Raw genomic sequence first — 115,343 nt, forward strand, 5'->3', positions numbered from 1 at the left:
AAAGCGGTGACATTTTATCGCCAAAATAAGAGCCTGAAATAATGGCACCAGCAACCATTGGAGCTGGGATTCCCATACTTAGGCCAATTCCCATTCCAGCAACACCAATTGTTCCCATTGTAGACCAAGAGCTACCAATTGCTAATGCAACGATAGAACAAATGACGGTAATGGAAACTAAAAATAGTGATGGAGTTAAAAGTTTTAAACCGTAATAAATCATCGTTGCGACGATTCCACCGCCAATCCAAGCACCAATTGTTAAGCCGACAAGAATAATAATGACGATAGCGGGTAATGCAAGACGAATCCCTTTATACATTGCTTCTTCAAGATCATTCCATTTGTAACCGTAACGCCAAGCGACAATAGAAGCAACGGTTGTACCGATAATAAGTGGAACGTGAGGGGTTTGTTTTAATACAACAATTGTAACCATCATAACTGCAACGGTAATGATAATAGGGATAAGCGCTATTCCAAAAGGTATTTCTTTTTTCATAAAGTTCCTCCTTGTTACGTATGTTTGTTTGTATTTTTAGAATTGTCGTAAAATAGACGTTTATTAGGTTATGATAACTAAAAGTTTATGTAAGCGTCAACATAAAAACAGAAAATAAGGAATGTTCTAGTTGTTTGTTTAGTTTGTAATATAGGTGAGGAGTAAGCTTTTTAAGTATTTAAAAATAAACAATTGACTTTTTTCTTAAAATTCAATATGTTCATAAAAACATCTGTTTTTCATAAATATAATTAACCCGAATCGTTTGTAATGTGGGAAGGAGACTGGAACGTTGAAAACATTAGAACTACAAGAGCGCTTAACGGAGATTTTTCAGCATTTACACGAAAACCCTGAAGTAAGTTGGAAAGAATATGAAACGACAGCGTATATTACTGACTTTTTAAAAGAAGAAGGAATTTCATATAGAACATTTGATGATTGTCCAGGTGTAATTGCTGAGATTGGAGGCGGGAATCCAGTTATTGCGATTCGTGCTGATATGGATGCACTTTGGCAAGAAGTAAATGGAGAATTTAAAGCGAACCATTCATGTGGCCATGATGCTCATATGACCATTGTAATGGGACTTATTTTACAATTGAAAAATATGAGATGGAAAAGTGGTACGGTTAGATTTATTTTTCAGCCGGCAGAAGAGAAGGGGAATGGTGCTTTAAAGATGGTGGAGAAAGGTGCTGTAGATGATGCTGATTTCTTATTTGGCGTCCATCTAAGACCAATTGAAGAACTATCTTTGAAACAAGCAGCTCCATCTATTCGTCATGGAGCAGCAGGATTTTTAGAGGGTATGATTCATGGGGAGGATGCACACGGGGCAAGACCACACCAAGGTGTGAATGCAATTGATGTCATTTCCATGATTAATATCGGTTTGAAAAATATTTGGCTGCCACCGCAAAGTTCTTATTCAGTAAAAATGACGAGATGCCAAGCTGGTGGTGATAATTTAAATATTATTCCGGGAAATGGTCATTTCAGTTTAGATGTAAGAGCAGAGAGTAATATACTATTAGAAGAATTAAAGAAAAAGATTGAGCATGTAATAGAATCAGCTGCATCGATGGGGTCGAAAACTTCATACGAATGGATGGATCTTGCACCAGGAGCAGAGGTTTCCGAAGAAGCAGAGCGCTTTATGCGTAAAGGTATTCTCGAAGTGTATGGGGAAGAGAGATGCACAGGGCCTCTCTATACGACAGGAAGCGATGATTTCCATTACTATACAGTGAAAAGACCACATTTAAAAGCTGTCATGCTTGGACTAGGAGCAGACCTACAACCTGGATTACACCATCCGTATATGAGATTTGATCATAGTTGTATTATGGATGGGGTAGAAATATTGAAACAAACTGTATTGAAAGTGTTAGAAGACAGGGGCTAAAGAGCTCCTGTTTTTTTGTCGTGAATTGTCGGTAAATCGATATATTTGAAAAATCGTTGATATATTTTGAGTTATGATAGATATATTGAGAAAATCGTTGATATATTTGAAGTTACGATAGATATATTAAGAAAATCGTTAATATAATTTCACGTACCTATTAATTTGATGAAAAATGAGCCTCCAGTACATGGTGTATAATAATAAGTACCATTTTTTAATAGGAGAAAACGAATGAACGAACAATATTACGATGCAGTTTTACATATAAAAACAGTCGGTGAGCAAAAAGGGTTTAACAAATCTATGCATTATCACCGTTATGAACCGACGCCGTATAGCGGATTAGATGAGTTACTGAATCAATATGAAATAAAAAGTAGCGATCAAGTTGTAGATTTTGGGTGCGGAAAAGGGCGATTAAACTTTTATATGCATCATAAATGTGGTGCATCAGCAGTTGGAATTGAAATGAATGAAGAGTTTTATAAAGAAGCGATGGATAATCGAGATCGTTATGCCCGAAAGGCACGAAACAGTAAGGGGAAAATTCAATTCCAATGTTGTTTAGCGCAGGAATATGAGATTGATCCACATGATAATAGGTTTTATTTCTTTAATCCGTTTTCTGTGCAAGTGTTTATGAATGTAGTAAATAACATTTTGCTTTCAGTAGAAAACACGGGGAGAGAAGTGGATATTATTTTATATTATCCTTCTGAGGACTATATTTTCTTCTTAGAAAATCAGACTGCGTTTGAGCTGAAGAAAGAAGTTAGATTGCCAGGTGCTTATGAGAAGAATGGGAATGAGAGGTTTTTAGTTTATACATTAGGGTAATAAAAAACAGGTGCCAAGGCACCTGTTTTTATTAGTTACGGATTAAGTAATCAAATGCACCTAAAGCTGCGTTTGCACCTGAACCCATAGAGATGATGATTTGTTTGTACGGATTATTTGTACAGTCACCTGCAGCAAACACTCCTGGTACGTTTGTAGCGCCGTGCTTGTCTGTTACGATTTCACCGCGAACGCGTTCAACTGTTTCGCCTAACCAGTCTGTGTTTGGCACAAGACCGATTTGTACGAATACACCTTGTAATTCAACGTGATGAACTTCTTCAGTTTCACGATCGATGTAAGAAATACCATTTACTTTATCAGTACCAGTGATTTCTTTCGTTTGAACGTTTTTCAGAACAGTTACGTTTGGTAAGCTGTTAAGACGCTCTTGTAATACAGCATCAGCTTTTAATTCTGGCATGAATTCAAGAACAGTTACGTGCTTAACGATACCTGCTAAGTCGATAGCTGCTTCAATACCAGAGTTACCTCCGCCGATAACTGCTACGTCTTTTCCAGTGAATAATGGGCCGTCACAGTGTGGGCAATATGCTACACCTTTATTTTTGAACTCAGCTTCACCTGGTACGCCAACATTACGCCAGCGAGCACCTGTAGAAACGATTACGCTCTTACTTTTCAGAATAGCGCCGTTTTCAAGTTCCACTTCAATAAGTTCTTTTTTCTCTAAACGTTTCGCACGTTGTAGATTCATTACATCGATGTCGTATTCTTTTACGTGTTCTTCAAGGCTTGCTACTAGCTTAGGACCTTCAGTCTTTTTTACGCTGATGAAGTTCTCAATGCCCATAGTATCCATTACTTGACCACCGAAGCGCTCAGCAACGATACCAGTGCGGATGCCTTTACGTGCTGCGTAAATTGCTGCACTTGCACCAGCAGGGCCGCCACCAACAACAAGAACATCGTATGGATCTTTATCAGAAAGCTCTGATGCATCTGGACCGTTACCCATTTTAGCTAAAATTTCTTCAAGTGTCATACGACCGCTTCCGAAAGATTCGCCGTTTAGGTAAACAGTTGGTACTGCCATGATGTCTTTGCTTTCTACTTCCTCTTTGAATGCAGCGCCATCAATCATAGTATGTGTAATACCAGGGTTAAGAACGCTCATTACGTTAAGAGCTTGTACAACATCAGGACAGTTATGACAACTTAGGCTGATATAAGATTCAAAATGATATTCGCCTTGAATGTTTTTAATTTGATCGATTAATTTTTGTTCAACTTTTGGAGCGCGTCCACTTACTTGTAGTAAAGCTAACACTAATGATGTAAATTCGTGTCCTAATGGAATACCAGCGAATACGACACCAGTGTCTTCACCAGGGCGGTTTACGCTAAAGCTTGGTGTTCTCTCTAATTCAACTTTTTCTACTGTAATCTTAGATGACATAGTAGCTAATTCGTCTACTAGAGCTAACATATCTTTAGATACGTTATCGTCTCCTGCGCTTACCTTAAGTAAAATATCGTTCTCCATTAATTGAAGGTATTGGGATAGTTGTGTTTTTATATCTGCATCTAGTATCATTTTGATCGAACTCCTTAGATTTTGCCTACAAGGTCAAGGCTTGGTTTAAGTGTTGCAGAACCCTCTTGCCATTTAGCTGGGCAAACTTCACCTGGGTTGTTACGTACGTATTGAGCAGCTTTAATTTTGTTAACAAGAATGCTTGCGTCACGGCCGATACCGTCAGCATTGATTTCCATAGATTGGATAACGCCGTCTGGATCGATGATGAATGTACCACGAGCAGCAAGACCTTCTTCTTCCATTAAAACGTTGAAGTTTGTAGTGATTGTGCGAGTTGGGTCACCAATCATGATGTACTCGATTTTGCCGATAGTTTCTGAGCTATCATGCCATGCTTTGTGAGTGAAGTGAGTGTCTGTAGATACAGAGTATACTTCAACGCCTAAGTCTTTTAGAGTTGCGTATTGGTTTTGTAAGTCTTCAAGTTCAGTTGGGCAAACGAATGTGAAGTCAGCTGGGTAGAAACAAACTACACTCCATTTTCCTTTTAAACTTTCGTCAGTAACTTGGATAAATTCTCCATTATGGTAAGCATTAGCTTTAAACGGTTTTACTTCTGTGCCGATTAATAACATGTTAAAATTCCTCCTAAATGTTGGTTTTGAGCATCAAAAAATAGTGTGCTCATAAAATATATTTTTTAATTAACTATAATAATTCTAATTCGATATTAATTATCATATAGAAGTGGTTATTTTGTCAAGAGAATAAACCAACTTTATACCAATTTAATTAATATTTATTCTCAATTAAGGCTAACAGGGAATGGAAAGGTAACTTTAAGTTTATAAATTTTCAATGATTGTTTGAAAGAGTAGTGTGTATGTTAGAAATATGGTGTAAGTGTAAATTCTTAGGAAGGAAATATTTCTTAGAAGTTATGTATTTGAAAAGGAACTGCTTATTTCTATTTTACAAAGAATTGTGCGATAAATAAAATAAAATGAATCGAAATCTTTTTGAACAATTTTTGTCATCTCAAATATATAATTAGGAAGTATATATTTGAGATGATAGTTAGAAACATTGACTCAAAGTGCTAACAAGATATAATAAAACCTAGATATACCTTTCAAAAAGAAGAATACATATTTATAGGATGAAAAAATTCAACCTATTATTTTTTATAGCTTTTAGAAAACGCTTACAATTGGTGTGGAGGGGAAACCATGTCTAAGTTCACAAAGTATTTTTTAATGGAAGCTAAAGATGTGATTGCATATGTGAAAGAGAAATTATCTAAGTTTGAACATGCAAAGGGGCTAAAGTGTAAAGAAATAGGTGATGGCAATTTAAATTATGTGTTCCGCGTTTGGGATGAAAAAGAGAACATGTCTGTCATCGTAAAGCAAGCTGGGGATACAGCTCGCATTTCAGATGAGTTTAAGTTATCGACGAATCGTATTCGTATAGAATCAGATGTTTTGCAGTTAGAGAATGAGTTAGCACCTGGACTTGTTCCTAAGGTGTATTTATTTGATAGTGTGATGAACTGTTGCGTAATGGAAGATTTATCGAATCACACAATATTACGTACAGCACTTATAAATCATCAAATATTTCCGCAGCTTGCTGACGACTTAACTACTTTTATGGTAAATACACTTTTATTAACATCTGATGTTGTAATGAATCATAAAGAGAAGAAGGAACTTGTGAAGAATTATATAAATCCTGAATTATGTGAGATTACAGAGGACCTCGTATATTCAGAACCATTTACAAATCATAATAAGCGTAATGAGTTATTTCCTTTAAATGAGGGATGGATTAGGGAGCATATTTATAGTGATAAAGAGCTTCGTATGGAAGTAGCGAAACGTAAATTTTCTTTTATGGCGAATGCGCAGGCATTGCTTCATGGTGATTTACATACTGGTTCTGTTTTTGTAAGAGATGATTCTACAAAGGTTATTGATCCTGAGTTTGCTTTTTATGGACCTATGGGATATGACGTTGGGAATGTAATGGCGAATTTAATGTTTGCTTGGGTGAATGCAGATGCAACGATGCCACCTGGAGCTGAGAAAGATACGTATATGGATTGGCTACAAACTACGATGGTAGAGGTAATTGATTTATTTAAGAAGAAGTTTTTAGATGCTTGGGATATTCATGTGACCGAGATTATGGCGAAGGAAGAAGGCTTTAACGAAGTATATTTACAATCTGTATTAGAGGATACAGCTGCAGTGACAGGTCTTGAATTAATCCGCCGTATTGTTGGATTAGCGAAAGTAAAAGATATTACTTGTATTGAGAATGAGGAAGCACGTGCTAGAGCGGAGCGAATTTGTCTTAAAGTAGCGAAGAGTTTTATTTTACGAGCGAATCAATATAGAACGGGTACAAGTTTTGTAGAAACGTTAAAAAAACAGTCAATGCACTACGCGGAGTAAGGGGAGAATATGATGGAAGAGCAATTAATACCAATTCAGTGGAAAGATGATGCTTTAGTTTTGTTAGATCAAACGTTATTACCGAATGAAATTGTCTATGAATCTTTTAAAACAGCTGAAAGTGTGTGGGATGCCATTCAAGTAATGAAAGTACGAGGTGCACCAGCGATTGGTGTTTCAGCAGCTTACGGAGTGTATTTAGGGATAAAGGAATTTGCTGAAGGTACGGAAGAAGGATTTATGGATGAAGTAAGAAAGGTATGTACATACTTGGCGACATCAAGACCGACTGCCGTAAATTTATTTTGGGCACTTGAAAGAATGGAAAGTGTAGCGACAGATAATATTCATTTATCAATCTCACAGCTGAAAAATAGATTACTAGAAGAGGCAAAAGAGATTCATAGAGAAGATGAAGAAATTAACCGTCAAATTGGAGAACATGCATTAACATTATTCCATGATGGAATGGGAGTATTAACACATTGTAATGCTGGTGCGTTAGCGACGACTAAGTATGGTACTGCGACGGCTCCAATGTACTTAGCGAAAGAAAAAGGATGGGACTTAAAAATCTTTTCGGATGAAACACGTCCAAGATTACAAGGGTCAACGTTAACGGCATTAGAACTACAGCGAGCGGGAATTGATGTTACTGTCATTACGGATAATATGGCGGCTATGGTCATGTCACAAGGGAAGATTGACGCTGTAATTGTTGGATGCGACCGTGTGGCAGCGAACGGTGATATAGCAAATAAAATTGGAACATTAGGCGTATCTATTTTAGCGAAATACTACAACATTCCGTTTTATGTAGCGGCACCAACGCCGACAATTGATTTAAAGACATCGACAGGAAAAGAAATTCCGATTGAAGAAAGAGATGCTTCTGAAGTGATTAATCGCTTCGGACAATATTCAGCTCCGAAAGAAAGTAAAGTATATAATCCAGCATTTGATGTTACTCCACATGAAAATGTAACAGCGATTATTACAGAAAAAGGGATTGTAAAGGCACCGTTTACGGAGAATTTAAAAAAGCTATTTCAATAAGTAGATAAATGTAAAAGTCAGTCATCATAAGCTTCATACTTAGGGGGATGTATATGTTATTACCAAAAGAAAGAGAAGAAATTGTAGCGTATGGAAAGAAAATGATTTCTAGTGGTTTAACAAAGGGAACGGGCGGTAATATTAGTATCTTTAATCGTGAACAAGGTCTTGTTGCGATTAGCCCAAGTGGTTTAGAGTATTATGAAACAAAGCCTGAAGATGTAGTTATATTAAACTTAGATGGTGAAGTAATAGAAGGAGAGAGAAAACCATCAAGTGAATTAGATATGCACCTTATTTACTATAGGAAGCGTGAAGATATAAATGCGCTTGTGCATACACACTCTCCTTACGCGAAGACGATTGCATCATTAGGATGGGAGCTTCCGGCTGTGTCGTATTTAATTGCTTTCGCAGGACCGAATGTGCGCTGTGCACCGTATGAAACATTTGGTACGAAGCAATTAGCGGATGCTGCTTTTGAAGGCATGATTGATCGTCGTGCTGTGCTACTTGCAAATCACGGTTTAATTGCTGGGGCAAATAATATAAAAATGGCATTTACTGTTGCAGAAGAGATTGAGTTTTGTGCTCAAATTTATTATCAAACGAAAAGCATTGGGGAACCAAAGCTATTGCCAGAAGATGAGATGGAGAATTTGGCGAAGAAGTTTGAAGGGTATGGGCAGCAGTAGAATGAAACAAAAACACCCTCAAGAAATCTTGAGGGTGTTTTTTAAGCTTTTTTAAGCAACAAATACATAAAGTAAGGAGCGCCAATTAAAGCAACGACAATACCTGCTGGGATGCCATTAGGCTCAACGATGTTTCGTCCGATTGTGTCTGCTAATAGCAATAGCCATCCGCCGATTAAAACGGCGATAGGCATGAAAATTTGATGTCTCGGACCTACTAAAGATTTTGCGATATGAGGAGCCATTAGTCCGATAAAGCTAATTCCTCCTGTTACAGAAACAGCTGCAGCAGCAAGCGCAACGGCTGCAACTAATAAGTATCTGCGTTCTTTTTCAATTTCAATTCCAACGCCGATTGCGACGGGCTCGTTTAATGCTAAAATGTTTAATCGATTTGCTTTATAGAAAACGAACGGAATAAATACGATTAACCATGGGAGCATTGCTAAAACGAATATCCAGTCATCTCCCCAAATATTTCCGGCAATCCATTTTGAAATAAAGTCTACTTTCATACGATCCGCGGATGAAATAAGGACAATCATCGTTCCAGATAGTGCAAATGCAAAACCGATACCGGTTAATGTTAATCGCACCGGCTGAAGTCCAGTTGATTTACTATATGAAAATACGTAAATTAGAACAGCTGTCAGAAATGCTCCGATAAATCCAACGACAGGTAGTAAGTAAAGAAATGAACCTACATCTATTGGAAAGTATAAAAAGAAAATAGCGACAGCAACACCGGCCCCAGAGTTGATTCCAAGAATACCAGGTTCAGCTAAATCATTTCGGGTAATCCCTTGCAGAATAGCACCTGATAAAGCGAGAGCCATACCAGCTAATAATGTAATGACAATTCTAGGTAGTCTTAAAGAGTATAAAACGAACTCCTCTTTAAACGTCCCTTGTCCCATTAATGTTGGGAGTAGTCGATCATAAGATAAAGATGCTGAACCAAGTCCCATTCCAACTACAATGGTTGTGATGATTACTATAAGTAAAGCGAGTATAATGAGACGCTGTTTTCTTAGAATAGATTGCATCATGAGAATGTTTTTCCTCCTTTACGTACAATGAATAGGAAGAATGGTAACCCTACAATCGCGACAATTGCCGCAACTGGTGTTTCGTATGGAGCGTTAATAGTACGTCCGATTGTATCTGCAAGTAGCATAAAGGAAGCTCCAGCAATTGCTGACATCGGTATAACAAATCGGTAATCTGGACCGACAATTGGGCGTACCATGTGAGGTACCATTAAGCCGATAAATGCCATATTTCCGACAAGCGCTACAGATGCACCTGCAAGTAAGATAATAATGATAAATAAAATAGTTTTAATAACAATAATTTTTTGACCTAGTCCAATAGCCACTTCCTCACTGAAACTAAGAACTGTCAATTTTTTTGCTAGTAAGATAGCGATAAAGATACTAATTGAAATGACTGGAATAATAATTTTTAATTGGTTCCAAGTTGTTCCAATTACGCCACCAGCAGTCCAAAGTGATACATCTTGTGAAATTTTAAAGTAAATGCCGATTCCTTCTGAAATTGCGAGTAGAAATGCTGAAACTGCAGCACCCGCTAATACAATTCGAAGAGGAGAAAGGCCGCCTTTTTTCACCATACCAATTCCAAATACCATAATTGCGCCAATTGCAGCACCGATAAAGCAAGCTAATGTTAAGTAAAGATAGCTGATGGAAGGGTTGAAAGCAAGTGTCAGTGCAAGCGCAGCATTTGCTCCACCAGATAGCCCTAATAATCCAGGATCCGCAAGTGGATTTCGTGTTAATCCTTGCATAATTGCTCCAGAAACGGCTAATCCAGCTCCTACAAAAATAGCAGCAACTTCACGTGGTAAACGTATTTCTCGAATAATAGATATTTTGTCTCCTTTAGCGGAGGAAGTGAGTGCTGACCATACATCTTTTATCGAAGTATCTGCAGCACCTAATACCATTGCAACCATAAAAATAAGAAAGAATGCAATTAAGCTTAAAATTAGTTTGTATGTAAAAGCTATAGAACGTGGATTGTCATGATCTTTTGTCATTCGTTTCACATCTTTTCTGTTCATAGAATAAAGGAAGAGGAATTCTTAAATTAAGAATTCCTCATGTTTGTATTATTTACCAAGAAAGCTCTTCTTGAAGAAGTCTAGTTGGAAGTCTAATGTAAGTGGATCATTGAAATAGAATTCCATCATGTTTGCTTCATATACGCGATTATTTTTTACTGCTGGGATGTTTTTATATGATTCTGTCTCTTGGAATGAGTTATCAGTATCTTTGTTTTTACTTACGATTAAGTAATCACCAGCAAACTCAGGTAATACCTCAGTAGATAATGCGTAGTAACCTTCTTTTAACGCTTTTTCTTTTACTTTTTCAGGCATTTTTAATTTCATTTCTTGGTACAGAATTTCTGTTCCACGGCCCCAGTTTTCGCCGTATACATAAAGCTGTTTGTTGAAGTTTTCTACAACAGAAACTGTAGCATCTTCACCGATTTTTGCTTTAATTTCTTTACCAGCGTCTTGTGCACGTTTCTTGAAGTCATCAACCCAAGTTTTTGCTTCTTTTTCTTTGTTTAATAACTTACCGATTTCTAAATGCTGTGTTAAGTAATCAACTTTTCCGTAAGTGTATGTTACAGTAGGAGCGATTTTCTTTAACTTATCAACATTTTTAATATTTGATAAACCAATGATTAAATCTGGGTTTAGCTCAGCGATTTTTTCAACATTTTCATCTGATACTTCAGCAACATCTTTCAATTTGCTATCAAAACGTGGGTTTTGTTTAGACCATGAATCTACCCCAACAAGATTTACTCCTAATGACATTACGTTACCAGCGAATGATGATAAAACTACAACGCGTTTTGGATTTGCAGGCACTTCTACTTTACCATTTTCAGATTGGTATGTAATTGTTTCTGATTTACTACCTTTTGTATCGTTCTTTTTGTCTGTAGAGCCATTGCTACAAGCACTCATAACAAGAACGAAAAGAACTGTTAGTGAAATAAATAACTTTTTCATCGTCTTTCTCCTTTAACATAGATGATATGTGTATACAATAATTTGTTTAACTGTAATCTTTTTGAAAGAGTAGTGGTAATGCAAAATGTTTATTAAAAATCTTGAATGTGAGATTCTACAATATAGTATTAACCATATTAATAAAAGAAGATGTAATCTCAAATTTGCTAATTATTAACAAATTGATAATGATTATCACTATTGATTCATTAAATAATATAATTTTATCTAGTTGTATTGTCAATAGTAATTTTAATTGTAAATTTTGCAGAAACAGGTTATATTTTATTGAGAATGATAATCAATGATTAGTAGCTGAGGAGTGAAGGTTAATGAATAGAGAAGAATTGTTTGATGTAACCGTGATAGGCGGGGGACCTGCAGGGCTTTATTCAGCTTTTTATAGTGGACTCAGAGAGATGAAAACAAAAATAATAGAATTTCAACCACAGTTAGGTGGAAAAATACATGTGTATCCGGAAAAAATGATTTGGGATGTAGGAGGACTATTGCCAGTTACAGGTGATAAGTTAATTGAACAACTTGTACAGCAAGGGTTAACATTTAAGCCAGAAGTTGTATTAGATACAAAAGTGGAATCAATTATTCGTAATCAAGATGGTACTTTTACATTAAAAACAAGTACTGGGGAAGAACACTTTTCAAAAACAGTTATCGTCGCAACAGGAAGTGGTATATTGAAACCGCAAAAGTTATCTATTGAAGGTGCTGAGCGATTTGAAGTATCGAATTTAAATTATACAGTTAAATCTTTAAAGCGTTTCAAAGGTAAAACAGTTATTATTTCCGGTGGAGGCAATTCTGCTGTTGATTGGGCAAATGAATTGGAACCAATTGCGAAAAAAGTGTATGTAACGTATAGAAAAGAAGAATTATCTGGTCATGAAGCACAAGTAAAACAACTTATGAACAGCTCAGCGGAGTGTTTCTTTAATACATCGATTACAAAATTAATTGCTGGTGATAATCATGAAGCAATCGAATATGTAGAATTAACAAATCATGAAACAGGTGAGGTTTCTCATTTACCTATTGATGAAGTTATTATTAATCATGGATATGAACGCGACATTACATTATTAGAAAATAGTGAGTTAGACGTTGCAATTATAGATAATTATTATATTGCAGGTAATGCAAATAGTGAGTCTTCAGTAGATGGATTATATGCTGCTGGAGATATTTTAAAGCACGAAGGGAAACTACACTTAATTGCAGGTGCATTCCAAGATGCGGGAAATGCTGTGAATAAAGCAAAACAATTTATCCAACCAGATGCAAGTGAGTACGGAATGGTTTCTTCTCATAATGAAGTATTTAAGAAGAGAAATCGCGAACTGATTAAGCAGATGATGAAATAATAAGGAACAAGTACACCCCCACGTATTTCTCTATTCAAATGGATGAGAGATGTACGTGGGGGTTTTCCTGTTTACTATATTTTCTATCATTATAATGACACCGGTTTCATCAGTTCATATGATATGAACATTTTATTGGTAAAGCATCCTAGAAAACAATTTAGCTATGTTTTGCTTACGCAGAACATGGCTAAATTACGCTGTCCCTTTAGCGCGTTCATTAGGAAATGGCATATTTAGTATAGAAGCAATATACTGTTTTCCATGCATTCGAGCTAATGATTCTAATATTTGGCGAACACGTTTTGTAAGATGACCTTGTTTTTTGATGGCTTCACAATATGCGTCATAGAAGGCATATTTAGCCCAAAGGAAATCATCTTGTTGGAATAAGAAATGATTTTTGTACCATTCACCAATTGTATGATAACAATTGTTTTCATGTATTGCTGTGCTTTGAGAAAGAAAACGATCAGATAAAGATACATTCAAATGAGAAATTGTGTTTTCTGTTTCAACTTGTAGTGTTTTTTCTAACATTGTAATGATGTGACGAGTAGCCATATGTTAACTCTCCTTTGTGTAAATGGGTAATACCATTCTATATTTAAAAAATTCTTACTATATAATACTATACAATATATGGAATGCATCTACCTGCTTTTTGAACTGCATTTACAAAATCTTTTTTATTTGTTTACAAAAATAAAGTAAGATACAGTATAGATGAAAAAATAATAAAGGAATGAACGCATTGTATATAACAGTAGAAGAGACTGCGGAGTATTTGAATTTACCAAAATCGTATATTGAAGAGTTAATTCAGCAAAAGAAAATTCGTGCGCTATTCGATGGAGAGCAATATTTAGTAAATAAAGAACAATTTAATACACATTTAGAGCAAATGGAGAAATATAAGCAATTAGTGGAAGAAATATTGAACGAACCAATTCCAGAAGATATGGATGTTAAAGACGAAGATTAAACTATGGAAAATCCCTTATGAAGATATGCAGAAATGTATATTCATAAGGGATTTTTTGTTTGAAGATATCAAAAACATAAGGAGTTCTTAGCCTTTCCTCAAATTTTGATAGGTAGTAGTCTACCATGTTAAAAGCATATTTTTTTCTAGCTAGGACAAACATAGAGAACGTAACCTGTACAGATACATATACTATCAGTGCAAAAGCTTATAAATTAATGGAAGGGGTTTTCTCGTGAGTTTATTTCATTGTGATTTTCTGAAAGACTTAATTGGATCTTTTGTGAGAGTAAACAGGGGTGGTCCAGAATCTCAAAAAGGGACAATAGTCGCTGTATGTTCGGATTACTTTGTATTAAAGAATGAAAAAGGAGAGCTCTATTACTATCAGATTCGTCATCTGAAAAGTATTACAAAAAATGCGAAAGATTGTAAAGCAGATGATTGCAGATGGTTGGAATGTGAATGTGAAGATGACTTTGAAAAGTTACTTCAAAGCTTCAAATATTGCTGGGTGAAAATTAATCGTGGTGGCCCAGAGAAAGTTGAAGGTATTTTACAAGATGTTTCTTGTGAATTTGTGACACTAATTGTAAAAGAAGAAGTTATATTAGTTGCAGTATCTCATATTAAGAGTGTAACAGTACCTTGTAGAGAGAGCGAAGAAAGCGAAAGTGAAAGCGAAAGTGAAAGTAATAATTCAGGTCGAGCTCGCGCACAAAGACAGTCAAGAAGAGGAAGATAATAAGAAAGGAGGATATAAATTTGGAAAGTATATTATGCTGTGAACAAATTAAAGGCTTAGTCGGTGAGACTGTAAAAGTAAATCTTCGTGGACCAGAGAGTCGAGTGGGGGTACTTGTATCGTTAGGAAGAGATTACCTTACATTACAACTTCCTCTTGGTGAATTAGTATATTACCAATTGAAACATGTGAAAAGTCTAGTTAAGAAAGTGAAAGAAAGTAAATGTGGCGACGGCTATGTTTCATGTTTCTGCTCTGATGATGATACTTTTGTCGATGTATTATGTGACTTGAAGTATAAGTGGGTAAAGATTAATCGTGGCGGCCCAGAGTGTGTAGAAGGCTTATTAAGTGAAGTGCATGAAGAATGTATTACGCTAGTAAACGGTGATGAAGTTATTTATATCATTAATTATCATATTAAGAGTGTAAGTCAAGTAGTGAAATGTAAAAAGAATGAAGATGAATAATGTTTAATAAATAAGAGGGGCATTATGAGGGAAAGAGAAGAACAATTTCTTATTTCGATAGTATGAAAAGGAATTACTTACTATTAAGACAGAACATTGCCCTGATTATTTTTTTGAAACGAAAGATAGGAAAGCTGAAATTCATAGGAAGGAGGATATAGATGAATGAGTTAAACAAAAGTATTGGGGAAAATATATATGTTAAATTAATCGGTGAAAAAAGGTTTAAAGGTATATTAATAGACGTAGGAAATGACATTATTGTTCTTTACAATGGACAAGACTATGTATATATATCTTTATATCATGTACAATACTATAAATTTTTAAGACCACATGACGAAGACATACTAAAACCAGATGTTGATTCTGTAATTAAGAGGGAATCCCCTTCAATTTCTTTGAGAAAAGTATTAAGTACTTCTAAAGGGATTTTTACAGAAGTTTATGTAGCAGGAAATGCTCCAATACATGGTTATGTTACAAGTGTGATGAACGACTATATTGTTTTTTATAGTCCGGTTTATAAAACGGTATATATATCTTTAAAGCATTTAAAATGGTTAATTCCGTATAAAGAAAACCAAGTACCGTATGCCCTCAATAAAAATGAACTCCCCGTAAATCCGTTAAATATTACATTAGCTAGAACATTTGAAGAGCAGCTTATTAAAATGACTGGGAAAATTATGGTGTTTGATTTAGGTGAGGAGTCCAATAAAATTGGAAAAATGGCGAAAATTGATGAAGGTCATATTGAAATATCAAAAGCACGTGATGCAAAAATGTATGTGAATATTCAACATGTAAAATCCGTCCATTGTCCGTAGATTAGTTGGAAGGGCTGACTTTTTCTTTTATATGCAGAAGAAAAGGTCGAGCCTATTTGTTTTAGTTTAATTTGAAGATGAGGGGAAAAATGAATTGAATATAAACATAGTATAGTGTGATTTTTTAAAAGGTAACTTTGCACTAACTTATAAAAATTGTGTACGAGCTATCTTTTTATGTATTCAATTTATTTTTTGAGGAGGAGTTGCTCAACTAATTTATTAAAGGGGTTTTGTTCGTGGAGCAGTTTCCGAATTCGTTATCAATTACATTGCTTGGTAGTGCTGGTGGAGCAGCAAAAGCAGTTTTAGCAATTTTAAATCAAGCGATAGCAAATGAAAAAGATCCAATTTATGAAGTATTAAAGAATGCCAAATTTCATTTAGTGGATATAAAACAAAAAGATAGGACTTATTATGATGAGTTGTTTTCGAATTTGAAAGGTCAATTATATTTATATGAGATAAACCTTCAAAATGTAGTGGAATTTAAACAACATTTAAAAGAAAAAAGTACGAGTGTTGTGATTGATGTTTCAGGGGCAGATACAATTAGAGTATTAAGCTGCTGTAATGAATTAGGAATTTGTTATATTAATTCAGCCTTGGAAAATGAAGCAGTAGATCAGGACGACAGCTTAATCGGCTTTCAGCTTACGGAAAGATATACAAGGTTTGAGAAGGAGAAAGAGAAATTTACAAATACAAAAGCGATTATAGGTTCAGGTATGAATCCAGGTGTTGTTCAATGGATGGTTGTTGAGCTTATGAAGGAACGACCAAATGAAAGGCCAAGAGCATGTTATATTGTAGAACATGACACGTCGTTTTTGCATGATACAGCACTTATAAAGCCACATACACTTTATGCTTCATGGGCAGTAGAGCGATTTTTAGATGAAGCAATCTGGAGTTATCCGATGTATATGAGTCATCATCGTCCTCTTTACTTTTATGAAGATGTATATGCTTCAGAGTATAAAGTGAAGTTAGGAGAAAAAGAATTCTATGGTTGTTTAATGCCACATGAGGAAGTATTAATTTTAGGGAAAAACTTCAATATGGAAGTTGGTTTTCTTTACCGAATTAATGAGTATACAACAAATATAATTAGACAGAACTTAGATCAAGTAGAAGATTTATGGAACTGGAATCGTAAAGTGTTTAATCCAGCGGAAGAAGAGGTTGCTGGAGAGGACTTGGTCGGTGTGTTACTCGTTTATGAAAATAGTGAGACATATATGTATAATGTAATGAATAGTAGCCAAGTTTTTCGTAAATATAAAACGAATGCAACGTATTTTCAGGTAGGGTGCGGGATTTATGCGGGCTTGTCTAGTTTACTTTTAGATCAATTTGAACAAGGTGCTTATTACGTCGAGGAGTTGTTATTAAATACAGAAAGTAAGTACGGTGAGTATTTAAATTTATATATGAAGGATTTTGTAATAGGGCATAATAATTTTACTGATGGATTGTTACATGATAGGGTAAGTTGGATATAAGTTGTTACTAAAAGGAAGGAGAGATCTCCTTCCTTTTAGTATTATAAGGTTAAATATTGCCCTGAAAGCAATTTCATACTTATACTTTAAGGAGATAACAATGAAAGTTTTTTGTATCGATCAAGGGGAGTTTTTATATGAACAAATACAAGAGCTTGATTTATGAAGAAAGAAGAGCCTTAAAGGTATTTATATTATTATTTTATATTATATTCTTTTTATATGACGCTATATATTATTTTGTATATCCTGCTATGAATATTAGTGGAACAGCGGTAGGGTGGCCAGAAGGTAGTCTTGGGATAGGTGTGCCTATATTTGTAATAGCATTATTTCCTATTTCTATATATCTTCAAAAAAGAGGGTATGTATATTCTGTAAAATATTTATTTTTATTTGGATACATGTTTATCAATCTTGTTAATAATTTAATGATTTATTTGCGAACGGATAGACCTTTTGAACATGGTAGTATGGTAGAAATGTTGTTAATTTTATTTGCCCCAGTTTTCGTGAATAGAAAATACTTTTATTTAGTTTCCTTTAGTGTAATTGGAAAGTACGTATTTTTCACATTGCTATTACAAGATTTAAAAGTGATAATTCCACTTGTTTTATGTGTATTTTATTTCATTATTTCACATTCTTTATTAAAACGATTTCAATCTTATGTAAGAACAGTGGTTGAAATGATGAACAATATGAAAGAGACGGAAAATTTAGCTGTGATTGGGACTATGTCTACAACAATTGCCCATGAAATTCGAAATCCACTAACAGCGTTAAAAGGGTTTACGCAAATGCAAAAAGAAAGAAATCCAACTGATACGATGAGCTACGACATTATGCTACAAGAAATTGAAAGGGTTAATGGATTTGTTAGTGAATTGATGTTGTTAGGGAAACCAAAGCCAACAAATTATGAAAGGTGTAATATACGAGACACCCTTCTATATGTTGTGCATCTAATGGAAAGTTATGCAACGCAATATAGAGTTAAATGTAATTTACAAGTAGATGGAAATTTACCGGCTATAAACGGTGATGATAAGCAATTAAAACAAGTGTTATTAAATATCATTAAAAATGGAATAGAATCAATGCCAGAGGGTGGAGAAATTCATATCCGTGCATATCAAAAAACGCAAGGACATTTGTGTATTTCTGTTGAAGACCAAGGATGCGGTATAGAGAATGAGAAGTTAGAAAAAATCGGCAAGGCGTTTTACACAACAAAGGAGAATGGTACAGGACTTGGATTAATGATTACATATAAAATTATTAAGGAACATCAAGGGAGTATCACGATCCAAAGTAGTCTAGGAGTAGGAACGAAAGTAGAAATTTTTCTGCCGACCGTTTAATGTATTTGAGAAAAGATTTTTCAGAAAAGTGTTCTTGTTGTGTAAATATAAACATTTTATAAAATGTTTCAAGAAGGGTTTTTTTTATAAAATACTTCGTTTATAATGGAGGAAAATATCGACATGAGATTGATTGCTCATGTAACGGTTCAGTAGTGTTATGAAAAGATAAGAAGGGGTGCACGCGCATCCTTTTTTCTATGCAGATATTATGAAAGAGGTGGTATGATGGAATTAACATTAAATTCGACTGTATGTTTACACACGATTCAATTTCGAAAAGAGCAAAAGAATTATACTGTAAAAGACACAATTACAGGAGAAAAATATGAAATGCCGCCACTTTGGATTGATGCATTGGCAATGATGCGTGACGGTTTTTTATTGGGGGAAATTGAGGAGAAATTAAAAGAAGAGTATCCATCCGAAGAAGTGAATATGTTAGCATTCACGAAGCAACTGTTAGAACTAGAACTTGTTGAAATGGTAGATGGGGAAGAAATAGCTTGTACAAAGAAGAAAGAGAAGGATTATTTAGCTTGGTTACGTCCTCATGTTGAGCAATTCTTTCTTAATTTAAATAAAAAAAATAGAAGCAAAGGTCAATGATGATCTTTGCTTTTTTGTATAGTTTGTTTAAAAAATTACAGCAAATGCCCTTGCAAAAGCACCGTCGCTATCTTTAATTTTTAAAGGTGCTGCTGAGAAGAAGAAACGTTTCGTGTGAATGGCATCTAAGTTTGTTAAGTTTTCGATTAAATAAATATTATTCCCAAGTAGTATGTGATGAATTGGTGATGTTTCTGTCGTTACCTCATCAGGAGAAATAAAATCTAAACCGACAGATTTTACTTTTAATTGTACTAGTTCCTCGGCTAATTCTTCAGAAAGATAAAAAGCTTCTTTCTCATACGCCTCTGTGTTCCATTTAGTAGATAGATTGGAATGGAAAATAACAATATCTCCTTCTTTTATATCAGCATCGTGCAGTACTTCTTTAGGTAGTTTTCGTTCTTGTACGTGAGTTACATCAATAATAACAGCTTCACCTACAAATTGATCCAGCGGTAATTGATCGATGGTCGTTGCGCCTGAAATAAAATGCGCAGGAGCATCACAATGCGTGCCAACATGAACGACAGAATGAAAATCTGTAACTTGATAGCCTGATTCTTCAACACTTGTAACAGCTTCTAGTTGTATTTTAGGTGTTCCAGGAAATTGAGACATATTATTTTCAAATGTTTGTGATAAATCAATTACTTTCATTTTACATACCTCCAATATATGTTTTTCAAATAATAAAAAGCTCATCCTTCAGTATCAAGAAAGATGAGCTTTACATGCTAGTTGAGTTTTATCTTCCAAAATGCAATGCATTTTGCAGGAATTAGCACCTATTCAGTTCGTATAAACTGAGGTTGCTGGGCTTCAAAGGGCCGGTCCCTCTGCCTCTCTTGATAAAGAAGTATTCAGTTTTAAAATCTTAATTTTCTGATAGTTAAATTGTAATTCATTTCCTTTTTGTGTGCAATAGAAAATAGGTATTCACCCAAATAAAGCCGCTCGCATATTGTAGCTTATGTAAATAGAATGCTGCGAAGGAGTGAGTGCAGTGACAGGAAATGTATTGAATTATTATGCTGGTGGTAATACAGCTAGGGGATTTCACAATTTATACGAAGAGAATTTAAAAGGATTAGACAGGTTATTTATCTTAAAGGGTGGCCCGGGAACGGGAAAATCTTCTTTAATAAAGGCAATAGGTCGTGAATGGGTTGGAAAAGGATATGATATTGAATTTTTACATTGTTCTTCTGACAATAAATCGGTTGATGGTGTAATTATCCCACAATTAAAAGTAGGAATTGTTGATGGGACATCACCGCATGTTATTGAGCCAAAAATGCCAGGAGTTGTTGAAGAGTATATAAATTTAGGAATTGCTTGGGACTCAGATAAACTAAGAAAGCAGAAGTTAGAAATTGAAAGATTTGTTTCAGAAGCAAGCAAAGCTTTTCAGTCTGCTTACGCACGTTTTAAAGAGGCATTGGTTATACATGATGAGTGGGAGAAGATATATATTGATAATATAGATTTTAATAAAGCAAATGAACTAACCGATCAGCTAATCCAGAAATTATTTGCAGATAAAAGCGGGAGACAATCGCTTGTAAAACATCGTTTTTTAGGAGCTGCAACACCGAAAGGAGCAGTTGACTTTGTTCCTAATTTAACAGAAGGGTTACCACATCGTTATTTTATAAAAGGGCGCCCAGGCTCTGGAAAATCAACGATGCTCAAAAAGTTAGCTAAGGCAGCTGAAGAAAAAGGATTTGAAGTTGAAGTATATCATTGCGGATTTGACCCGCATAGTCTTGATATGGTTATCGTAAGAGAATTAGGCTTTGCAATTTTTGATAGCACCGCACCGCATGAATATTTTCCAAGTCGTGAGGGTGATGAAATTATTGATATGTATGCCCTTATTGTTACGCCAGGGACTGATGAGAAATATGCGAAGGAAATTCGTGATGTTTCCATTCAGTATAAAGCAAAAATGAATGAGGCAATGTCTTTCTTAGCGAAAGCAAAATCGGTTCGTGATAAATTAGAACGAATTTATATTGCTGCTATGGATTTTTCAATAGTAGATGCATATAAAGAGGAGATTCAAAAAGAGTTTGAACGAATTGCTGCTACTGTAATTGAAAAGCAACAATAGAAGTTTTATTAGGCTGTCAGTAATTTCTGACAGTTTTTTTAGTATGTAGTAAAATTAATAGTGTATTGTCGAATTTCCAAGGAAATAATCAAAAAATGGAGATGTTATGAAATGAGAGAGAAAATCGAGTTGGAGTTAGAAAGAATTGAAAAAGAGAATGATGTGAAAATTTTATTTGCGGTGGAATCAGGGAGTCGTGCTTGGGGGTTTCCATCGAAAGATAGCGATTATGATGTTAGGTTTGTTTATATACATCCGGTAGAATGGTATTTATCAATTCATGACAAACGAGATGTAATTGAATATCCAATTAGTGATGATTTAGATATAAGTGGTTGGGATATTAAAAAGGCGTTGCAACTATTCGCGAAGTCGAACCCAGCTTTACTTGAGTGGATTCGATCACCAATTTTTTATTCGAAAAACTCTAATTTTCCAGAACTACTTCAACAGATGAGTGAGAAGAATTTTGATCCAAAAGCAACGATATATCATTATTTACATATGGCGTCGAAAAATTATCGTGAATTTTTGCAAGGTGAGAATGTAAAGCTGAAAAAGTACTTTTATGTATTACGTCCTATTTTAGCTTGTAAGTGGCTAGAAGAGAAAGCAACTTTACCACCTGTAGAATTTGATCGATTGATTACAGAATTACCATTAGAAAGTAGTGTATTAGATGAGATTGAAAAGTTGTTAATAAAGAAAAAAGCAGGTACTGAATTAGATGTTGGATTGAAAATTAAGGTGCTAAATCAATTTTTAGAAGAACAAATTCATTACTATGGGCAATATGTAAAAGGAATTGAAAAGGGATCAGGGATCGATATTGAAATTTTAAATACACTATTTCGAGACATGTTGTTTGGAGCATATGAAAAAGAGCACAAGTAAGTTTGTGCTCTTTTTATTTTGTAGGAATGAAGAAAACAGATATAGCTGCGATAAGACCTGCAAAGGAGAATAAGTAAAAATTCCATGCTAAGTCATATTGCATTGTCATAATAATACCGATGAGAATAGGGCCAGCAATTGCACCAACTCGGCCAAGTCCCAGTCCCCAGCCTAAGGAGGTAGCTCGGATATGTGATGGGAAGTATTGTGTTACATATGCATTTAATATTTGAGTAATACCGACCGATCCAATACCAGCAAGGCCAATTAAAAGATAAATGATTGTAACAGATGGCTTGATTGTTAATAGTCCGATACATATGGCTGCCATAAGATAAGAGATGCTAATAACAATTTTTGCGCCTATACGATCAGCAATTGCTCCAGTAAATAACGCACCAACAGCTGCGGTAATATTTAGCATAAGTAGAAAAGACAGACTAGATCCAAGAGGATATCCCGCCTGGCGCATCATCTGTGGTAACCAAGTATTTAAACCGTATATTAAAAACATTCCCATTATATAAGTGATCCAAAAAAGTAGCGTTGCTTTTATGTATTCTTTTGAGAATAAAGTAAAAAATCCATTTTTCTTTCGTATAGTAGATGGAGCTTGATGAGTTTTATTTTTTACATGAAATTTAATTTGAAAACGATTAAGAATTTGTTTCACTTCTTCTTGGCGATTACGTGATAATAAAAATTGAATGGACTCAGGTAAATAGCGAATAATGAAAGGAATGAGGAGTAGTGGAATCATTCCGATACCAAACATAATTCTCCATCCGAAATCTTCTAACATAAACATAGACAAAATAGCACCTAATACGATACCTAAAGGATAGCCAGTAAACATAAGAGCATAAATAAAAGATTGCCTTTTTTTTGGTGAATATTCAACAGTAAGTGCTGAAGCCGTTGGGATAACACCGCCTAATCCGATTCCTCCTATAAATCGAGATAATCCAAATAACTCAGGAGAAGAAGCGATAGCAGCTAAACCCATTGTGATAGAAAAAAGTGCTAAACAGCATATAAGCGTCCATTTACGCCCAATTAGATCTGTAATCGTTCCAACTAGAATAGCCCCAATAAACATCCCAAATAAAGCATAGCTTGCAATTGTACCAGCGTGCGCTGGTGATAGCGCCCAGCTTTTGTCTTCTAGGAGCTTTGGTAGAACGGCACCGTAAATACCTAAATCATATCCATCAGCTAAAATGGCTAGCCAACAAATAAAAACAACAAGTTTTGTAATAGAGCTTGAAAAGATAGTTTCTGTAGATTCTAGATGAGGTGGAGCTGAAGGTTGCATAATATTCACCCCTTTTAATTCGTAGATGAATATATTATTTTATTTAATGTTAATATTTCCCTCCCTGTGTCGAAATTTATCTGAAAAGATTTTATAACAAATAAAGAAGTTCAACAGTAATTCTGTTGAACTTCTTTATTTGTTTACTCATTATCAACTCGTTTTAACGGTTGATCTGCTGGGCCTTCAAGAACGTCTCCCTCAATTGAAAAACGAGAACCATGGCAAGGACAATCCCAAGTACAATCACCATTATTCCATTCAACTTCACAGCCGAGATGTGTACAAGTTGTATCGACGATATGTAATTTTCCTTCTTTGTCCTTATAAGCACCTGCTCGTTTACCGTTAACATGTACGACAGATCCTTCACCAACTTCGAGATCTTCTGGCTTACGTAATGCGGTTTCAATCTTTCCTTCAATTAAATGTTTCGCAACATCAATGTTTTGGGAGAGGAACGTTTTTATATCTGGATTTGCATGGAAGCGTGATGGTGCATACAGTTCTTTATAGGGACTGTGGACTTTTAGGATGGAGTCCTTCAGTAGGTGAGCGGCAGCAGTTCCAGTTGTCATGCCCCATTTGCGATATCCAGTTGCAACAAATATATTTGGATTTCTTTCGTTAATATGTCCGATATAAGGAAGCTTATCTAGAGTGATTAAATCTTGTGCTGACCATCTATAAGGAACTTCGTCTATTCCAAAAGTTGCTTCAGCAAAAGAATAAAGTGCTTCATAATGAAGCATCGTATTTATTCCTTGTCCTGTTTTATGACTCTCTCCGCCAATCAAAATTAATTTTTCTCCATTGTTTGTTATATAGCGTAAGGAGCGCTTTGGATCATCAATACTTAAATACATGCCACCTGGATAATCCGTTTTTGCTTTTATTGCAAGAGCGTAGGAGCGTTCTGCGTACATTCGCGTAAAGAAAAAGCTATTCGCATCATAAAAAGGAAAATGTGAACAAGAGACGACATATTCACAAGTGATATGATGGCCCTCTTTTGTAATTATTTGTGGATGATCTCCCTTTTCCACATCCATAGCTGTTGTTTGTTCGTAGAGCTTTCCGCCCATCTCCACAAACTTTTCTAAAAGTGTTTTTAAATAAAGAAGGGGATGGAATTGTGCTTGATTTTTCATTATAAGCGCAGATTGTACTGGAATAGGAATCGATAGAGATTGAACATAGTCACAAGGTATATTTAATTTTTGATAAGCTTCATATTCTTTCGATAAATTTCTTAATCCGTTATCGGTAGTTGTATATAAATATGAATCTTCATTTGAGAAATTACAGTCGATTTTATATGTTTGAACAGTTTCATTTATGAATTGTAGAGCCTGATTATTTGATTCATAGTAAAGCCCGGCCTTTTCTACACCGAAATGGTTTATTAATTCATCATAAATAAGATCATGTTGTGCTGTTACTTTCGCTGTTGTATGCCCAGTCGTTCCGTTTAAAATACGACCAGAATCAATTAAAACAACATCGATGCCTTCTTTTGCAAGTAAATAGGCAGTAGTAATACCTGTAATACCAGCACCGATAATAGCAACTTTCGTCTTTATATTTTCGGATAAACGAGGGAAAGTAGGAAGCTGAGTAGATTCAATCCAATAAGATAGCGGCAGTTGTGGAAATGTATCACTTGTCATTGCGGAAACCTCCTGATTTTAGAACAATTTTCCTTTTAATATTTCCATATTATATGAAATTTATGTGTGTTGTTTTAGAAGTAGTCTATTTTTATTAAAAGAGGTTATAAATTATTTTAATATAATTAATTAGGTGGGGCATTATGAAGTAGTAGGATTTATATAAAACTAAATTCAAGTGATTCTGTTTGTTGATTACATAGGGAGTTATTGAATGAGATAGAGTCTATGACGTTTAAGAAAATGTCTATATAGATTGGGTAAATCCTTATGGAATATATACATTTTCTTTAGTGAAATAAAGTATGATTATAAAAATATAACCACCTTTTATTACTAGGTCATAAAAGGTGTTGACAATATAGAAATTCTATTGTTATGATTCATCATGTGGAAAGGTTGATAGAGAGTAAAAAGAGAAATGTTTTTCATTGATAATAAAAGCGAAAAATAAGTGACGATAGAGTGAGTATATTTTCCTTATAATAGATGCTTTTTGGATCATCTAGTAAAATCAATCTGGAAGCAAGAATTGATATATGTAAGTTGCGCAAGGCGCGGCATAAGAAAGGAGCAAAAGGATGAAGGAGCTTCATACGTTTGGGTGGTATGCAGCACGTGTATCACCACATTTGCCGAAAAAAGCATTTAAACCAGTGCCTACTCGTTTATTTGGTGGACTGGCTTATTTGCTTGTGGCATTGGCGGGGTTAATATCGATTGGTGTATTTGAATTGAATGTGTGGGCGAATCTAGGAATTGCGATTGTTCTTGGATTATGTTTTGCTTCACTTGGATTTTTAGGACATGAAATTTTACATGGAACTGTTGTAAGAAAGGCATGGCTTCGTGACTTCTTAGGCGCGATTGCATTTATGCCATTATCAACAGGGCCAAAGCTTTGGAGAAAGTGGCATAATGCAACGCATCATGTTCATACACAGCATGAAGAGAATGATCCGGATGCATGGCCGACACTTGAGAAACTTAAGAAGAGTAAGTTTTTGAGTTGGGTATATCGTATGCCTTTACATGTACGTTCATTCTTTAGTTTTCTGTCACTAACAATTCAATTTACATTGCATTCGACTCGAATGTTCTTTCATTTTATAAAAGAGTTCAAGTCATCCAATCAAAAATCTGTATGGCTTCAACTTCTTTTGCCTTGGACAGTTTGGATTAGTTTATTGTTTATTATGGGACCTGGAAAATGGTTATTTGCATATGTCATTCCGTTGTTAATTGCTAACTTTATTGTAATGGCATATATCGCAACAAATCACCGCTTAAATCCAATTGTTCCAGTAAATGATCCGTTAGCAAACTGTTTGTCAGTAACAGTGCCGCGCTGGGTAGACGTTTTACATTTCAATTTCTCATATCATACAGAACATCATCTGTTTCCTGCTATGAGTTCTAAATACTATCCGTTAGTAAAAGAGAAGATTAAAGAAATGTGGCCGGAACGCTATCATGAGATGCCGATGACAAAAGCTTTGGCAGCGCTATGGAATACACCACGTGTGTATTATCAAGGAAGTGAATTAGTGGATCCGCATAGAGAGCATTTCTATGGTTCTTTAGGAAATGGACTAGATCCTCATAATATTTCATATCGTGAGGAACATATAGAGGAAGAAAAGAGTATTAAAAAAGTAAATCAGTAAAAATTAATATATTTTTGCAATGAAAAAGCAAGCCATCTCAGGCTTGCTTTTTCTTATAAAGAAACTTCTTTTTTGTTCTTTTTATGGAATTGGACGGAGTTAGTTTCTTTTCGTTGTAGTCGTTTTTCTAAAAGATTAACAAAATAAGTAAATAGAAGAACAAGTACGAGATAGTATACACCAACGATTATGTAAGTATCTAATTGTTGGAAGTTACCTGCTGCAATTGATAAACCTGATCCCCATAATTCGGACAGTCCTACGTAAGCGACAAGTGAAGAGTCTTTTAATCCGATAATAAATTGGTTTCCTAGAGGAGGAAGAGACAGACGAAATGCTTGTGGTAATATAATCCGGCGCATAGCTAAAGGATAAGGCATACCTAAGGAGCGAGCGGCTTCCAATTGTCCCCGGTCGACGGATTGAATGGATCCCCGGAAAATTTCCGTAATATATGCACCGTTATGAATTGCTAAAGCGATTGCTCCTGCCCAAAAAGGGGAGAAAACAATGACAGATGTAATGCCAAAATAGAGAATTGCGATTTGAACGATTAAAGGTGTACCACGAATAATAGCAATATAGATATGAGCAATGCTATTTAAAACTTTGTTATTCGAGATTCGAAAGAAAGCAAATAATAATCCAATTAATGAACCGAGTACTAGGGAGGTTAATGTTAATTGTAATGTGACAATAGTAGCCTTTAAGAGTGTGGGATAGGTAGAGATAAAAATTTCAAACATGCGTTTCACCTCATATTGTATAGATTTTAGTAGAGAATGAAATGCCCCACATGAAATGAACAATTAATCAGTGGGGCACTGTTTATGAATCTTTTGAATGGCTAACTTACTTCGTTTTTTCCTCTTCACCGAGAATATTACGCCCGAACCATTTTTTACTGATCTTTTCATACGTACCATCTTTAATGATTTCATCTAACGCTTTATTTACTTTCTCAACCATTTCTTTATCATCTTTGCGAATAGCAATTCCCATTTCATCAAGATTTAATGGTTTTCCGGCTTCTTTTATATTTGATTTTCCTTCTTTTATCATACGTAGACCAACCATTTGATCCGTAATTACTGCGTCAACACGCCCAGGCTCTAAATCCATAAGAGCAGTAATATCGCTGTCATATTCTGTGATTTGATCTGTATATTTTGCAACAAGATTTTTAAAGGTACTAGCTTTTACAACACCAATTTTCTTACCTTTTAAATCTTCTGGAGAAGAGATAGCGTTATTCTTTTTAGCTACAAAAATTTGGGCGCCGGAGCGATAGTACGGATTTGAGAAACTAACAGCTTTTAAGCGCTCCTCTGTAATTGCCATACTACCCAGTATTACATCATATTTCTTCGCTTGAAGACCTTGAATCAGCGTTTCCCATGGGTTTGTAACTGGCGTAGCCTTCATGTTCATCTTTTTAGCAAGAGCTTCACCGATTTCTACATCAAAACCGACAAGTTTGCCGTCATTTTCTTTATAGTTAAAAGGTTTGTATAATCCACTCATCGCATAGCGAAATTCTTTTTCACCATTTGTTGAAGTAGTAGAGCTTTCTTTGCTACAAGCTCCTAGTATGAAAGATGTACATAGTGTAATGCTAGCAACAATGGTTAATAGTTTTCTTTTCATAAAATCCCTCCTATATATTGATCATACGGATGGTTTTTTAGTATGTTATTGAAATATTTTATTTGGATGATTAGTTGTGCACCGTATGAATGTATTCTTTTTCGTTCGAAACAAAAGTTACATTATAAAACGTTGCGTAAAAATTGTTTTGCCCGTTCATGTGATGGAGCTGAAAAGAATTGTGCTGGCGGAGCATCTTCTACAATCTTTCCATCATCCATAAAGATGACGCGATCAGCTACATCTCTTGCGAAATTCATTTCATGAGTAACAATAACCATTGTCATCCCTTCTTCAGCAAGTTCTTTCATAACTTGCAATACTTCTCCAACAAGTTCAGGGTCTAAAGCTGAGGTAGGCTCATCAAATAGCATAATCTTAGGGCTCATTGCAAGAGCTCGTGCAATGGCAATGCGCTGTTTTTGACCACCTGAAAGAAGATGAGGAGTTACATCTGCTTTATCTTGAAGGCCGACTTTTTGGAGAAGTTGAGTTCCAATATCCTTTGCATTTGCTTTCTCTAATTTTTTTACGTGAATAGGTGCTTCTATGATGTTTTCTAGTGAGGTCATATGAGGAAAGAGGTTAAAGTGCTGAAAAACCATACCGACATTTTCACGGACTTTATTTAAATTTGAATGCTTTGGCTCAATTCGCTCACCTTGTAAGTGAATTTCGCCTTCATCGTACATTTCTAAAAAGTTAAGACAGCGAAGTAATGTACTTTTACCAGAACCACTGGCACCAATTAAAACAACAACTTCTTTTTCTTTTACTTCTAAATCAATTCCTTTTAACACATCAAGTGAACCGAATGATTTTACTAGATTTCGAACTTGAATCATACAAAACCCCCAGTTAAAAATATATTTTACAAATGTTGCCCCTTATTTCTGTTATTAGTCATAAATTGTCAGAATCCTTTATTTTTTTCGTGCAATTTGATATTCAAAGAAATAATATTTTTTGAAATCTCTATATCCTTCTATGATGAAAATATGGATAATAATATATAGGTAGTATTTATATTGCTTATAAAAAGGGGGAAAGGGAAGATGGAAAAAGAAAGGAAAACATTTTCTTTTGGATTACGTACACAACTTATGCTATTCACTACAGTTTTAGCTTTTATTACATATTCAACAAGTATCTTTTTTATTTACGTGATATACGATTATTTTCAAAGTTATGTAAGTCAAACTGTATATAATATTATCGTTATGTTATTAGGGGTAGTATGGTCTGGAATTTTAGCATATGGAGCAGCCGTATTTTTAATTAAACCGCTTCGCAAGTTAGAGGAAGCGGCAAGAAAAGCAGCTGAGGGTGATATTCGTGAAGATGTTCCATTACCGAAGACAGATGATGAAATTAAATCTTTAAGTGTTGCATTTAATATGATGTTAGGAAACTTAAGGGGCATGGTAAAAAATATTGATACAACATTTTCGTATACAAATAATCAAGTACAGCAGATTAGAAAACAAACAGGCGAAGCAACGAGACAAGCGCAAGGTGTATCAGAGACACTTGCAGAAATTTCTTCAGGCGCTGAGCAATCAGCGGCATCAATTCAAGCAATTGTTTCTGCTGTTGATACAACGACTTCTATTGCAAGTGAAGTAGAAGAAAAAGCGAAGCAGTCTGATACATTGTCTTCAGAAATGGTTGAAGCTTTAGGGCATAGTACTCGTGTCTTTACGTCTTTAATTCAAGGTATTCAAACATTGGCAAAAGAAAATGAAGATTCAATGCAAAATGTACAGAAGTTAGAAGAACGAATGAAACAAGTAGAACATATTGTGTCTGTTGTGAGTGCGATTGCTAGCCAAACGAATTTATTAGCACTAAATGCTTCTATTGAGGCAGCTCGCGCAGGAGAGCATGGAAGAGGCTTTGCGGTTGTTGCGGAAGAAGTACGTAAACTTGCTGATGAAAGTGATCATTCTGCAAGAAACATATCGCAGTTATTACGGAATATGCAAGATGAAGTACAACAAGTTGCAATGAAAATGACAGAACAAGTGAAAATAGCTAAAGAAGAGGCGAAACGTGGGGAAGCTACGGAATTAATTTTAAAAGAAATGTCATCAAGTGTTATGGAAGTAGCCGATGCAACTCAGCAAATTAGTAGTTATATGAATGAACAAGTGAGCCACATTCATCAAACAGGAGCACAAACAAAAGCTGTAGCAGCAATTGCTGAAGAAACGTCAGCTGGTTCGCAAGAAGTGGCGCGTGTGACGCTACAACAGTCTAAAAATATGATAGTAATCGATCAATTATTAAAGGATTTAGAGAAGCAAGCAACTGATTTGAAACAAACAATTGAACGATTTTCAATGTAAAAGGAAGAACAGAATGCTGTTCTTCTCTTTTTTATTTAGCTTGATTTAATATTTACAGTTAAACTATGAACGTTTCCGCAACATTCTTTTCTGTCCCTTTCGGATGAAAATTATAGCGAGCTATAATATTAAAAGGGGTGTCTTTTATGAAAAAAGAAAAAAGACAACGGTTAATTAAACAATTTGTAAAGGAGTATGAAATAGATAAGCAAGAAAGATTAGTAGAATTGTTAGCAAAAAAAGATGTATTAGTAACACAAGCTACGGTTTCTCGCGATATTCGTGAGTTAAACTTAACGAAGGTACCTTCTCAAGAAGGATTAATGATATATAAAGTTTTCTCAGAAGAGCATGTACAAACTGATATAAAGTTAAAGAAAAAATTACGAGAAGTTGTTGTAAAAATTGATTGTGTAGATCAATTAATGGTTATTAAAACATTACCTGGTAATGCACATGTTATTGGTGTTTTATTTGATGAGTTAGATTGGAAAGAAAAAATAGGATGTATATGCGGAAATGATACATGCCTTATAATTTCACAGTCGAAATCAGATAGGGAGATTATAGAAGAAAGATTAAATTTAATTATTTAGATGCAAAAATCCTGTTTTTAATAAAATTAAAAACAGGATTTTTGTTTAAATACGGAAGTTAAATATTCAACATATATGCGTAATATATGTATTTTTTATTGAGAAAGCGAGATAGTTTGTTATAAAAATACATATTCGTATGATTTTAAAAAAATAACTTGTTTAATATTTCACAATGATAATGTGGATACTTTCACAAAGATGAAAGTGCAGAGCATTTATTATGTACTTGTAAGACATCAAACATATTTAAAAGGAGGTACAACAAATGAAACATCCGATACATGTTACTTCAGAAATTGGAGAATTACAAACGGTTTTATTAAAACGACCGGGTAAAGAAGTGGAAAACTTGACGCCAGATTATTTGCAGCAATTATTATTTGACGATATTCCATACTTACCAATTATTCAAAAAGAGCATGATTATTTTGCACAAACGTTACGCAATCGGGGTGTTGAAGTTCTTTATTTAGAAAAACTAGCCGCTGAGGCGTTAGTAGATAAAAAACTTCGAGAAGAATTTGTTGATCGTATTTTAAAAGAAGGACAGGCCGACGTAAATGTTGCACATCAAACTTTAAAAGAATATTTACTTTCCTTTTCAAATGAAGAATTAATTCAAAAAATTATGGGCGGTGTACGGAAAAACGAAATTGAAACAAGTAAGAAGACACATTTATATGAATTAATGGAAGATCACTATCCGTTTTACTTAGATCCAATGCCTAATTTATATTTTACTCGTGATCCAGCAGCTAGCGTGGGCGATGGCTTAACGATAAATAAGATGAGAGAACCAGCGCGTAGACGTGAATCATTATTCATGGAGTACATCATTAAATATCATCCAAGATTTGCAAAACATAATGTACCAATCTGGTTAGATCGTGATTATAAATTTCCAATTGAAGGTGGCGACGAGCTAATTTTAAATGAAGAAACAATTGCGATTGGAGTATCTGCTCGTACTTCAGCTAAAGCAATTGAACGTTTAGCTAAAAATCTCTTTAGCCGACAAAATAAAATTAAGAAAGTGTTAGCAATAGAAATTCCAAAATGCCGAGCATTTATGCATTTAGATACAGTATTTACAATGGTTGATTATGACAAGTTTACAATTCATCCAGCCATTCAAGGGCCAAAAGGGAATATGAATATTTATATTTTAGAAAAAGGATCAGATGAGGAAACTCTTAAAATTACACATCGTACTTCTTTAATGGAAGCATTAAAAGAGGTATTAGGCTTAAGTGAATTAGTTCTAATTCCATGTGGAGGAGGAGATGTAATTGCTTCTGCTCGTGAACAATGGAATGATGGCTCGAACACATTAGCAATCGCGCCAGGTGTAGTTGTTACATATGATCGCAACTATGTATCTAATACGTTATTACGGGAACACGGTATAGAAGTGATTGAGGTTCTAAGTTCGGAATTATCTCGTGGTCGTGGGGGTCCACGTTGCATGAGTATGCCAATTGTTCGTAAAGATATTTAGTATAAATAACGGAGAAAGTAGGGATGAATTATGTTAATGACTAGACCAAATTTAAAAGGAAGAAGCTTTCTAGCAGAAAAAGATTTTACACAAGAAGAATTGTTATATTTTCTAGATTTGGCAGCAGAATTAAAAGAGAAAAAGAAAAATGGTATTTCGCATCATTATTTAGAAGGTAAAAATGTAGCGCTCTTATTTGAAAAAACTTCTACTCGTACGCGTTGTGCATTTACAGTAGCATGTACAGATTTAGGGGCAAATCCTGAATATTTAGGGAAAGGTGATATTCAACTTGGGAAAAAAGAATCTGTAGAGGATACAGCAAAAGTGTTAGGGCGTATGTTTGACGGAATTGAGTTTCGTGGATTTAATCATGAAACTGTAGAATCTTTAGCACAAAATTCTGGTGTGCCGGTTTGGAATGGATTAACAGATATGTGGCATCCAACACAAACACTAGCAGATTTATTAACAATTAGAGAACATATAGGGAAATTGAAAAATGTGAAGCTCGTTTACGTTGGCGATGGACGAAATAATGTTGCTAATAGCTTACTAGTTGGTGGAGCAATCGTTGGAATGGATGTATGTATTTGTACACCGGAATCTTTATGGCCTGCACAAGAAGTAATTGATTTAGCAAAAAAATATAATGAACAGGTAATGATAACAAGTAATGTGGAAGAAGCTGTTGCGAATGCAGATGTAATTTATACAGATGTATGGGTGTCTATGGGGGAAGAAGAAAAATTTGCTGAACGTGTCGAGTTATTGAAACCTTATCAAGTAAATATGAAAATGATTAAAGCAACAGGGAATGAAAACGTGATTTTCTTACATTGTTTACCTGCATTTCATGATGTTGAAACGATGTATGGCGAAGAAGTTTATGAGAAATATGGGTTGAAAGAAATGGAGGTAACTGACGAAGTATTCCGCAGTAAACATTCAAAAGTATTTGATCAAGCTGAAAATAGAATGCATACAATTAAAGCGGTTATGGCAGCTACTTTAGGAAACATGGAGTAAAGAAGAAAGGGAGTCTTCCTTTCTTCTTTCTCCTCCTTTAGACACTATCATTCACTATTGCTTTTGTATTGTTATTGCAATTTAAGAGAGGTGAGTGGAATGGGTGAAGATAAGAAATTAGGGTTGTTTACACTAACGGCTCTTGTAGTTGGGTCTATGATTGGCGGTGGAGCCTTTAATTTAGCGAGTGATATGGCAAAAGGTGCTGGTGCTGGAGCCATTATTATTGGCTGGGTTATAACAGGAATTGGGATGATTGCACTTGGATTATCTTTTCAAAATCTAACTGTAAAACGGCCAGATTTAGATGGTGGTATTTTTAGCTATGCAAAAGCAGGATTTGGTAATTTTATGGGGTTTAATAGTGCGTGGGGATACTGGCTATCTGCTTGGCTTGGAAATGTAGCTTACGGTACATTATTGTTTTCTTCATTAGGATATTTCTTCCCAATCTTTGAAGGCGGGCAAAATGTAGCGTCCATTATTGGTGCAAGCGTATTATTATGGTGTGTTCACATGTTAATTTTACGTGGAGTTCAATCAGCAGCACTTGTGAATTTAGTAACTACAATCGCAAAATTAGTACCTGTATTTGTATTTATTGTCATAGGAATCTTCGCGTTTCATATTGATACGTTCTTAGATGGATTTTGGGGGCAAACTGGTTCTTTTTCATGGGGAGCAGTTGGCAGCCAAGTTAAAAGTACAATGCTTGTAACTTTATGGGTATTCATTGGGGTAGAAGGGGCTGTTGTTTTATCCAGTCGAGCAAAAAATAGAAGTGATGTAGGGAAAGCAACCGTTATTGGCTTAATTGGTACACTCATCATTTATATTTTAATCACATTATTGTCTCTTGGACTTATGCAGCAAGCAGATATTGCGGGTTTGAAAAATCCGGCTATGGCTTATTTATTTGAAAGTGTTGTTGGAAAATGGGGTGCTATCTTTATTAATTTAGGTTTGGTCATCTCTGTATTAGGTGCTTGGTTAGGTTGGACTTTGCTCGCTTCTGAAATTCCATATTTAGCGGCTAAAGATGGAGTATTTCCAAAATGGTTCGCAAAAGAAAATAAAAATAAGGCTCCAGTAAATTCATTGTGGATAACAAATGGTTTAATACAAATGTTCTTGTTAACATTCGTTGTTTCTGATCAGGCGTATAACTTTGCATTCTCTTTAGCATCTTCAGCTATTTTAATTCCATATGCTTTTTCAGCATTTTATCAACTGAAGCATAGCTTAAATTCTGAAGAAGTAGATCGAAATAAAAATATAGTAATTGGTTTGATAGCCAGTATTTATGGCGTGTGGTTAGTTTATGCAGCTGGTTTAGAGTATTTATTATTAACAATGACTTTATATGCGCCAGGTATTTTTATTTTCTACAATGTTCAAAAGCAAAAGAGTTCGAAGCAAATATTTACTCGAGTGGAATTAGCATCATCCGTAGCAATTGGTGCTTTAGCATTCTTTGCGATTTATGGATTAATTACAGGCAGTATTACTTTATAAAGCGCTGTGAAAGCGAAATCAACTGGAGGGCTGGAATATGGCACGAAGAAAAATTGTAGTTGCACTAGGGGGAAATGCGATACAGTCTGGAGAAGCTACTGCGGGAGCGCAGCAAGAAGCGTTGGAAAAAACGGCAGAACAACTTGTGAAAATAATGGAAAATGATGTAGATATAGTAATTGCGCATGGAAATGGCCCACAAGTGGGGAATATTTTATTACAGCAAAAAGCTGCAGAAACGGAAAAGACACCTGCAATGCCATTAGATACTTGTGGGGCAATGAGTCAAGGGATGATTGGATATTGGATGGAAAATGCGATTGAAAAGGCATTGAAAAAACGGAATATAAAAAAAGACGTAGCAACGGTTATAACACGTGTTGTTGTGGATAAAAAAGATGAGGCATTTAAAAATCCAACTAAACCAATTGGTCCTTTTTATACAGAAGAAGAGGCCAGAAGATTAATGGATGAAACAAAAGCAGTGTTTAAAGAAGATGCTGGTAGAGGGTGGAGACGCGTTGTTCCATCACCGAAGCCTGTAAGTATTCATGAACATAAAGTGATTAATTCTTTGGTCGAAGATGGAAATATAGTGATAGCTGTTGGCGGAGGTGGAATTCCAGTAATTGATTCCGAAGAAGGGTTAGAAGGAACTGAAGCAGTTATCGATAAAGATTTCGCTGCGCAGAAATTAGCAGAATTAGTAGATGCCGATACGCTCGTTATTTTAACTGCAGTTGATCATGTGTATGTAAATTATAATCAACCGAATCAAAAAAAATTAGAGCATGTCACAGTGAATCAATTAGAAGAATATATTGAAGAACAACAATTTGCTGCGGGAAGCATGCTTCCAAAAATTGAAGCTGCTATTAATTTTGTTAATACAAATCCAAAAAGAAAAACAATTATTACGTCTTTAGAAAAAGTATATGAAGCACTAGAAGAAAAAGCCGGTACTATTATTTCAAAACAGAATGTATGCATATATGTTTAAATTATTATGTACGCTACTTATTAGTAAAAAAGAATGAAGTTAGTAACTTCATTCTTTTTATTTATTAATATTTTTTGTACTTATTGTTCATAAAGTTTTCATGATGAAATCTGAATATGTAAGTTAATTATGATAAAATTCAAATTGAATACGCTTTCTTGATTTTTCGCTCCAACATACAGCAAGAGAGAGGGAATTTTATGAATAGACGGAACGTAGTTAAGGACTTAAAGCAGTTCGAATTATTTGCTCATTTAACAGAAAAAAAATTGAAAGGCTTAACAGAGTTTGTTTATTGGCGAACTTATAAAAAAGGTCAATTTTTATTTTTAGAAGGAGATTCAAGGGAAAGAATCTACTTCATGTTAGATGGTTTTGTAAAGTTAGAGCGGGTTAATCAAAATGGGAACTTATTATACGATGACTATGTAAAGCGATATTCTATTTTTCCTTATGGTGGTATGTTTACAGACAGAGGATATAACTATACAGCAGAAGCAATGACGGATGTGGAGGTATATTATATTCCAACGGTAATCTTTGAAGATATGGTAAAATCCAGCAGAATGCAATTGATGTACGTTGTTCAGCAATTATCATCTATATTAAAATTGAACGAAAATCGAGTGCAAAATATTACAATTCCTAATGCACAAGATCGTGTTATCCAAACGTTAAATTATTTAATGCAGGATTTAGGAGAACAGAGTGGGGAAAAGATTGTAATTTCATGTCCACTTACAACAATTGAAATATCCAAAATATCTGGAACATCTCGAGAGACAGTTAGCAGCGTATTAAAACAATTAAAAAATGATAGCATTGTTACAATTTTAGATAAAAAAATTACAATACATGATCCAACATATTTTGAAGAAATTTCAATGTGAAAATTGTATATTGATTTTTTAATTCATAGTGTATATTAATAAGGTTCTTTATATATTTATAAGGAACTTTTTTACGTTATCCTCTATAAAAAGATTGTATAGTATGGTAATAATAGCTAAAATCGATAATAAAATACAAAGTGAAGGGGAGAAAGAATGATTCGTATTGAGTATGATCGATTAGTAGCTATTTGTTACAGTATAGGGGTTTTGTTATTATTAAAAATTCCAAATGATAATGAATTAATTGGGGAAAAACTATTCAATGTCTATAAGGTTCCGATACATACGTATGTCTATATGGATTATAAAGTCTCAAATATATTGATTGTTTCTTTCATACTACATGTAATTGCATTTATATTATTTTTAAAATGGCTAGGAAAAAAGGAGTCTAGTACATTTAGAAAAACGAATAAGATAAAAGTAGTAGGCATTAGTATTTTGATTGTAATGATGCCGTTTATTTTAAATACAATCCTCCAGACATTGAATAAAACATGGTACTACGCAGGAAAAACAGGGGTAGAAGCAATAGAATATAAAAAAGATGATAGCCAGTGTAGAATGGAGAAAAATGGAGAGAATATCCAACCGAAGTGCATTGTTACTTTAAAAAATTATCGTAATCATTCACAAGCATTAAAAGTTGTTTTATATGATAATGCAAACGAGAATTCAAAAAGCTATCCAGTACCGAAACCAGTCTATTTACAAAAACATGAGACAAAGCAATTCGAATTTCAAGTTCCTGTTTCTTATAATAGAGGTATTGAAAAAGATAAAGTACCAAATATTAAATTACATTCATTGCATGAAAATGATACGAAATACAATTAATCTGTAAGTAAAAGTTTATGAGTAGGAGCAAGAATTTGAAACGATATAGAAAATCAACTTGAATCATCCAACATACTGCGAGGTAACGGTATATTGGGTGATTTTTTTATGTTATCCCCTTTTTTCAAATATGAAAAGGAGGAATACTTTGTTGGAAATGAAAAACATCACAAGGATCATACATGATTTTTACTTTACGTAATCTGTGAAAGTTAGAGCCATAATAACTAGTTTGCCAATTTTTAATGTCGATATCGGGCCAGTTCACATAGTCACCTAATGTATAAGGATCTAAGTTTTCTCGTAAACCTTTAACCCAGCGTATATTTCGATTTTCTTCATCATCGCATTTCCAAGAGGTAATGTATTCTTGAGCAATAATTGCTTTACGATGAAAATAAGCCGTTTCATTCGGCGAAATATTTTCAACAGCACCTATGGGCGATTGATGCCAAATACTAGCATCTTTATTTGGTGCATGAGAAAGAAAGTATTGCATGATTTGAATTCCTTTAAGGGGAATAGGTTTATAGACATAGGAACTAGAGCGCTTGAAATTTTCAGGGATGTTACCGCCATTAAAAAATTCAACAGCCTTTATATAAGGAACTTCTTCTATAAAGAGAGAGGCTACCAGTTTCAAGAAGAGGTGAAGAATGAGATTTACCTTTGTGAGAAATAAATAAAGCATAAGAATAAAGAATCTACATAGAGTTCAATGAAAACAGTTGCAAACTGTTCATATTTTGTTATGATAGTGTTACGAAAACGTTTGCATAAAATTCCGATGGGATGCAAAAGGAGAGAATGACTATGAATAAGACATGGTGGAAAGAAGCGGTTGCTTATCAAATTTATCCACGAAGCTTTATGGATTCAAATGGTGATGGTATTGGAGATTTACAAGGTATTATTGCAAAACTGGATTATTTAAAAGATTTAGGTATAGATGTAATTTGGATTTGTCCAATGTATAAATCGCCTAATGATGATAATGGTTATGATATTAGTGATTATCAAGATATTATGGATGAGTTTGGTACAATGGCAGACTTTGATGCTTTACTAGATGAAGTTCATAAGCGTGATATGAAGCTTATTATTGATTTAGTTATTAATCATACGAGTGATGAACATCCATGGTTTATTGAATCACGTTCATCTAAAGATAATCCGAAGCGTGATTGGTATATTTGGCATGATGGTAAAGATGGTGCGGAGCCAAACAACTGGGAAAGTATTTTTAATGGTTCGGCATGGGAATATGATGAAGAAACAGAACAATATTATTTACATCTATTCTCACGTAAACAACCAGATTTGAACTGGGAGAATAAAGAAGTTCGCGAAGTATTATACGATACAGTTAATTGGTGGCTTGATAAAGGTATTGATGGTTTCCGCGTTGATGCGATCAGTCATATTAAAAAAGAAGAAGGCCTTAAGGATATGCCAAATCCAAAAGAGTTAAAATATGTGCCATCTTTTGATAAACATATGAATGTGAAAGGTATTCAACCTTTATTAGAAGAGCTAAAAGAAAATACATTCTCTAAGTACGATATTATGACTGTTGGTGAAGCAAATGGCGTTAAGATTGAAGATGCTGAGCTTTGGGTTGGAGAAGAGCAAGGTAAGTTCAATATGGTATTCCAGTTTGAACATTTAAGTTTATGGGATGCAGAGAAGAAGAAAGACCTTGATGTTGTAGGATTGAAAAAAGTATTAACGAAATGGCAAAAAGGATTAGAAAATAAAGGATGGAACGCTTTATATATTGAGAATCACGATAAACCACGTATCGTTTCAACATGGGGAGATGACAAACAATATTGGCGTGAAAGTGCAACAGCTCTAGGAGCGATGTATTTCTTTATGCACGGTACACCGTTTATTTATCAAGGACAAGAAATTGGTATGACAAATGTTCAGTTACCAAATATTGAAGATTACGATGATGTAGCAATTAAAAATTTATATCGCGAGAAAATTGCAGAGGGCGTACCACATCAAGATATGATGGAGATTATATGGGCTTCTTGCCGCGATAATTCACGTACACCTATGCAGTGGAATGATGGGATTAATGCTGGTTTCACAACAAGTACACCTTGGTTTAGCATGAATCCAAATTACAAAGAAATTAATGTTGAGAAGCAAAAAAATGAAGAAAAGTCTATTTTCAATTTCTATAAGAAAATGATTGCCCTGAAAAAAGAGCACGATGTACTGAACTATGGTACGTACGATTTACTTTTAGAAGGCGATCCACAAATTTATGCATATACACGTACGTTACAGGATGAAAAAGTCATTGTAATTAGTAATATCTCAAAAGAGGAAGCTGTGTATAATGAGGGTTCATTTGCACTAGAACGCAAACGTTTGCTTTTGAATAACTATGAAGTTGCAGAACATGAAGAAGTAACAACAATTGTTTTAAAACCTTATGAAACAAGGGTTTATCGCATTTCATAATAAAAAAGGATGCTCTTTGAGCATCTTTTTTTATGAAAAAAAATAAATTTCTATTGCAAAGTGAAAACGCTTTTATTAAAATAGATTTATGAAAACGGTTGCGTAAAAAGAAAAATGATATGAGGAATCGTTTTCATAAAAGGGACAGAAATTATAATTTAAATCATTATGTTGTTATAAATAAAGGGGAGGAAGAACAGATGAAAATTACGTCTTTTGATTTTTGGCAAAAGTTCGGGAAAGCGTTATTAGTTGTTGTAGCCGTAATGCCAGCAGCTGGTTTAATGATTTCCATCGGTAAGTTAATTGGTATGTCTGCTGGGGATGTTAACGCAGTTCATACAATCGCTCGCGTAATGGAAGACATTGGTTGGGCAATCATTACAAATCTACACATCTTATTTGCAGTAGCAATTGGGGGATCTTGGGCGAAGGATCGTGCAGGTGGTGCATTTGCAGCGCTATTAGCATTCGTCTTAACAAACCGAATTACAGGAGCTATATTTGGCGTAAACGCTCAAATGTTAGCGGATTCAAAAGCGACAGTTTCTTCAGTAATAGCAGGAGATTTACTTGTAAAAGATTACTTTACTTCTGTACTTGGTGCACCAGCATTAAACATGGGAGTGTTCGTAGGGATTATCACAGGTTTCTTAGGAGCTAATCTATATAACAAATATTATAACTATAATAAATTGCCACAGGCATTAGCATTCTTTAATGGAAAACGATTTGTGCCATTCGTTGTAATTCTTTGGTCTACCGTTACTGCGATTGTATTATCACTTCTATGGCCATTCATCCAAAGTGGGTTAAATGAATTTGGTCGTTGGATTGCAGCTTCAAAAGATAGTGCACCAGTTGTTGCACCGTTTGTATATGGAACGTTAGAGCGTTTATTATTACCATTTGGTTTACACCATATGTTAACAATTCCGATGAACTATACAGAGCTAGGCGGAACATATACGATGTTAACTGGTTCAAAAGTTGGACAAGTTGTAGCAGGACAAGATCCATTATGGCTTGCATGGATTACAGATTTAAATAATTTACTAGCAAATGGAGATACGAAGGCATATAACGATTTATTAAATAACGTTGTACCAGCTCGTTTCAAAGCTGGACAAGTTATCGGCTCAACAGCAGCGTTAATGGGGATTGCATTTGCGATGTTCCGTAACGTGGATAAAGAAAAGCGTGCAAAATATAAACCAATGTTTTTATCAGCAGCATTAGCAGTATTCTTAACAGGTGTAACAGAACCAATTGAATTCATGTTCATGTTTATTGCTCCAGTATTATATGTTGTATATGCTATTACAACAGGACTTGCATTCGCGCTAGCTGATTTAATTAACTTACGTGTTCATGCATTTGGATTTATTGAGTTAATTACTCGTACACCAATGATGGTTAACGCAGGTTTAACAAGAGACTTAATCAACTTTGTTATTGTTTCATTAGTGTTCTTCGGTCTTAACTTTACACTATTCAATTTCTTAATTAAAAAATTCAATTTACCAACACCAGGGCGTGCAGGTAACTATATTGATAATGAAGATGAGGCATCAGAAGGAACAGGAAATGTACAAGACGGTTCATTAGCAACAAAAGTTATCGATTTATTAGGTGGAAAAGAAAATATTGCTGACGTAGATGCTTGTATGACACGCTTACGTGTAACAGTAAAAGATTTAGATGTTGTTGCACCAGAAGCACAGTGGAAACAAAATGGTGCTTTAGGGCTTATTGTAAAAGATAAAGGTGTACAAGCGGTATATGGTCCGAAAGCTGACGTATTAAAGTCAGACATTCAAGATATGTTAGGTGCGTAATAATATGAAATTGCTAACTTTAAACTGTCATTCTTGGCAAGAAGAGAATCAAATAGAAAAGATACAATACCTTGCTAAAGTAATTCAAGAAGAAGAGTACGATGTCATCGCATTGCAAGAAGTAAGTCAGTCCATACAAGCTGAAAATGTATGCGGTAACAAGAAAGAAGATAATTTTGGACTTTTACTATTAGAAGAGTTAAAAGCGCTACATGTAAAAGATTACAATATTACTTGGGATTTCTCTCATATTGGTTATGACGTGTATGAAGAAGGATTAGCAATTATAACGAAGCATAATATTATAAAAGAAGATACGTTCTTCATTTCAGAAAACGAGGATACAACGTATTGGAAAACGCGTAAAATTGTAAGTGCAACAATTGCTTATAATGGTAAGGATATAACGTTTTACTCTTGCCATCTCGGTTGGTGGAATGATGAAGAAGAGTCATTCGAAGGTCAAGTCGATCGTTTGATGGAGCGTGTAGATAGCAATAAGCTCGCCTTCTTAATGGGGGATTTTAATAACAATGCTCGGTTGGAAGGCGAAGGTTATGAGTATATGATGCAAAAAGGGTTGTATGACACATATGAATTAGCAATAGAGAAGGATGAAGGAACGACTGTCCAAGGTGAGATTGCTGGTTGGGATGAAAATAAACATAATTTGCGAATCGATCTAATATTGTGTAACCAAAGTAAAAAAGTTCATTCTTCAAAAGTTATTTTTAATGGTACAAACAGAAATGTAATTTCAGATCATTTCGGTGTAGAGGTTCAATTGGATATATAATAGAAGAAATCCTCACAGAGAATAAAAGCTGTGAGGATTTTTTTTAGGAATACAAGTATTTCCAAGAGAAAATACTTGTATTTTTTATGACATTTCATATATATTTGTTATTATTGAATGTAAAACCGATTTGGTCATTTTGTATTCATACTTTGACTCACTTCGTTATATAATGAAGTAAGTGAAAGTTAATGGGAAAAAATAGTACGTTTTTGGTTAATACACGATGTAGAAAGTGATATAATTGCAAAATGCATGTATCATTTTCTAAAGAAGGAAAAATATATAATTAGGTGATAACTTCTATGAAACAAATTTGGCGTATTTATAAGACAGATTTACGGAATGTAGCCAAACATTGGGCTGCAATTGTTATTGTTTTAGGATTAATGATTTTACCATCGTTATATGCATGGTTTAACATTAAAGCTTCTTGGGATCCGTATGGAAATACAAAAGAGGTTCCCATTGCAGTTTCTAACCAAGATGCAGGTTCTAATTTAAGAGGGAAAGATATTAATATCGGGAAAGAGATTGTAGACTCCCTTAAGAAAAACAAAAATCTTGGCTGGAAATTTGTAGATGAAAAACAAGCAATTTACGGAGTTGAGCGTGGGGATTATTATGCAAGTATTACGATTCCAAAAGACTTCTCTGAAAAAATCGCAACTGTTCTGGATGAAAATCCGAAAAAACCAGAACTGGATTACTATGTGAATGAAAAAGTAAACGCGATTGCACCGAAGATTACAGCAAAAGGTGCATCAGGTATTACAGAAGAAATTAGTAAAAACTTTGTAAAAACAGCAAACGGTGAGATTTTTAAAATTTTCAATGATCTTGGAATCGATTTAGAAACAAACTTACCAAGTATCGAGAAAGTAAAAGATCTTGTCTTTAAGCTAGAAGCGCAGTTCCCAGAAATGAATACACTCATGGATAAGGCGTTAGATGATGCAACTCGAGCAGAAGATGTTGTGAAAGTAGCGCAAAAAGAGTTGCCGGTTGTAGAGAGTGTTATGAATGATGGGCAAGAAGCGTTAGGGAATTTAGATAAATTCTTTGCGAGAAATGATGAAACATTGAATCGCGCTCCGGGAACTATTAAAAATAATTTAACAGTAATGCAGCAGGGATTGGATGCTGCAGCGAAAATTACGGATTACTTAAAAAATCCGGCATTTGACTTTAATCTGACATTGCCAGATCCAGCTAAATTACCAGTCTTACCTAATATAACTATTCCACAAATACCAGAGATTCCAGCATTACCACAAGTGAATGGTGAAGGGTATAAAAATATTGCTAAAAATATTGATCAAACTGTAAACACTGTTTTCAATTCTACTCGTGTTGGAACGGCATATGTAAAGAGTGTTATGGATGGCCTTCAAAATAAAGGCGTGGATCCAGCTGTAGCACAGAAAAATGTGCAGGATGCTTCAAAGCTCCTCCAAGAGCGTATCGATAGTGTTTCATATTTGATTGATTTCTTTACAGCTTTCAAGGAATCAGCTTCCACGGAATTCGGTAAACAGTTCTTTGGAAACAGAGTGGAAAGTTTAACGGTGCTTAAAAATTCTATGGTGGATGCTAACAATAGGGTTAAGCATGTAGGAGATTTAATTAGTTCCGGACAAGAAGTTAAACAAGATGTGCGAGATGCTGTAAATCAAAAATTAGATGCAGTAAATAATTTAGTAAATCAAGCTGAAAAGGATTATAATGCAACGTTTGTAGCTGATTTTGAAAAAGCAGTAAGTACAGCTGAGCAACTGAAAAGTAAGGCTGAAAATGCGCAAGAAAATGCACAGCAGCTTAGAGGCAATTTAAATCAAGATATAAATAAGGCTAATGAGATATTAGACAATGGTAGAGAGAAATATGATAAAGCTGTAAATGATTACAGCAGATTAAAAACAGAGCTTGAAAAAGCAAGAGAAGACTTAAGTAACAAAGGTGTTAACGGATTAGATTCTACAAAAGTAGCCTTAAATGATTTGAATGGGCAGTTCAAAGCAAGTTGGAATTTAGTTAATGACATGATTCCAGTTTTGGAAAGTACAAATAAAGTGTTAGCTGATGTGAATAGTGATAAAAACCTTAATGGTACAATTTCTAAGTTAAATAAAGCAAAAGATGGTTTGCAAAAAGGAATGGATTTAACTGATAAAGGAATTGACGCTATTAATAAAGGTCAAAAACCAGCAGCTGATGTTATTGAAAGTATTAATCAAGTGTCTAAAAGTGTTTCGGGCCAAATTGGTGACATTTTAGCTAAATATGACTCAGAAATCACTCCAAATTTCAATGCAGCAATTGCTCGCACAAAAGAGATGTCTAAAAACACATCTCAAATTTTAAAAGAGGCAGACAAAAAGCTTCCAGATGTTAAAAAATTACTAGAAGATTCATCAAAAGGTTTAGTAGATGGTAAAAAGAAATTAGCAGACATTAAAGCTGAAATGCCAGCTACTGAGAAAAAGATTAAAGAATTAGCAGATAAAATTCGTGATTTTGAATCTGAAGAGGATTTAAAAGACATTATACGCTTATTGAAAAATGATGTTGAAAAGCAAAGTGATTACTTTGCGAATCCAGTAAATTTAAAAGAAAATAAATTATTTGCGATGCCGAACTACGGTTCAGCGATGTCACCATTCTATACAGTGCTTGCATTATGGGTAGGCGCATTATTAATGGTTTCATTATTAACGGTAGAAGTACACGAAGAGGGCGCGAATTATAAGAGCCATGAAATTTACTTCGGACGTTTATTAACATTCTTAACGATAGGTCTTTCACAAGCGTTTATCGTATCGATGGGAGATATATTCTTACTCGGTACGTACGTAGTCGATAAGTTCTGGTTTGTGTTATTTAGTTTATTTATTGGTGGAGTCTTCGTTTGTATCGTATACTCACTCGTTTCTATTTTCGGAAACGTTGGGAAATCGATGGCAATCATTTTACTTGTACTACAAGTAGCAGGATCGGGCGGAACATTCCCAATCCAAATGACACCAGCGTTCTTCCAAGCGATTTATCCGTTCTTACCGTTCACATACGCAATTAGCGCAATTCGTGAAACAGTTGGCGGAATGCTTTGGGATATCGTAACGCGAGATTTACTTGTGTTAAGTGCTTTCGTAGTAGTTATGATCGTTGCTGCGTTATTACTGAAAACACCAATTAACAAATCAAGTGAAAAATTTGTTGAGAATGCAAAAGGAAGTAAAATCATTCACTAAAATAAAAGGTTCCTACCGATAGAGGTAGGAACCTTTTTGTTTAATCAAATTTTAATTTTTTTAATGCTTCTGCGAATGGGTTATTTAATGGTTCTTCTTCTTTTTTCTGTTGTTTCATATACTTTTGAACGTCGCGTTTATCGGCTTTGTTTCCAGATTCTTTTTTACGTCGTTCTTGGAATGTTGATAATTTCTCACGATAGCCACATTTACATGCGAAAATTTGGCCTGCACCCTCACCACGTAATTCTAGTTTCTTCTTACATTGCGGACAGCGAGCGTTTGTTGTACGAGATACATTTTTACGATGACCACATTCACGATCTTGGCATACGAGCATTTTTCCCTTTTTGCCGTTTACTTCTAGCATTGGTTTACCGCAGTCTGGACAAGACTTCGTTGAAATGTTGTCATGTTTATATTTTTTATCACTCGATTTAATTTCAGAAACAATTTCTTTCGTATAGTTCTTCATTTCCGAAATGAATACTTCTTTCTTTAATTTTCCTTTTGCAATTGCTTCAAGTTTTTGTTCCCACTCACCAGTTAGTGTAGGTGATTTTAATTCTTCTGGTACTAAATCAAGTAATTGACGACCTTTTGATGTAATGTGAATATCTTTACCACGTTTTTCAATTAAGAAAGAATTGAAAAGTTTGTCGATAATATCTGCACGTGTCGCTACAGTACCTAATCCACCAGTCGATTTTAACGTATCAGCAAGTTGTTTATTTTGCGTATCCATATATTTTGTAGGATTCTCCATTGCTGAAAGTAAAGTTGCTTCATTAAAGCGTGCAGGTGCTTTCGTTTGACCTGATGTTTGCATAAGTAACTTTACAGTTAATGTATCGCCCTTTTCAATGTGAGGTAGAATCTGCTCTTTTACGTCATCAGTTACATCATCGTCTTCAAATCGATTTTCGTATACTTCCTTCCAACCAGCATGTAAAATCGTTTTTCCGCGTGCAATGAATGTTTCATTGCCGACCTTTGTGCGTAACGTTAGTTGTTCGTATTCGAATGCTGGGAATAAAACAGCTAAGAAACGTTTTACAACTAAATCATAAATTTTGCGTTCTTTATCTGTGAATGCTGAGAAATTAACGTATCCTTCTGTTGGAATAATCGCATGATGATCGCTTACTTTACTATCATCAACAAATGATTTGTTAGGTTTGATAGGCTTTTGTAATACTTTATGTGCGAAGGGACGGTATTCTCCAACACCACATGCTTTTAGACGTTCTGGAAGTGTTCCAACGATATCAGATGAAATGTAGCGTGAATCTGTACGAGGGTACGTTAGTACTTTATGCTGTTCATACAATTTTTGCATAATATTTAATGTTTCTTTAGCAGAGTAACCGAACTTTTTATTTGCATCACGTTGCAATTCAGTTAAATCGTAAAGACCAGGAGAGAATGACTTCTTCTGTTTCTTATCAATTTCCACAACAGTAGCATTATGTTTATCTAAACTTTTTACAATACCATCAATTTTTTCTTTATTAAAACTGCGGCTATTGCCATTTGCATCTTGCCAAGTAAGTTTGAGCTTCTCCATTGTTTGAGCTTCGATGCCATAGTAAGTTTGTGCTTTGAAGTTTTTTATTTCATCTTCACGACTAGCAATCATAGCGACAGTAGGCGTTTGTACACGGCCACAATTTAACTGAGCATTAAAGCGAGTTGTTAAAGCGCGAGTTGCGTTAAGACCGATATACCAGTCAGCTTCTGAACGTGCAACTGCTGAAGCGTATAAATTGTCATAGGCTTTACCTGGTTTTAAATTTGCAAAACCATCTTTAATTGCTTTATCGGTTACAGAAGAAATCCATAAACGTTTGATTGGTTTATTTAGCTTAACTTTATCGATAATCCAGCGTGCGACTAATTCCCCTTCACGTCCAGCGTCTGTTGCTACAATAATTTCATTTACATCTTTTCTAAGTAGCTGACTTTTTACAGCATTAAATTGTTTACCAGTTTGTTTAATAACCGTTAATTTCAAACGCTCAGGTAGCATCGGTAAATCTTCTAAATTCCACTTTTTATATTTCACATCATAGCTTTCTGGATCAGCTAATGTAACGAGATGGCCTAAAGCCCAAGTTACAATATATTTACTACCTTCAAGGTAGCCGTTTCCTTTTTTATCACACTTAAGTACACGAGCAATATCTCGTGCAACGGAAGGTTTTTCAGCGATTACAACGCTTTTTGCCATATTAAAAACATCCTTTCAAATTTCCATAAGTTAAATATAGCATACATCTTCTTGAGATTCAGTTTCGCTCCATATTTGAGCTGTTTTTAATGGAGTGAACAAAATCCCAACTAATTAAAGTTTCACTTTATCCCGCATTAACGGGCAGTAAGATCCCCACCTCAAAATTCAACGAAAGCAAATAAGTTAGGTGGGGGAACAACTGCCCGTAAAAGCCCGATTGGTGAGGGCCGATAATCAATGGGGGATGAAAAAAATCACTGATTAAAGTTTCACTTTATCAGTTGCTCCTATATTAAATAGAAAAGTAAAGAACTTGTTATTTTACTAGAATAAGAGTAGACTTTGAAGTAGATGAATAAGAAACACATGGGAGTTTGTGGATACAAACTGAGAGTATGACTAGTCCGTCATTGACCATTTGAACCTGTTGGATAATGCCAGCGTAGGGAGAGTGTAAAAGCACATGTTCAGGCACTTTGCGTACGCGCAAAGTGTCTTTTTGTGTATCTCCCATCATTATAGTTAGGAGATGAAAAGGATGAATATGAAAGAAATTAGTAAAGTAGTGGATTTGGTGAGAGAATCTAATCCGCTCGTTCATAATATTACAAATGTTGTTGTAACAAATTTTACTGCTAACGGTTTGTTGGCACTTGGAGCATCGCCTGTAATGGCGTATGCAAAAGAAGAAGTAGCAGAAATGGCTAGCATTGCTGGAGCGTTAGTATTAAATATGGGGACACTTCGTCCTGAAGAAGTAGAAGCGATGTTACTCGCGGGTAAATCAGCAAATGCGAACAATGTGCCAGTACTATTTGACCCAGTTGGTGCAGGAGCAACTTCGTATCGAACAGAAGTTGCGAGACATATTCCAGCCGAAATAGATTTAGCAATTATCCGCGGAAATGCGGCTGAAATAGCAAATGTTATTAATGAGAAATGGGAAATTAAAGGGGTAGACGCTGGTACTGGAAATGGCAATGTTGTAAGTATTGCAAGGCAGGCAGCAGATGAACTAAATACAGTTGCGGTCATTACTGGAAAAGAAGATGTTGTTACAGATGGAGAGAGAACTATTGTTATTCGAAATGGTCACCCTATTTTAACGAAAGTTACGGGAACAGGTTGTTTACTAACTTCTGTAATAGGAGCATTTGTAGCAGTGGAAAAAGATTATGTAAAAGCAGCAGTAGCCGCATTAACGTTTTATGGTGTAGCTTCGGAACTGGCAGCTGCTAAGGCGGTAGAAAAAGGGCCTGGTAGTTTCCAAATTGAATTTTTAAATCAATTAGCTAATACAACTTCAGGTGATATTGAGAAGTATGGGAAGATTGTGGAGTTAGAGTAAGAGGGAGTGAAAGAAATGGCACGCATTGAAATAGATAAAATGTCTACGCTATTGCAAGTGTATTTTATTATGGGAAGTAATAACTGCACGAGGGATCCTTTAGCTGTATTGAAAGAAGCGTTAGATGGTGGAGTGACACTTTTTCAGTTTCGCGAGAAGGGGGAAGGTTCTTTAATCGGAGAAGATAGAGTGCGCTTTGCAAAAGAATTGCAGACGCTTTGTAAGGAATATAGTGTTCCTTTCATTGTAAATGATGATGTAGAATTAGCCATTGAATTAGATGCAGATGGTGTTCATGTTGGACAAGATGATGAAGGAATTACATCTGTTCGTGAAAAAATGGGAGATAAAATTATCGGCGTATCTGCTCATACAATTGAAGAAGCACGCTTTGCAATCGAAAATGGAGCAGATTATTTAGGCGTTGGACCTATTTTCCCAACGAGTACGAAAAAAGATACGAAAGCGGTTCAAGGAACGAAAGGATTAGCTTATTTTAGAGAACAAGGAATTACAGTGCCAATCGTTGGTATTGGTGGGATTACAATTGAAAATACAGCGGCAGTTATAGAAGCGGGTGCGGACGGTGTTTCAGTTATTTCAGCAATTAGTTTAGCTGAATCTGCGTATGAAAGTACGAGAAAATTAGCTGAAGAAGTAAAGAGAAGTTTGTAGGGAAGGAAGTGTAGTATTTTAAGTGCTACATGGAGAAATAGACTGCCCAAAAATTTAAACAAACATTTGATTAAAAAAGCACAAACCTTTTTAAATAAAGGTTTGTGCTTTTTCTTTAAAACATAATTGAAATTAAGAGCATTCCAATTCCGATAGAAGTAAATGTTGCAATTAGACCCGGAATCATAAAACTATGATTTAATACGTATTTACCGATACCTGTTGTACCAGTGCGGTCAAAGTTAATGGCAGCAACGATTGTCCCATAGTTTGGAATGAAGAAGTATCCATTTACTGCAGGGAACATCGCAATCAGTAGCGCTGGTGGAATGCCAAGGGATAGTCCAAGTGGCATTAAGGCACGAACTGTTGCTGCTTGGCTGTACAGTAAAATAGATAGAATGAATAGTGCGATGGCAAATAGCCAAGGTGCACTTGTTACTAAATGCTGAATGGATCCTTGAATCATATTTAAGTTTCCATTAAAGAAAGTATCTCCCATCCAAGCGATACCGAAAATAGCAACAACTGCTGTTGCTCCTGCTTTAAAGACGTTACCAGACACAATGCTTTCTACATTTGGTTTACAGAAAATAATAATAAGAGCCGCGATAGTTAACATAACCATCTCAATTGTGTTCGGCATGGAAAGACGGGCTAACTTCCCATCAACTATCCATCCTGGACGAAGTGCTTCAAATGAACCAAGAAGTACAACAAGGAAGGTTCCTACAAGGAAAAGGATAACTGATAATTTTGCGCCCTTTACACCTACAAATTCTTTTTTCTCTTCAAGCTTAGGAATTAATCCTTCTTTTAATCGTTTTAAGTATTCAGGGTCTTCACTTAATTCTTTTCCCATCTTACTAGCAACAAATGCAGCTATCATACAAGCGATGAAAGTAGAAGGGATACTTACTTTTAAAATATCTAATAAGGTGATTTTATAGTCAGCTAACATTGCTAAAAGTGCAACTGTTGCAGCTGATATAGGACTAGCTGTAATTGCTTGTTGGGAAGCAATTACGGCAATTGACATTGGTCGTTCTGGTCTAATTCCCGATTCGCGAGAGACTTCAGCGATAACAGGAAGTACAGAATAAGCAACGTGACCAGTTCCTGCACAAAGTGTAAATAAATAAGTAACAATTGGAGCAAAGAATGTAATGCGTTTTGGATTTTTTCGTAATGCCTTTTCAGCTAGATGAACAAGGTAGTCCATTCCTCCAGCGGCTTGGAGTGCACCAGCAGCTGTAATTACTGCCAAAATCATAAGCATTACATCGATAGGAGGCGCCGTTGGTTGTAAGTGGAAGACAAAAACGAGTATTGCCATACCAACTCCACCCATTACTCCTAAACCAACTCCGCCTAGGCGTGCACCAATAAAAATACAGAGTAACAAGGTAAGAAATTGTAGCCAAAACATGATAAACTACCTCCGAAATTCATTAGTTAAGATATATTCGAATAGTTTAATTTGAATGAAAATTAAATAAATACCCGAAGAAATCCTTGTTATTTATACATTTTTTATTATATAACACAAAAAAAGTAACATTCACGTACTTTTTGAAATTATTTTGAAAAAGCAATGCATTAAAAATTTGTATTTATATCTCTAAATAAGTAGACATTTTGATTTATATGTTGTAATCTTTGAAAGAGAATAAATTAATTCTCATAGAACTCCCATATCGTTCAACTCGTTCAGCGAGAAAGGCAAACTGATGGAAACATGAGGACGCAAAACTACAGGAGCTAAGGTCGAAAGGCTACGCTAGCCAGTTACCGGACGGATAGGGTTGGTCTTGGCCAATGCTTTTACATTGGCTTTTTTTTATTCTCGAACATATTGAGAAACATTTTCAAACAAAATATTCATATATTTTGTTTTTTTTGTTTATGTTGATTAAGGAAGGTGGATATTAATGAAAAAATATTGGCATAAGTTATCGTTCCTTCAAAAGAACGTCTTATTAACCGTATTAGTTATTTTGACACTTGTTGGAAGTATGGGTGCATTAAGTTTCAACATGTTTCAAAATAGTATGATGTCTTTATTTGAAAGGCAGTCTATTGAAACAGGAGAAATAGTATTGAAAAAATTGGATGTAGAATTAGTTAGAGACGTGGCGAAAGATCCTACAGCCGAAAAAGTGAAAAAAGAAAAGTTAACAGAGAAATTAGATGAAGTGTCAAAAGAATTGAAAAGTGTTGGACAAACGTATGTTACAGGAGCAAAGCCGAATGAAAAGCGAGAATTACAACTCGTTGGTTTGACTACAGAGTTAACAAATGCGTTTCCTATAAAGCCGGGAGATTATTATGAACAACCCGCTCATTGGATGAAGGCATACGATAAAGTGATTGATACGAAAAAGGCCCAAATAACAGAAGTATATGAAGATGAAATAGGTTCGTGGGTGACAATATTAGAACCAATTACAGATGGAGAAAACAATATTGTTGCAATTATTGCGGCTGACTTAGATGCTTCCATTGTTCCTATTACAAAAGAGAAGTTTATGATACAGGGCTTACTCTTTATCATTATTTCATTAGCAATTGCGACTATTACTCAATTCTTTATCGTGCGTCACTCGTTAGCTCCATTAAAAGATTTACGAGAAGGGTTACGTAAAATTGGTGAAGGTGACTTAAGTGTTAAATTAAAAGAAAGACCAGATGATATTGGAATTATTAATGTTTATTTCAATAACACGATTGAAAAATTTAAAGGGATTATAGATAAAGTAAGGCAAACTGCTGAGCAAGTTTCTTCTTCTTCACAAGAATTGTCGGCGAGTACAGAGGAAAACAGCATGGCAGTTCAAGAGATTGCAAGTTCTATTGAAGGTTTAAGAGTAGGGGCACAGTCTCAAAAAACTTCAGTACAACAATGTTTAGGAATTGTACATGGAATGGAAGATAAGGTAGAAGAAATAACTGGGGCTGCAAAACAAGTTGCGGTTGCTTCTGAAGGTATGGAACAACATTCAATTGAAGGTAATGAAGTGATTGGACAAATTATTAATCAAATGAGTTTAATCCAAAATGCAGTACAAGATTTATCTTCCATCATTTATTCGTTAGAAACAAGGTCAAAAGAAATTAGTGATATCGTAACTGTAATTACAGGTATTTCAAATCAAACAAATTTATTAGCTTTAAATGCTTCTATTGAGGCTTCACGTGCTGGAGCAGCTGGAAGAGGGTTTGCAGTTGTTGCTGATGAAGTACGAAAATTAGCAGAACAAACGGAAGCGTCTGCAAAAGATATAGCGAAATTAATTGGTGAAACACAAGCTGAGACAGAAGATGCTGTAGTTTCCATGCAAAAAGGTTCAAGAGAAGTAGAAACTGGAATTTCGCTTGTTCAAAGTAGTGGAGATTTCTTTGAAAAAATCTCAAAATCAGCGCAATCTGTTACAGATCAAGTAAAAGCTGTTTCTGGTAATTCGAGTGACATTTTACAAAATAGCCAGAATATTGTTCAAGTCGTAAATGAATTATCACATATTGCAAATACTTATGCCAACAGCAGTAGTAATGTTGAAGAAAGCATGAAAGAGCAAGAAATATCAGTACAAGATATTGCAGAATTAGCGACTTCTTTAAGTTGGCTTTCTCAGGAATTACAAGAGCTTATTGGTGAGTTTAAAAGCGAATAAGGAGAAAGTTCAATTCTAATCAAGGGAATCCTCCCTTGATTATGAATTGAACTAATCTGCCCTTTAATAAGGGATGAAAAAGGTGTGAATTTTCACACCTTTATTATATTTAAGAGAGGAATTTACATAAATATGAAATTAGCAATTTCTTATAGTGAGATGGTAAAAGAATTTTTAGGAAAAGTAGAAGGAAGTATTAAAATACCTAAAGATGTGCAAGGAACGGAACTTAGGATAAAAAGGAAAACGGAACTGTTTTCAAATTTGACTCACATTGTGGATTTAATAGGAGCGACTACAACGTGGTTATATCATATTTCTAAAGAAAAACATATTGTCGTGCTTTATCATGTAAGAGGAAGTTTATTTCCGATTACTATTGAAGTTTCTAATTTTCTCTCCTATGAAAGTTTAAATTTACAAATTGAAGAGCAACTGGAGCAAATTAAAGAAATGAATGAGGAAGAAATAGAAGAGTTTCAAAACGGTAATACATTATATGAAATGTCACCTATTATTATTGGTGAAACATATTATGAGCTACAAGACATGAATACATTACAATTTGTATTTAGTAAAAATATGAAAAGTGTAGAAATAATATTTAATAGTGTTAATTGGAAAGAGACAACGATTACTCGTTATGCACAACAAATACAAGGTGTTTTAATTGATATATCACGAAATACTAATAAGTATATAAAACGTTTTAATATTATTACAGAGGCCGAGATGGCACTTTATAGTCAAGTGAATGATACGACAGCAGTATATCCTGAGAAAAGTATCGTCGATATGTTCTATAATACTGTTACTCAATTTCCAAATCGTATAGCTTTATCTTCAAGGGAAGGTACTTTAACTTATGAGGAGCTAAATAAAAAAAGTAATCAAATAGCTCATATGTTAATTAAAAACGGCGTCCAATTAGGAGACTATGTTGGAATATTTATGAAACGTAGCATAGACACAGTAGTAAGTATGGTAGCTATATTAAAAGCTGGTGCAGCGTATGTTCCGATTGATCCAGATTATCCCGAAAGTAGAATACAGTACATTATTCAAGATAGCCAAGCGAAAGTTATATTGATGAAAGAGACGCCTATAACATGTGATGGGGTTCAAACAGTTTCAATGTATGATAGTGAAACTTATGAAGATACAGATGTAAAGTTGTCTATTCATTGTGATGATGTAGCTTATATGATTTATACATCTGGTTCAACAGGGAATCCAAAGGGAACGATGTTAGCACATAGAGGCGTTGTTAATCTGTATACTTGGATGAAAAAGCAATATGAATTGACAGAAGAGGATGTATTTGCCCAATTTCCTTCCTTTAGTTTCGATGCCTCTGTATGGGAGTCATTTGCTTCTTTATTCTGCGGAGGAAACTTGTATGTATTACTAGAGGAAGAGCGATTGTCTGTAGAAGCATTTGCAAATGCAATCTATAAAGTGAAAGCAACTTCAATCTTGGCATTAGCAACAATTTTTGTTCGACAAGTAGCAACTTATTTAGCAGAAGAAGATATATATAAGCTAGCTTCCCTAAAAAGAATTGCGATTGGCGGTGAAATGTTGCCTGTAGAGGTTATTAAATTGTGGAGAGAAAGAATAGGTACAAATGTTGAAATTTATAATGTATACGGACCGACAGAATGTACTGTAGTGACGACAACCTATAAAATACCTAGTCAGTTAAATGAGGATGTTGCGAGTATTCCCATTGGTAAACCATGTGCTAATTATCAAGTTATGATTTTGGATGAGAATATGAATCTTTGTCCAATTGGTGTACCTGGTGAATTATATATAGATTCAGTGGGATTAGCAAAAGGGTATTTTAATAAGCCTAATAAAACAATTGAAGCTTTTATTCCGAACCCTTTCAATCCTATAGTCAATATATATAAAACAGGTGATATCGTTAAGTTGCTAGAGGATGGAAATATAGAGTTTTTACATCGGAAAGATGATCAAGTAAAAATTAGAGGACATCGTATTGAACTAGGAGAAATCCAAAGTAAAATTTCTCATAATCATAATATAAAAGAAAATGCTGTTTTTGCTAAGAAGAGTAAGGAAGGTAGCCAATATTTAATCGCGTTCTATACAACTTTAAATAAAAAAGAAATACCAGAATTAGTTTATCAGTTACAAGAGCAATTACCAGATTATATGGTGCCATCTAAACTAATTTATATTAATGAATTACCACTTACACCTAATAAAAAGATTGATGTTAAGAAGTTAGCTCAGTTAGAAGAAAAGTATGAACCGGTTCGTCTACAAGAATATGTTGCACCTTCTAATAAAGCAGAAAAACAAATAGCGAACGCTTGGGCAGAAGTATTAGGAATTTCAAAAGTTGGAGTACATGATGATTTCTTTACAATTGGTGGACATTCATTAAAAGTATTACGAGTCTTAACATTGTTAAAAGAAGATTTCTCACATTTAACAATTCAAGATTTCTTTAAAGAAAGAACGATATATGGATTAGCTCGAATTGAGCGAGAAGTAAAAGTAGAGAAAGAAGAAGTATTTCGTGAATATAAAGTGATTCACGAACCAGATACTATCACGTATGCAAACGTTTTGGAAGAAACCCAGATTTCAAATGTCTTTTTAACAGGAGCTACTGGTTATTTAGGATCACACATATTATATGAATTGTTGAGAGATACATCTGCTACTATTTATTGTTTAGTAAGACCAACGAAAGATGTGCAGCAAAGAATTATAGATACATTAACAGGCTACTTTAATGATATATGTGAAGAATGGTTACAGCGTATACAGGCCGTAGCTGGTGATCTGGGAGAAGAGTATCTTGGGATGAGCGAAGAAGAATTTATGTTCATCAGTTCTAAGATGGATACGATAATTCATTGCGGTGCAGATGTAAGACATTTTGGAGATGTAAAACAATTTGAAAATATAAATGTCCAAGGAACTAGCCGTATGCTAGCATTAGCGGAGAAAGGTGCTACATTCCATTTTATTTCTACAATTGGTATCCCGTTAGAATTAGCGGTAGATCAATGGGATACATACATGAAAACTGGTGATTTTAATTACAGTGTAGACTTAGAGAATGTATATTCAAATAGTAAACTACAAGCGGAAAACATTGTTCGTGAAGCAATGAAAAATGGTTTGCGCGGAAATATTTATCGTGCAGGTAATTTAGCATGTCATTCAGAAACAGGTTCGTTCCAACAAAATATTGAAGGAAACGCATTTTATCGTCTTATTAAAACAATGCTATTAATTGGGAAAGCACCAAATGTGAAGTGGAAAGTTGATTTCACACCAATTGATTTTGCTAGTAAATCAATTGTATCGTATTTACAAGATGCGCAAATTGTAGGAGAGACGTTACATATTTGTCATCCACATCAAATTGAGTTTGAACAATTTATACAGCTAATTGGAGAGTGTGGATACAATCTTGAAATGGTTCCACTTTCAGAATATGTAAATACCGGACTTGCATTAGCGAAGGGAAATGAAGTAATAGCAGAGTTAATTGCTTCTCAAGTTGCAGGAGATGGAGCGCAGCAATCTGAAATTGTAATGGGTACGCGTAGAACGAATGAATGGATTAAGAAAAAAGAATTGATAGTACCAGCAATTAATAAAGAATTTATTCAGCAGTTATTAGCTCATGGTGAAAAAGTTGGTTATTTTCCAAAAATAATGAAATGATTATGCATGCTTTTGTTTGTTCAATAAAATAAATCATGCTACAATGAAAACGAATTAAGGACCGGGGAGCCAATTGGCTGAGAGGATGTAAGTAAACATCGACCCTCAACCTGATCTGGATAATGCCAGCGTAGGGAGTTACTTAAAGTGATGTAGCATATGTTATTCTGTAATAACTTGCATACAAGGCTTTCCTACGCAGTAGGAAAGCCTTTTCTTATTTTTGAAATTTAATTTTATAAGGGGGATTTTATTATGTCACAACAAGTTACAATGTCATTTTCAGTAGTACCACAAGCGAAAACGAAAGATGTATATTCTGTTGTCGATAAAGCAATTGAAGTTGTGCAACAATCGGGAGTTCGTTATGAAGTAGGGGCAATGGAAACAACTTTGGAAGGAGAATTAGATGTACTTCTTGATGTCGTTAAACGTGCGCAACAAGCTTGCGTCGACGCTGGAGCAGAAGAAGTGATTACTTCTATTAAAATCCATTATCGTCCAAGCACTGGTGTAACGATAGATGAAAAGGTTTGGAAGTACCGTGATGAATATGCAAAACCAGAAGCAATCTAAACTTATTACAACTATTTGGCTTATCCTTCTCATTGCGATATGGGAAGGATCTGTTTCATTATTTAAAATCGAACCGTGGATTTTACCAAAGCCTTCTGCCATTGTTCAAGAATTAATTGGGATGAAAGATTTACTATTACCAAATACGATGCAAACACTGCAGGAAGTTATAATTGGACTATTCTTTGCAATTTTATTGGGGACGAGCATCGCAATTATTATGGACGTTATACCGTTATTTCGTATTTTAATAAATCCATTGCTCGTTATTTCGCAAACAATTCCAATTGTTGTACTTGCACCGCTATTTATTATTTGGTTTGGATATGGGATGTTACCGAAAGTAATGGTCGTAATACTCGTTTGTTTCTTCCCAATTGCGCTTAGTATTTTAGAAGGTTTTCAAACAGTAGATAAAAACATGCTGAAACTGTTACAAACAATGAAGGCGACAAAATGGCAAGTTTACCAGAAAGTAAAATTTCCAGCAGTGCTTCCATACTTTTTCTCAGGTTTAAAAATTGCAGTTACATATAGCGTAATGGGGGCAATTATCGGAGAATGGCTCGGTGCAAGTGAAGGATTAGGCGTTATGCTTACGAGGGCTACAAAATCCTTTTTGACTGCCCGAGTATTTGGTGTTGCAGCAATCATCGTTATAGTGACATTATTCCTGTATTTTATCGTAGAGTTTATGGCAAGAATAACAGCACCATGGATATATAGAAAGGACGGCAGAAAATGAAAAAAGGTTTGAAAGTTATGTTAGCTGCCTTAGTAGCGGTAGGTGTGGCTGGATGTAATCCGGCGAAGAAAGAAGAAAGTGCAAGTAAAGATCAAAAAGTAAAAGTAGTATTAGATTGGTTTCCAAATACGAATCATACTGGCTTGTATGTAGCGCAAACGAAAGATTATTACAAAAAGCAAGGATTAGATGTAGAAATTATTCAACCAGGTGACAATGTAACAGCAGAGCAAATGATAGCATCAGGAAAAGCAGACTTCGCAATAAGCGCACAAGAAAATGTAACGTTAGCTCGTGTAGAAGGAATTCCTGTTGTATCTGTAGGAGCGATTATTCAGCATAACACTTCAGCGTTTGCATCGCTTAAGAAAGACAATATGACGTCCCCGAAAGATTTTGAAGGTAAACGTTACGGCGGCTGGGGAGGACCAGCAGAAGAAGCGACATTAAAGACGATTATGGATAAACATCAAGCTGATTTTAATAAAGTTGAAAAAATCATCTTAGGACAAACCGATTTCTTTAAATCAATTGGCCGTGATGCAGACTTTGAATGGATTTATTACGGATGGGATGGTATTGAAGCGAAGCGTCAAGGAAAAGAGTTAAATACGATTATGGTGAAGGACTTAGATCCAGCGCTTGATTTCTATAGTCCTGTTATTATTACGAGTGAAAAACATACGAAGCAAGATAAAGACTTTGTGAAAAAGTTTATGAGTGCAACGACAGAAGGTTATAATTTTGCAATTAAGGAACCGAAAGAGGCTGCTGATATTTTAATTAAAGCTGTTCCAGATGTGAATAAAGATTTAGTTCAAGAAAGCCAAAAATGGTTAAGTACGAAGTATCAAGATGATGCTAAAGCATGGGGAGTACAGAAGGAAGAAATTTGGACGAATTACATGAATTTCTTATATGACAACAAAGTTATTAAAAAGAAAATCGATGTAAAAGATGCTTTTACAAATGAATTCCTTCCAAGTGAAAAATGAGCGGATTACAAATAAAAAATATAGTGAAATCTTTCGACGGAAAGAATGTATTAGAGAATATTAGTGCCTCTATACAAGAGGGAGAGTTTGTTTCCTTTGTAGGACCGAGTGGTTGCGGGAAAAGCACATTATTAAACATGATTGCAAATGTTGAAAAACCAACAAGCGGGAACGTAACGTATAAAGATAAGCAAGTACAAGAGCAAGATGTTGTTAGTTATATGCCACAACAAGATTTATTACTACCGTGGCGATCAGCTTTGCAAAATATCGTTCTTCCGTTAGAAATTGAAGGAAAGCCGAAAAAGCAAAGGCTGACAGAAGGAATGGAAGCATTAAAGCAGTTCGAACTAGATGAATATGCAGACCATTATCCAGATGAATTGTCTGGTGGTATGCGTCAAAGAATTAGTTTTCTGCGCACATATTTATGTGAAAAGCCAATTATGCTGCTTGATGAGCCTTTTGGAAAGTTAGATGCATTTACAAAAATGGAAGTACATAGCTGGCTTTTAAACTCTTGGCATCAAGAGAAGCAAACAATCATTATGGTTACACATGACTTAGATGAGGCAATCTTGCTTTCAGATCGCGTATTTATTTTATCTCAAAGACCAGCGTCAATAGTTGGTGAGGTACAAGTGAAATTACCTAGACCGAGAACGATGGATATGTTAACATCACTCGAATTAAAAAAGGATAAAGAAGAGATTTTAAGTGTGTTAGCTCCTTATATGAAAAAATAGAAAAAGCTGATGTTTTAATTTTAGACGAACGGACTAATCATTTGGATGTAGAAACTAAGATGGCTTTACAGGAAGCGTTACAACAATACAAAGGAACGGTTTTAATTGTCTCACATGAACCTTCTTTCTATGAATCGTGGATAACAAAAGTATGAAATATAGAAGAATGGAATACTCAACAATATGAATAAAGAAAAGGCATTAGCTTTTATGAGCTAATGCCTTTTCTTTGTGATTAACATGATTTTCGAGAACTCTTACATGAGAATTGTATGAAGAAGCACTCTTATGGTGCGCTTATAAGCGTGCTTTTTCTTTTGTTATATTTATAATAATACGAAAGCCTTTCCCTAACAGGTGACTATCTTTCTTTATATATATAGATAGTTCAAAGTGGAATGAAAATAATTCCTATATGTAAAGAATAATATGGATATTATAGGAAGACAATAGAAATTAAAGGGAATTCATGTAAAATTCAAATGAACTTCATATAAACTTCATATTATAAAATGAATGTAATAAACTTAATATAATTATAATAAGTTATTATTATAATTTGATTTTCCGTAAAATTAAAAGTTTGAATTTAGGAGGTATTACTCAAACCTAAATTCAAACTTTAGTGAAGTAATTAATGGATATTACGTCTAGTTTTCGCTAATGACGGCATTTAAAAGTTCGGCAGGATTACCTGTTCCTGCACCGCCAATTGTAATAGATCCACCAGGAGGAATTTCACCATTCCATCCTGTGTTCGTAATTACATAATGATTATTTGTTTTACTACTAATTTTAGAATCCCAAACTTGTGTTAAATTGCCGCTATAATCAAATTCTAATTTCCAATTTTTAATAGGAGTCGTTCCATTATTTTTAATTATAATCGAGAAGTTATAACCACTGCCCCAATTCGAAGTGACTGAAAATGTAGCAGTACCATTTCCATCAGGAGGTGTTGTATTAGCTTCATCTGTTTTGACAGTAAAAGCGGTAGGTTGTGATTTATTTCCAGCAGCATCTTTGGCAATTACTGAAAATGTGTATTCCGTATTAGGTTTTAAGTTTTTAATTGTAATGCTATTTGTTGTTGTACTCCATTTCTCTTCTCCAGCAGTAATTTCATATTCCGTAACTCCTACGTTATCAGTAGATGCAGTCCAGTTTAATTGAACTGAGTTTGAATTTTTATTCGTAACTACAATGTTTTTAACATTCGTTGGTGGCTCAGTATCTTTTTGACTAATAGGTCCACCAAGTAATTCTTTTACTAGCGTATCAAGTAATTTTGGACCACTACAACTATATTTTGGACTTGTGCGGCAATCTCCGCTTAGTTCCCAAAACATTGCTCCACTTAAACCTTTCGTCTTTATATAGTCTGTTTTGTATTTCATAGATTCATTGTCATCGTAGCTAATAAATGTGCCTGTAGTTGCATTATATAAATAAGGTACTTTAGCTGTGTCATTCCAGTAGCGTACAAAACCATTTTTATTAACGTAATTGGCTGCTAAATCACCGTAATCATACACACCCGTGTCACCGGTAGAATAATCATCCCAAGTACCTTTAGAAGCAAGTTTCCCATCACTACCTGGTTTGCAAGGTTGATATTGTCCGTTATTTTCTTTGCCACAACTTTTCCAGCCACGTCCGTAAAAGGGTACGCCTAATACTAGTTTATCGACTGGAACACCTTCATTTGTATAAACATTTATAGCACCATCTACGTAAAAATTCGTATTTGCTGCTGGGTCATTTGGATCCTTATATAGAGCTGCATTATGATTAGAAGTAGCTTCCCATCCGCCGTGGAAATCATATGTCATAATATTAATCCAATCGAGTATTTGAGAAATTTTCTTTAGCTCTGTATGATCAGCGTAGCGTTGGCTTGCGCCTGAAGCGATTGTTAGTAAATATTGTTTGCCATCTTCAGCACCTGCTTTATTCAAAGCATTTCGGACGTCTTGAAGAAGGAGAGTGAAATTTTGCTTATCTTCAGGACGGTAACTACCACCAGGAATCGTTTCAACGCCCGGATATTCCCAGTCTAAATCTACGCCATCAAACCCATATGCGCGAAGAAAAGCTACTGTAGAGTCAGCAAATACTTTTCTTGTTTTTTCATCAGCGGCCATATCAGAAAAGCGGTTAGACCAAGTCCAGCCACCAACGGAAATAATTGTTTTTAAGTGAGGATATTTAGCTTTTAATCGTTTTAGTTCACCGAAATTTCCGCAACGGGCATATTTATCGCAATCTTCCCAAGTTGTCCCTGAGCCAGGATACGATTTGGTAACATCAGCCCATGGTTCCCCGAGTACGAGAGTACCATTAGGAACCTCTTTATTTTGCAATGGTACACCAGATTCTTTACAGTTCCACGTTTGTTTATTTGGATTATCAGGATGAGTAGAAGGGTTTCCATGTTTTCCATTCCAACAAATATCCGCGAAAGCATAGTTAAGGTGAGTAAGTTTTGATGCATCAATGTCAGCAACTTGATAATTACGTCCGTAAACGCCCCACGAAGGAAAGTACCCAACAATTTTTTTACTTTGCTTTGGTGAATCTGCTAATGCGAGATTTGGAGTAATAAAATTTGTGAGAAAAAGAGGTAAGAAAAGTAGTAGGGATAGTAATAGCAGTGTGAATTTTTGAGACCTCATAGCCATTTCTCCTTTCAAAATAAAAGATATATTTAAAGGCATACGCCAATAAATCAAAATGAATCTAGACGTGTGAAACGTCTAGATAAAATGATCAGACATCACGAAGTCTATACAAGGGAGCTGGGGTGATTAAATCGTAACAAATGTAAGATTTAGTGTAAACGCTTTATTAAGTTGAAAAAGACTTTCTCAATACAAAAAGGCTTGAATACAAACTATATATGAAAACGAAAAATCGGTATGGGAGGAAAAAGCTCATTATAAATAAATTTGAGAAAAAATTGTATGGAGCCAATTATTAAAGACGTAGAAAGATAAGGAAATATCATGTAAAATAATAGTAAAAATATGTAAAGGAGGGAATAGTGTGGATGTGTTTTTGAACATTGCTGAAGAAAAAATTCGACAAGCAATACGGAATGGTGATCTTGATTATATTCCGGGAAAAGGAAAACCACTACAATTAGAAGATCTTTCAATGGTACCTCCAGAACTTAGAATGAGTTATAAAATTTTAAAAAATGCGGGAATGATTCCACCAGAAATGGAACTACAAAAAGATATATTAAAAATAGAAGATCTAATTGCTTGCTGTTATGATGAAGAAGAGAGAAAGAAATTACGAGAAGAGTTAACAGCAAAAACTCTGCGTTTTCAGCAGGTAATGGAAAAGAGAAAGATTAAAGATAGTTCAGCTTTTCGTATGTATCAAGACAAAGTATTTCGTAAATTACGTTAAGAGGGATAAGATGAATACATTTAAAACGATAGAAGAATTAGCGACCTATATCGAAGAACAACAATTGGTACTTCTGTTTATTAAAACGGAAAATTGTGGTGTTTGTGATGTTATGCTAAGAAAAGTAAATTGCGTATTAGAGAATTATGATTACGTAGAGAAAATAGAGATATTACTACAAGACATGCAAGAGATTGCGGGGCGATATGGAGTATTTACAGGGCCAACAATTTTATTATTTCATAATGGCAAAGAAATTCTTCGTGAATCACGCTTCATTTCACTTGAAAATCTGGAGAGAACCATTCAATTATTTGAGGAATAAGGGAGGCTTTTAAATGGAATTTATTATTGTCATACTATTATTTGTTGTAGTTGGAACAATCGTAACAGCAGTTCGATCGAACAAGAAGAAGGTAAATCTTACAAAACAAAATAACATTCATAATTCATCTAACAGCTCATCACCATTATTTTTCTTTGCTGGATCTGATAATGATAGCTCGCATGATGGCGGCTCACATGATTGTGGAGGATCTTTTGGGGGAGATAGCGGAGGAAGCTGCGGTGGCGGTGGTGATTGATAAAAATGCGCCTTATATTAGGCGTATTTCTTTTTAAACAAACGTTTGATTAGTCGGCTTACATATGCATAAACACAGTTAAACAAACGTTTGTTTAATATTTTTAACATACTAAGGGGAATGGAAATGAAAAGGGAACCGAAAGTGAAAAATAAGGGGAAAGTAGTGTTATTTTTATTAGCTGCGGGAGGCGTATTTCTTGTTAAATTAGCATTTAAATTTGGAACCATACATATGATTCGAACTTGGTTTGAAAGTACGTTTTCTTAAATAAGGAATATAGCCTCTTGCGATAGAGGTTTTTGATTTGTTATTATTAGACTGAACGGTCGGTTTAAAGAGGTGTGAATATGAGAAGAAGCGCAGAAGAGATAAAGAAAGAAATTGCATATAAAGCAGAAAGTCTATTTTCACAGAAGGGCTACGCAGCTACATCTATGGAAGAGATTTGTGAAATTACAGAGCGAAGTAAAGGAAGTATTTATTATCACTTTAAAAGTAAAGAAGAATTATTTTTATTTGTAGTGAAACAGCATACGTATGATTGGATTGAAAAATGGAATGAAAAAGAGAAGTTGTATAGCACTAGTACTGAAAAACTATATGGTCTCGCGGAATATCATGTAGAGGACATACAGCAACCAATTTCAAATGCAATAGAGGAATTCTCTATGAGCCAAGTTGTAAGTAAAGAGATTCTGGATGAACTGTTAGCTTTAACTAGAGAATCATATGTTATGTTTGAGAAATTAATTGAAGTAGGTATACAGTCTGGAGAGTTCCGTGTAGATAATACTCGTGATCTTATGTATATTGTAAACGGATTATTATCAGGACTTGGAGTGCTTTACTACGAATTAGATTATAAAGAGCTGAAACGTATTTATAAAAAGGCAATAGATGTATTGTTAAAAGGAATGGCAGCTGAATAATAGGTCAGTTGCTTTTCTTACAAAATAAATTAGACCGAACGGTCGGTTTGTGAAAGGGGAATGAAAATGAACGCTTTATTTAAAAACCGAGCATTTATGCTCGTTATGGCGTCTGATATTTTACAACAATTTGCAATTTGGATCAGAAATATGGCTCTTTTGTATTTTATAATGGAGCGAACGAATAATGATCCAGTTTCTGTTTCGTTGTTATCAGTTATGGAATATGCACCTATTTTTATTTTCTCGTTTATCGGTGGTGCGCTAGCTGATCGCTGGAATCCGAAAAGAACAATGGTCGCTGGAGATGTATTAAGTGTACTGTCTATTATAGGAATTGTCTTGTTGTTAAAAATGGATTATTGGCAGGCTATATTTTTTGCAACACTCATTTCCGCGATTGTAGGTCAGTTTTCTCAGCCCTCATCTTCGCGTATATTTAAGCGCTATGTAAAAGAAGAAGAGGTAGCAAATGCGATTGCATTTAACCAAACATTACAGTCATTATTTCTGATTTTTGGACCAGTGGTAGGATCGCTTGTGTATACACAACTTGGTTTATTTATGTCACTATATAGCTTAATCATTTTATTTTTGTTATCAGCTATCGCCCTTTCATTCTTACCAAAATGGGTTGAAAAAGAGCAGGTGGCGAGAGACTCATTAAAAAATGATATAAAAGAAGGTTGGAAGTATGTTCTTCATACGAAAAATTTACGTATGATTACGATCACTTTTACAATTATGGGTTTAGCTGTTGGATTAACGAATCCATTAGAAGTATTCCTTGTAATTGAACGTTTAGGCATGGAAAAAGAAGCTGTTCAATATTTAGCGGCAGCTGACGGAATAGGTATGTTACTCGGTGGTATTGTTGCTGCAGTTTTCGCTTCAAAAGTGAATCCGAAAAAGATGTTTGTATTTGGTATGGGTATATTAGCGATGTCATTTTTAGTAGAAGGGCTATCTACATCATTTTGGATTACTAGTTTCATGAGATTTGGAACAGGTATTTGTTTAGCTTGTGTTAATATCGTTATCGGTACACTTATGATTCAACTTGTACCAGAAAATATGGTTGGAAGAGTAAATGGGACGATTTTACCACTGTTTATGGGGGCAATGCTAATTGGAACTTCACTAGCTGGAGGATTAAAGGAACTAACTTCACTAGTTACTGTGTTTTGTATAGCAATGGCACTTATTTTATTAGCGATAGGGCCAGTTCTACGCATGCAAATAAAAAAAGAAGATGTTGCTAATAAAGAGGCACTAACAAATTCGTTAGTTTCGAAATAACTATTGTAAGGGAGCAAAATTGCTCTCTTTTTCTTTGAGGAACTTTTGACAACTATATGAGCCAATTATATACTGATGTTGTAAAAATAATTTTACAGATTAGGAGCAATGGTGTGAAAAATCAAATCCATGAATTACGCACTGAAAATAATATTTCACAAGGCGCATTAGCTGATAAATGTAAGGTTTCTAGACAAACGATAAATGCAATTGAGAATAATAAATATGATCCAAGTTTAGCGTTAGCATTCCGTTTAGCTGAAGTATTAGGGACAACTGTTGATAAATTATTTTTGTACAAGCAGTAGAGTCGTTCGTTATAAGGCGCACCTTTAAAAATAAAAAAGATCCTCTTCTTATGAGAAGAGGATCTTTTCTTATAGCGTTTTAGTCTTTGGACTAGGTGGTGTAACGGATGTATTATTTTCTGGAACTCTAGTTAGTAAGAATCCTCCGATAATAAACAGAACAATAATACTAAGAACACCAGCGTTTGTTTTTCCTGTTAATTGCGTTGTAACACCGACTAATACCGGACCCATAATTGCGGCGAACTTACCAAATATATTATAAAATCCGAAGAATTCATTAGCAGATTCTTTTGGTACTAGTTTTGCAAAGTATGAACGACTTAGTGCTTGAATACCACCTTGAGATGTAGCAACTAGCATTGCTAAAATCCAAAAATCAAGTGTCGTTTTTAAGAAATAAGCATATGTGCAAATAATGATATAAATAATGATACCGACATATAACATTTTTTTGCCAGTAAATGTTTCAGATAATTTTCCGTATAGTAAAGCAAATGGACAAGCGACAATTTGTGTTACAAATAATATGATTAATAGATTCGTTGCACTAATACCGAGATCGGTTCCGTAAGCGGTAGACATAGTAATAATTGTATCGACTCCGTCAATATAGAAAAAGTAAGCGATTAGAAACATAAATACAGTTTTATATTCTTTAATATTTTTAAAAGTATCAGCAAGACGTTTGAAGCTCATTCTAATAGGTCTTGGATGACGCTCAATATAGTGTGTTTGCTCTACGTTTTTTAGCATTGGAATTGTAAATAACCCCCACCAAAGAGCTGTTATCGCAAAGGAAATTTGACTAGCAATGCCGACCGATAAGGGAATAGTTCCTTTTTGAGAAAGAATAATAAGAGCGATACAACCGATAAAAGGAATTGTACTCCCGATATAACCTAATGCAAATCCTCTTGTAGAAATTCGGTCCATTCTATCTTCAGAAGTGACGTCCACTAAAAATGCATCATAGAAAATGTTTGCTCCAGCAAAGCCGATTAAGGCGAGCATATAGCACCCTAGCAATAAGTACCACTGAGAGGTTGGAACAATTGCTAACATACTTGTAAATACGATACCAAGTCCAAAGAAGAATGTGAAAAATCGTTTTTTAAATCCTTTATAATCAGCAACTGTGCCGAGAATAGGGGCAAGTATAGAAATTAAAAGTGTTGCGAATGAGTTTGCATATCCCCAATATGCTGTTGAAGTTGCCCCAGATAGTCCAGCTTCTTTTGCAGCTGCTTTAAAGTAAATTGGAAATAATGCAGTTGTAATGACGAGCGAGTATACAGAGTTCGCCCAATCGTATAATATCCAGCTTTTTTCTTGTCTGGACATTTTTTTCATATAATGTTCCCCCTTAAATTTGTTTTACTAACAGTGTACAAAAATAAAAATTATAAAAAGAGAAACAGTGATGAATTTTACATAACTTTTACATATATACACAGTTCTTTACAATTGGAGTAAATCCTCTACAATTGCTCCGTCTGTTTCACCTAAGTGTAAACCTAGTAGTCTAGCGATAGTTGGACCTTCATCAATAAGTCTCATATATGGGATTGTCACACCACTTTTTATGCCTTTTCCGGCAGCGATAAAAATTGTTTCATAGTTAGGTTTTGTTGGAGAGTATCCATGCGTACCAAATGTATATTTTTTACTAGGCGTAACATCTTTTTCGGTAATTTCTTTTATGAAATCTCCTGTATAGTTTTCAGTGAAATAATACCCTTCTCGTGCTTCTAACATGAATAAACAATTACCGTCTGCACCGCAGTCTTTCGCAGCTTCATCATGAAGTATAAATTCAATTCCGTTTTGTTTATTTTGAAGTAGGTCTTCAAGGAGTAGTTGTACCTCCCGAATTGTATCCGTATCATTTTTGTCCTTTACATATACATAGGCAGAGCCGTCGCAACTTTGGCAATAGGCTTTCCAGTCTACTAATTTTCCTTTTTTATTAAGAGATATAAGTCCTCTTTGATGGAATAGCACATTTAATTGGATGGATTTGTTTTCACTTAAAGCGCTATGATCACCAAGGGCAATAATTGTACTTTCTTCGTATAGGTCACTTTCTTTTAGTGCTTGAATAATTTTCCCTAGACGTTCGTCATGTCTCTGGATAGCAGCTATTGTTTCGTTAGATTCAAAGCCGTGATAGTGTCTTTGGGTGTCTAGATCGGTGAAATGTACAAACATGACATTAGGCTTTTTCGTCTGGATTGTATGCACAGCAGAGGCGAGGACGAAATCATCCAGCTCTGGTTGTGATAAACCATTTCTTATATGGCCGAAACGACGATTTAAATCTAATTGGTATAGTGGGCTACCGCTAAATAAGGAAACTAACACTTGATTTTGCCAAGGTCTATTGGGGAAAATTTCTGGTAAATTGTAATCGATGTTCGCTCTTCCAGTAACAGGCCATAGAAGGGCGGCTGTCGTTAAATTTGCTTTGCGCGCTTCATCATACAATGTTGTTCCTTTTATTGATTTTCGGTACCAATGCCAATCAGGTGATTCACGCCCTGGTTGAAGTAACGTATTGCTAACAACACCGTGCTTGTTAGGGTAATTACCGGTTACGATTGTTGAGTGGCTTGGATATGTTACAGAAGGATAAATTGGTTCTACTTTTTCGACAACCGTGCCCTTTTTTATTAGAGATTGGAAATGAGGTAGTTTTTGTAGTATAGGAAAATCTAAAGCTGATAAACAGTCGAATGATAAAATAATGACATGGTTTGTTAATGCTTTATCCATAAAGTTCCCTCCTGATTATATAAAACCTATTCTTATATATTACTATTAATACCTAGTAATAAAAATATATTTTTAGGTGAAAATTTATTATTTATTTTCAGAAAAATTAAACATATAATTAAGTATAAGGGAATCTATGGAAGGAGGAAACACTATGGATTGGTTAGATGGATTTGGTATCTTTTACATCATTGGTGGAATCACGATTATCCTTGTATTTGCTATTTCATATTTACTAAAGAAACGGTTTCCAGACAAACAGTTCGATATTATATTTGCACTTAGTTTAATACTTCTTTGCTTAGCGTCCTTTCCCGTTACAATGATGGTTATTGGTGGGTGGGAAGGAATGGGATATGGATTTATTGGTTTCTTCGTCCTACTTGGTACACTTATCGGTATGATTGCACATCAACTTGTGAAAATTACGCGGAAAAGCTACGTATAAAACTGCAAAAAATGAAAAGAATATATAATAATAAGAAAATTAGCTATTGTTTTAAAAAAGAATTTGTATTATGATAATCAACAAATTTATTTCGTTATAACGATGAAAAAGGACTAGTACATGTTCAACCTTTTTAGCAGAGAGAGAATCCGCCAGGCTGAAAGATTCTTAAAAAGGCAATATGGAACCTGCCTTTGAGTTCTGCATATGCAGCGGGAATTTCCCGTTATCAAAAAGAGAGCATGCGCAATTTTTGTGCATGAATCAGGGTGGTAACGCCGGCAAAGCTCGGTCCCTATTTAGGGACGCGGGCTTTTTTGTATTTTCTAGAAGGAGGAAGACTGACTATGGCAAAAGAACAAGTGCAAGCCATTACGAAGATGGAAGAGAACTTTGCGCAGTGGTATACCGATATTGTAAAAAAAGCCGAACTTGTTGATTATTCAAGTGTAAAAGGGTGCATGATTTTACGTCCGTATGGTTATGCCTTATGGGAGAATATGCAGAAGGTGATGGATGAGAAGTTAAAAGAAACTGGCCATGAAAATGTATATATGCCAATGTTTATCCCAGAGAGTTTATTGCAAAAAGAGAAGGATCATGTTGAAGGATTTGCTCCTGAAGTAGCATGGGTTACGCATGGTGGAGATGAAAAGTTAGCGGAAAGACTTTGTGTACGTCCTACATCTGAAACTTTATTCTGTGAGCATTTTTCAAAAATTGTGCAATCCTATAATGATTTGCCAAAGTTATATAATCAGTGGTGCTCAGTAGTTCGTTGGGAGAAGACAACTAGGCCGTTCCTTCGTACGACTGAATTTTTATGGCAAGAGGGTCATACAATCCATGAAACGGCAGAAGAATCGCAGGCTGAAACATTAAATATTTTAAACTTATATGCTTCTTTCTGTGAGGATTATTTAGCAATACCAGTTATTAAAGGACAAAAAACAGAAAAAGAGAAGTTTGCTGGAGCAAAGGCAACTTATACAATTGAAAGTTTAATGCATGATGGAAAAGCACTTCAAACAGGAACCTCTCATAACTTTGGGACGAATTTCTCAGAAGCATTTGATATTAAGTTTTTAGATCGTAACGGTAAGTGGCAATATGTGCACCAAACATCTTGGGGTGTATCAACAAGAATGATAGGCGGGCTAATAATGGTTCATAGTGATAATAATGGACTTGTAATGCCACCAAAAGTCGCTCCAGTGCAAGTTGTTATTGTACCGATTGCTCAGCATAAAGAAGGAGTTTTAGCAAAAGCAACAGAGTTACAAGCACATATTCAAAAGGTTGCACGAGTAAAAATAGATGCTAGTAATAAAACACCAGGCTGGAAATTTAATGAGTATGAAATGAAGGGGATTCCAATTCGATTAGAAGTTGGCCCTAAAGATATTGAAAAGAATCAAGTTGTACTTGTAAGAAGAGATACGAAGGAAAAAGAGTTTGTACCAATGGATCAATTAGAAGAACGTATTCCAGCATTACTTGAAGAAATTCATATTGCTTTATTTAATAAAGCAAAAGCATTTCGCGATGAGAATACGTATGTTGCGACAAATTTCGAAGAGATGAAAAAAATAGCTGACGAAAAGCAAGGATTTATTAAAGCGATGTGGTGCGGGGAATTAGCTTGTGAAGAGAAACTAAAAGAAGAAGTTGGAGTATCTTCTCGCTGTATGCCTTTTGAGCAAGAACATTTAGCTGAAGAATGTATTTGTTGTGGTAAAGAAGCTAAACAAATGGTGTATTGGGGAAAAGCGTATTAATACTTTTTCTGATAGGTGATAAAAAGGACTTTGGGCTGCATAATAAAATATAATCCAAAGTCCTTTTTAGTTTTATACAGTATTTCATGTATTCTTTAGATGGAAGGATGTTGCTCTTATTTTACGTTTTTACGACGAATAAACAGTAACATACCAATTAAGAATGTTGAAAGACCCATTAAAATAGATATAGGGTAATGCGTTGCAGTATTAGGTAATTTATCACCTTGTTTTTTTGTATTATCTTTTACATTATCCCCTTGAGAACCGTTGCCCTCCTGAGAATTGTTATCGCCTTTAACACGATTGCCACCTTGAGAGCCATTACCACCTTGAGAGCCATTGCCACCTTGAGAGCCATTACCACCTTGAGAGCCATTGCCACCTTGAGAGCCATTGCCACCTTGAGAGCCATTACCACCTTGAGAGCCATTGCCACCTTGAGAGCCATTACCACCTTGAGAGCCATTGCCACCTTGAGAGCCATTACCACCTTGAGAGCCACTGCCACCAGAACCGTTACCGCCGGAACCATTGCCGTCAGAGCCACTGCCACCAGAACCGTTACCGCCGGAACCATTGCCGTCAGAGCCACTGCCACCAGAACCGTTACCGCCGGAACCATTGTCGTCAGAGCTGCTACCACCAGAACCATTACCGCCGGAACCATTGCCATCAGAACCACTGCCACCAGAACCATTACCGCCGGAACCACTGCCATCAGAACCGTTACCGCCGGAACCATTGCCACCAGAGCCACTGCCACCAGAACCGTTACCGCCGGAACCATTGTCACCAGAACCACTATCGTCCTGAGAACCGTTATTTCCTGGAGGTTTATTATTATCCTTTGAGTTTCCTTCTGCAAAATGATCGCTATTTTGTACAATAGCGTTTGTTAATGGTTGGAAGTTTTCAGTTGCAGCATTACCGATATTTAAACCGCTAAAAAAAGATAAAGAGAGTGTTGATGCTAAAATGAAGATTTTCGTCATGGTTTTCCTCCTAAGAAATTAATATTCCATCAATACATCCCTTTGTAATATTTCTTAGGAAAAAGAGTTTTATGCAAAAAAAACTATATATAGAAAAAGGTGGTGTATTTGTCAAAGCAGAAAAGAGTTAATGTAGATTTTCTACAAATAGTAGAGGGGGAGAATTTACATTCATAACGGTAGAGGAAGTGGCAGCAGATGAAAGAGTATATAGCGTTTGATATTGGCGGTACGCAAATTAAGTATGGTATTGTTTCAGAAATAGGGAGAGTATTAAAGCGTAAAACAGTTGCAACAGAAATTCATTTAGGCGGAGAACAAATTATTCAAAAACTTATATATGTATCCCAAAAAATAATGAATGAACATACTATTGCAGGAATTGGTATTAGCACTACGGGAATTGTTGATATTAATAAAGGAATTGTGACGGGAGGTGCGGATCATATTCCGGGATATAGTACGATTCCTATTATTGATAGATTGCAAGAGATATTAAAAGTTCCAGTATCGATTGACAATGATGTGAATTGTGCAGCGTTTGGAGAAAAGTGGAATGGTAGTGGAAGAGAGAAAGATAACTTTATTATGCTCACCATTGGAACAGGGATTGGGGGGGCAATTTTTATAGATGAAGAATTGTACCGAGGACATTCATTTAGTGCTGGTGAATGGGGGAATATGCTAATAGAAGGAAAAACGTTTGAAGAGGTTGCTTCGATTTCAGGATTAATTCGGCTTGTAAGAAAATATAAAGGCAAAGGCGAGTGGAATGGGAAAAGAATTTTCGAGTTGTATGATAAAGGAGATAGAGAAGTTGCTCAAGCAGTTGGGATTTTTTTTAAACATTTGGCAATCGGAATTAGTAATCTTGCTTATATTTTTAATCCAGAAACGATTATTATTGGTGGAGGAATTACCGATAGAGGAAATGAGTTTTTAAAAGAAGTAAAAGAAGAGATCAGTAAATACTTAAATCAAGAGATTTATAATAATTGTGAGATTGAACTTGCGCAAAACGGTAATTGTGCAGGAATGATTGGTGCTATTTACCACTTCTTACATCATCATAAGTAAATTATATGAATGTTTTCATATAACTGAGAATTTATCCTTTTTATCGCTAGGTAAATAATGCTACAATATAAGAGAAGAATACAATATTTTCCGATTTGGAAAATGCTTTGTAGAAAGGGAGAAACTTCATGCCTATTATTTTAGAAAAAGGTCAAAAGATCGATTTAACGAAAGGACAACCAAAAGTAGCAAAACTACAGGTTGGCTTAGGCTGGGATCCAATTGGGCAATCAGGTGGATTTCTGTCTTCATTATTTGGAAGTAAACCAAATGTAGATTGTGATGCATCTGTTGTTATGTTAGAAGGAGATCGTTTTTTAAACAAAAATGATTTAGTTTACTTCGGAAATAAACTTTCTACTTGTGGTAGTATTATTCATTCAGGAGATAATTTAACAGGTGAAGGCGCTGGTGATGACGAAACAATTTTCGTAGAATTACATAAAGTTCCGAGCCGTATTAATCGTTTAGTATTCGTTGTAAATATTTATGACTGTGTAAATCGTCGTCAAGATTTCGGGATGATTCGTAATGCATATATTCGTATTCAAAACCCGCAAACTGGTGAAGAATTAGCACGCTATAATTTATCGGATAATTATGCTGGCAAAACAACTCTAATTGCAGGTGAAATGTATCGTCACGGAAGTGAATGGAAGTTTTCAGCAGTTGGAGAAGGCACGCAAGATAAAAACTTAAGTGAGATTGTATCACGTTATCAATAAAATAACCGAGGAGGAATTGTATATGGCATCAATTTCATTGAAAAAGGGACAAAAGGTAGACTTAACAAAAACGAATCCAGGTCTTTCGAAAGTTCTTGTAGGACTTGGTTGGGACACGAATCGTTATGATGGACAAAACGATTTCGATTTAGATGTTAGTATTTTCTTAGTAGGTGCTAACGGTAAAGTTTCAGGTGCAGAGGATTTCGTCTTCTATAATAATCCAAAAGGTGCGAATGGTGCTGTAGAGCATTTAGGAGATAACCGCACTGGTGAAGGTGAAGGCGATGACGAAGCGATTAAAGTAGATTTGAAAAATGTTCCTGCTCACATCGAACGTATTTGTTTCACAATTACAATTTATGATGGAGAAGGCCGTAGCCAAAACTTCGGACAAGTTTCTAATTCTTTCGTACGTATTTTAGATGAAGAAAAGAATGCAGAATTAATTCGTTACGATTTAGGAGAAGATTTCTCTATTGAAACAGCCGTAGTAGTAGGTGAATTATATCGTCATGCAGGTGACTGGAAATTCAATGCAATCGGAAGTGGATTCCAAGGTGGATTAGCGTCTCTATGTAATAACTTTGGTTTAGATGTAGAGTAATAGATTTGATTTATATATCCATTGGTGAAATGTATGTTTACTGATGGATATATTTTTAAAGATAAACATATAGAGGTGAATATAGATGGTTATTCAATTACAAAAAGGCCAGAAAATCGATTTAGGTAAGACAAGCCCTGGTTTAACAAAAGCAGTAATTGGTCTTGGATGGGATATTAAATCTTATGACGGTGGAGCTGATTTCGATTTAGATGCATCTGCCTTTTTATTAGATGCAAACGGAAAATGTACGAAGGAAACTGATTTTATCTTCTATAATAATTTACAGTCTCCTTGTGGATCTGTTTTACATACAGGAGATAACCGTACAGGTGAAGGTGAAGGTGACGATGAGCAACTTGTTGTGGACTTGAAGAAAGTTCCAGCAGATGTGCACAGAATTGCTATTACAGTTACGATTTATGATGCAGAAGGCCGTAGTCAAAACTTTGGGCAAGTAGGAAATGCGTTTGTTCGTTTAGCGAATGAAGAAACGAGTGAAGAAGTTCTTCGTTTTGACTTAGGGGAAGATTTCTCCATCGAAACAGCAGTTGTCTTTTGTGAATTATACCGTCATAATGGACAGTGGAAGTTTAATGCAGTAGGAAGTGGATTCCAAGGTGGTTTAGGTGCGCTTGTAAGAGCGTATGGCTTGGATGCATAGAAAGGAAACGATATTCGTTTCCTTTTTTTGACCTTTCTATAAATCTAGCAAAGAATAGGGGATAAAGGTAAGATGAGTATTTTGCAAGGAATCCTTGATACGTATGCTCAGTTTTTCGACTTGGACATGTGGATTAAAGTGTTGCAAGATCCAGTATCTTGGGGATTAATTGGTACACTTGTTGTACTTGAAGGGTTGTTATCTGCTGATAACGCACTTGTGTTAGCAGTAATGGTAAAACACCTTCCTGAAGATAAACGTAAAAAAGCATTATTCTATGGACTTATTGGAGCTTATATATTCCGCTTTATTGCAATTGGAATTGGAATGTTCTTAATTAAATTATGGTGGGTAAAACTTCTTGGTGCACTTTACCTTGCTTGGTTATCAGTAAAATACTTTATTGATAAGCGTAAAGGTGCAGGTGAAGAAGAGGAAGCTCATGGTATGAACCAAAACAGTATTTTCTTCAGAATGTTCGGTGTCTTCTGGGGAACAGTTGCAATGGTCGAATTAATGGATATCGCATTCTCTGTAGATAGTGTACTTGCTGCATTTGGTGTATCTAATGAAGTTTGGATTTTATTATTAGGCGGAATGCTAGGTATTTTAATGATGCGTGGTATTGCCGGTGTATTCTTGAAATTGTTAGAGCGTATTCCAGAGCTTGAAACGACAGCATACATTTTAATCTTAATTATTGCATCGAAAATGTTACTGTCTTTAATCGAGATTGAGATTAGTCATACACTATTCTTTATTATTTTAGTTGTAGCATTTGGAGCAACATTTATAATTCACTACATGAAGAATTCTGGACAAGCTAAAGAAGAAGTTGCAGCTACTAAAGAAGACAATAAATAATTGAAATGGGTTTGCTCGTTTTGTGAGCGCCCATTTTTTATAACCAAAAATAGTTTATAATAGAAGAAGGACTTAGAAAAAACGTAAATGTTTTTGGAGGTGAACTGTTGTGTTTTCACGTTTTACACTTCAACCATATGCATTAAAAGATGAATCAGATTTAAAGCAATTTGAAACGCTTTTAGAAAAACGTCCACAATATGAACTGACAGAGAATGAGATGAAATTTAGTTATATAGCATGTCGAATCCTTGGCGTTCCTAATGATGTAGATGAATATTTTAATGAACTGTTTGATTATAGTGAAGCGAAAGGAATCGAAGTTTTACACGAACAAAATTTAAACAAAGTGATTGATTCGGAAAAGCTTCGTCATATTCAAGAAGTGTTCGGATTACATCAAGAAGCACCAAATGGTCTGACAGTAAATAGGTTAGTTGCACACTTATCTGGGAAACAACTTTTACCGAAAGTAGACAATCCTGATTTACAGCATTACATACATACGACGTTTATTTCACTATTGAAATTATATGAGAAACAACATAATCAGTCGTTAAAGACAGAAGGCTTCCGTCGTTTCTTAATCGACATAATTAAACTAAGCGAAAATTATGTAGCGAAGTGGTTCTCTACGATTAATTATAAGAAACAAATGCCGCGTATCGTTTGGTATGGTGATGCACAGGAAAGCCGTATATATTTCTTATACTTTCTTATTATGCTCGGTTGTGATGTGCTTTATTATCATCCAGAAGGAAAAGATGGATTTGAGAATGTCGATGAAGAGGGAAGGACCTTTATTGTGTCTCATCCAGGCCGTATTTCTCTTGAACCATTTCCAGATCGCCGCCGCGAGCGTGTGGCAACAGTAGCGTATCAAGCTTCAAAAGAAATTGAGCAAGTACTTCACCACGATAATTCACTGCTGTACAAGCCGTGGCAATTCCGTTCCTATACGCCTGTAGCTCGTACACTAAAAACAACATATGATGAACTCTTTTTAATTACGAAAGAAAAGGCGTTTGTACGCCCGACATTCTTTGTTGAAAATAAACACATTTATATCCCTTCTTTATTTGCGAAAATATCAGGTGTTTCAAAGAATGATAAAGAGTATTTTCAACGATTAAAGGCTGTTACATCATTTGATAACAGTTTACTAATTAATACATTCCCATTTACGAAAGAGCAAAAAGCAAACTTCCAATATCATTATCGAGATGCATTGGACCGAGCTGGGAAATTACATCCGGATCTAATTATGAATAGCCATTGGTGGCCGCATAAGCGTTTACCGGAAGGTTTACAACATGGTATTGCAGAAGCGATTATCCATACGTGTGAAAGTGAAATGTGCAAACCAATTGCGAAAGAGACGAAACAAGATGTAGCGCTATATGTTTTCGCGCAACTTTCTCAAATACCACCGAATATTTTAGAACAGCTTGAGAAATTTGATTATTCACAAGATGTACCGAAAATTGTTATATTTAATAATGAGAAGAGTGGAGAGTTAACTCGTTCTGATGCTGTTTTATTACTATTTTTAAATCAAATTGGAGTAGATGTATTCCATTTCAATCCAACGGGAAGAAACGATATTGAACCGTATATTGAAGCGGGGGCATTTGATTCCCATTGGCTTGAAGAGGTTAATTTCGATCTTGAGTTTCATGGTTCATCAGCTTATAAAAATTTATCACAAACAATAAAAGGACTATTTCGTCCATTTTTATAAGGAAAGGGAGAATACTATATGAATAACCCAGTCGTACTAGATCCGAAAACAGAATTAAATGAGCAAACAGCACAAGATGTTCGCTTACAACTTAGACAAGATGCGGATGTACAACGTATTTATAATGCGGTAGATATTAAAGATCAATTAGAATTAATTGAACTTGGAAAAGAACCTTCTATGGAAATTTCACGTTTTGCTGATCAAATTTTACATACAATGTCATTATCAAAGATAGAAGATTCTGGTGAATTATTAAAACAGCTTGGTAAAATTATGGACAGATTTGATAGCAAAGACTTTGCGGAAGAGAAAAGTGGTTTCTTCTCACGTATGTTCAAAAAAGCGGATAAAATGATAGAACAAATTTTTAGCAAGTATCAAACGATGGGCCGTGAAATTGATAAAGTATATGTGGAAATTACGAAGTACCAAGATGAGATGAAAAAATCAATTGGTACGTTAGATGGCTTGTATGAGCAAAACTTAAAATATTATTTAGACTTAGAGAAGTACGTAGTAGCAGGAGAAATGCTATTAGAGCGTTTAAATACAGAATTAGTTCCGATGTATGAAGAGCGTGTGCGTAATAATGATCAATTAGCAGGTATTGAATTAGAGTCGCTTAAAAACTCTGTTGAAATTTTAGAGCAACGTATTGATGATTTAGAAAAAGCGCGTATGGTTGCGCTACTTACAGCACCACAAATTCGTATGATTCAACGTGGTAATAATAAATTAATTGGTAAAATCAATACAGCATTTATTACAACGATTCCTATCTTTAAAAATGGTATCATTCAAGCGGTAAATGCGAAGCGTCAAAAGCTTGTTGCAGATTCTATGGCTGAACTGGATCGCCGTACAAATGAATTACTTAAGAAAAATGCACAAAATATCGCAACGCAAAGTGTAGAAGTAGCGAGATTATCAGGTTCTTCTAGTATTAAGATGGAAACACTTGAGGAAACTTGGAACATTATTTCAAGAGGTATGCAAGAAACACAACAAATTGAAGAGCAAAACAAACGTGAGCGTGAAGAAAGCCGCAAACGTATGGCTACATTAACTGAGAACATTAAAAAAGAATTACAAGGGTAAATGAAAAGGCAATGAGGAAGAGTCCTCATTGCCTTTTAGTTTCTCTTCACTAATTTAATAATCTCATTCACAACAAGTGGAATGATACTTAATAAGAGAACAAATCCCCAATCTCGCATCGTTAATGCATGTACACCGAATATACTTGCAAGGGGCGGGATGGAGATGATACAAACTTGCATAAGAACACCGATAAGAAGGGAGAAGACTAAATATTTATTTGTAAAGATCCCAGTTGAAAAAATTGATTTCGTTCTTGAACGCAAGTTAAATGAATGAACGAGCTGAGAAAAACTAAGAACGACAAATGCCATCGTTTGAGCGTGTAATAGAGCATCGTCATCAATTCGCTCTGGGAAAAGAGGGAATAAATTTGTATCTCCAGTATAGAATTTTGCTCCGGCGATAAAAGCTATTAGCGTTAAAAGTCCAATGATAACTCCATTGAAAATCAGGAAAGGAACGCTGCCACTAAATAAGCTTTCTTTCGCATGTCGTGGTTTTTCCTTCATCACATCTGGATCTTCAGGATCAACCCCAAGTGATAATGCAGGCAGTGTATCTGTAATTAAATTCACCCACAAAATATGAATAGGTCGTAGTGGTGTTGCCCAGCCGAGTAAAATCGCTAAAAATAAAGCGATAATTTCTCCGAAGTTACAAGAGAGTAGGAAGAGAATTGATTTTTTTATGTTACGATAAATATTTCTACCTTCTTCAACGGCTTTCACAATAGATGAGAAATTATCATCTGTTAACACGACATCTGCTGCCCCTTTTGCAACGTCTGTTCCTGTAATGCCCATCGCTACGCCAACATCAGCTTGCTTTAAAGATGGTGCATCATTGACACCATCACCAGTCATAGAAACGATATTTCCTTTCGCGCGTAATGCCTTTACAATTTTCACTTTATGCTCTGGAGAGACTCTAGCGAATACATTTAAATGATTAATTTTGCTAGCTAGTTCTGTATCAGAAATGTTATCTAATTCAGTTCCAATCATAATTTCCGATATTTCTTCAGCAATGCCAAGTTCTTTGGCAATTGCAAAGGCGGTATCTTTATGGTCACCAGTAATCATAACTGTGCGAATACCGGCTTTTTTACATTCTTTAATTGAATCTTTCACTTCAGTTCGTGGTGGATCAATCATACCGACAAGACCAATAAAGATAAGATTTTCTTCAAGATGATTTATATCCATATCGTTTGAATTGTATTGTTTAAATGCGAATGAAAGTACTCTTAAAGCTTCTTGAGACATTGCTCCGGCAGCTTCTAATATTTGATTTTTATCAGAATCAGTTAAAATCTCGATTTTGCCGTTTTTAAAAATATGGGTACATCGAGGTAAGAGCTTATCGATAGCGCCTTTCGTCATGCTATAGTAGCTTTCATCGTATGTATGTACGGTTGACATCATTTTACGATCTGAATCGAAAGGTACTTCGTTAACACGTTCATGTATTTTTTCTAAATAATCTTTTTGCATGTTAAAAGTGGTTCCAGCAACGAGAAGTGCAATTTCAGTCGGGTCTCCCGTTTGTGATTCGTTATTATAAGACGCATCATTACATAGCACCATATTTTCTAACAATAGACGTTGCGCATCATTATTTACATTTAAACTTTCTAAGCGATCGTATGTGTTATCACTATAAAAGTGAGTAACGGTCATTTTATTTTGCGTTAACGTACCTGTTTTATCTGAACAAATAATTGTGACAGAACCGAGGGCTTCAACAGCTGGTAGTTTGCGAATGATAACGTTTTGTTTAATCATACGTTGCACACCAATTGCAAGAACGATGGAAACGATAGCTGGCAAGCCTTCTGGAATAGCTGCAACGGCTAAACTAATAGCAGTCATAAACATTTCTAACGTATCCCGGCCTTGTAAAAAACCGATGAGGAACATAATGATACAAATAGCTACAGCGACAAAGCCTAAATATTTTCCGACTTGTGCTAAGCTTTTTTGAAGTGGTGTCATATCATCGTCTGCTTCATGTAAAAGGGTAGCAATCTTACCAATTTGTGAGTTCATTCCAGTTTCAACAGCAACACCGACGCCTCTTCCGTATGTTACAAGAGTAGACATAAAGGCCATGTTTTTTTGATCGCCGAGTGGTACTTGTTCATCACTTTGCATGGAAGGGTGGTAGATTGCATCTTTATCAACAGGGACAGATTCACCAGTTAGAGCAGATTCTTCAACTTTTAAATTTGCGGTTTCAATAAGGCGTAAATCGCATGGGATATATCGTCCGGCATCGAGCATAACGATATCCCCTGGAACGACGTGTTCAGATGGAATTTCTTTTAGTTCACCATGTCTCTTGACGATAGCTTTAGGTGTTGCCATCTTTTTTAGTGCCTCTAAAGCTTGTTCTGCTTTAGATTCTTGGACAACACCGATAACAGCATTTAAAACTACAACAAGCGCGATAATACTGGCATCCGCCCATTCACCTACAAAGGCAGAAATAAGGGCAGCAATAATAAGGACATATACGAGGACGTCATTAATTTGGGCGAAAATACGCTGCCATAAAGTGCGTTTTTGTTTTGTAGCTAATTCATTAGAACCGTATTGCTTTAAACGTTCACTTACAATTTCATCTGTTAAACCGTGTTGTTCGTTTGTTTCTAGGTCAATTAATGTTTGATCTTTCGTCTTACTGTACCAATTGCTCATAAGTAAGCACCTCCAGTAAAAACAGTTAGCAATGGTAGTGTTGCTATTATTTGTGAGTAGTATGTATGGAGAAAAAATCTAAGATGAGGTTCTACTTCTATTGTACAATATTTTACAGTTGGTTGAGGGAAAGAGATGAGTTGTCATGAATTTGTTGGAAATAAAAAAGAGCCTCATATAAGAGAGGCTTTTTTACTTTTTAATTAATGTACCTAATTCTTCTGTAATAGCTTGCATTTCACTAATGCTGAATGTTTCACGTTTCATAACATGATCATAAATGTCACGTAAATCTTCGTACATTTCTTCGTTAAAACTAGCAGCTCTCATCGCTCCAGCATTAACCATACGTAATTTTTCTTTAATAGCTTCGACCATATATTCAACGTTTTCTTCTGACTTTACGGATAAATCCACCGAAGTGTCCCCCTTTAAAATAACATAAGGCTATCTTAACATTTTTTATCATTTTCGTTAATGAATCTTTTCAATCCCATTAAATTAGTAGGGATTTCCTTTATATTTAATAATTGGTTGTTTATAATATAAGTATATATTAAGAAATGCACCAAGAAGGGAAGAAACAAAAGTATGGTTCAAGTATTGTTTGTTTGTCTTGGGAACATTTGCCGTTCTCCGATGGCAGAAGCGATTTTTCGAAATCTTGTCGTAAAAGAGGGACTTGAAGAGAAAATTGTCATTGATTCTGCAGGAACTGGAGATTGGCATGTTGGCCATCCGCCACATAAAGGAACACAAAAAATTTTAAAAGAAAATGCAGTCACTTTTGAAGGAATTAAAGCAAGGCAAGTAGAAAAAGAAGACTTAACAAAGTTTGATTATATTATTGCCATGGACAACAAGAATATAGCAGATTTAAAAAGTTTAGGTAAAACTGGAGGCTATATTGGTAGGCTGTCCGACTTTGTTCCAGACGGTGGCTGGACAGACGTTCCTGACCCTTACTATACAGGGAATTTCCAAGAAGTATATGACCTTGTAACAGAAGGGTGTGCAAAGCTATTAGCTTTCATTCGAAATGAACAAGGAATATGAGGAAGCTTAGAAAGAAATACTTTCTAACATAAGAAATGAAAGGGTGAAGGAATATGGCAAAGAAAAATAATATTGCTCGAAACATTGCGATTGGTGTAGCGGCAGGTGTAGCTGTATCCATGTTAAAGAAAGAAAACCGTGAAAAAGTAAAAAATACAGCAGAAAAAGCAAAAACAAAGATGATTGAAATTGGTGAAAATGCAAAGATCAAAGAAAAAGTGCAAACTGTTACAGATAAAGGACGCGAACTTGCTGATTTCAATGTGGTAAAAGCGAAAGTAGCAGAAATTAAAAAATTAACGCCATCTGTTGTAGAGACGTTAAAAGAAACGAAAGAAATTTTTAGTAAGAAAAAAGTTGAGCCAGAAGAAAAGCCAGAAACGATTGAAATTCAAGCTGTATCTCCAAAGGTAGATGAGCTGAAAGCAGAAGAAGAGCCAGTAGTTGCTGAAGATGGTGGTATGAAAGAAGCGCGTGAATTATTTATGAAAGACTCAAATGCAGTGGAAAAAAAAACTGAAGCGTACATTGAGTTAAAGCAAGATAAAGAAGAGAAGAAAAGCGTTTAAACATATATGAGAAAAATTTTAGAAAAGGTGAGAAGAAATCGTACTTATTCGTTTGGTAAAGATTTATATGACCGGACGATGCGCGATGATGTAGCGGGCTTGGCAGCACAGCTCGCTTATTTCTTCTTGCTTGCAATTTTTCCTGGGCTCGTTTTCTTAATTACGCTTCTTGGATTTATTCCCATTCAAACAGAGGATGTGCTTAGTTTATTAGAGGTTTATGTACCAGATGATGCAATGAACTTAATTGAGGTAAATGTAGATAAAGTTGTAAACCAGCAAAATGGTGGTTTATTATCATTTGGTTTATTATCCATGTTATGGTTTGCCTCAAATGGTGTTAATGCGGTTATGAATGCTTTTAACCGCGCTTATGACGTGAAGGAAACACGTTCTTTTATTACAACAAGAGCGTTATCAATTGTGTTTACATTAGCTATTATTTTTATGATTGTCTTTGCGTTAATTGTTCCGGTATTCGGACAAGTTATTGGAGCAGCAGTGTTTAAAGCACTCGGTTTATCAGATAGTTTTTCTTTCGTGTGGAGCATTACACGATTAGTAGCGAGTTTCTTCGTGCTATTTGCTTTGTTTAGTTTCTTATATACATTTGCCCCAGATCGAAAGTTAAAAAGAAGAGAAGTTATTTCAGGGGCGTTATTTGCTACTGTAGGATGGATTGTGGTATCGTACTCATTTGCTTATTATGTAGATAAGTTTGCGAATTACGCCAATACATATGGTGGTCTCGGTGGTATCATTATTTTAATGTTATGGTTTTACTTAACTGGATGGGTAATTTTACTTGGCGGTGAAATTAATGGTTTACTCCACCATTATAGAACCGGTGACAATAATTCCCGTAATGAATAATGAGCTCTTGTTCCATAATAAAAAGGAACAGGGGGGATATTTCATGAGTAATAATAAAAAGAACCATAACAATAAAAGTAATAATAAACAAAAGAGCAGTTCGCATCCAAAGCATAAAACGAGTAGCAGTGCGAACGGTCATAATAGCTATCATTAAAAAAAACGGGTCCTCTATGAGGGACCCGTTTTATTTGCTGCCTTTTAATAATCGTAAGCCATTCAAAATGACAAGAATCGTACTTCCTTCATGGCCAATAACACCGAATGGAAGAGCTAAAAATTGCAAGAAGTTTGAACAAATTAGCATGGCAATAACGGCTAGCGAAAAGATTACGTTTTGCTTCACAATACGGTTCATTCGTTTTGATAAACGAATTGCTTGGGAAAGACGAGATAGTTCGTTCTTCATCAGTACAACATCCGCAGTTTCTAAAGCTACATCTGTTCCTTCTCCCATTGCGACACCAATGCTAGCAGTAGCTAGTGCAGGTGCATCATTTATACCGTCTCCGACCATTGCTACTGTACCATATTTTTCTTTTAACTTTTTAATCGTTTCAACTTTTGTTTCTGGTAAACATGATGCGTAATATTCCTTTATATTACTTTCAGAGGCAATTGCTTTTGCCGTTTCTTCATTATCTCCAGTAATCATAATTGCTTCGACACCAATGCTTTGTAATTCACGAATAGCAGCTATTGTTTCTTGGCGAAGCGTATCTTTTAAAGCGATAAGTCCAAGAATGCCTCCCTCATCACTAATATAAACGACAGTTTTACCTTCCTTTTCAAGTGAGGCAGAAATACCATTATGAAATGTTTTTGTTTCTTCACCGATAAAATCAGCTTTACCTATTTTATAAGCAGTGTTTTCCAATATTCCTTTTAGCCCAAAACCAGTTACATCTTCAACCTTTTCAGGTTTTTTTAATGTAATGTCGTACGCATGTTGTGCATATTTAACAATAGATTCAGCCAAAGGATGTGTAGAGTGACTTTCAATGGATGCTGTAATAGAAAGTACTTCTTTTTCTGTCATATTTTCTCGAACATATACATCTGTTACGGTAGGTTTTCCTTCTGTTAATGTTCCTGTTTTATCAAAGGCGATTGCTTTTACTGAAGCGAGGCGTTCTAAATGTATGCCACCTTTAAAGAGAATTCCATTTCTTGCTCCGTTAGAAATTGCAGATAACGTTGCTGGTGTAATGGCAGCAACGAGTGCACAAGGAGATGCGACTACAAGTAAGATCATAGCGCGATAAAACGTTTCATTCCAGCTCCAGTCAAGTAAGAAATGAGGAACGAACATCATAAGCGCAACAACGAGTAGTACACCTTTTACGTATGTTCCTTCAAACTTTTCGATGAATAGTTGTGATGGTGATTTTTCACTTTGTGCACTTTGGACGAGACGGATAATCTTTTGGAATAATGTTTGATCGCTTGGCTTCGTAATTTTAACTTCGATAGCACCACGTAAATTTACAGTACCTGCAAATACTTCATCGCCATGTCTTTTCTCATTTGGAATAGGTTCTCCCGTGATTGCTGCTTCATCGATATTTGTTTCACCGTTATGAATCGTACCGTCAGCAGGAACACGTTCACCTGGTTTAATTAAAATAATGTCGTTAATTTGTAACCCTCCAACAGGAACACGTTCCTCAGTTCCGTTAGAAATACGTAATGCTTCTTCGGGTTGTAAGTCAAGAAGAGCGGAAATTTCTTTTTGGCTTTTACTTAGCGTATAAGATTCCATAGCACCGCTGAGCGCAAAGATAAAGATTAAGATAGCTCCTTCTGCCCAGTAGCCAATAATTGCAGCACCAATAGCTGCAAAGAGCATTAGCATTTCAACATTTAGCTCTTTTTCTTCAATCGTATCTTCAATGCCTTCTTTCGCTTTTGCATATCCACCAACTATATAAGCAAGGATATAGCAAGTAATACCTACATTCATTGCATCGTTCTTTGTGAATAACCAGCCAACTAAAATAAAAATACCAGATGCTACTGCAAATACAAGTTCATAATGTTTTTTTAATGTGTCCCATAAAGAGGGATGGGAAATTGTTTCTTTTGCCTGTAACGTTTTTACTTCTGAGTTCATTACTACCCGCTCCTTCCGAATTCTTATTGAGAAAAATAATCAAAATCGAAACCCCTATAAAACGACGAAAGCTGCCATCCATAATGGATAGCAGCATTTCTGTTGAATCTGTTTTTAATAGTTATTATGTTGTAATTATTCTATATTATATCATATATTTTTATGAGATGGTACGGTTTTGTTTCAAGTATAAACGGAAAACTTGTGTTTTCGCAACTCCTCTGGTATATATGAATATTGTTCATAAAAAGGTCGGAAAGGAACACAACAAGTGAAGACAGAGAAATTTTTTACCCATCCGATTGGCGTATTTATTGCTGCAATAGTAGCAACTTTTTTATGGGGAAGCGCATTTCCTTTTATTAAGTTAAGTTATGTTGAACTTGGAATTCAACCACAAGAAGTTGGAGAGCAAATATTATTTGCCGGTTATCGTTTCTTTTTATCTGGAGTCATGCTCTTATTATTCTTTAAAGTGTTAGGAAAAGATATGAGCTTCAAAAAAGGAACAGGGAAACAGTTAATACAAATTGGTTTATTCCAAACGTTTCTTCAATATATCTGTTTTTACATTGGAATGAGTTATAGTTCAGGAATTGAAGGAGCTATCATTTCAGGGACATCATCATTCTTTCAAATTTTACTCGCCCATTTTTTATATAAAGATGATGCTCTCAATATGAGAAAAATAATTGGGGTATCGATTGGTTTTTGTGGCGTCATTTTAGTAAATGTGCCGAGTGATGGTAGCTTATCATTTCATTTTGGGATCGGAAGCTTATTACTTCTTAGTGCAGCAATGCTGTATTCATATGGAAACATATTAGCAAAAGAAGGTAGTAAAACATTAGATGTTGGCTATATGACAGCATACCAAATGGTTTTTGGTTCTATAGGATTATTATGTATAGGGGCTTTACAAGTTGGAGTCATGCCATTTACATTTAGTCTACATGTAATACTTATGCTAATTTATTTATCTTTCTTATCTGCAGCTGGTTTTTGCATTTGGAATACAATTATGAAGTACAACAAGGTTGGAAAAGTATCTATGTACATGTTCTTTATACCCGTATTTGGTGTGTTATTATCGAGCATGATTTTAGGTGAAGCAATTCATTCATTTGTGCTACTCGGTTTAGCATGTGTAGCCGCGGGAATCATTGTGGTAAATAGGACACCAGCTAAGCAAAAAATGGAGCAAGAAAAACAAGTAGCATAGAGAGCAGAAAAGCGATTACAATGGAAGAACAGTACTGTTCTTCTTTTTTCATAGAAAAAGGATAATAGACTAAGTGTAACGAAAAAAGATACAAAAAGCATTTATTGAGGAGAAAATATTATGAATCTACTTTACGTGGTGTTAATTGGGCAAATATTTCTTTTTTTTATTGGTGCAATTTATGCAATGGGGCAGACAAAAAAAACGAAAGATAATATGCCGTTACCTTTAGCAATTCGTCTTATTCTTAGTTTTTCTTTAACAGGTAGTGCAATTTGCATATGGTTACAAGATCCATCTGTAGAGTATAGTACGTGGGTTGCACTTGGTATGACTTTATCGACTGTGGGAGATTTGTTTATGGCTGGGCTGATTCCAATTGGTCATCGATTAATTGGAGGGATGGTTACTTTCGCTCTTGCTCATTGCTTTTATGTAAAAGCATTTTTGCAAACAGGAATTTCATGGAATGGTTTTTGGATTGGCTTACTCGTATATGGGCTCTTTCTAATTGTAGGATGGTTCTTCTTTATCCGAAATGATAAACAGGATAAGTTGTTTACGATAGGAGCTCTAATTTACGGATTGTGGGTTGGAGGAATGGCTTGCTTTGCATTCGCCTTATATTATGAAAATACAGGGATATGGTGGATACCAGCGTTTGGTGGCTTACTGTTTGTAATTTCTGATTTCATTATTGGCGTGACAGATATCGGAGGGCGTAAATTGAAGTATGAGCCACTTTGGATTTGGTTTACATATGTAGCTGCTCAAATGTGTATTATATATGTGGGATTATAAAAAGATACTCTCAAAAATAGTGGATAGACTATTTTGAGAGTATCTTTTTTGCTTGTTAATTTGATCAGTATTTTCATTTTAAAATTTCTAATATTATAATTTTATAATTCAGAATTTTGTAGAAAATCATCGGTCGTATTATTTATAATAAAAGTAAAAAGACGATGAGTTGGTGAAATGATGCAAAAGAAAAAACGTTGGCGTGAATTCTTTGGAACTATTGCAATTGCATGTTTATTGGTGTTTTTGGCGAAAATTTTTGTGTTTTTTCCGACGACTGTAAAAGGAGCATCTATGAGGCCAACGTTGCAAGATGGAGATAAGGTGATTGTTAATAAGTTAGCAAAACAATTTGAAAGCTATGGGAGAGAAGATATTATTGTTGTGAAAACAGATAATTTTTATGTCAAAAGAGTGATTGGATTGCCTGGAGATATAATTGAGATGAGAAATGATCAATTATATGTAAATTCTGAAGTGAAAGATGAAGAGTATTTGGATAGTAATAAAAAACAAGCAGAAAAAAAACTTATGAATTTAACAGAGGACTTTGGACCGATTACAGTTCCTAAAAATAAGATTTTTGTTATGGGAGATAATCGCTTAATAAGTAAAGATAGTAGAAATGGTTTAGGTTTTATTGATAGAGAAGATGTGTTAGGAAAGTTAGCAGGCATTTATTATCCGTTTGAACATATGAAAATAATAAAGTAAAAAAAACCAAGCAAATTTTAGTTTGCTTGGTTTTTTTGTTAAACAGTAGGAGATTCGTTTGATACAAAGATATCTTCATGTTTCTTTGTAGTACTTAAAACAAATTTATGTTGTAGTAATTGTAGCTTAAATAACGCCAAAGGATCATGATATGTTTCTGGATTACTTCTTAGCGTCGCTAATGTTTGCTCGTCTTCCTGTATCTCAAGTTGAGCTGCATCTACATTTTGTTTCAATATATTAAGTGGATCTTTGAAGAACATCATGATATCACGTTCTAATGCACCTTCAAATACTTCAAATTGAAGGAAGAATTGTTTGGAAATTGTGTGAGCAATTTCTGTATAGTCTTCTGTTTCAATATATTGTTTATATTTGTTGGCGAGCATAGATTGGTTTTTTTGCATATTACCAAATAATTTTCCGGCACTTTTTAAGAAAAACTGTGTCGGTGTAAAGCGTAATAAAATATTGATGTTCGTTACTGTAATTCGATTTGTCATTCGTGCAACATCTCGATTCCAGTCATCTAATAATTTGAAATCGCAAGGAAGTTTCATACGTTCTTCTTTATATAATTTATTAAACGTTTCACTCATTTCATCTAAATAAGCTTGAGCTTGAATAAATTCATTATGTGCGGTTTCAATCCATTCTTGAATAGACCCAGTAAATTTAGGAAGAAGTACCTGTTGTACATGCTTTTGAACACGTTCATTCATTGCAGCATTTAATTCTTCATGAACTAGTTTGAAATCACTATCTTCTTGAACAAGATCAGAGCAACTCTGTAATAATTCAGGAATTTGAGAATGTATATCTCGTGTAATTTCTTCTTTCGTTAAAAGATAAGATTCGGTAATAGAGCGAATTTTATCTTTTTCAAGAGCAGTAAGGTTATTAATAAATCCAGTAAGTTTCACTGAGATGTGTTTATTCCAGCGTACGGATTTTACTAATGTATTTTCTAATTCCACACGTTCATTTATGAGATAAGCAATTGTCTTTTGCGTAAACCATATTAGCTTTTCTATACGTTCTTTTTCTATATCGCGCTTTGCAAGATTAGAGAGAATAGATTCTGTTACATCTCCAAGTTGCTGGCTACTCTCTTGCGAAGGAGAGTATGGGAAGAATTGTGCATCTGGAAAATGTATTTTAAGTTTACTAATTAGTTTTTCATTAGTAGTCGTATTATTTGTGTGTAATACGAAGTGAATTTGTAAGTTTGGTACTTGTTCACGTAAATAAATTAATGTATCAATTTCTTTACTATGCAATGGTGAAGAAGAATTTAATACGTAAACAAGACTATCTGCTGCTTGTAAGTATTCAACGTATGCATTGCTTTTATCCAATTGCTCTTGAATGGATGGTGTAAGAAGAAATGTAAACTTATTTTTTCTTAAAAACCTACTTGGTAGCTTAATTTCTATACATTTTTTCTCAAGTTCTGACTGAGCAGATGTAGCCGTTATTTGATGGAATTCATCAAGGTTAGGGATATTTCGTATATCTAACTCGGTAAATTCTGTTATTTCAGTTTGACTAGCGTCTTTAAATAGAATAGGAGTTGTTAAAGTTTCAGTTAAGATGTTCTCTCCTAATATTGAATTAACAAATGATGTTTTATCATGGTCACTAGTTCCAGCTATTAGTAGTGGTGTGATATTTAAATCACATAGTTCATGGACTAGTAGCGTAAATTGATGACTTAAATCTACATCATTTTTCTCAGCCCATACAGCGATTGTTTCGAATAAATGAGAAACTGTTTCCATATTTACATCTGCTTCAGCTGATGTATTAGAAAGTAAGGATCCAGCACTTTTTACGAGTAATGATTCTAAAGTTGTAGGTGAGACTTCATTCCATGCTAACACTGCTGCAGAGACAACTAGAGAATCTTTTGCTTTCGTTAAACTGAACCAATTTGTTAATAAATTTGGTACAAGTCCGTTTAATTCATGCATAAAGTGATTTCCGGTAATTAATGCAAAGTATGTTTCTTGATAGCGAGTAGAAATTTCATTCCAATCGTCATTATTGTCTGTTTCAATATGCAAGAATAAATGATTGATACTTTGAATCCAAGGAAGGTATAAGGATTCATGTTGATAGCTATTCCAAAGAGCAATAACAAGTTCTTTAAATTGAGCTTGATCAACAGCATATAGAGCTTTTAAAGACTCATAGAAATATTCAGGCTTAATATTTTTTGTAAATCCTTTGTTTATGTAATTTATTAACGTATCAAACCAGTGTAAAGATTGTGTTCGAATACCTTCTTGAACAGCTAGTTCGATAGCGTTGTTCCAATCTTCTTGTTTTTCATAGAAAGAACGTGCAATTGCAGTAATATTTGGATAATCCGGTTGGAATGCAACAGCTTCACTAATCGTCTTAAAAGCGAGTCCTAAACGATCTTGTTCGATATAAAGAGAAAGAAGTTGTAAGGAAACCTCCATCGTAAGAGTTGTATCTTCCGTTTGAATAGATTGATAAAGTTCTTCTGCCTTTGGTAAGAATCCTAGTTCAAAATAAGCATCTGCAATATTTTTTGTCGCCCAAAGTGCAAGAGCATTATTTACTTTTTCCCATTTAAATATAGCTGCTTCAAAATCTTTATTTTGATAATAAAATTCACCTTGAGCAAATCGAATATTAGAAATGTTGGAGAATTCATTTTTAGATTCATTTATATATGCTTCACCGAGTACTTCCGATGCAGGAGTAGAAGTTTCTTCTGTTAAAAATGTTTTATAGTAAACTTTTTGAATAAATTGATTTTCAATGGTCATGTTCGTTCCCCCCTGTATAATTTAGAAAAATGATGTCGTATGTAAAAGGGTGTATGTTCTTTTAATAGGTAGAAGTTGCATTATATAGACCAAACTATGTTTTTGCTAGATATATCATTTTTCTTGAGAGTTAAACCGTTGCGAAAAGTAACTTTCCTTTATTGTAACAAAAAAACACGCATATGAATTTTTATTTTTTATCGGGTTATTTGCGGGCAGTAAGAATCTAATCTCAAAATTGGTGAATATAAGTAAGTTATGTGGGAGTCGGGATGTCTGTAGAAGCAAGATTGGCTTAGGTTAATAATTGGTAGAGGATGAAGAAAACTCCCACTGATTAAAGTTTCACTTTATCTCTGTTAAAGGAAAGAATAGAAGTAGAGTTCATTATAAAAACAATGTATAGTGAATATGTATACCATGTTTGCCTTAAAGATAGAAAGGGTACAATGTGGAATAACGATCGTGCATAGGATGTGTCTTCCGAATGGAACAACATATTGGCGAGTTAATCGCGCATTATGGCTATTTTGGAATTGTTATAGCTTTGGCTGGTGGGATTGTCGGATTACCGATACCAGACGAGTTTTTATTGACCTTTGTTGGTTATAATGTTTCAAAAGGAGTTATGTCAGGAACTGCTGCTTTTTTAAGTGGGATGGCTGGTGCGATGTTAGGGATCACGTTAAGCTACATATTAGGTTTAAAACTTGGGCTCCCTGTTTTAAAGAAATATGGGCCGAAAATTAGAATTAAAGAACATCACATTGAAAAAACACATATTTTATTTGAAAAATATGGGCCATTTCTTTTAATGATTGGTTATTTTATACCGGGAGTACGTCATTTAACGGCATATTTTGCTGGGGTATCAAATTTGACACTTTGGCGTTTTTGTTTGTACGCTTACGGTGGTGCGTTCATTTGGATAAGTGTTTTTATTGGGCTTGGCTGGAAGTTAGGCGAGAAGTGGCGCTTCGTTGAGTATAGTTTACATCATTATGGAATATGGATTTTATTAATTTCAGCAGTTGTTACATGTGTTGTATGGTTGTACATAAAGAAAAAGAAAAACCGCTAATAGCGGTTTTTTTAGCTGAAAGCAATAAATAATACACCAGCTGTAATAAAGACTACACCAACACCGGTCATAAAGTTTAACTTTTCACCGAGGATAATCATAGCGAGAATGATAGAAAATACGACGCTTAATTTATCGACAGGAGCTACTTGTGAAACCTTTCCTGTTTTGAGGGCAAGAAAATAAAATAGCCATGACGAAGCACCTGCAACCCCACTTAATGTGATAAATAGCAGTGCTTTTTTATTTAGCAGTACGTCGCCGATATTTTGAAATTTACCTTGTATGATAATAACGCCTATCATAAATAATGCCATAATAATAGATCGAATTGTTGTTGCAACGTTTGCATCGATGCCGTCTAAACCAAACTTTCCAAAAATCGATACAAGGGCAGCAGCAATTGCTGATAATAGTGCAAATAAGAGCCACGAACTCATAGTAAAATTCCTCCAATCTTACAGTATTATACATGAAAATCATTCTCATGTATAAAGTTGAAGCAATTGAGCTTTATAGAAAGCGCGACTTCAACTTAACTTCTTGCTCCACCTGAATTTTAAGGTGGGAGTTTTACTGCCTGCAAATAGTGGGCTAAATAACGAAATAATCCCCACCTTATATTTTTAATAAGGTGGGGATTATTATACTACTCTGCAATTTCCTCATATAAAAAGTACGTTACATTATAAATATGTTCTACTTCATCGTCTGTCATAAACAGTAATTCGTCACGCTCAATCCCTTTTTTCTTTTCAATAAACTCAATCATGTTTTTGCGTTCTTCTCTCTTCATCAATTTTATTTCTCCTCTCAATCTGTTTTAATACAGTTTATTTAAGTTACTGCTATTATATAACAGAATCTTTAGAAAGTTCCACCTATTTTATTATTTTTTTAAAAGAACTTTTCGACAAAACAAGCCCACCTAAGGGGGGGCTTGTTTTATTTTATAGTCGTAAAAACTCAGGCTCCGTCGTACCGGCACCATCAATGTAATAAATTGTGTCGGGATTGATTTTTATCAATACGTAATTAGGGTCTTCAGGACCGAGTAACCAACGTTTTAAGCTATTATTCCAAAACTTGTTTTTTAATGTTGAGTCTTCCTCGATTGAAGCTAACCCTTCAACTTCAATATAATCTTCATCTAATTTTTTTCCTTCTCGTCCGAGTAGTACATGGACATTAGGATTTTGTTCAATATCTGTTATCTTTTTTGATTGTCGATCTGTTGCAACATATAGTACAAAATCTTCATGGAAAAACATCATAAAGGCACTATGGGGTTTTTCGTTACGTACTGTAGATAATACACCGGTACGTTGTCCTTGGATAATAGTTGCAATTTTCTCTTTTAAGTGCATATTCTTTACCTCTTTTCCTAATTTATATTTTCTCTGTTTAAACAAGATAATTTAAATATCTTTCATACTGTTTTCTTCAAGTCCATTTTTTAAACGTAATTGTGATGAAATCGGACAAGTTAGGAGAAGAATAATAATAATATTGAGGAGAAATACATACGATGGAAGGATGAAAAGCATGTTTAATAAAATATTTCTTATAGTAGCACTTATAGGTGTACCACTATCTGTACTTGGAAAAACACTTCATTGGCCAGAAACACTTATGTTCGCTGTGTATTGTATTACGATTATCGCATTAGCTGGTTTTATGGGGAGAGCAACAGAGAGTTTAGCAATTGTTTCTGGTCCTAGAATAGGCGGGTTATTAAATGCTACTTTCGGTAATGCTGTTGAACTTATCATTTCAATTTTTGCACTTCAAGCAGGGTTAATTGAAGTGGTGTTAGCTTCTTTAACCGGTTCTGTACTTGGAAATTTATTATTGGTAGGGGGGTTATCTTTCTTTGTTGGAGGTCTTAAATACAAAAGACAAAGTTTTAATGTATATGATGCAAGGCATAATTCAGCTTTATTAATATTTGCTGTTGTTGTGGCCTTTGTTATTCCAGAGATCTTTTCAATGAAGATGGACGCTGGCAAGACGTATCAATTAAGTATAGGTGTTTCTATTATTATGATTATCATGTACCTTGCTGCATTACTATTTAAGTTAGTTACGCACCGTGGTGTATATCAACATAAAAGTGACGAAGTAGCGCATGAAGAAGAGCCAGAGTGGTCGAAAGGGAAGGCGCTCCTTATTTTAGCGATAGCAACACTGGCAGTAGCTTATGTGTCAGAGGCACTCGTACATACTTTTGAAACTGTCGCAAAGTCATTTGGCTGGTCAGAGTTATTTATAGGGGTTATTATCGTTGCAATTGTTGGGAATGCAGCGGAACATGCGTCTGCAATTATTATGGCTTATAAAAATAAAGTAAATATTGCAGTCGAAATTGCAATAGGCTCTACATTACAAATCGCCATGTTTGTTGCTCCTGTATTAGTATTGCTATCTATGTTCTTCACGCAAAGGATGCCTTTAGTATTTACCATACCAGAACTTGTGTCTATGATTACAGCCGTTTTCTTAACGATTGCGATTTCCAATGATGGAGATACAAACTGGTTTGAAGGTGGCACTTTACTAGCGGCGTATGTCATTATGGGAATTGGTTTTTATTTATTATGAAAAATAGGCATAACAATTGCGCTCAGAGAAAACAATAAACGAAGTAGTATATATACCTACATAGGAAGGAGCCAGACAGGTGAAACGAGTATACAGCATATGTCTTTCAACTATGGTCTCGTTTATTTTATTATTTCCTAACATGAGTTTTGCAAAGACAACAGTAGGAACAAAAATGCCTTCATCTGTTTTAAATATTTCAAAAGACAATACATTTCCAAATGATGCGCAAGATTTGCCACGTTTGCAACCAAGTAAATTTGCTCAAGAGCTATTGAAAACGGCTAATATTAAAATTGAAAATCCAGACTTAATTCGGATGTTTAATGAAACGACAATTTCAAATGCGCCGCTTGCAGTAGGGTATCGGGCAAAAATTTATTTAGGTCAATGGGCTTTACATTATGAATCAGTAGACACATCGATTAATTGGGAATATAAACAAGTGAATCGAAATGTGTATGATAATCGCGGAGGAGACCGTTTATATCCACTTCGCTATAAGCAAGAAACACAAAAGACGGTTGAAGGCGATTTAACAGCAGATATGAAAGATGCTGCAGATGTGAAAAAAATGATGCTTCTCAAAGCACTTGAAAAAGTACAATTACCCCTTTCGTTTAAAACGACCATTGGTTATGGTACTGGACATGAGCGTGTGTATAATATTAGTCCGAGTCAACTCGGATATTTATACGCTTATACACCAGCAGTAAATGAAAAAGGAAAAGTAACATTTGGAGAAGTGTATCTTGTATTAAAGGGAAATCAAAAAAGACTTGTTGTGAAAAATATTACTTCTCAAGGAATTGGAGCTGCTATTCCAATTCATGATCATTTGTATTTTAAATTCATTTCTTCTTCCCACTCGCAATAACATGAAAAAACGTCAGCTTATAAGCTGACGTTTTTTTATAATGTAATGTTTGCTGTTTTTGATAAGAAATCTTCTGTCGGATAGTAGCTGTTTTTTACAAGAACATTTGGTCCAAGACATTTTACTGCAGGACAGTGACAGCTTAATGATTTTGCAGTTTTTGAAGCGCTCCATTTTTCATACGCTTCTTGTAATGTGTTTGTTTGTATGTTTCCTAGAAGTGGAACATCACCAAAATCAGTAACGATAATATTGCCATCAAAAATATTTACATTTAAGCGTGAACGACCATCTGGATCGTTACGAACAGTTACATTTTTGCTCTCTTGTAACTTTTTAAATGTGGCAATGTCTCGCTCGTCATCGCTACAAGCATAGAAAGGTAAAGTTCCAAATAACATCCATACATTTTCATCGCGAATTTCTAGTAAATGTTCAATCGCATCACGAATTTCAGCTTTTGTTAAAATCTCTAGATTACTCGCGAAGTCACTTGGATACATTGGATGAACTTCATGACGTTTACAGCCCATCTCTTCGACGATTTGGCGGTGAATATGTTCAATATGTGGTAGAGTTCTTTTGTTTAACATTGTTTCGGCAGATACAAGTACACCTGCATCTGATAGAGCCTTACTATTTGTAATCATTTTTTCGAATAATTTTGCACGTTGTTCGTAAGTAGGTTTACGCTCCATCATTGCAAATCCGCCTTCAACGAAGTCATCGATTGTTCCCCAGTTATGAGAGATATGCAATACGTCTAAATAAGGAATAATTTGTTCGTAACGTGCTAAATCTATAGTTAAATTAGAGTTGATTTGAGTGCGAACGCCTCGTTCATGGGCGTATTTTAAGAGTGGTGTTACATAGTTGTCGACGGATTTTTTTGAAAGCATAGGTTCTCCGCCAGTAATACTTAAAGAACGTAAATGAGGAATCTCATCTAATCGTTTTAATAAAAGATCCATCGGAAGCGGATTTGGGTCTTTCGGCTGTAACGTGTAACCAACAGCGCAATGCTCACAGCGCATATTGCATAACGTCGTCGTTGTAAATTCAACATTTGTTAATAGTAGTTTGCCGTACTCTTCAAGGTCCATATACGCTTCCCATGGATCGTAAGAAGGAGTAATCGGCTTCATTTTTTGTGATATCGTCATATGAAATACTCCTTTGACTATTGAAATAACAATTTGTCCATTCTCTATAATAGAAGAATATGTGCTTTTTATAAAGTGAAACTTTTTATCATGAAAAGAGAGAGGGCTTACATTATAGTGGATGACTATGACAAAATTGATGAAATTTCATGCCCATAGCAATCGTTTTTGCGGTATAATAAAAGCAACTCGAATTAAAAGGAGAGTGCCTTCATGGGAAAAGCAATTCAAGATAAAGATACACAATTAGTATATTTAAAAGAACGTTTAAATATGTTCATTGAAGTAATTGATACAATTGAACCCGAAGAAGTAGAATTAGAAGATGTAGATCGTCTTCTTGCAATGTTAGATGAATTAGAATTAAAATGTGAGCAATTTAAAAAAGACGAATAATATATTAAAAAGGCTACCAATTCCAATTTGGTAGCCTTTTTCTGTTCGGGTAATAGAAGGACGATAGAAAAAGAGGTATAATCAAGTTGTGAAAAATTTCATTTATGCTCTAATAGCGTGAAATAAATAGCTAAAGAGCATAACAATTGAATTTTCAGCTCATAACGTTTTGGTAGCGTTCACAATTGAGGGGGAAGTAACAATGGAAAAGCTTCAAGAAAGCATGTATCAACTAATTGTTGAAACGTCAACGAACTTACCGAAAGATGTTCGTCGTGCGATTCAACAAGCGAAAGAGCGAGAAAATGCAGGGACTCGTTCTGCGATGGCACTTGGCACAATTACAAATAATATTAAAATGGCCGATGATAACATCTCGCCGATTTGCCAAGATACAGGGATGCCAACGTTTAAAATTTATACACCAGTTGGTGTGAATCAATTAAAGTTGAAGGAAGCTATCTATAATGCGCTTGAGCGGGCGACAAAAGATGGTAAACTTCGTCCCAATTCTGTTGATTCTCTTTTTGGAGATAATAGTGGAAATAATTTAGGACCAGGTACACCGGTGATTAAGTTTGAACAATGGGAAAAAGATTATATTGATGCACGTTTAATCCTAAAAGGTGGTGGCTGTGAGAATAAAAATATTCAATATAGCTTACCGTGTGAACTAGAAGGACTTGGACGAGCTGGCCGTGATTTAGAAGGGATTCGTAAATGCCTTCTTCATGCAGTATATCAAGCACAAGGGCAAGGATGTAGCGCTGGTGTAATTGGTGTTGGTATCGGGGGAGACCGCACATCAGGTTATGAATTAGCAAAAAATCAATTATTCCGTACATTAGATGATGTCAATCCAGTACCAGAGTTACAACATCTTGAAGAGTACGTATTAGAAAATGCGAACAAGCTTGGCATTGGTACGATGGGATTTGGCGGAGAAACAACTTTACTTGGTTGTAAAATTGGCGTCTATAATCGTTTGCCAGCTAGTTTCTATGTATCTGTTGCGTATAATTGCTGGGCATATCGTCGCCTTGGTGTGAAAATCCATCCTGAAACAGGAGACATTATGGATTGGCTATATCAAGAAGGGGAAGATACACTTCAGCATGAAGTACAAGAAAAAACAGAGCAACGTGAGATTGTATTACAAGCACCAATTACAGAAGAGCAAATTCGTGAACTTCGCGTTGGTGATGTTGTAACAATTAATGGCATGATGTATACAGGTCGTGACGCAATCCATAAGCATTTAATGGATAATGATTGTCCAGTAGATTTAAATGGACAAATTATTTACCACTGTGGTCCAGTTGTTGTGAAAGATGAAAATGACAATTGGCAAATTAAAGCGGCAGGTCCAACGACAAGTATTCGTGAAGAACCGTACCAAGGCGATATTATGAAGAAATTCGGTATTCGCGCTGTCATTGGAAAAGGCGGTATGGGTGCGAAAACATTAGCGGCTTTAGAAGAACATGGCGGTGTATATTTAAACGCAATCGGTGGTGCAGCGCAATATTATGCTGAATGTATTAAAGAAGTGAAAGATGTTGATTTCTTACAATTTGGTATTCCAGAAGCAATGTGGCATTTACGTATCGACGGGTTTAAAGCAGTTGTAACGATGGACTCTCATGGTAATAGCTTACATGCAGATGTTGATAAAACATCACTTGAAAAATTAGCTAGCTTTAAAGAGCCAGTATTTAAGTAAATAAAAAATGCATCTCGAATGATTCGAGATGCATTTTTTTGGTATATATAGAAAAACATGTTCAGCATGAAAGAATGCGTTGCAACAGAAACTACAAGTACGATTATATATGGAAAGGAGACTATTTATGAAATATAAATGGTTATATATCGGTCTCATTTTTTCAATTATGATGGCACTTGTTCCAGTTTCAGCACTGGCTTATACAAATACTCCACATAACTGGGGAATCCCGCGTCCTAAAAATGAAACAGTACCAGATGCAGGAAAGTTATATACAGATTTACTACAAAAAAATGGCGGGTTTTATTTAGGAGATACGAAGAAAAAAGATATTTATTTAACATTTGATAATGGATATGAGAATGGATACACAGGGAAAATATTAGATGTACTAAAAGAGAAAAAAGTACCAGCAACTTTCTTTGTAACGGGACATTACATTAAAACACAAAAAGATTTATTGTTAAGAATGAAGGATGAAGGACACATTATTGGAAACCATTCTTGGAGTCATCCTGATTTTACAGCGGTAAATGATGAGAAACTTCGTGAAGAATTAACGAGTGTAACAGAAGAAATTAAAAAAGTAACTGGGCAAAAAGAAGTGAAATATGTACGTCCTCCGCGCGGTGTATTTAGTGAAAGAACGTTAGCTCTTACGAAAGAAATGGGCTATTATAATGTATTTTGGTCACTTGCATTTTTGGATTGGAAAGTGGATCAGCAAAGAGGATGGCAATATGCGCATAATAATGTTATGACGATGATTCATCCAGGATCTATTTTATTACTTCATGCAATATCAAAAGATAATGCAGAAGCACTTGCAAAAATCATTGATGATTTGCGCGAGAAAGGGTATCATTTTAAAAGTCTAGATGACTTAGTAAAAGGCAATCAACCGTAAGCATGTATGCTTACGGTTTTCTCATGCTATAATGATGTGTAAAAAGGATGGGGAAACGTATGTGGAGCGAGCATGTTACGTTAGAGTATCCGTATCATTTTGAAGAAGTATTAAAACGTTTATCTTTTGATCCTCTTAACGTCATTCAATTAGATGAGAAAGTTATTTATATCCCGCTTTGTATCGACGAGGAACAGGTTGTTGTTCGCTTACAAGGGATTGGTACTGTTCAAAATCCACAGTTTTGGATTTCTAGTCAGACAGGAGATCCAGAGAAAGTCATGAAACGAATGAGAGCCATTTTTCATTGGAATGAACCGTTTCAAGATATACAAAATCATTTTTTAAACACATCATTACGTCCACTATTTGAAACATATGCTTATACTCCAATTATTTTAGAATTTGATTATTTTGCTTGTCTGCTTCGCTGTATCATTCACCAACAAATAAATTTGAAATTTGCTACTGTGTTAACAGAACAATTTGTGAAACGGTATGGAACAGAGAAGAACGGTGTATTCTTTTTCCCCACTCCGGAAATAGTAGCAAATATTTCAATAGAAGAATTGAGAGAGCAGAAGTTTAGTCAGCGAAAGGCTGAATATATAGTAGGATTAGGTCGAAGTATTGTCAGTGGTACATTAAATTTAGCGAGTATAGAAAATGGGACGGAAGAAGACATTTCAGCACAATTGTTGCCAATTAGGGGAATTGGTGCATGGACAGTGCAAAACTTTTTAATGTTTGGGCTTGGACGGAAAAATATGTTCCCGAAAGCGGACATTGGGATTCAGCGTGCAGTGCAAGGTATATTTCAATTAGATGATAAACCTGATGATGCATTTTTAGAAAAATTGAAACAAGAGTGTGAACCATACTGCAGTTATGCAGCGTTATATTTATGGAAAAGTATAGAGTAGAGGTGTAATAATGATACAAAAGCAACATGAGAGTAAGTTGGAAGTTGGTCAAACGTTTCCTGTGACAATTAAACGTCTTGGGATTAACGGAGAAGGCGTTGGTTATTTTAAGAGACAAGTTGTTTTCATTCCAGGGGCATTACCAGGAGAAGAAGTTGTTGCAGAAACAACGAAAATTCAGCGTGGCTTCGCTGAAGCGAAAGTGAAAAAAGTTCGTAAAGCTTCACCGCATCGTGTGAAAGCACCGTGTCCAGTATATGAGGAGTGTGGCGGTTGTCAGCTGCAACATTTAGATTATAAAGAACAATTGAATCAAAAGCGTGATATCGTTGTACAAGCATTTGAGAAGTACATGAAAAATAGTATGGAAGAGAAAATTCGTCCAACGCTTGGCATGGAAAATCCATGGCATTATCGTAATAAGAGTCAATTACAAGTGGGGCGTAAAGACGAAAAGGTTATTACAGGGCTATATAAACAAAACTCACATCAGTTAATTGATATCGCTCACTGTATGATTCAACATAAAGCAACGAATGAAGCGACAAAAGTTGTAAGACGTATTTTAGAAAAATTAAATGTTTCTATTTACAATGAGAAAAAACAAAAAGGTTTAGTACGCACAATTGTAACACGTACTGCAGTTCAAACAGGTGAAGTGCAAGTTACACTTATTACAACAAAAGAAGAATTACCAAATAAAGAACAATTTATTGCAGAAGTACAAAAACAGATGCCAGCGGTTAAATCAATTATGCAAAATGTAAACTGGCGTAAAACATCTGTTATTTTTGGCGACAAAACATTTAAATTAGCTGGAAAAGAAGTAATTCAAGAAACACTTGGTGATTTATCATTTGAATTATCAGCACGTGCGTTCTTCCAGTTGAATCCAGAGCAAACCGTTGTTTTATATAATGAAGCAAAAAAAGCCGCTGCGTTAACAGGCGATGAGAAAATTGTAGATGCGTATTGTGGTGTTGGTACAATCGGTCTTTGGCTTGCAAATGATGCAGCGGAAGTACGTGGTATGGATGTAATTCCAGAAGCGATTGCAGATGCAAGAAAAAATGCAAAGCGTCACGGATTTACAAATACGAAATATGAAGCAGGTAAAGCTGAACAATGGTTACCGAAATGGGTAAAAGAAGGATGGCGTCCAGATGTAATTGTTGTCGACCCACCACGTACAGGTTGCGATGATAAATTACTGGAAACAATTTTAAAAGTGAAGCCGAAACAAGTTGTGTACGTGTCTTGTAATCCTTCTTCATTAGCACGTGATGTACAAGCATTAATGAAGAGCTATGAAGTGGAGTATGTGCAACCAGTTGATATGTTCCCGCATACAGCTCACGTAGAAAATGTAGTGAAGCTTGTTAGAAAGTAAAGTTTATTAATATTCCCTCATGGTATGAGGGAATATTTTCTATGAAGGAGAATATTATGCATAATTATAAATTAACAATTCAGTACGATGGCGCACGTTTTAAAGGATGGCAACGTCTCGGTAATAACGATAATACAATTCAAGGAAAAATTGAAAGTGTCATATCTGAAATGGTCGGAAAAGAAATTGAAATTATTGGTTGTAGTAGAACAGACGCTGGTGTACATGCTTTGAATCAAGTTGCTAACTTTCAAAGTGATGAGAAGTTAGTGGAACATAAAGTGAAAAAATATTTAAATCAATATTTACCTAATGATATTAGCATTATGAATGTGGAAGAAGTACATGATCGTTTCCATGCTCGTTACAATTCTAAAGCAAAAACATATCTGTATAAAATTTGGAATGAAGAGCATACAAATCCATTTATGCGTAAATACAGCATGCATGTGAATAAAAAATTAAATGTGAACAGCATGAAAGCAGCTGCGAAACATTTAGTTGGTTCACATGACTTTACTGCTTTTTCAAATGCGAAATCAAAGAAAAAATCTATGGTTCGAGAAGTATATACACTTGATGTGATGGAAGAGGCAGGGTTTGTACAAATTAGAGTAAGTGGTAACGGCTTCCTTCATAATATGGTAAGAAAAATTGTCGGGGCATTAATTGAAGTTGGATTAGGACAATTAGACGCTGAAGCAATTCCAAACATTTTAGAGGAAAAGCAGCGCAATCAAATTAATTGTCTTGCTGAGGCAAGTGGGTTGTATTTAGAGAATGTTGAGTTTTAATGGCAAATAAAAAAATCGGGCTAAGTAGCTCGATTTTTTTAGTATTACGAAGATTTCTCGTTTTTTATACGTAGCTTCAAATTCCAAAAAGCAGCAAGCATAATAGCTGCAAAGGAGCCACTAATTGTTCCTAATAGCTTTGCATAAGGAAAGCTACTCATATCACCATTAATGAATAACATTATACATAGAACAGCAGGGAGAAGGTATAAGTAGTGTAATAACTTTAATTTTTTATCATTACTCATATATATAGCCCCTTTCTAGCATGTTATATGTTTATTATAACATATTTTACCAAGTTATTTTTGCACTTGGAGACATGTTTATTTCATATGTGTAAATGCAGTTTTTTAATTCGATATTGTAAGTTTTGCCTACTTAATCCTAAAAATTTTGCAGCTTGTGAGATGTTGCCATGATTTTCTTTAAGAATTTGGTTAATGTAGTTCTTTTCCATTTTTTCTATTGTGTGTTTTAAAGTTTTAGGTGCATCAGTATTTTGATTAGTTAGTGCATGTTGCATATCGAATTCTGTTTTTATTCGTTCACGAAAGCGAGTAGGCATATGAAACGCTGTAATGATGGTTTCATCTTCTATCAAGTTCATGGAACCTTCAATTATATGTTCCAACTCCCGTACGTTTCCAGGCCAATCGTATGCATAGAAAAATTCTCTTACATTTACATCTACATCGGTTACATTGAGCCCAAATTGAGTATTATATTTTTCAATAAAGTGCTGAACAAGATCTGGAATATCTTCTTTTCTTTCACGTAAAGGCGGAAGACATAAAGTAACGACGCTTAATCGGTAATATAAGTCTTCTCTTAATCGATTATGTGCGATGGCTTCGAAAGGATCTTCATTGATAGTTGCTATAATACGAACATCAATTTCTTTTTCGTGTGTGCCTCCGATTCTTCGTATTGTTTTTTCTTGTATAGCTCGTAGTAACTTCGCTTGAAGTGCTGGACTTAATGAGTTGATTTCATCTAATAACAAAGTTCCTCCGTTCGCTTCTTCGAATAAGCCTGATTTATCTATTGCTCCTGTAAAGGCACCTCGATTTGTGCCAAATAGTAGGCTTTCCATTAAGGTATCAGGTATAGCGGCACAGTTTTGTGAAATAAAGGGTTTGGTTGAACGCTGACTTTCATTATGGATGCTTTGTGCAAATAGTTCTTTACCAGTGCCTGTTTCCCCTACGAGAAGTATGGAGGAAGATGTACGAATTACTCTTTTTCCTTCTGTAATGATTGATTGAATGGCTTCAGAATCACCAATTATGTGATCAAAGGTAAATTTAGTGCTTTGTTTTCGAGAAGGACTTATTTTTATCGTTTGTTTTAAGTTACTAATTTCTTTTGATATTTCAATAGCGCCTTTAATTTTTCCATTTTCTATTATAGGGAAAGTATCGTTAATCGTTGTAATTTCTTGTCCTTTATTGTTAAAATACGTTTGTTTTATATTTTTCTTTGTTTTTCCAAATTTTAATGCCTCTATAAGAGTACTATTTTTATTTTCTTCAAATGCAAATACCTCTAAAGGACTTTTATATAGCACATCTAAGCGATCCATTGATTCAATTTCCATCATTTTGCGGTTATAGACAATCGTTTTACTTTCCTCATTAATAATATGAATCCCGATATCGAGTTCATTGATTAAAGTTTCATATAGCATATTCATTTCAATAATTTGTTTGAAATTAATTTCTTCTGTATGCATGTAACATCTTCTCCTCATTTCACCCTATGAAGACTGACTTTTTATAATCTTATTAAAATTCTTATAAAATCGCAAAAAAATTTTGCTATTTTTCGTTTAAAACTTTTTAAATGATCGAAAAATTTTGCGGTTGTGCACATTTTTTTGTATGAAACTCTCATTTAATATATGAATTAGAGACTTGGTACGTATTTTGCATAAATAATATTCGAAATCTCTAGAGGGGAGAATATGAATTTTTACAGGATATACAACGTTTTGGTGTCAATTAATAAGAGGGAGGAATTTATAAAGTGAAGACAGTTATAGAAGGTGTGTATAGTCCTTGTTATGGAAAAGTAGAGAAGTTATTTGTTACGGAAAGTTCTTACGTATACGAGTGGGAGAAATTAGCGTTAATTGAAACAATAGATAAACAGAAAGTAGAAATTAAGATAGGGATCAGTGGTTATATTGAATCATTAGAAGTAGTAGAAGGACAAGCTATTGCTGATCAAAAATTATTAATAACAGTAAGGGATGACCTTTTAGTAACAGGCAGTGATTAATGTAAGTGACGTGTATTTTTGCTCTTTTCAATCATTATTTTTACAATGAATACTTTTAAAAACGCTTACATTAAATGGGTTGGCAAAGTGAAAAGGGGGGATTTATATGATGGATCAAAACCAAGGATTAAAAAGAGAATTGAAAAGTAGGCACATATTTATGATTGCACTCGGTGGAGTTATTGGTACAGGACTTTTTTTAGGGTCAGGTTATACGATTCATGAGGCTGGACCTGGAGGAGCAATTGTAGCGTATCTTGTCGGTGGATTTGTAATGTATTTAACGATGCTCTGTCTTGGAGAATTAGCTGTTGCGATGCCTGACGCAGGGTCTTATCAAACGTATGCGACAAAGCATATTTCCCCTGCAGCAGGTTATGTAGTGGGATGGATGTCATGGTTAAACTGGTCTGCTACGATAGGTATTGAATTAATTGCAGTTAGTATTTTGATGAAACGTTGGTTTCCTGATGTACCGTCATGGATTTGGTGTGTAGTGTTCGCGGTACTGCTCTTTGCTATTAATGCGTTATCTTCAAGAAGTTTTGCGGAAGTGGAATTTTGGTTTGCAAGTATTAAAGTAATTACAATTATTGCATTTATTATTTTAGGCGGGGCGGCAATGTTTGGTTTTCTAGATATGAAAGGAAATGAACCAGCACCGATGTTCTCTAGCTTTACTGATTACGGGGGACTGTTTCCGAATGGATTATCAGCCATTTTAATTACGATGATTGCAGTTAATTTTTCTTTCCAAGGAACAGAACTAGTTGGTATTGCAGCAGGTGAGAGTGAAAATCCAGAGAAAACGATCCCGAAGGCAATTAACAATACAGTTTGGCGTATACTTGTTTTCTTTGTACTATCTATTTTTATTCTTGCTGGACTATTCCCTTGGCAGCAAGCAGGAGTAATAGAAAGTCCATTCGTAGTTGTATTTGATAAAATTGGTATTCCTTATGCAGCAGATATTATAAATTTCGTTATTATTACAGCAGTACTATCCGTTGCGAATTCAGGATTATATGCAACTTCGCGTATGCTATGGTCTATGTCTAATCAAGGAATGATTAGTCCGATTTTTGGTAAGTTATCTAAAAACGGTGTTCCTATTTATGCATTGATTGTAAGCACAATTGTAGGTTGTCTCTCATTATTATCAGGTATTTATGCGGAAGATACAGTTTATTTATGGCTGCTTTCTATCGCTGGATTTGGAGCGATACTAGTTTGGGCATCTATTGCTCTATCTAACTTATTAGCTAGAAGGTCATACATAAAGCAGGGCGGGGATGTCAAAGACCTGAAATTTAAAACACCGCTGTATCCATTCGTACCACTGCTTGCGCTATTATTAAATGTAACAGTAATCGTTGGCATGGCCTTTATTCCAGAACAAAGAATGGCATTGTATTGTGGTATTCCATTTATGATTGTTTGTTTACTGTTTTATCGTGCTACAAGAAATAAGGGAAGTAATGTAGAGCATATTGAAAAGACAAATACAACGGAAGTAGAGAGTTTATAATAGTGATCAATTAGGAGACTGTAAAATTGTAAACAGTCTCTTTTTTTGTGAAAATAAAGCTGGAAACATACTATGTATGCAAAGGGGAATTAGCGATGAATCGAGAAATTTCGCAGTTGTTAAAACAAATAGATTCAAGGAAAGAGGAATTGTTAGAACTTACAAAAACATTAATTCGTTTTGAAACACCAGCACCGCCAGCGAGAAATACAAATGAAGCGCAAGAGTTTGTTGCAGAGTTTTTAAGAAAACGAAATTTTAGTATTAATAAATGGGATGTATATCCGAATGATTCGAACGTTGTTGGGGTAAAAAAAGGAATAAAAAGTGACTCATATAAAAGTCTTATTATTAATGGTCATATGGATGTAGCTGAAGTGTCAGCAGATGAGGCGTGGGAAACTGATCCATTTGATCCATTTATAAAAGATGGCTGGTTAGTTGGACGTGGCGCAGCAGATATGAAAGGTGGGCTGGCTGGAGCGCTATTTGCCATTCAACTTTTACAAGAAGCTGGTATTGAATTACCTGGAGATTTAATCTTTCAATCAGTAATAGGGGAAGAAGTTGGAGAGGCAGGAACACTTCAATGCTGCAGGCGAGGTTACGATGCTGATTTTGCAGTCGTAGTGGATACGAGTGATTTACATATGCAAGGGCAAGGTGGTGTCATTACTGGATGGATTACAGTGAAAAGTCCGCAAACGTTTCATGATGCAACGCGCAGACAAATGATCCATGCTGGAGGACGTTTATTTGGAGCGAGTGCGATTGAAAAAATGATGAAAATTGTGCAGAGCTTACAAGAATTAGAGCGTCACTGGGCAGTCATGAAAACATATGAAGGCTATCCATCTGGAACAACAACAATTAATCCAGCTGTTATTGAGGGGGGAAGGCATGCGGCGTTTATTGCGGATGAGTGCCAGTTATGGATAACAGTGCACTTCTATCCGAACGAAACACATGAACAAATAATAAAAGAAATTGAAGAATATATTGGAAAGGTAGCAGCTGCCGATCCATGGTTAAGTGAAAATCCGCCACAATTTAAGTGGGGCGGAGAATCAATGATTGTAGATCGTGGTGAAATTTTCCCTTCATTAGAAGTAGATAGGGAACATGCAGCTGTAAAAAAACTTAGCTTAGTACACGAGTCTATTTTATCAAAAAATGCAATTTTAGATATGTCTGCAACGGTAACTGATGGCGGTTGGTTTAGTGAGTTTCATATTCCAGCGATTATATATGGACCAGGTACATTAGAAGAAGCACATTCTGTAAATGAGAAAGTTGAAATTGAACAGTTAATTGAATTTACAAAAGTAATAACAGCATTTATATATGAATGGTGCCACACGAAAAAATAGATTTGTATAGTAAAATCGTACGAGTATGTATACTTGTACGATTTTTTAGTGAACTATTTCAGAGGTGAAAATAAACAACTGAAATAGTTCTTTATTTTGCTATGTCTTTCGTTTTATTTCAAGTAATTTCTCTTTTGCTAATTCAACGGCGATCGCATCATCTAAATAGCCAATTGGAAAGAGATAGTCGGGAATAATATCTGTCGATAAAATGAAATACAGTAATGCGCTCCCAAGAACTGCACGTTCTTCTTTTGAAATGGTTTCATTGCAAAATTGTTGATACATATCTGTTAATTGTTCAATAAAAGGACCAGCACTATCAATTTGCTCTAATTTGCTTGCGAAACTGTCATGAATACGTTTTTCGCCTTCTGTTGTCTGGGCATAGCGTTCGTAATTTTCGAGTTCTTGTTTTACGCGAGTTGTAGTGTAATCGAAATCGAATAAGTTAGAGGAGTGCAGCGTTTGCTGAATGGTATCAAGAGATGTGTACATATCTGTTTTTTCTTTATTTATGTGAGGAGAATCAGGGTACATTTCATCAAATAACAATTGGGGTGGAACTTGAAGACATTCTGCAAATTTTTGTAGATGTTTTTGTTTTGGCGGTTGTTTTCCATTAATAATTCTTGAGACTGTTGCAGGATCAATATTTGTAAGTATTCCTAGTTGGCGCATAGATAAGGCGCGTTCTTTTAAAAGTTTTTTTATTAATTTGCCAAGCCGATCATTCGGGTTTTCATTAGCCATAGTGTAGGCACTCCTTTTTTAGTATTGAAAAAATATTGAGCATTTATTACAAGTATATGAAACAGACAGGCACAGTTGCTCAACATTTTCATAATATGCATTGAAAAGTGAGAAAAAGGGGTGACTATTTATGAGTACAGTAGGCTTATTTTCAATTTTTTTAATCGGGATCGCTTCTAATTTAGATAATGCAGGTGTTGGAATTGCATATGGCATTCGTAAAATTCGTATTTCGTGGTTTAACAATTTTATCATCGCATTCTTTGGATTTTTATTTACTTTACTAGCTGGATTTTTTGGAAACTGGATTGCGTTATTTATTTCAGAGTTTACAGCAAATCTGATTGGAGCAATCGTTTTAGGGATAATCGGTGTGTTTATTTTGTGCCAGCCTTTCTTGGGTCAAAAAAATACTGCAGGTTCTAAAGATGATAATGTACTTATGGGCATTTTACGTAATCCGGAAAAAGCAGATTTTGATGGTTCTAAAACAATTAGTTTCTCAGAAGCAATTGTTTTAGGAGTTGCGTTGTCTATTAATAATATTGCAGGTGGATTTGATGCAGGGGTAACAAATTTAAATCTTTGGCTTACAGCGACTATTTCTGGGGTGTTTAGTTTTATTTGTATTAGTGGTTTTGCGTATGTAGGAAAACGATTTTTAGCAGAATACTTAGGGAAATGGGCGACAGTTATCGCAGGACTATTATTAATTCTTATTGGGATCGATCAGTTGTTGTAAGGAGAGTAGAAAACAAGGTTCGAGTATTTCCTTGGAAATACAGCAAGAGATTGCATATATCGACGTACTTTTCTCCATACTAATACGGATTTCTTTTAAGAAAGGGGGATTTGTATGGGACGCGGGAAAGCATTTGATCATAAGAAAAAAGGGCATGATCATCAACCACCTAAAGGTGCGTTCATTCATAAAGATGTAAATGAACATACTTTGGAAGAGGAAGAGCTACCAGTAAATATTGAGGCGTATAAAAATAGTTTGAAAAAACATTAAAAGCACCTACATAGGTGCTTTTTTACCGTATATCTTCAATTAATTGTTCGGATTCTTCATGCATACTGTACTCACTTAATACTTGAATGCAAAGCCACTTTAATTCCTCAATCGTATGCTCAAGTTCTTCAGGAAGCACATGATAAATGTCTTCAAGTCCCATCCCGAAATGAATAAGTTCAAGTACTTGATCATCGATGTTCCGATCCATTAATAATTCAAGTACTTCTAAATTGAATATGTATCGGTGAGCTTCGTCGAGTGAAACAACTTTTAACTTCAAGCTTTCTACAATACTCAATATAAAAAGAAGGATTGTTTTTTCAAGAACAGGTTGTTTTCCCATTTGAAATATTAGTTTCATCTTTCACACCTCCACATATAGCGCTAGGTTGTACTATATTATTCAGGAGGGGGGAACAAATATGCATGATATAGAGAAACTTTCAGCACTGTTTTTGTAAGAGGATTGATAACTGACAAAAGTGAGGTTTTGGCGAAATAAAAAATCCTGCTAGTATAGCAGGATAACTCACGATTAAAAAATGCTCCAACCTTCTTGAGCAGAAAGAAGTTCAAGAATTTTAAAACCGGCAATACTATTTCCGTTTGCATCTAAAGCTGGTCCGAAAATACCGATTCCCATGTCTCCTTTTACGCAGCCAAAAATACCACCGGCTACACCACTTTTTGCAGGAATACCAACACGAATTGCAAATTCACCAGATTCGTTATACATACCACATGTGACCATAAATGTTTTGCAAATTTTTGTAATATGCTTAGGGATAATTTGTTTTTTCTTATATGGATCATATCCATCCATTGCAAAAATTAAGCCGATACGTGCTAAATCGATGCAGTTTACTTCAACTGCGCATTGACGAGTATATAAATCCATAAGTTCTTCAATATCACAATCGATAATTCCGTTTTGTTTCATATAATAACAAAGTGAACGGTTTAGGTAAGCTGTCTCTAGTTCTGAATCGGCAACTTTAGAGGAATAATTAATAGTAGGATTATCTGTTATTTCACGTACAAAATGAAGAATACGTTCCATTTTTTCCTCGTTATCTTTTCCTGCTAGCATGCTTGTAATAGCTAAAGCCCCTGCATTTATCATTGGATTAAGGGGTTTGGATGGACTTGTCGTTTCTAACTTAATAATAGAATTAAATGGGTCACCCGTTGGTTCCATTCCAACTTTAGAAAATACATATTCTTCACCACGGTCTAAAAGGGCAAGGGCAAGTGTAATTACTTTGGAAATACTTTGAAGAGTAAATAGTGTTTGTGAGTTGCCTGCATGGATATATTCTGTTTCTTTATGGAAAATGGCAATCCCTAAATCGTCTGGATTTGCATTTCCTAGTTCGGGGATATAAGTAGCAAGTTTTCCTTTTTTCGTATATGGTTTTACTTGTTCTAACAACTGTTGTAAGTTGTTTGTTTCAATGCACTGCATAGTACCAACGCTCCTATTTTGAATTAACTAAGTTTACTTTTCCCGATATGCTCGGAAATAAATAATAACATGAAAAAGTGGAATGATAAAACGAAAGTTCAATGTGCTATAATAGGTCTTTCGTTTCGAGTATTCTGTATTTTAAAAAGGAGAATTTTCCTTTTATATAACAGTTTGGAAATAGGAGATTTATCCATAAAAAGTTCAGAAATAAAAACTACACATCTATACAACTATATGTTATTATGGTTATGTAATAGAAAGCGTTTTCTAAAGCGTACTTATAATGATAACGATTTCATAAATTTGATTAGGGGGAATTAAAATGTTGCAGTTTTTACAACGTATTGGTAAAGCTTTAATGCTTCCGATCGCAGTACTACCAGCAGCAGGATTATTGCTTCGTTTAGGGCAACCAGATGTATTTGATATTCCTGTTATGGCACAGGCCGGCGCAGCAGTTTTTGATAACTTAGCACTTATTTTTGCAATTGGTATTGCAATCGGTCTTTCAGTGGATGGTAGTGGTGCAGCAGGTCTTGCAGGTGCAATTGGTTATCTTGTTATGAAAAATAGTATTGATGCACTTAGCAAAGGGTATTCAACTGCTGAATTACAAGATAAATTAGGTAAAGTCCAAGATTTAATAGGTAATAGCGCAAATGTAGATCCATCTAAGCTTGCGGATACAATGACACAAGTATCTAAGGCTGCTGAATTATCGACTAAAGTAGATATGAAAGTCTTAGGTGGTATTATTGTTGGTGTTATAGCAGGACTTCTTTATAATAAATTCCATAAGATTAAACTTCCAGAATGGTTAGGTTTCTTTGCTGGAAAACGTTTCGTTCCAATTGTTACATCAGTCGTGATGCTGATATTAGGAATTCTATTTGCACAAATTTGGCCAACAATTCAAAATGGTATTGATGCATTAGCTCATGGAATTGTTAATTTAGGTGCAATTGGTTCAGGATTATTTGGTTTATTAAACCGTTTATTAATCCCAATTGGTTTACACCACGTAATGAACACATACTTCTGGTTTGTATTTGGGGACTTTACAAATGCAGCAGGTAATGTTGTTAATGGTGATATTGCTCGTTTCCTTGCAGGTGACAAAACAGCAGGTATGTTTATGACTGGTTTCTTCCCAGTTATGATGTTCGGTTTACCAGCAGCATGTTTCGCAATGATTGCAGCTGCTAAACCAGAAAAGCGTAAAGCAGTTACTGGTATGTTAGCTGGTCTAGCATTAACTTCATTCTTAACTGGTATTACAGAGCCTATTGAATTCTCATTCATGTTCTTATCACCAGTATTATATGGTATTCATGCTGTACTAACAGGTCTTTCTTTATTCATTACAACATCGCTTGGCATTCATGATGGTTTCTCATTT

The 115,343-nt window shown here is 35.0% G+C and carries 104 protein-coding genes, 5 pseudogenes, 4 riboswitches and 1 other annotated feature (2 of these 114 cut by a window edge); of the genes and pseudogenes, 76 read left to right on the forward strand and 33 right to left on the reverse strand.

From position 1 onward, the window contains the following. On the reverse strand, positions 1-502 hold the 5' portion of the coding sequence (gene nhaC, locus NST86_RS01920; RefSeq protein ID WP_000711529.1) for a Na+/H+ antiporter NhaC. 920 nt of this gene lie to the left of the window's left edge; the window shows 502 of its 1,422 coding nt (coding positions 1-502); it begins with the start codon at positions 500-502; the stop codon falls past the left edge of the window. Between the two features lie 292 nt (positions 503-794). On the opposite strand from nhaC, the gene NST86_RS01925 reads away from it, so the two are divergent. Together NST86_RS01925 and NST86_RS01930 are read left to right on the forward strand one after the other, a co-directional pair. Next, positions 795-1,910: a M20 peptidase aminoacylase family protein gene (locus NST86_RS01925; RefSeq protein ID WP_000853516.1), complete on the forward strand. Its 1,116-nt coding sequence runs from the start codon at positions 795-797 to the stop codon at positions 1,908-1,910. Positions 1,911-2,144: 234 nt separating this feature from the next. Next, positions 2,145-2,750 carry an SAM-dependent methyltransferase gene (locus tag NST86_RS01930; protein WP_048564814.1) on the forward strand — a complete coding sequence of 202 codons (606 nt, stop codon included), beginning with the start codon at positions 2,145-2,147 and terminating at the stop codon, positions 2,748-2,750. Between the two features lie 31 nt (positions 2,751-2,781). Here the strand turns inward: NST86_RS01930 and ahpF are convergent, their stop codons facing one another. Further along, a complete protein-coding gene (gene ahpF / locus NST86_RS01935) occupies positions 2,782-4,308 on the reverse strand; it encodes an alkyl hydroperoxide reductase subunit F (protein ID WP_000599501.1) in 1,527 nt (508 codons plus the stop codon). Between the two features lie 14 nt (positions 4,309-4,322). Beyond that, positions 4,323-4,886: an alkyl hydroperoxide reductase subunit C gene (gene ahpC / locus NST86_RS01940; RefSeq protein ID WP_000924420.1), complete on the reverse strand. Its 564-nt coding sequence runs from the start codon at positions 4,884-4,886 to the stop codon at positions 4,323-4,325. Between the two features lie 594 nt (positions 4,887-5,480). Between ahpC and mtnK the strand changes: the two genes are divergently transcribed. Genes mtnK through NST86_RS01955 form a run of 3 tightly spaced genes read left to right on the forward strand, consistent with a single transcriptional unit; the run spans position 5,481 to position 8,461 of the window. After that, entirely contained in the window at positions 5,481-6,710 is a 1,230-nt protein-coding gene (mtnK, locus tag NST86_RS01945; protein WP_227593379.1) for an S-methyl-5-thioribose kinase, read from the forward strand. A 9-nt stretch (positions 6,711-6,719) separates the two neighbouring features. Further along, positions 6,720-7,766: an S-methyl-5-thioribose-1-phosphate isomerase gene (gene mtnA, locus NST86_RS01950; RefSeq protein ID WP_001998967.1), complete on the forward strand. Its 1,047-nt coding sequence runs from the start codon at positions 6,720-6,722 to the stop codon at positions 7,764-7,766. Between the two features lie 53 nt (positions 7,767-7,819). After that, the gene (locus NST86_RS01955; protein ID WP_061662930.1) at positions 7,820-8,461 is read left to right on the forward strand and encodes an L-fuculose-phosphate aldolase; all 642 of its coding nucleotides are present in this window, start codon (positions 7,820-7,822) and stop codon (positions 8,459-8,461) included. Between the two features lie 41 nt (positions 8,462-8,502). Here the strand turns inward: NST86_RS01955 and NST86_RS01960 are convergent, their stop codons facing one another. The 3 genes from NST86_RS01960 to NST86_RS01970 are packed head-to-tail and all read right to left on the reverse strand — an operon-like array spanning position 8,503 to position 11,513. Then, on the reverse strand, positions 8,503-9,510 hold the full coding sequence (locus NST86_RS01960; protein WP_000983754.1) for a FecCD family ABC transporter permease: 1,008 nt from the start codon (positions 9,508-9,510) through the stop codon (positions 8,503-8,505). After that, positions 9,507-10,547 (reverse strand): FecCD family ABC transporter permease, encoded by a 1,041-nt coding sequence (locus tag NST86_RS01965; RefSeq protein ID WP_001998969.1) that lies wholly within the window; start codon positions 10,545-10,547, stop codon positions 9,507-9,509. The genes NST86_RS01960 and NST86_RS01965 overlap by 4 nt, the downstream gene beginning before the upstream one ends. A gap of 48 nt (positions 10,548-10,595) precedes the next feature. Continuing rightward, positions 10,596-11,513, reverse strand: coding sequence for an iron-hydroxamate ABC transporter substrate-binding protein (locus NST86_RS01970; RefSeq protein WP_000732587.1), 918 nt, complete (start codon positions 11,511-11,513; stop codon positions 10,596-10,598). A gap of 332 nt (positions 11,514-11,845) precedes the next feature. Here NST86_RS01970 and NST86_RS01975 point away from each other — a divergent pair, with 332 nt between their 5' ends. Next, positions 11,846-12,895, forward strand: a complete 1,050-nt coding sequence (locus NST86_RS01975) for an NAD(P)/FAD-dependent oxidoreductase (protein ID WP_001078284.1) — start codon at positions 11,846-11,848, stop codon at positions 12,893-12,895. 195 nt (positions 12,896-13,090) lie between these two features. Here the strand turns inward: NST86_RS01975 and NST86_RS01980 are convergent, their stop codons facing one another. Then, positions 13,091-13,459: a hypothetical protein gene (locus tag NST86_RS01980; RefSeq protein WP_000235475.1), complete on the reverse strand. Its 369-nt coding sequence runs from the start codon at positions 13,457-13,459 to the stop codon at positions 13,091-13,093. 181 nt (positions 13,460-13,640) lie between these two features. Between NST86_RS01980 and NST86_RS01985 the strand changes: the two genes are divergently transcribed. The 7 genes from NST86_RS01985 (at position 13,641) to NST86_RS02015 (ending at position 19,403) form a co-directional block, all read left to right on the forward strand. Continuing rightward, positions 13,641-13,880, forward strand: coding sequence for a helix-turn-helix domain-containing protein (locus NST86_RS01985; RefSeq protein ID WP_001998970.1), 240 nt, complete (start codon positions 13,641-13,643; stop codon positions 13,878-13,880). Between the two features lie 235 nt (positions 13,881-14,115). After that, positions 14,116-14,625, forward strand: coding sequence for a hypothetical protein (locus NST86_RS01990; protein ID WP_000051534.1), 510 nt, complete (start codon positions 14,116-14,118; stop codon positions 14,623-14,625). 20 nt (positions 14,626-14,645) lie between these two features. Beyond that, a complete protein-coding gene (locus tag NST86_RS01995; RefSeq protein WP_000443835.1) occupies positions 14,646-15,095 on the forward strand; it encodes a hypothetical protein in 450 nt (149 codons plus the stop codon). A 161-nt stretch (positions 15,096-15,256) separates the two neighbouring features. Further along, positions 15,257-15,925, forward strand: coding sequence for a hypothetical protein (locus NST86_RS02000; RefSeq protein WP_001004268.1), 669 nt, complete (start codon positions 15,257-15,259; stop codon positions 15,923-15,925). A gap of 239 nt (positions 15,926-16,164) precedes the next feature. Next, the gene (locus NST86_RS02005; protein WP_000434721.1) at positions 16,165-17,430 is read left to right on the forward strand and encodes a hypothetical protein; all 1,266 of its coding nucleotides are present in this window, start codon (positions 16,165-16,167) and stop codon (positions 17,428-17,430) included. 137 nt (positions 17,431-17,567) lie between these two features. Continuing rightward, entirely contained in the window at positions 17,568-18,794 is a 1,227-nt protein-coding gene (locus tag NST86_RS02010) for an ATP-binding protein (protein ID WP_001046106.1), read from the forward strand. A gap of 228 nt (positions 18,795-19,022) precedes the next feature. Then, complete coding sequence (locus tag NST86_RS02015; protein WP_000424119.1) at positions 19,023-19,403, forward strand: hypothetical protein; 381 nt, start codon at positions 19,023-19,025, stop codon at positions 19,401-19,403. Positions 19,404-19,430: 27 nt separating this feature from the next. Here NST86_RS02015 and NST86_RS02020 read toward each other — a convergent pair whose 3' ends face one another. Next, positions 19,431-20,063, reverse strand: a complete 633-nt coding sequence (locus NST86_RS02020; RefSeq protein ID WP_000862975.1) for a cyclase family protein — start codon at positions 20,061-20,063, stop codon at positions 19,431-19,433. An 85-nt stretch (positions 20,064-20,148) separates the two neighbouring features. After that, positions 20,149-20,261, reverse strand: a riboswitch (SAM riboswitch). Positions 20,262-20,409: 148 nt separating this feature from the next. Between NST86_RS02020 and NST86_RS02025 the strand changes: the two genes are divergently transcribed. Together NST86_RS02025 and NST86_RS02030 are read left to right on the forward strand one after the other, a co-directional pair. Further along, positions 20,410-21,519 carry a PRK06851 family protein gene (locus tag NST86_RS02025; RefSeq protein ID WP_000147485.1) on the forward strand — a complete coding sequence of 370 codons (1,110 nt, stop codon included), beginning with the start codon at positions 20,410-20,412 and terminating at the stop codon, positions 21,517-21,519. Positions 21,520-21,630: 111 nt separating this feature from the next. Next, the gene (locus NST86_RS02030) at positions 21,631-22,413 is read left to right on the forward strand and encodes a nucleotidyltransferase domain-containing protein (protein WP_016117095.1); all 783 of its coding nucleotides are present in this window, start codon (positions 21,631-21,633) and stop codon (positions 22,411-22,413) included. 13 nt (positions 22,414-22,426) lie between these two features. Here the strand turns inward: NST86_RS02030 and NST86_RS02035 are convergent, their stop codons facing one another. After that, positions 22,427-23,728, reverse strand: a complete 1,302-nt coding sequence (locus NST86_RS02035; protein WP_340933043.1) for an MFS transporter — start codon at positions 23,726-23,728, stop codon at positions 22,427-22,429. A gap of 143 nt (positions 23,729-23,871) precedes the next feature. Beyond that, the gene (locus tag NST86_RS02040) at positions 23,872-25,398 is read right to left on the reverse strand and encodes an FAD-dependent oxidoreductase (RefSeq protein WP_000199992.1); all 1,527 of its coding nucleotides are present in this window, start codon (positions 25,396-25,398) and stop codon (positions 23,872-23,874) included. Positions 25,399-25,979: 581 nt separating this feature from the next. On the opposite strand from NST86_RS02040, the gene NST86_RS02045 reads away from it, so the two are divergent. Beyond that, entirely contained in the window at positions 25,980-27,065 is a 1,086-nt protein-coding gene (locus NST86_RS02045; protein WP_000661226.1) for a fatty acid desaturase family protein, read from the forward strand. 53 nt (positions 27,066-27,118) lie between these two features. Here NST86_RS02045 and NST86_RS02050 read toward each other — a convergent pair whose 3' ends face one another. The 3 genes from NST86_RS02050 to NST86_RS02060 form a co-directional block, all read right to left on the reverse strand. After that, positions 27,119-27,874, reverse strand: a complete 756-nt coding sequence (locus NST86_RS02050; protein WP_115735448.1) for an amino acid ABC transporter permease — start codon at positions 27,872-27,874, stop codon at positions 27,119-27,121. A gap of 43 nt (positions 27,875-27,917) precedes the next feature. Next, positions 27,918-28,712: an ABC transporter substrate-binding protein gene (locus NST86_RS02055; protein WP_000823768.1), complete on the reverse strand. Its 795-nt coding sequence runs from the start codon at positions 28,710-28,712 to the stop codon at positions 27,918-27,920. Between the two features lie 122 nt (positions 28,713-28,834). Then, complete coding sequence (locus NST86_RS02060) at positions 28,835-29,557, reverse strand: amino acid ABC transporter ATP-binding protein (protein WP_000616934.1); 723 nt, start codon at positions 29,555-29,557, stop codon at positions 28,835-28,837. A gap of 375 nt (positions 29,558-29,932) precedes the next feature. Between NST86_RS02060 and NST86_RS34765 the strand changes: the two are divergent. From NST86_RS34765 to NST86_RS02100, 9 genes and pseudogenes are all read left to right on the forward strand, one after another. Further along, positions 29,933-30,118 (forward strand): annotated as a pseudogene (locus NST86_RS34765) (HAMP domain-containing protein); the annotation flags it as partial. Between the two features lie 369 nt (positions 30,119-30,487). Continuing rightward, positions 30,488-31,060: pseudogene (locus NST86_RS34770) on the forward strand (methyl-accepting chemotaxis protein); the annotation flags it as partial. 146 nt (positions 31,061-31,206) lie between these two features. Further along, the gene (gene argR, locus NST86_RS02070; RefSeq protein ID WP_000711827.1) at positions 31,207-31,656 is read left to right on the forward strand and encodes an arginine repressor; all 450 of its coding nucleotides are present in this window, start codon (positions 31,207-31,209) and stop codon (positions 31,654-31,656) included. A gap of 268 nt (positions 31,657-31,924) precedes the next feature. Further along, entirely contained in the window at positions 31,925-33,157 is a 1,233-nt protein-coding gene (gene arcA, locus NST86_RS02075) for an arginine deiminase (protein ID WP_000682331.1), read from the forward strand. A 30-nt stretch (positions 33,158-33,187) separates the two neighbouring features. After that, positions 33,188-34,186 carry an ornithine carbamoyltransferase gene (argF, locus tag NST86_RS02080; protein WP_086423820.1) on the forward strand — a complete coding sequence of 333 codons (999 nt, stop codon included), beginning with the start codon at positions 33,188-33,190 and terminating at the stop codon, positions 34,184-34,186. A gap of 99 nt (positions 34,187-34,285) precedes the next feature. After that, positions 34,286-35,701, forward strand: a complete 1,416-nt coding sequence (gene arcD, locus NST86_RS02085) for an arginine-ornithine antiporter (protein WP_000503402.1) — start codon at positions 34,286-34,288, stop codon at positions 35,699-35,701. Positions 35,702-35,738: 37 nt separating this feature from the next. After that, the gene (gene arcC / locus NST86_RS02090; protein ID WP_098616510.1) at positions 35,739-36,701 is read left to right on the forward strand and encodes a carbamate kinase; all 963 of its coding nucleotides are present in this window, start codon (positions 35,739-35,741) and stop codon (positions 36,699-36,701) included. A 200-nt stretch (positions 36,702-36,901) separates the two neighbouring features. Beyond that, positions 36,902-37,591 (forward strand): Crp/Fnr family transcriptional regulator, encoded by a 690-nt coding sequence (locus NST86_RS02095; protein ID WP_088066087.1) that lies wholly within the window; start codon positions 36,902-36,904, stop codon positions 37,589-37,591. Positions 37,592-37,747: 156 nt separating this feature from the next. Beyond that, positions 37,748-38,431 carry an ABC transporter permease gene (locus tag NST86_RS02100; RefSeq protein ID WP_201144893.1) on the forward strand — a complete coding sequence of 228 codons (684 nt, stop codon included), beginning with the start codon at positions 37,748-37,750 and terminating at the stop codon, positions 38,429-38,431. 124 nt (positions 38,432-38,555) lie between these two features. Here NST86_RS02100 and NST86_RS02105 read toward each other — a convergent pair. Beyond that, positions 38,556-39,084: pseudogene (locus NST86_RS02105) on the reverse strand (BBE domain-containing protein); the annotation flags it as partial. A gap of 160 nt (positions 39,085-39,244) precedes the next feature. Between NST86_RS02105 and NST86_RS02110 the strand changes: the two are divergent. The 4 genes from NST86_RS02110 to NST86_RS02125 all read left to right on the forward strand — a co-directional run bounded on the left by NST86_RS02110 (position 39,245) and on the right by NST86_RS02125 (position 46,794). After that, positions 39,245-40,909 (forward strand): glycoside hydrolase family 13 protein, encoded by a 1,665-nt coding sequence (locus NST86_RS02110; protein ID WP_193533417.1) that lies wholly within the window; start codon positions 39,245-39,247, stop codon positions 40,907-40,909. A gap of 200 nt (positions 40,910-41,109) precedes the next feature. Then, on the forward strand, positions 41,110-42,747 hold the full coding sequence (locus NST86_RS02115) for a PTS transporter subunit IIBC (protein ID WP_000705569.1): 1,638 nt from the start codon (positions 41,110-41,112) through the stop codon (positions 42,745-42,747). Between the two features lie 4 nt (positions 42,748-42,751). Beyond that, positions 42,752-43,543, forward strand: coding sequence for an endonuclease/exonuclease/phosphatase family protein (locus NST86_RS02120; protein ID WP_000771985.1), 792 nt, complete (start codon positions 42,752-42,754; stop codon positions 43,541-43,543). Positions 43,544-43,848: 305 nt separating this feature from the next. After that, the gene (locus NST86_RS02125; protein ID WP_000810090.1) at positions 43,849-46,794 is read left to right on the forward strand and encodes a YhgE/Pip domain-containing protein; all 2,946 of its coding nucleotides are present in this window, start codon (positions 43,849-43,851) and stop codon (positions 46,792-46,794) included. Positions 46,795-46,834: 40 nt separating this feature from the next. Here the strand turns inward: NST86_RS02125 and topB are convergent, their stop codons facing one another. Further along, the gene (topB, locus tag NST86_RS02130; protein WP_016117101.1) at positions 46,835-49,024 is read right to left on the reverse strand and encodes a DNA topoisomerase III; all 2,190 of its coding nucleotides are present in this window, start codon (positions 49,022-49,024) and stop codon (positions 46,835-46,837) included. Between the two features lie 359 nt (positions 49,025-49,383). Next, positions 49,384-49,493: riboswitch (TPP riboswitch) on the forward strand. Positions 49,494-49,565: 72 nt separating this feature from the next. Between topB and thiM the strand changes: the two genes are divergently transcribed. Both thiM and thiE read left to right on the forward strand, forming a co-directional pair. Beyond that, positions 49,566-50,375, forward strand: coding sequence for a hydroxyethylthiazole kinase (gene thiM, locus NST86_RS02135; RefSeq protein WP_001056095.1), 810 nt, complete (start codon positions 49,566-49,568; stop codon positions 50,373-50,375). Positions 50,376-50,390: 15 nt separating this feature from the next. After that, on the forward strand, positions 50,391-51,050 hold the full coding sequence (gene thiE, locus NST86_RS02140; RefSeq protein WP_000090968.1) for a thiamine phosphate synthase: 660 nt from the start codon (positions 50,391-50,393) through the stop codon (positions 51,048-51,050). Between the two features lie 115 nt (positions 51,051-51,165). Here thiE and NST86_RS02145 read toward each other — a convergent pair whose 3' ends face one another. Continuing rightward, positions 51,166-52,479 (reverse strand): anaerobic C4-dicarboxylate transporter family protein, encoded by a 1,314-nt coding sequence (locus tag NST86_RS02145; RefSeq protein ID WP_084065549.1) that lies wholly within the window; start codon positions 52,477-52,479, stop codon positions 51,166-51,168. Between the two features lie 282 nt (positions 52,480-52,761). Continuing rightward, positions 52,762-52,846, forward strand: a riboswitch (cyclic di-GMP riboswitch). Between the two features lie 135 nt (positions 52,847-52,981). Here NST86_RS02145 and NST86_RS02150 point away from each other — a divergent pair. The 7 genes and pseudogenes from NST86_RS02150 to NST86_RS02180 form a co-directional block, all read left to right on the forward strand. Next, the gene (locus NST86_RS02150; RefSeq protein WP_086423819.1) at positions 52,982-54,724 is read left to right on the forward strand and encodes a methyl-accepting chemotaxis protein; all 1,743 of its coding nucleotides are present in this window, start codon (positions 52,982-52,984) and stop codon (positions 54,722-54,724) included. Positions 54,725-54,856: 132 nt separating this feature from the next. After that, positions 54,857-58,438 carry a non-ribosomal peptide synthetase family protein gene (locus tag NST86_RS02155; protein WP_140159082.1) on the forward strand — a complete coding sequence of 1,194 codons (3,582 nt, stop codon included), beginning with the start codon at positions 54,857-54,859 and terminating at the stop codon, positions 58,436-58,438. 52 nt (positions 58,439-58,490) lie between these two features. Further along, positions 58,491-58,592: riboswitch (TPP riboswitch) on the forward strand. Between the two features lie 101 nt (positions 58,593-58,693). Beyond that, entirely contained in the window at positions 58,694-59,014 is a 321-nt protein-coding gene (locus tag NST86_RS02160) for an MTH1187 family thiamine-binding protein (protein ID WP_000082906.1), read from the forward strand. After that, complete coding sequence (locus tag NST86_RS02165) at positions 58,986-59,759, forward strand: ABC transporter permease (protein WP_001057165.1); 774 nt, start codon at positions 58,986-58,988, stop codon at positions 59,757-59,759. The genes NST86_RS02160 and NST86_RS02165 overlap by 29 nt, the downstream gene beginning before the upstream one ends. After that, positions 59,756-60,754 carry an ABC transporter substrate-binding protein gene (locus NST86_RS02170; protein WP_000715573.1) on the forward strand — a complete coding sequence of 333 codons (999 nt, stop codon included), beginning with the start codon at positions 59,756-59,758 and terminating at the stop codon, positions 60,752-60,754. Before NST86_RS02165 ends, NST86_RS02170 begins: the two co-directional genes overlap by 4 nt. Further along, positions 60,751-61,500 (forward strand): ABC transporter ATP-binding protein, encoded by a 750-nt coding sequence (locus NST86_RS02175; RefSeq protein WP_000016081.1) that lies wholly within the window; start codon positions 60,751-60,753, stop codon positions 61,498-61,500. The genes NST86_RS02170 and NST86_RS02175 overlap by 4 nt, the downstream gene beginning before the upstream one ends. Beyond that, a pseudogene (locus NST86_RS02180) lies at positions 61,497-61,655 on the forward strand (ABC transporter ATP-binding protein); the annotation flags it as partial. The gene NST86_RS02175 and the pseudogene NST86_RS02180, both read left to right, overlap by 4 nt. A 495-nt stretch (positions 61,656-62,150) precedes the next feature. Here the strand turns inward: NST86_RS02180 and NST86_RS02185 are convergent. Further along, on the reverse strand, positions 62,151-64,175 hold the full coding sequence (locus NST86_RS02185) for a glycosyl hydrolase family 18 protein (RefSeq protein WP_201144907.1): 2,025 nt from the start codon (positions 64,173-64,175) through the stop codon (positions 62,151-62,153). 370 nt (positions 64,176-64,545) lie between these two features. Between NST86_RS02185 and NST86_RS02190 the strand changes: the two genes are divergently transcribed. From NST86_RS02190 to NST86_RS02220, 7 genes are all read left to right on the forward strand, one after another. After that, positions 64,546-64,917: a DnaJ family domain-containing protein gene (locus tag NST86_RS02190; RefSeq protein WP_000382367.1), complete on the forward strand. Its 372-nt coding sequence runs from the start codon at positions 64,546-64,548 to the stop codon at positions 64,915-64,917. A 10-nt stretch (positions 64,918-64,927) separates the two neighbouring features. Next, positions 64,928-65,242, forward strand: coding sequence for a thioredoxin family protein (locus tag NST86_RS02195; protein ID WP_001091336.1), 315 nt, complete (start codon positions 64,928-64,930; stop codon positions 65,240-65,242). Between the two features lie 13 nt (positions 65,243-65,255). After that, positions 65,256-65,501 (forward strand): hypothetical protein, encoded by a 246-nt coding sequence (locus NST86_RS02200; protein ID WP_000394369.1) that lies wholly within the window; start codon positions 65,256-65,258, stop codon positions 65,499-65,501. Positions 65,502-65,627: 126 nt separating this feature from the next. Further along, the gene (locus NST86_RS02205; RefSeq protein ID WP_000817981.1) at positions 65,628-65,771 is read left to right on the forward strand and encodes a hypothetical protein; all 144 of its coding nucleotides are present in this window, start codon (positions 65,628-65,630) and stop codon (positions 65,769-65,771) included. Between the two features lie 80 nt (positions 65,772-65,851). Continuing rightward, positions 65,852-66,433, forward strand: a complete 582-nt coding sequence (locus NST86_RS02210; protein WP_086423818.1) for a TetR/AcrR family transcriptional regulator — start codon at positions 65,852-65,854, stop codon at positions 66,431-66,433. A gap of 66 nt (positions 66,434-66,499) precedes the next feature. Next, positions 66,500-67,732, forward strand: coding sequence for an MFS transporter (locus tag NST86_RS02215; RefSeq protein ID WP_086423817.1), 1,233 nt, complete (start codon positions 66,500-66,502; stop codon positions 67,730-67,732). A gap of 56 nt (positions 67,733-67,788) precedes the next feature. After that, entirely contained in the window at positions 67,789-68,040 is a 252-nt protein-coding gene (locus NST86_RS02220) for a helix-turn-helix transcriptional regulator (protein WP_080119155.1), read from the forward strand. A gap of 69 nt (positions 68,041-68,109) precedes the next feature. Here NST86_RS02220 and NST86_RS02225 read toward each other — a convergent pair whose 3' ends face one another. Then, a complete protein-coding gene (locus NST86_RS02225; RefSeq protein ID WP_044795638.1) occupies positions 68,110-69,393 on the reverse strand; it encodes an MFS transporter in 1,284 nt (427 codons plus the stop codon). A gap of 108 nt (positions 69,394-69,501) precedes the next feature. Continuing rightward, positions 69,502-70,815, reverse strand: a complete 1,314-nt coding sequence (locus tag NST86_RS02230) for an alkaline phosphatase family protein (RefSeq protein WP_000356413.1) — start codon at positions 70,813-70,815, stop codon at positions 69,502-69,504. A gap of 154 nt (positions 70,816-70,969) precedes the next feature. Here NST86_RS02230 and NST86_RS02235 point away from each other — a divergent pair, with 154 nt between their 5' ends. Further along, complete coding sequence (locus NST86_RS02235; RefSeq protein WP_000383853.1) at positions 70,970-71,263, forward strand: YesK-like family protein; 294 nt, start codon at positions 70,970-70,972, stop codon at positions 71,261-71,263. Between the two features lie 93 nt (positions 71,264-71,356). After that, positions 71,357-71,563, forward strand: a binding site (T-box leader). Between the two features lie 47 nt (positions 71,564-71,610). Beyond that, positions 71,611-73,041: a proline--tRNA ligase gene (gene proS, locus NST86_RS02240; protein ID WP_227593380.1), complete on the forward strand. Its 1,431-nt coding sequence runs from the start codon at positions 71,611-71,613 to the stop codon at positions 73,039-73,041. A 116-nt stretch (positions 73,042-73,157) separates the two neighbouring features. Here proS and NST86_RS02245 read toward each other — a convergent pair whose 3' ends face one another. Then, the gene (locus tag NST86_RS02245; RefSeq protein ID WP_340933069.1) at positions 73,158-74,036 is read right to left on the reverse strand and encodes an LPXTG cell wall anchor domain-containing protein; all 879 of its coding nucleotides are present in this window, start codon (positions 74,034-74,036) and stop codon (positions 73,158-73,160) included. A 198-nt stretch (positions 74,037-74,234) separates the two neighbouring features. On the opposite strand from NST86_RS02245, the gene NST86_RS02250 reads away from it, so the two are divergent. From NST86_RS02250 to NST86_RS02280, 7 genes are all read left to right on the forward strand, one after another. Beyond that, positions 74,235-75,113, forward strand: a complete 879-nt coding sequence (locus NST86_RS02250) for an ROK family protein (RefSeq protein WP_086423815.1) — start codon at positions 74,235-74,237, stop codon at positions 75,111-75,113. 128 nt (positions 75,114-75,241) lie between these two features. Continuing rightward, positions 75,242-75,838 (forward strand): TerD family protein, encoded by a 597-nt coding sequence (locus NST86_RS02255; RefSeq protein ID WP_001121586.1) that lies wholly within the window; start codon positions 75,242-75,244, stop codon positions 75,836-75,838. 22 nt (positions 75,839-75,860) lie between these two features. Continuing rightward, the gene (locus tag NST86_RS02260; protein ID WP_000146726.1) at positions 75,861-76,445 is read left to right on the forward strand and encodes a TerD family protein; all 585 of its coding nucleotides are present in this window, start codon (positions 75,861-75,863) and stop codon (positions 76,443-76,445) included. 85 nt (positions 76,446-76,530) lie between these two features. After that, positions 76,531-77,109 (forward strand): TerD family protein, encoded by a 579-nt coding sequence (locus tag NST86_RS02265; protein ID WP_000236643.1) that lies wholly within the window; start codon positions 76,531-76,533, stop codon positions 77,107-77,109. Positions 77,110-77,181: 72 nt separating this feature from the next. Then, positions 77,182-77,973 (forward strand): TerC family protein, encoded by a 792-nt coding sequence (locus NST86_RS02270; RefSeq protein ID WP_086423814.1) that lies wholly within the window; start codon positions 77,182-77,184, stop codon positions 77,971-77,973. A gap of 109 nt (positions 77,974-78,082) precedes the next feature. Next, complete coding sequence (locus NST86_RS02275) at positions 78,083-79,714, forward strand: YceG family protein (RefSeq protein ID WP_000492866.1); 1,632 nt, start codon at positions 78,083-78,085, stop codon at positions 79,712-79,714. An 18-nt stretch (positions 79,715-79,732) separates the two neighbouring features. Next, positions 79,733-80,815 carry a toxic anion resistance protein gene (locus tag NST86_RS02280; protein ID WP_001064409.1) on the forward strand — a complete coding sequence of 361 codons (1,083 nt, stop codon included), beginning with the start codon at positions 79,733-79,735 and terminating at the stop codon, positions 80,813-80,815. A 35-nt stretch (positions 80,816-80,850) separates the two neighbouring features. Here NST86_RS02280 and NST86_RS02285 read toward each other — a convergent pair whose 3' ends face one another. Together NST86_RS02285 and NST86_RS02290 are read right to left on the reverse strand one after the other, a co-directional pair. Then, positions 80,851-83,517, reverse strand: coding sequence for a cation-translocating P-type ATPase (locus NST86_RS02285; protein ID WP_016117114.1), 2,667 nt, complete (start codon positions 83,515-83,517; stop codon positions 80,851-80,853). Between the two features lie 192 nt (positions 83,518-83,709). Next, complete coding sequence (locus tag NST86_RS02290; RefSeq protein WP_000366196.1) at positions 83,710-83,934, reverse strand: DUF1128 domain-containing protein; 225 nt, start codon at positions 83,932-83,934, stop codon at positions 83,710-83,712. Positions 83,935-84,108: 174 nt separating this feature from the next. On the opposite strand from NST86_RS02290, the gene NST86_RS02295 reads away from it, so the two are divergent. From NST86_RS02295 to NST86_RS02305, 3 genes are read left to right on the forward strand one after another with little or no spacing between them, the layout of a single operon-like run. Continuing rightward, positions 84,109-84,573, forward strand: coding sequence for a low molecular weight protein-tyrosine-phosphatase (locus NST86_RS02295; protein ID WP_000250916.1), 465 nt, complete (start codon positions 84,109-84,111; stop codon positions 84,571-84,573). A gap of 53 nt (positions 84,574-84,626) precedes the next feature. After that, positions 84,627-85,142, forward strand: a complete 516-nt coding sequence (locus NST86_RS02300; protein ID WP_001085388.1) for a DUF4075 domain-containing protein — start codon at positions 84,627-84,629, stop codon at positions 85,140-85,142. 6 nt (positions 85,143-85,148) lie between these two features. Then, positions 85,149-86,015: a YihY/virulence factor BrkB family protein gene (locus NST86_RS02305; RefSeq protein ID WP_001226536.1), complete on the forward strand. Its 867-nt coding sequence runs from the start codon at positions 85,149-85,151 to the stop codon at positions 86,013-86,015. A 187-nt stretch (positions 86,016-86,202) separates the two neighbouring features. Here NST86_RS02305 and NST86_RS02310 read toward each other — a convergent pair whose 3' ends face one another. Further along, positions 86,203-88,128 (reverse strand): heavy metal translocating P-type ATPase, encoded by a 1,926-nt coding sequence (locus NST86_RS02310; RefSeq protein ID WP_001083770.1) that lies wholly within the window; start codon positions 88,126-88,128, stop codon positions 86,203-86,205. A gap of 271 nt (positions 88,129-88,399) precedes the next feature. On the opposite strand from NST86_RS02310, the gene NST86_RS02315 reads away from it, so the two are divergent. The 3 genes from NST86_RS02315 (at position 88,400) to lepB (ending at position 90,865) form a co-directional block, all read left to right on the forward strand. Then, positions 88,400-89,350 (forward strand): DMT family transporter, encoded by a 951-nt coding sequence (locus NST86_RS02315; RefSeq protein ID WP_000845706.1) that lies wholly within the window; start codon positions 88,400-88,402, stop codon positions 89,348-89,350. Positions 89,351-89,470: 120 nt separating this feature from the next. Continuing rightward, positions 89,471-90,151: a lysoplasmalogenase gene (locus tag NST86_RS02320; RefSeq protein ID WP_098616492.1), complete on the forward strand. Its 681-nt coding sequence runs from the start codon at positions 89,471-89,473 to the stop codon at positions 90,149-90,151. A gap of 177 nt (positions 90,152-90,328) precedes the next feature. Next, a complete protein-coding gene (gene lepB, locus NST86_RS02325) occupies positions 90,329-90,865 on the forward strand; it encodes a signal peptidase I (RefSeq protein WP_000983308.1) in 537 nt (178 codons plus the stop codon). A 38-nt stretch (positions 90,866-90,903) separates the two neighbouring features. On the opposite strand, the gene NST86_RS02330 is transcribed toward lepB, so the two are convergent. Then, on the reverse strand, positions 90,904-93,666 hold the full coding sequence (locus NST86_RS02330; RefSeq protein ID WP_044795645.1) for a tetratricopeptide repeat protein: 2,763 nt from the start codon (positions 93,664-93,666) through the stop codon (positions 90,904-90,906). A 487-nt stretch (positions 93,667-94,153) separates the two neighbouring features. Here NST86_RS02330 and NST86_RS02335 point away from each other — a divergent pair, with 487 nt between their 5' ends. Continuing rightward, positions 94,154-94,747 carry a DedA family protein gene (locus tag NST86_RS02335; protein WP_000434874.1) on the forward strand — a complete coding sequence of 198 codons (594 nt, stop codon included), beginning with the start codon at positions 94,154-94,156 and terminating at the stop codon, positions 94,745-94,747. Positions 94,748-94,758: 11 nt separating this feature from the next. Here NST86_RS02335 and NST86_RS02340 read toward each other — a convergent pair whose 3' ends face one another. The 3 genes from NST86_RS02340 to NST86_RS02350 form a co-directional block, all read right to left on the reverse strand. Beyond that, positions 94,759-95,187 carry an EamA family transporter gene (locus NST86_RS02340; protein WP_000100296.1) on the reverse strand — a complete coding sequence of 143 codons (429 nt, stop codon included), beginning with the start codon at positions 95,185-95,187 and terminating at the stop codon, positions 94,759-94,761. 209 nt (positions 95,188-95,396) lie between these two features. Beyond that, the gene (locus NST86_RS02345) at positions 95,397-95,543 is read right to left on the reverse strand and encodes a BH0509 family protein (RefSeq protein WP_000817786.1); all 147 of its coding nucleotides are present in this window, start codon (positions 95,541-95,543) and stop codon (positions 95,397-95,399) included. A gap of 154 nt (positions 95,544-95,697) precedes the next feature. After that, positions 95,698-96,114 (reverse strand): pyridoxamine 5'-phosphate oxidase family protein, encoded by a 417-nt coding sequence (locus NST86_RS02350; protein WP_000550220.1) that lies wholly within the window; start codon positions 96,112-96,114, stop codon positions 95,698-95,700. Positions 96,115-96,292: 178 nt separating this feature from the next. On the opposite strand from NST86_RS02350, the gene cax reads away from it, so the two are divergent. Continuing rightward, positions 96,293-97,348: a calcium/proton exchanger gene (gene cax, locus NST86_RS02355; RefSeq protein WP_136986108.1), complete on the forward strand. Its 1,056-nt coding sequence runs from the start codon at positions 96,293-96,295 to the stop codon at positions 97,346-97,348. A 79-nt stretch (positions 97,349-97,427) separates the two neighbouring features. Beyond that, complete coding sequence (locus NST86_RS02360; RefSeq protein ID WP_002102695.1) at positions 97,428-98,225, forward strand: YfkD famly protein; 798 nt, start codon at positions 97,428-97,430, stop codon at positions 98,223-98,225. Positions 98,226-98,260: 35 nt separating this feature from the next. On the opposite strand, the gene yfkAB is transcribed toward NST86_RS02360, so the two are convergent. Continuing rightward, positions 98,261-99,388 carry a radical SAM/CxCxxxxC motif protein YfkAB gene (gene yfkAB / locus NST86_RS02365; RefSeq protein ID WP_086423811.1) on the reverse strand — a complete coding sequence of 376 codons (1,128 nt, stop codon included), beginning with the start codon at positions 99,386-99,388 and terminating at the stop codon, positions 98,261-98,263. A gap of 213 nt (positions 99,389-99,601) precedes the next feature. On the opposite strand from yfkAB, the gene NST86_RS02370 reads away from it, so the two are divergent. The 6 genes from NST86_RS02370 to truA all read left to right on the forward strand — a co-directional run bounded on the left by NST86_RS02370 (position 99,602) and on the right by truA (position 105,524). Then, positions 99,602-99,784 (forward strand): SE1561 family protein, encoded by a 183-nt coding sequence (locus NST86_RS02370; protein WP_000513558.1) that lies wholly within the window; start codon positions 99,602-99,604, stop codon positions 99,782-99,784. Between the two features lie 202 nt (positions 99,785-99,986). Then, positions 99,987-101,507: a class I fumarate hydratase gene (fumA, locus tag NST86_RS02375; protein ID WP_000413523.1), complete on the forward strand. Its 1,521-nt coding sequence runs from the start codon at positions 99,987-99,989 to the stop codon at positions 101,505-101,507. A 127-nt stretch (positions 101,508-101,634) separates the two neighbouring features. Beyond that, positions 101,635-102,417 carry a delta-lactam-biosynthetic de-N-acetylase gene (gene pdaA, locus NST86_RS02380; protein WP_000875956.1) on the forward strand — a complete coding sequence of 261 codons (783 nt, stop codon included), beginning with the start codon at positions 101,635-101,637 and terminating at the stop codon, positions 102,415-102,417. Positions 102,418-102,476: 59 nt separating this feature from the next. After that, on the forward strand, positions 102,477-103,340 hold the full coding sequence (locus NST86_RS02385) for a DNA-3-methyladenine glycosylase family protein (RefSeq protein ID WP_000269421.1): 864 nt from the start codon (positions 102,477-102,479) through the stop codon (positions 103,338-103,340). Positions 103,341-103,350: 10 nt separating this feature from the next. Next, entirely contained in the window at positions 103,351-104,730 is a 1,380-nt protein-coding gene (rlmD, locus tag NST86_RS02390) for a 23S rRNA (uracil(1939)-C(5))-methyltransferase RlmD (RefSeq protein ID WP_000615200.1), read from the forward strand. Positions 104,731-104,786: 56 nt separating this feature from the next. Further along, positions 104,787-105,524 (forward strand): tRNA pseudouridine(38-40) synthase TruA, encoded by a 738-nt coding sequence (truA, locus tag NST86_RS02395; protein ID WP_086423810.1) that lies wholly within the window; start codon positions 104,787-104,789, stop codon positions 105,522-105,524. A gap of 44 nt (positions 105,525-105,568) precedes the next feature. Here truA and NST86_RS02400 read toward each other — a convergent pair whose 3' ends face one another. Further along, positions 105,569-105,772 (reverse strand): hypothetical protein, encoded by a 204-nt coding sequence (locus tag NST86_RS02400; protein WP_000063854.1) that lies wholly within the window; start codon positions 105,770-105,772, stop codon positions 105,569-105,571. Positions 105,773-105,855: 83 nt separating this feature from the next. Then, the gene (locus NST86_RS02405) at positions 105,856-107,259 is read right to left on the reverse strand and encodes a sigma-54 interaction domain-containing protein (RefSeq protein ID WP_144575870.1); all 1,404 of its coding nucleotides are present in this window, start codon (positions 107,257-107,259) and stop codon (positions 105,856-105,858) included. A gap of 293 nt (positions 107,260-107,552) precedes the next feature. Between NST86_RS02405 and NST86_RS02410 the strand changes: the two genes are divergently transcribed. From NST86_RS02410 to NST86_RS02420, 3 genes are all read left to right on the forward strand, one after another. Continuing rightward, positions 107,553-107,807, forward strand: coding sequence for a biotin/lipoyl-containing protein (locus NST86_RS02410; protein ID WP_000859489.1), 255 nt, complete (start codon positions 107,553-107,555; stop codon positions 107,805-107,807). Between the two features lie 106 nt (positions 107,808-107,913). Beyond that, positions 107,914-109,335: an amino acid permease gene (locus NST86_RS02415; protein ID WP_000969247.1), complete on the forward strand. Its 1,422-nt coding sequence runs from the start codon at positions 107,914-107,916 to the stop codon at positions 109,333-109,335. Positions 109,336-109,430: 95 nt separating this feature from the next. Continuing rightward, positions 109,431-110,705, forward strand: a complete 1,275-nt coding sequence (locus NST86_RS02420) for an acetylornithine deacetylase (RefSeq protein WP_086423809.1) — start codon at positions 109,431-109,433, stop codon at positions 110,703-110,705. A 99-nt stretch (positions 110,706-110,804) separates the two neighbouring features. Here NST86_RS02420 and NST86_RS02425 read toward each other — a convergent pair whose 3' ends face one another. Beyond that, positions 110,805-111,458 carry a DUF1232 domain-containing protein gene (locus tag NST86_RS02425; protein ID WP_061663405.1) on the reverse strand — a complete coding sequence of 218 codons (654 nt, stop codon included), beginning with the start codon at positions 111,456-111,458 and terminating at the stop codon, positions 110,805-110,807. A 130-nt stretch (positions 111,459-111,588) separates the two neighbouring features. Here NST86_RS02425 and ytaF point away from each other — a divergent pair, with 130 nt between their 5' ends. Together ytaF and NST86_RS02435 are read left to right on the forward strand one after the other, a co-directional pair. Then, positions 111,589-112,200: a sporulation membrane protein YtaF gene (gene ytaF / locus NST86_RS02430; protein WP_000108729.1), complete on the forward strand. Its 612-nt coding sequence runs from the start codon at positions 111,589-111,591 to the stop codon at positions 112,198-112,200. 114 nt (positions 112,201-112,314) lie between these two features. Next, on the forward strand, positions 112,315-112,473 hold the full coding sequence (locus NST86_RS02435; RefSeq protein WP_000532409.1) for a hypothetical protein: 159 nt from the start codon (positions 112,315-112,317) through the stop codon (positions 112,471-112,473). A gap of 22 nt (positions 112,474-112,495) precedes the next feature. Here NST86_RS02435 and NST86_RS02440 read toward each other — a convergent pair whose 3' ends face one another. Both NST86_RS02440 and glsA read right to left on the reverse strand, forming a co-directional pair. After that, complete coding sequence (locus NST86_RS02440) at positions 112,496-112,837, reverse strand: DUF3969 family protein (RefSeq protein WP_000766604.1); 342 nt, start codon at positions 112,835-112,837, stop codon at positions 112,496-112,498. Positions 112,838-113,011: 174 nt separating this feature from the next. Continuing rightward, positions 113,012-113,941 (reverse strand): glutaminase A, encoded by a 930-nt coding sequence (gene glsA / locus NST86_RS02445; RefSeq protein ID WP_001149850.1) that lies wholly within the window; start codon positions 113,939-113,941, stop codon positions 113,012-113,014. A 69-nt stretch (positions 113,942-114,010) separates the two neighbouring features. Between glsA and NST86_RS02450 the strand changes: the two are divergent. Next, a pseudogene (locus NST86_RS02450) lies at positions 114,011-114,125 on the forward strand (transcriptional regulator). 141 nt (positions 114,126-114,266) lie between these two features. Further along, on the forward strand, positions 114,267-115,343 hold the 5' portion of the coding sequence (gene nagE, locus NST86_RS02455; RefSeq protein WP_000938893.1) for an N-acetylglucosamine-specific PTS transporter subunit IIBC. The gene runs 426 nt beyond the window's last position; only the first 1,077 of its 1,503 coding nucleotides appear in the window; it begins with the start codon at positions 114,267-114,269; its stop codon lies beyond the right edge, outside the window.

Origin of the sequence: Bacillus sp. FSL L8-0199, from assembly GCF_038005705.1 — a bacterium.
In the GTDB taxonomy this organism is placed as follows: domain Bacteria; phylum Bacillota; class Bacilli; order Bacillales; family Bacillaceae_G; genus Bacillus_A; species Bacillus_A cereus.

What these genes read in the sequence shown, in the direction of transcription:
- NST86_RS01930 (WP_048564814.1), top strand. Translation starts at nt 2,145, where the DNA reads ATGAACGAACAATATTACGATGCAGTTTTACATATAAAAACAGTCGGT.
- ahpF (WP_000599501.1), bottom strand. Translation starts at nt 4,308, where the DNA reads ATGATACTAGATGCAGATATAAAAACACAACTATCCCAATACCTTCAA.
- ahpC (WP_000924420.1), bottom strand. Translation starts at nt 4,886, where the DNA reads ATGTTATTAATCGGCACAGAAGTAAAACCGTTTAAAGCTAATGCTTAC.
- mtnK (WP_227593379.1), top strand. Translation starts at nt 5,481, where the DNA reads ATGTCTAAGTTCACAAAGTATTTTTTAATGGAAGCTAAAGATGTGATT.
- mtnA (WP_001998967.1), top strand. Translation starts at nt 6,720, where the DNA reads ATGATGGAAGAGCAATTAATACCAATTCAGTGGAAAGATGATGCTTTA.
- NST86_RS01955 (WP_061662930.1), top strand. Translation starts at nt 7,820, where the DNA reads ATGTTATTACCAAAAGAAAGAGAAGAAATTGTAGCGTATGGAAAGAAA.
- NST86_RS01960 (WP_000983754.1), bottom strand. Translation starts at nt 9,510, where the DNA reads ATGATGCAATCTATTCTAAGAAAACAGCGTCTCATTATACTCGCTTTA.
- NST86_RS01965 (WP_001998969.1), bottom strand. Translation starts at nt 10,547, where the DNA reads ATGAACAGAAAAGATGTGAAACGAATGACAAAAGATCATGACAATCCA.
- NST86_RS01970 (WP_000732587.1), bottom strand. Translation starts at nt 11,513, where the DNA reads ATGAAAAAGTTATTTATTTCACTAACAGTTCTTTTCGTTCTTGTTATG.
- NST86_RS01975 (WP_001078284.1), top strand. Translation starts at nt 11,846, where the DNA reads ATGAATAGAGAAGAATTGTTTGATGTAACCGTGATAGGCGGGGGACCT.
- NST86_RS01980 (WP_000235475.1), bottom strand. Translation starts at nt 13,459, where the DNA reads ATGGCTACTCGTCACATCATTACAATGTTAGAAAAAACACTACAAGTT.
- NST86_RS01985 (WP_001998970.1), top strand. Translation starts at nt 13,641, where the DNA reads ATGAACGCATTGTATATAACAGTAGAAGAGACTGCGGAGTATTTGAAT.
- NST86_RS02000 (WP_001004268.1), top strand. Translation starts at nt 15,257, where the DNA reads ATGAATGAGTTAAACAAAAGTATTGGGGAAAATATATATGTTAAATTA.
- NST86_RS02010 (WP_001046106.1), top strand. Translation starts at nt 17,568, where the DNA reads ATGAACAAATACAAGAGCTTGATTTATGAAGAAAGAAGAGCCTTAAAG.
- NST86_RS02015 (WP_000424119.1), top strand. Translation starts at nt 19,023, where the DNA reads ATGGAATTAACATTAAATTCGACTGTATGTTTACACACGATTCAATTT.
- NST86_RS02020 (WP_000862975.1), bottom strand. Translation starts at nt 20,063, where the DNA reads ATGAAAGTAATTGATTTATCACAAACATTTGAAAATAATATGTCTCAA.
- NST86_RS02030 (WP_016117095.1), top strand. Translation starts at nt 21,631, where the DNA reads ATGAGAGAGAAAATCGAGTTGGAGTTAGAAAGAATTGAAAAAGAGAAT.
- NST86_RS02035 (WP_340933043.1), bottom strand. Translation starts at nt 23,728, where the DNA reads ATGCAACCTTCAGCTCCACCTCATCTAGAATCTACAGAAACTATCTTT.
- NST86_RS02040 (WP_000199992.1), bottom strand. Translation starts at nt 25,398, where the DNA reads ATGACAAGTGATACATTTCCACAACTGCCGCTATCTTATTGGATTGAA.
- NST86_RS02045 (WP_000661226.1), top strand. Translation starts at nt 25,980, where the DNA reads ATGAAGGAGCTTCATACGTTTGGGTGGTATGCAGCACGTGTATCACCA.
- NST86_RS02055 (WP_000823768.1), bottom strand. Translation starts at nt 28,712, where the DNA reads ATGAAAAGAAAACTATTAACCATTGTTGCTAGCATTACACTATGTACA.
- NST86_RS02060 (WP_000616934.1), bottom strand. Translation starts at nt 29,557, where the DNA reads ATGATTCAAGTTCGAAATCTAGTAAAATCATTCGGTTCACTTGATGTG.
- argR (WP_000711827.1), top strand. Translation starts at nt 31,207, where the DNA reads ATGAAAAAAGAAAAAAGACAACGGTTAATTAAACAATTTGTAAAGGAG.
- arcA (WP_000682331.1), top strand. Translation starts at nt 31,925, where the DNA reads ATGAAACATCCGATACATGTTACTTCAGAAATTGGAGAATTACAAACG.
- argF (WP_086423820.1), top strand. Translation starts at nt 33,188, where the DNA reads ATGTTAATGACTAGACCAAATTTAAAAGGAAGAAGCTTTCTAGCAGAA.
- arcD (WP_000503402.1), top strand. Translation starts at nt 34,286, where the DNA reads ATGGGTGAAGATAAGAAATTAGGGTTGTTTACACTAACGGCTCTTGTA.
- arcC (WP_098616510.1), top strand. Translation starts at nt 35,739, where the DNA reads ATGGCACGAAGAAAAATTGTAGTTGCACTAGGGGGAAATGCGATACAG.
- NST86_RS02095 (WP_088066087.1), top strand. Translation starts at nt 36,902, where the DNA reads ATGAATAGACGGAACGTAGTTAAGGACTTAAAGCAGTTCGAATTATTT.
- NST86_RS02100 (WP_201144893.1), top strand. Translation starts at nt 37,748, where the DNA reads ATGATTCGTATTGAGTATGATCGATTAGTAGCTATTTGTTACAGTATA.
- NST86_RS02110 (WP_193533417.1), top strand. Translation starts at nt 39,245, where the DNA reads ATGAATAAGACATGGTGGAAAGAAGCGGTTGCTTATCAAATTTATCCA.
- NST86_RS02115 (WP_000705569.1), top strand. Translation starts at nt 41,110, where the DNA reads ATGAAAATTACGTCTTTTGATTTTTGGCAAAAGTTCGGGAAAGCGTTA.
- NST86_RS02120 (WP_000771985.1), top strand. Translation starts at nt 42,752, where the DNA reads ATGAAATTGCTAACTTTAAACTGTCATTCTTGGCAAGAAGAGAATCAA.
- NST86_RS02125 (WP_000810090.1), top strand. Translation starts at nt 43,849, where the DNA reads ATGAAACAAATTTGGCGTATTTATAAGACAGATTTACGGAATGTAGCC.
- topB (WP_016117101.1), bottom strand. Translation starts at nt 49,024, where the DNA reads ATGGCAAAAAGCGTTGTAATCGCTGAAAAACCTTCCGTTGCACGAGAT.
- thiM (WP_001056095.1), top strand. Translation starts at nt 49,566, where the DNA reads ATGAATATGAAAGAAATTAGTAAAGTAGTGGATTTGGTGAGAGAATCT.
- thiE (WP_000090968.1), top strand. Translation starts at nt 50,391, where the DNA reads ATGGCACGCATTGAAATAGATAAAATGTCTACGCTATTGCAAGTGTAT.
- NST86_RS02145 (WP_084065549.1), bottom strand. Translation starts at nt 52,479, where the DNA reads ATGTTTTGGCTACAATTTCTTACCTTGTTACTCTGTATTTTTATTGGT.
- NST86_RS02150 (WP_086423819.1), top strand. Translation starts at nt 52,982, where the DNA reads ATGAAAAAATATTGGCATAAGTTATCGTTCCTTCAAAAGAACGTCTTA.
- NST86_RS02155 (WP_140159082.1), top strand. Translation starts at nt 54,857, where the DNA reads ATGAAATTAGCAATTTCTTATAGTGAGATGGTAAAAGAATTTTTAGGA.
- NST86_RS02160 (WP_000082906.1), top strand. Translation starts at nt 58,694, where the DNA reads ATGTCACAACAAGTTACAATGTCATTTTCAGTAGTACCACAAGCGAAA.
- NST86_RS02165 (WP_001057165.1), top strand. Translation starts at nt 58,986, where the DNA reads ATGAATATGCAAAACCAGAAGCAATCTAAACTTATTACAACTATTTGG.
- NST86_RS02170 (WP_000715573.1), top strand. Translation starts at nt 59,756, where the DNA reads ATGAAAAAAGGTTTGAAAGTTATGTTAGCTGCCTTAGTAGCGGTAGGT.
- NST86_RS02175 (WP_000016081.1), top strand. Translation starts at nt 60,751, where the DNA reads ATGAGCGGATTACAAATAAAAAATATAGTGAAATCTTTCGACGGAAAG.
- NST86_RS02185 (WP_201144907.1), bottom strand. Translation starts at nt 64,175, where the DNA reads ATGAGGTCTCAAAAATTCACACTGCTATTACTATCCCTACTACTTTTC.
- NST86_RS02195 (WP_001091336.1), top strand. Translation starts at nt 64,928, where the DNA reads ATGAATACATTTAAAACGATAGAAGAATTAGCGACCTATATCGAAGAA.
- NST86_RS02200 (WP_000394369.1), top strand. Translation starts at nt 65,256, where the DNA reads ATGGAATTTATTATTGTCATACTATTATTTGTTGTAGTTGGAACAATC.
- NST86_RS02205 (WP_000817981.1), top strand. Translation starts at nt 65,628, where the DNA reads ATGAAAAGGGAACCGAAAGTGAAAAATAAGGGGAAAGTAGTGTTATTT.
- NST86_RS02210 (WP_086423818.1), top strand. Translation starts at nt 65,852, where the DNA reads ATGAGAAGAAGCGCAGAAGAGATAAAGAAAGAAATTGCATATAAAGCA.
- NST86_RS02215 (WP_086423817.1), top strand. Translation starts at nt 66,500, where the DNA reads ATGAACGCTTTATTTAAAAACCGAGCATTTATGCTCGTTATGGCGTCT.
- NST86_RS02220 (WP_080119155.1), top strand. Translation starts at nt 67,789, where the DNA reads ATGAGCCAATTATATACTGATGTTGTAAAAATAATTTTACAGATTAGG.
- NST86_RS02225 (WP_044795638.1), bottom strand. Translation starts at nt 69,393, where the DNA reads ATGAAAAAAATGTCCAGACAAGAAAAAAGCTGGATATTATACGATTGG.
- NST86_RS02230 (WP_000356413.1), bottom strand. Translation starts at nt 70,815, where the DNA reads ATGGATAAAGCATTAACAAACCATGTCATTATTTTATCATTCGACTGT.
- NST86_RS02235 (WP_000383853.1), top strand. Translation starts at nt 70,970, where the DNA reads ATGGATTGGTTAGATGGATTTGGTATCTTTTACATCATTGGTGGAATC.
- proS (WP_227593380.1), top strand. Translation starts at nt 71,611, where the DNA reads ATGGCAAAAGAACAAGTGCAAGCCATTACGAAGATGGAAGAGAACTTT.
- NST86_RS02245 (WP_340933069.1), bottom strand. Translation starts at nt 74,036, where the DNA reads ATGACGAAAATCTTCATTTTAGCATCAACACTCTCTTTATCTTTTTTT.
- NST86_RS02250 (WP_086423815.1), top strand. Translation starts at nt 74,235, where the DNA reads ATGAAAGAGTATATAGCGTTTGATATTGGCGGTACGCAAATTAAGTAT.
- NST86_RS02255 (WP_001121586.1), top strand. Translation starts at nt 75,242, where the DNA reads ATGCCTATTATTTTAGAAAAAGGTCAAAAGATCGATTTAACGAAAGGA.
- NST86_RS02260 (WP_000146726.1), top strand. Translation starts at nt 75,861, where the DNA reads ATGGCATCAATTTCATTGAAAAAGGGACAAAAGGTAGACTTAACAAAA.
- NST86_RS02265 (WP_000236643.1), top strand. Translation starts at nt 76,531, where the DNA reads ATGGTTATTCAATTACAAAAAGGCCAGAAAATCGATTTAGGTAAGACA.
- NST86_RS02270 (WP_086423814.1), top strand. Translation starts at nt 77,182, where the DNA reads ATGAGTATTTTGCAAGGAATCCTTGATACGTATGCTCAGTTTTTCGAC.
- NST86_RS02280 (WP_001064409.1), top strand. Translation starts at nt 79,733, where the DNA reads ATGAATAACCCAGTCGTACTAGATCCGAAAACAGAATTAAATGAGCAA.
- NST86_RS02285 (WP_016117114.1), bottom strand. Translation starts at nt 83,517, where the DNA reads ATGAGCAATTGGTACAGTAAGACGAAAGATCAAACATTAATTGACCTA.
- NST86_RS02295 (WP_000250916.1), top strand. Translation starts at nt 84,109, where the DNA reads ATGGTTCAAGTATTGTTTGTTTGTCTTGGGAACATTTGCCGTTCTCCG.
- NST86_RS02300 (WP_001085388.1), top strand. Translation starts at nt 84,627, where the DNA reads ATGGCAAAGAAAAATAATATTGCTCGAAACATTGCGATTGGTGTAGCG.
- NST86_RS02305 (WP_001226536.1), top strand. Translation starts at nt 85,149, where the DNA reads ATGAGAAAAATTTTAGAAAAGGTGAGAAGAAATCGTACTTATTCGTTT.
- NST86_RS02310 (WP_001083770.1), bottom strand. Translation starts at nt 88,128, where the DNA reads ATGAACTCAGAAGTAAAAACGTTACAGGCAAAAGAAACAATTTCCCAT.
- NST86_RS02320 (WP_098616492.1), top strand. Translation starts at nt 89,471, where the DNA reads ATGAATCTACTTTACGTGGTGTTAATTGGGCAAATATTTCTTTTTTTT.
- lepB (WP_000983308.1), top strand. Translation starts at nt 90,329, where the DNA reads ATGATGCAAAAGAAAAAACGTTGGCGTGAATTCTTTGGAACTATTGCA.
- NST86_RS02330 (WP_044795645.1), bottom strand. Translation starts at nt 93,666, where the DNA reads ATGACCATTGAAAATCAATTTATTCAAAAAGTTTACTATAAAACATTT.
- NST86_RS02335 (WP_000434874.1), top strand. Translation starts at nt 94,154, where the DNA reads ATGGAACAACATATTGGCGAGTTAATCGCGCATTATGGCTATTTTGGA.
- NST86_RS02340 (WP_000100296.1), bottom strand. Translation starts at nt 95,187, where the DNA reads ATGAGTTCGTGGCTCTTATTTGCACTATTATCAGCAATTGCTGCTGCC.
- NST86_RS02345 (WP_000817786.1), bottom strand. Translation starts at nt 95,543, where the DNA reads ATGAAGAGAGAAGAACGCAAAAACATGATTGAGTTTATTGAAAAGAAA.
- NST86_RS02350 (WP_000550220.1), bottom strand. Translation starts at nt 96,114, where the DNA reads ATGCACTTAAAAGAGAAAATTGCAACTATTATCCAAGGACAACGTACC.
- cax (WP_136986108.1), top strand. Translation starts at nt 96,293, where the DNA reads ATGTTTAATAAAATATTTCTTATAGTAGCACTTATAGGTGTACCACTA.
- yfkAB (WP_086423811.1), bottom strand. Translation starts at nt 99,388, where the DNA reads ATGACGATATCACAAAAAATGAAGCCGATTACTCCTTCTTACGATCCA.
- NST86_RS02370 (WP_000513558.1), top strand. Translation starts at nt 99,602, where the DNA reads ATGGGAAAAGCAATTCAAGATAAAGATACACAATTAGTATATTTAAAA.
- fumA (WP_000413523.1), top strand. Translation starts at nt 99,987, where the DNA reads ATGGAAAAGCTTCAAGAAAGCATGTATCAACTAATTGTTGAAACGTCA.
- pdaA (WP_000875956.1), top strand. Translation starts at nt 101,635, where the DNA reads ATGAAATATAAATGGTTATATATCGGTCTCATTTTTTCAATTATGATG.
- NST86_RS02385 (WP_000269421.1), top strand. Translation starts at nt 102,477, where the DNA reads ATGTGGAGCGAGCATGTTACGTTAGAGTATCCGTATCATTTTGAAGAA.
- rlmD (WP_000615200.1), top strand. Translation starts at nt 103,351, where the DNA reads ATGATACAAAAGCAACATGAGAGTAAGTTGGAAGTTGGTCAAACGTTT.
- truA (WP_086423810.1), top strand. Translation starts at nt 104,787, where the DNA reads ATGCATAATTATAAATTAACAATTCAGTACGATGGCGCACGTTTTAAA.
- NST86_RS02400 (WP_000063854.1), bottom strand. Translation starts at nt 105,772, where the DNA reads ATGAGTAATGATAAAAAATTAAAGTTATTACACTACTTATACCTTCTC.
- NST86_RS02405 (WP_144575870.1), bottom strand. Translation starts at nt 107,259, where the DNA reads ATGCATACAGAAGAAATTAATTTCAAACAAATTATTGAAATGAATATG.
- NST86_RS02415 (WP_000969247.1), top strand. Translation starts at nt 107,914, where the DNA reads ATGATGGATCAAAACCAAGGATTAAAAAGAGAATTGAAAAGTAGGCAC.
- NST86_RS02420 (WP_086423809.1), top strand. Translation starts at nt 109,431, where the DNA reads ATGAATCGAGAAATTTCGCAGTTGTTAAAACAAATAGATTCAAGGAAA.
- NST86_RS02425 (WP_061663405.1), bottom strand. Translation starts at nt 111,458, where the DNA reads ATGGCTAATGAAAACCCGAATGATCGGCTTGGCAAATTAATAAAAAAA.
- ytaF (WP_000108729.1), top strand. Translation starts at nt 111,589, where the DNA reads ATGAGTACAGTAGGCTTATTTTCAATTTTTTTAATCGGGATCGCTTCT.
- NST86_RS02435 (WP_000532409.1), top strand. Translation starts at nt 112,315, where the DNA reads ATGGGACGCGGGAAAGCATTTGATCATAAGAAAAAAGGGCATGATCAT.
- NST86_RS02440 (WP_000766604.1), bottom strand. Translation starts at nt 112,837, where the DNA reads ATGAAACTAATATTTCAAATGGGAAAACAACCTGTTCTTGAAAAAACA.
- glsA (WP_001149850.1), bottom strand. Translation starts at nt 113,941, where the DNA reads ATGCAGTGCATTGAAACAAACAACTTACAACAGTTGTTAGAACAAGTA.